Raw genomic sequence first — 105,317 nt, forward strand, 5'->3', positions numbered from 1 at the left:
CTGGTTGAAAACAATAATCCAATTTCAACCTTTACGGCTTCAACGTTCAATTACACCAGAAGTGGTAATCATACTCTGGCAGACTTTATTGGCAGCGATAGCAGTACTCTGACCGGTAATGGTGATATGCCAGGTCAGACATTTGCGCTCAAGATGACGGGTTATATTCGTCTAACAGCAGGTACCCATGATTTTAATGTGGCCTCGGATGATGGTTTCAGGTTGAAAATCAATGGTGACACCGTTACTGAGTTCACCGCCCCCAGAGGGGTCGCTACAAGTTCTGGAAACTTCACAGCGCCTCAGGACGGCCTATATGAAGTGGAGCTGGTTTACTGGCAGGGGAATTTCGGAGCGGATATGGTTGTCAGCAGTTCGACCGCAGAACCTTTCCAGTTTTACGATATGTTGCCTGCGGGTGCTGAACCGGTGAGTGGGCAAAGTTATTACGACCTGCCTACTCCGGATATCGTCGTAGATGTAGCTTCAGATGTTGCTCTTTCAGCCGGCACCGATAATGGTGATGGTACCTGGGCACTCAAAGGCAGTGACCTTAATGACTTGACCATGACCAATACGGGAACTAATGCCTGGGATGACAGCCTGACATTCACAGCGAATAAGGAAACCAAACGCAGTATTTCAATCGGTGACTCAAGCTTTGAAAGTCAGTCTCTGGGCGACAACAGTTTTGTTCACAATCCAACAGGGACAGCCTGGAATTTCTCAGGAAGCGGTCAAAACGGTATCCATGACTACGACTCAGTAGCATTGGATGAGCAGTCTACGGAAGGTACAGATACTGCATTCATCAATCAAGATGGCGGGGTTATCTCGCAGACATTATCTGAGAACTTTGACCTTAACTCTGTTTATGAGTTGCAGGTGGATATCGGTAATCACAAAAATTCTGCTGGGATGGGTGATTATGAAGTGCGTATCAAAGCAGGTGGAGTAACACTTGTTGCAGATGGCTCTTTAACTCCGGCAGAAGGGCAGTTTGAAACACTGACACTGACTCTAGATGGTTCCTCTATTGCAGCAAACTCTGCTGCAGTGGGTCAGCCTATAACCATAGAGCTGGTCAAGAACAGTGGCTACCAGGTTGCGTTTGATAATGTCCGGCTAACGGCCACTACCACTGAACAAGTGGCACAGGAAACAGTCAATACAGATCAGAGTGATCAAATCACTGGCGGAGCCGGCGATGACGTTCTTACCGGTGGTAATGACAGCGATACCTTTATCTGGGAAGCTTCTGATATGGGATCATTAGTCACCCCGGCAGAGGATATTATCAAGGATTTCCATACAGGCTCTGGTGGGGACATTATTGATCTGAGCGATGTTTTAGTGAACGATGCAGAGCCCCTTGATCAATATCTCAGCCTGAACTTTGATAACGGTGATACCACCATCGAAGTGAAGCCTGACGCCAACGGGGGAGTCACCCAAAAGATCAAGCTGGAGGGCGTTGACCTCTCTGGTTATGGTGGAGGCAGCACTGATTCGGAAATTCTGAACAACTTGATCAGTGATGGAAACCTTCAAATCGATTGATCTGATACAGGCCGTGTGGGAAACAGCTTGAAACGCCAATCTTTTCCCACATTTTGAGATACTCCAAGACGGCTTTTACGAGTCTTGGGACTCCCTGCAAAAGACAAACGCGCACTCACCAGCTTTTCAGCCTGATCTTCTGCCAAACCAGCCTCAGAAGTCAGATGATTTTTTATCCTGCTACGCCACCAGATCACATCTTCCGAAAAAGTTTGGCCTAATTGATTCGCATGAGCCAAAGTAATGTGAAACTTATCCAGATCCATTGAGTTGGCATTGAAATGTCTTAGTAAAGTCGATAATTCCTGAAGCTCCGCCTCAAAATCCGGATTGAGCATATCGAATGTATAGGTCACCTGCTGAGCCTCATTCAAAGAAAGGGAAAGCTCATCTGTAACGCCACCATCGGGTTTGGTTTGTACGAGCATCGTTTTGTATTTCAACGACTTCCCGGGGATATACAGATGGCCAGAATCTTTAAACTGGGTTTCATCAAGTTCTTTTCCAACAGATTCGAAAAGCCGGTTTCCTCTTGTATACGAGTCTCCCACTGCCTGAACAAGACTGTTTCTACCACTCCCTTCTGATCCCAGAACCAACCAGTAATCGGGTACTTTGATTTTTTGCCACTTTTTGATCTGCGCTGGCGATGGCAACTTTACCCCGGTACTGTCAGGATTTCCTCCCAACTTTAGATACAACTCTTTAAAACGACGATAAATACTGTCTTCTGTAGTTTCCAAAAAACCCTGATAAACCTGTAACTGATTGAGCCATCGAACAGCCTTTAGATGATTTCCCTTCAGATAGTCATTTTCAGCTCTGAACAATAAAGTCACAGCCGTCTTGTCTCTGGCCCATTTCGAAACCACTGATAATGCTCGACAGGCCAACAGGGCCAGTCCATTTGAAAGCGGTGTAATTTTTCCATTAATGAGTGGTCTATCAACAAAAGAGGGGGGTATATCGGGAGATTGCCGTCGTACATCCACTGGACGGATTGATTGATCTTGTTGCTGGGGAGCAGTATGTGAGGTTCCGACTAATCGGCCAGGCTGCTGATTTGAATCAGGAGGTAATAAGTTCATGGTTCACCTCCTCTTATTCTTGCCCGGGGTCTGAATCAACCGATACTCATTCGATTGAAGTTTCTCCATCCAGACCGGTGTGATTCATGGTCCAGGCTCCAAAATCAGAGTCCCTAATCAATGCTCCTACAAATGAGCTGCGATCAAATCGGGCATGGCTGAATTCAGCTTGATCAATCGTAATATGATCGAGACGACAGTGGTTAAACGATGGACTCTCTTCAAGGCTGTAACATTCCCTGAACTCACCCTGTTCAAAAACCACCTCGTTGAACTGGGTACCTTCCATCAACGCAGAATCCAGATCGACTCGAGTAAAACAACTGTTTGAGATTCGGGTTCTGACCAGCTTGGGGACATTGAATTCACAGTCGGTCATTACCACCTTGTTTAAAGTACCACCGGAAAATACAGGTCCGTCCTGTAAACTGTCACAACCTCTGAAATGGCACTCTTCCATCAAGGCATTATTGAAGTGAGTACTCGACAGGGTGCAATCTCTGAATTCAATATTTCTGAGTTCTGACCCTGTAAAATTTGCGTCATCCAGAAAGCCATGAATAATCTGGCTGTTGTGCATCTTCAAGCCCATGCATGAACTGTTATGAAAGCTTTGAGCCCCCATATTACAGCTCTCAATCACTGCATTATCCAGACAACTCTGGTCAAAATTCACCGCGAATAGGTTACTGTCTACCAGCCGGGCATCGTCCAGTCTGCACTGCCTCAGATCGGCGCCATCCAGAATAGAGTCTTCAAAAATAGTGTCCTTGAGATCTGCGCCTCTGAAATCAGCACCGGATAAATCGCACCCTTTAAATCGGGCTCCTCTCAGCTTGGCCTTCCTGAAATAACTGCCTTTCAGATCGGTTTGATTGAAACAGACTCGTTCCAGATCCCGGCCTTCAAGATTAACATCTCTCAGAATTTGCCGTGAAGGTACATTCATACCAGGATGAAGAAGATCTAAAAGCTCCGCAGCCAGATCAACAGAAGCCTGTGTGCTCGACACCAATTGAGCCTCTCCAGCAGGTTCTATTGCAATACTGTAATCACCCAGTCCTTTCAGAAGAATGGGACTTTTTCCGGAAAGTCCTGCGGTTTTCATTCCTCCTGTGGCCAGCACATCAAACCTGCCCAATCCCTCTTGAGCATTCTGCTTGGTATCTTTCCCTGAATCGGACACCACTGAGCCTCCCTGGCTGATATTTAACGGTCTACTATGAAAATTATTTCATCACCCAGATTGAAGGGATGAATTTCTTCATGAATAGCTGTCTATTGAATTCGCCCGATGAACGGAAAGGTTTAGATTGCGGTCATCAAAAGACATTGATAACCGCAGCAGGGAAAGCCTTTACAAGAAAAAATAAAACTTTAGTCCATTTTTAATAGCAGTCAGTCACAAGGTTCCAGAACATGACTGGCAAGATCAAGCACAACATGCCGGATATGATGGTCATCCAGCTCGTAGAGCACCTGCTTACCTCTACGGGAAGATTTGAGAATTCTTGCTTCTCTGAGCCCTCTGAGATGGTGACTAGTCAACGGTTGAGACATACCTGAAATTTCTGACAGGCAGCAGACAGGCTGTGGAGCATCAATGCAAGCCATAACCAACTTGAGGCGCCCCTCATCCCCCAGAAGTCTGAAAAGAGAGGCCAGCCTGGCCAACTGCTCTGAAGACATTTCTGGTAATTCAGTACAACAGGGCTGATGAGTTTCAGTCATAGAGAATTACATTTTAAAAAGTACATTTAGATTAAACCGCTATGAGCTAAAAACATCAGCTCATTTTTATACTGACCGGACAAGTCTAACTCGACTCACCCATCACCTGAAGTCAGACATCATTACTTTTGAAAAATTCACCAAAAGTAACCAGACCTCACATTACAATCGAAAGACCAGTCTAAAGCAGTACTCCAGGAAACACCTAAAAATAAAATATGAGCCTATATTTTATTACTATCAGATCAACAAGCTAACTCGAAACAATTAACATCTACACAATGTTAGAATAAGAGAAGCCCAACACACTACTAAAGCCTATGAAAAATGAACTGAAAGCTGTGCTGTTCGATATGGATGGACTGATCTTTGACACCGAAGTCATTCATCGACAGTGCTGGATACTGGCCGGCCAGTCCTTTGGGTACGAAATCAATGACATTTTTTTTAAACACAGTACTGCCACCACAGGCAAAAAAACCCTGATACTACTCAATGAGCTCTTTGGAAAGGATTGTCCGGCAGAAGCCTTTTACCAACAGAAAAAAGACTTTTATCAGGAGTACATCAACTCCCACCCCACTCAGACAAAAAAGGGGTTTGTAGAACTGTTTCAATGGCTACGCTCCCAACCTCTGAAATTAGGTCTGGTAACGTCTTCAAGAAGCACTTCTGTTAATCATCATTTTGCCTCTAGAAGCGAGCTCGCAAGCTTTAATGTCGTGGTCACATCTGAACAGGTTGTAAACGGAAAACCAGATCCTGAACCTTACCTGCTGGCGTGCCAAAAGCTGGAGGTTGCGCCTGAAGAAACTGTGGTTTTTGAAGATTCAAACAATGGGATACGATCTGCCTTCAAGGCTGGGTGCCGAACGATAATGGTGCCAGACTACCTACCTCCGGAAGAAGATGTACAACAGCATACATACGCTATCCTGGACAGTTTAAGTGATGCAAGGCCATTGTTGACCGATCAATTTTTGATTGAAGAGCCTTAACCCTCTACCCCATACCGTTCGCACTGAGGTTGTCGAAGTGCGTGACCAGCATCCTTCGACAGCTCAGGATGACGGAGTATGTACACTTAGCTGCACTAGACCGCTTCTTGTGTATCTTCGTCTACTTCTCTGATTTCCCGAGTGTTGAATAACAGCTCGAGTGGAGCGCCTGCGGGAAAGATCCGCTCTGAACTTCTATTGAGCAAGTCCACCAGCAATTCTACTCCACTGACATTGACGCGGTAACGAATGACATTACCCAAAAGCAAATAGTCAACCACCTGACCACGTACCGGATGCCGTACATGATCCGCATACTGGCGGCCTTCTTCACGAACGTAGATAGACTCCGGCCTGATAGCAATCTGCTTTTCTGACTTTATTCCGAGCGCTTGATACGCCTGAGTGCTACTCAGCAGGTTATAGTTTCCTATAAAACGAACAACAAAAGCATTGGCAGGCTCCGTGTATATTGCTTCCGCCGTCCCGTTTTGAATAATCTTGCCATGGTTCATCAACAGAATTCGATCTGACAGTGTCAGCGCTTCTTCCTGATCATGAGTAACAAACAAAGTGGTCAATCCCAATTCCTTTTGAATGGACCGAAGTTGTTCACGCAGATTTTTTCTGATTCGGGCATCCAAAGCCGATAACGGTTCGTCTAACAACAGTATTCTAGGCCTCACAATCAGAGATCTTGCCAGTGCAACCCTCTGACATTGCCCGCCTGAAAGTTCTGAAGGATAACGCTGTTCCTTCCCTCCCAACTCTACGAGTTCTATCGCCTCTATAACCCGCCGGGATCGCTCAGAAAGAGGGACTTTCTGCATTTTCAAACCAAAAGCAATATTCTCCCGAACCGTCATATTTGGAAAGAGCGCATAGCTCTGAAATACCATCGCAATACCACGTTCTCTGGCAGGCAAATCGGTGACGTTTGCGCTATCAATAAATAGCTGCCCTTCGTCTAACTGAGTAAGGCCTGCAACACATCGTAGCAATGTTGATTTTCCACAGCCTGAAGGTCCCAGAAGCGTGACAAATTCGCCTTTCTCCAGAGCAAAATCGATGTGGGTAAAGACCAGACTATCGTCATACTTTTTTTCCAGTCCCTGCGCCCTGAGGAAGCTCATTGTTTTTTTCCCCACTGCCCGGCCAGTATCGTCATCAGCATGATCACCAGAAAATAACTGACCACCACCGCACTACTGAAATGTCCGCTTCTTGCCTTCATATTGAACAGATACACCTGCACCGTTTCAAACCGGGTTCCCACCAGAATATTGGCAAACACAAATTCTCCAATCAGCAGAGAAAAACTCAAGAACAGGGAAATCATCAAACCCGTTTTCAAATTCGGTAACACAATGGTAAAAAAAGCCCGAAAAGTGCTCGCGCCCAATAAATGAGCGGCATCCAGCATATCCTGAAGATTAAGATTCGCCATATTGTTGGCAATAGCTCGGTAGGAAAAAGGCAAAGCTACCGTGAAGTAAGCCCCTAATAAAATCCACGGAGTTCCTGTCAGCGTGATCACATCATTAGAGAAGATTTGCAGCAACCCAACCGAAGACACCACCGGTGGCACAGCAAAGGGCAGCAAAATAATGAAATTCATGAAGGGTTTTAAGAAAGGGAAATAGTAGAAAACAATAAATGCCGTCGGAACCACCAATATCAGGGTCAGTATAAGCGCCCCCAGGCACACCATAATAGAATTCATCATCGCCTGTAAGAATCGATGCTCGACAAACAGAATTTTGTACCACTTAAAGGTAACGCCGTCGGGTAGCATGCCTGAAGACCAGCTGGTACTTATGGAATAGAGCAAGGTTCCCAGCAGTGGCAGCATCATTATCGACATGAATACGATGATAACTGACAGATGTCCGATACTATTTGACCTTCGCACGTAGCCTCCCCGGCTTGATTAACCATTCATTTGCCAGTGTTACCAACATCAGAATAAAAACCAGGATCATAGAGAGGGCACTTGCGAGCCAGGGGTCCAGAAAGATATCGCCGGAAATCAGATTACTGATTCTGATCGTGAGAAGGTTGTAATTACCCCCTGTCAGGGCAAAAGCAGTAGCCATAGTCCCCATGGCATTCGCAAAGAGGATAATAAAAGTCCCAAGAATACCGGGCATCAGAACCGGTAGCCCAATATTCAACCAGTATCGAAACTTACCAGCCCCCAGTAGACAAGCCGCTTCCTGCCATTCATCCCTGAGCCCTTCCATGGCCGGAAGCATCAGCAAAATAGCCAATGGGATTTGAAAATAGCTGTATATCAGAATAAGGCCAAAGGCTGAGTAAAGATTAAAACCATGTCCAATATTCAGCTGATCAAGCAAAGCTATTAGACAACCATTAGCTCCCAGCAAAATAACAAATGCAAATGCCAGTGGAACACCGGAAAAGTTGGCAATCATATTAGAGATCGTCAGGGTTGCTTCTTTGAGGCGACCGGACAGTCGATGCAGTGACCAGGCGCAGGGCAAAGCCAGCAACATTCCAGCAATACTAGAGTAAATACTGATTTTCAGACTGTTGTAGATTGCCTGTCGGAAATATCGGCTTTCCAAAATAAACTGGTAATTGTCCACCCCCCACTCTTCCCCCATATTGCTTTTGAAACTGTTCACTAACACCCACAGCAGAGGAAGAACTTGAAAAAGAAAAAAAGTCAGAATAAAGGGTGCCAACAGCAAAAGCGCCGCTCTTTTCGCCTTGTAAAAAGCCATATTGTACTTCTCAGTGAACAGAGCTTATAGGCAACAACTTACCATGTTGCTCAATTCCCAGAGCTTCACAAGCCAAGCCACATATATGCAACTGCTTCAGCTGCATACTTCGAAGGTCATCAAACGTTTCCCCCAGCAGAAACAATGGCACTTCACGCTCTTCGGCCAACGTACCACCATGACTGCACATACCGTTCATACCGTGATCACTGGTTACCAAGATCTGATATCCAGCCTCTACCCAGTCAGGCAGATATTCGGCCATCTGTACATCCACTGAGCTCGCTGCCATACGATACTCTGCCGACAGCGAACCATAGTGGTGTCCTGCATCATCTACATTCATTGGATGAATCAAAAGAAAGTCAGGGTCATGAGTGGCTCTAAGATATTCAGCATCAGCAAAAAGATGGCTGTCAGGATAATGGTCAAGCCAATAGAAAAGACCATTCTGGATTAATTGAGCCGGATTGTTTTGAAATCGATCTTTCAGTGGCTGGAAAGGCGTATGATTGTAAAGCTCACTGAACATAAAATAGGCTGCGGCGGCTGTCGTTTTGCCATGATCCCTGGCCAGGGAGAAAATGCTGCTCTGATTTGACCTTCTGGCCATATTGTTCGAAAGAACACCATGATCAAGAGGGCGAGCTCCCGTCAGTATGGTTTCATAGAGAGGTCTGGAGAGACTGGGTAGTTCACAGACCAGTTTGTGCAACTGGGCCCGGGACAGTTCTACATACCCCATCAGGCACCCCATACATTCACGAGCCACCTGATAGTTCAAACCGTCAAGAATAATCAGTATGAGCTTGTTACTCATGATTCACTCCGGATACCCGTTCACGGTTAACACCGGGAACAACCTTTACACAGAGCAGTCGAAAAACACTGCTACCTGCATGCAAGTCTGACTGATAAGCCATAGGAGCTTGACCAAAAATAGTGGTCAGACGTCTAGGAGGCTGACCGAGAATAGACAGTCCGGCCTAAAATCCAGAAAGAACGGCCATCTTTTCCACTGGATTTGCTTAAATAGGTCAACTATTCGCACAAATCCAGTGAAAAAGCTGACTCGTTCTACTGAATTTTATGCTCGGACGCTATTCTCGGTCAGCCTCCTAGAAACCCTAAGTTTCAAAGCATAAAAGTCAAAACCGTTCGAGAAATACTAGTCGAGTTTGATTATTCTTCAGTAAATAATTTTCTATAAAAAATAGATTCGAATCGCTTAAGTTCGATTACTGATCTCGATGCCTGGTTTAAGAAGACACTCTTCACAAAGCTGCGTTTGCTCAGACATTTCAATTGAGATAAAAAAGCACATAATCCTGCCACAGATAAGGTACCTCTCTGGCACTTCTTCGCCATGCAGAAACATCCTTGATCAAACGCGCATTACGATATTGCTCCTCAGGTAAAAGATATTTTTTTACGTCATCAGGCAGGGACACAGGTCGAATAGGCCGGGCAAAGCCTCTGGCCAGATTAATCTGGCCCGCATCACTAAGAATATATTCACGCGCCAATTTGGCGGCGTTGGGGTGCTTCGCCCACTTATTGATAATAGTGCTGTAGCCACTGATGACAGAACCATCGCTGGGAATGACCACTTCAAACTTTTTAGGGTCAATGATGTTTCTGTAGTTCAACGCATTAAAATCCCAGAGTACTGCGACTTCTATTTCTCCCCGCTCAAGATTAGTAACACTGGGAGGAACAAGTGTCAGCCGCTTCTCCTGAGCTAATTTTGAGAACAGCCTGATGCCCGGCATGAGATCTTCTTCACTCCCCCCCATTGCAATGGATGCTGACAATACCGCATTCGTAGGCTGACTCCCTTTCCCTACGGGTCCAATGGATAATTTCTGGCGGCCGTTGAGCAGGTCCTTCCAGCTTCGGGGGACTGATTTCACTTTTTCAAGGTTTACAATAAAAGACATTGTTCCTGTATAAGACAGCATCCAGTGACCATCCGGATCCTTTGCCCAATCAGGAATTTCATGCCAGGTGGATGGCTTATAGGGCTGGGTAATAGATTGAGACTTGGCTACACTGGCAAACTCAAGACCAGAGTCACCAATATCCAGAGTTGAATGTTTACGTTCTGCCTTTATTTTTGAAATCACCTCAGCACTGCTCATATCCGTATCTCTCTGAGCAATGCCATACCTTTTTCTCAGATCACGCCATGTCTGGCCCCAGTTAGCCCAGTCATCAGGCATCGTCGCGGTTTCCAACCGGCCTTCATCAGAGGCTGCTTTTTCAAGACGCTGCAAATCTGTCAAGGCAAAGGCCTGCCAGGAAAACAATAAGCCTACCGCCGACATCACTGAAAATATCACCAACCAAAGCTGTCGCTTCATCCTGCTTCCATCTCGTTTAGTCAAGAAAGAGTCGGCGCCATACGAAAAATACGCCTCTTATGAAGTTCCGTTAGCCAAAATGCAGATACAGGAAAAAGTCTCACTGCAAATCAAGAGGTAGTATGGTGGAAAAATTCAGCTTGTCAGGTAGGAGAATAAGCAACTGAAGAGAGAAAGATATCCATATAAAAATAATCAAGCAGATGGGTTTACAAGCTGTGGGGTCAAAATCTTTGTGCTGCTTCCATGCAACCCGTCAGCTAATTGTTATGTGTAAGGTTATTTTTATTGCTCTGAGACAATATAAAAAAACCTTGTTAGGCTGAAAGGGTCCGTCTTGGTAGCAGTACCTCAAACAATCACCCTGCAAACCTATCTGCTTGCTGCTGACACGTTATTATTTTTATTCGTGGTCAGCTGTATCAGCCTGTTATTATTTTTATTCTGGCTGTTTTTATTATTCTTGAACCTATATATACAAACCTCGTGCCAACTTTTACCAACCGGTCCAAACCACCCAAGATAAGTACATATAACTAGAGGGGCGACAAATAAACCTACCCCATGGACTGGTCTATTATGTTACCCACGAAACCCAAGCGGGTAACAGTCACAATATTATGTAACACTCTTACTCAACAAAACGACGATGGTTGCTTTATAAGCAGCAACACATAAACAAAAGCTCGTACTATCAATTTGTGCAGGGTGGTTTTCTCAGAACGCAGTGCCCTGACAAAATTTCAGACGCCTGAAATTCAAAAAACAGTGCCTGTATACTGTCAGTAAGATATTTTTATCGGTAATGAACTACGCATCACTTCATGACAGCCATAGATAGAGACTTATCCAGTAATAAGCACGCATGGTCACTTCGGCTTTTCCTGTCTATTTAAGATGAAGATCAACACTTATCCTTAGACTCACAAATCATGACAGTGCCAAGCACCTCTGCAAACTGGTATAGAAGCCAGATTCGCGGGGTTACCCGTCTTGAACACCTGATGCACTCTCCAGAGCCACCACTGGAACTGAATAATGACCGATCTAGACTCCAACAGCATTCATACCGGCCTTTCAGGTCGCATGCTTCTCGAAAACCCCTTGCTGAACAAGGGCACAGCCTTCACGTTTGAAGAGCGAAGTGAACTGGACTTGCACGGCCTGCTGCCTCCTCGTGTCGAGACACTGGAAGAGCAATGCCGTCGTGCCTACAAGTCATTTGTGATCAAACCGACCCCTATTCTCAAGCATATTTATCTGCGCTCCCTTCAAGATACGAACGAAACGCTTTTCTACGCTCTGGTTCAGCGTCATCTCCAGGAAATGCTGCCTATCATCTATACCCCTGTGGTAGGTCAAGCCTGTCAGAGATACAGCGATTTGTATCGTCGTCCTCGTGGCCTCTATATCTCTTTCCCTGAGCGGGACCAGATTGATGCGATGCTGGCAAACTTCAAACGCAATATTGAAGTCATTGTGGTCACTGATGGTGAGCGTATTCTGGGTCTGGGCGACCAGGGTATTGGTGGTATGGGTATCTGTATCGGTAAGCTTTCTCTTTACTCTGCTGTAGGTGGTATCACACCCAACCTGACACTGCCCATCACTCTCGATTGCGGCACCAATAACAAGAAACTGCTGGAAGATCCCAATTACCTGGGATGGCGTCATGAGCGAATTGGTGACGACGATTACTATGAGTTTCTCGAACTGTTCATTCAGGCACTTAAACGTCGCTGGCCAAATGCTTTGCTGCAGTTTGAAGATTTCGCTATCAACCACGCTACGCCTCTGCTGGAGAAGTACCGTGACGAACTTTGTACCTTCAACGACGATATTCAGGGTACTGCCGGTGTCACTGCTGCAACCCTGATGGCTGCAGCCAAAGCCGCTGGTAAATCCATTGAAGACCTGAGCGTAGCCTTCCTGGGCGCCGGCTCAGCCGGTTGTGGTATTGCTGAACAGATTATTCGTCTGATGGTAGGTCGTGGCCTGTCTGACGAAGAAGCCCGCCAGCGCATTTACATGGTCGATCGTGATGGTCTGGTGCACGACCAGATGGAAGGCCTTCGTCCGTTCCAACAGAAGCTGACTCACCGTTTTGCCGATATCGAAAACTGGCCTGCAGAAGGCGGAGCTTCCCTGGCCGATGTCATTCGTATTGCCAAACCGGATGCCATCATTGGCGTTTCCGGACAACCGGGCCTGTTCACCCAAGAAATTATTGAAAATATGGCAGCCAATCACGAGCAGCCTATTATCTTCCCACTGTCGAACCCGATCAGTCAGGTGGAAGCCCTGCCTGAAGACATCATCAAGTGGACTAACGGCAAAGCCCTGATTGCTACTGGTAGCCCATTTGAGCCCGTTCAATTTAATGATCGTGCCTATCCTATTGCCCAGTGCAACAATATTTATATTTTCCCTGGTCTGGGTCTGGGTGTGTTGGCTTCTGGCGCAAACCGTATTTCTGACAAGATGCTCAACGTAGCAGTAGAAACACTGGCTCTGGCCTCTCCTGCGCTGGTCAATCGGGAAGCCCCCTTACTGCCTCTGATGGATCGTATTCAGCACGTCACCAACGACATTGCCCTTGCAGTCGCTCTACAGGCTCAGAAGGAAGGTCTGGCACCAGTGACTGAACTGACCGATCTGGAACAAAAGATCAGAGCGAAGCGCTGGAGCCCAGAGTATCGTCGCATCCGTATGTCTTTCTGCTAATAGTTCTTCTCTTTCTAATGGTCTGCTGACCATTGCTTTCTGTTTGCACGTCTTTTGACGTGCAAACAACCTACCTCCATTCCATTGCTATACTGTTTGCCCTCAATTAGGAATCTATCTTCTTTAAGGCTGAGCATGAGCTACCGGGAACTGGGGTATCAGGTTTTCAATAACGTCATCTCTGACAATTGCAGGGAATCTGCCAAGAATGAAATCAACCGCATTCGCAATCTCTTCAAACAGGACAAACAGCTTCTGAGTGACTATGTTGTTCCTCTGTCAGAAATGTCGGACTATCTAAGTCCATTGGGAGATCAACAGGATATTGAGGAGGAACCTTACCTGATTGGTGAACCTGTAGAGCTGTCCAGCACCTTTGCAATGCTCATAATTAACCCGGATCTCTGGGATATAGCCAGCGCAATTCTGGGTGACGATGAAGTCGTTTACCACTTCTCCAATGTCACTAGAAAACTAGCTAATAATGACCCGTCTTTAAGCTGGCACAGAGATTTTCCCAATCAGTATATCTGCCCGGAACACTCCGACCATTTTTTCCGATTACTGCTACCACTGGAAGACATTCAACCAGCCCATACCTGTACCCGGATTATTGCCAACAGCCATACTCTCAGTGACGAGCGAGCTATCAGGGAACACAAAAAACAACCTCTGGATGTTAATAACCATGAACAAAGCATCTCTCTGGAACTGAAACCCGGACAAGCCGTCGCCATTCACCCAAAGCTGATTCATGGAGGTCAGGTTAATCGTTCTCCTCTGGACAGAAATTTGATGGTCATCCAGTTTGGTCTACCCACTCATCACTGGCTTTACCATGAGGAACCCAGCATGCTGACAGGTCTTAATCAAACCGAGATTCTTGAGATGCTGGATACCAACATCAACCCCCTAACCCGGAACCTTGAATCAAGCCTTGATCAGACTGGAAAGTCTGTTACAGATTCCTTCAAAAAGGCCTCACAACAATAGATAAATCAACCAGAAAATCAGGACAACCAAGTTAAATACATTAAAAACCTGGTATTTTGATCATTCTTTATCCATTTATTGATCCAGATCAAACCCGCTTTATAGCAAACAAACTTAAGCTGTATAAAGATCGGGGGTGCTGGAGCAATATATTGTGACCAGCACAACCTGCCAAATAACCCGGCAGGCCTATTAAACTCCATAAGCGCCGCAAGAAATCGCTGGAGTTGTTCAGCGATAACACTTCTAAAAAAGTCTGATCTAACACTTCCCCGTATAACTCTTTCGTGAAAGTAAAAACACAGCTGAAAAACGAAAGAGACATGTTTGGCAATACAGGAAATCAATATGAAGCAGTGGATTCGACTTTCCCTCACAGCGAAAGTGCTGATCGGCATGATGGCAGGCTTGGCTATAGGTCTGGTAATGCGCCAGTTTACAGGTAGTACTTTTATTGAGCACTACCTGGTAAATGGCGTATTCAACGTCATTGGTCAAATATTTCTGACCGCTTTGAAAATGATCGTTGTACCTCTGGTATTTACGTCTATCGTTTGCGGCGCTTGTTCCCTGAAAGATGTTACTGTTCTGGGCCGCCTGGGCGGAAAGACCGTTGTCTTTTATCTTCTGACTACCTGTATTGCTATCTGTCTGGCAATGGGTCTGGCTCTGCTGATAGGTCCGGGTGAAGGTGCCAATCTGGAAAGCGCATCTTCTTTTGCTGCTTCTACCGCCCCCTCCATCACCGAAGTCATTATCGGTATGTTCCCGGCTAACCCCATTGAAGCCATGGCTTCCGGAAACACACTGCAGATCATCGTATTTGCCCTGCTGTTTGGTATTGCCATCGCTGCTGCAGGCAAGCCTGCTGAACCCATCGTAAAACTGTTTGTAGCTCTGAACGAAGTCATGATGAAGCTGGTTACACTGATCATGAACCTGGCGCCATACGGTGTTATGGGACTGATGGCCAAGCTCTTTTACACTATTGATCTGGGTGCCATCGGTAACCTGATTCAATACTTCCTGGTCGTTTTGGGTGCTCTGGCTCTTCAGCTGTTCATTACTTATTGTGGTCTACTGAAAATAACGACGGGCCTTAGCCCTCGTATCTTCCTGAAAAAGATTCAGGATGCCTTCATGTTCGCTTTCACTACAGCCTCCAGTAACGCCACTATTCCAGTGACTCTGGAAGCCGTTACCCGTCGTATGGGTGTCAGCAACAAGGTCGCTTCTTTCACTATCCCTCTAGGCAGCACCATCAACATGGACGGTACTGCCATTATGCAGGGTGCAGCAACCGTCTTCATCGCTCAGGCCTTTGGCATTGATCTGGGTATGAGTGACTATCTGATGGTTATTGTGACCGCTACTCTGGCGTCTATCGGTACTGCAGGTGTCCCTGGTGTTGGCCTGGTTATGCTGGCGATGGTTCTGCAGCAAGTTGGTCTGCCTCTGGAAGGTATTGCTCTGATCATGGGCGTGGATCGCCTGCTCGACATGGTTCGCACCGCAGTTAACATCACTGGAGACAGCGTAGTAACTTGTATCGTAGCCAAGAGCGAAGGCGAGATGAACCAGCAGGTTTATAACGACCTTGAAGCGGGTGAAAGCGATGAAAACATCGACTTCCACCACATCGGTGATCAACAAGGCCAGGGTGCCTGAAAGCTAACTGACTGATTTTCTTGAGGCCGGCTACTATGTCGGCCTTTTTTATGTACAGGACGTCCGGTATCCCAGAAATGCACGACTACAGGAAGTAGGAGTTAGAGTGAAGCAGGATGCCCGAGCCGGGGAGCAATTTCTGGGATATTGTCATTTATTGGCGGCTTTAGCCCTGCTTAACCGCCATGGTCAAGGTCATTTCACACAACTGCTCCAGATCCAGACGGCCATCAGGGTCATACCAGACTTTCACCCACGATATAGCACCTCGTAGAAAATGCCTGAGAATATGTGGGTCGATCACCAGCAAGCCGTCTTTTTCACACGCTTTTAAACTATTTAGCCACAGACTTTCATACTGATCCCGCAGTTCCAGTATATCGGCCTGACTTTCTTCGGTGAGTGAGCGCCATTCTGACAAAAGTAAAGACATAGCCTCACCGGTATCGCCTATTATGGATTCAATCTCACATCGAATCAGAGCAAGCACCTGCTGTTTGGGGTTCGTTGTACGGGAGAGGGCTTCCTGCATACGCGCAGTATTGATGTGAATAGTCTCAACCAGCACCGCTTTTAAAATCGCTGCTTTATTGGGGTAGTGGTAGAAAAGACTGCCAGACTGAATCCCCAGAGCCTTTGCCAGCTCTCTCACTGTCGTACGCTCGTATCCCCTCTCAACAAACAGATGAGCCGCCGTTCTTAACAAACGACCTTTGGCACTGTCAGGGGCATTGATAATTTTTTGATCTAACAGTGTCTGCAGAACAGAAGGTATTTCACTCACACATTCGACCTGAATCCGTACTCAACATTGAGAGCAATGCCATGTAAACCCTGCATCACTCACCCAAACCATGAAATAACCTGCGCATGATAGAGCAGTCATTTCATGGATAACAGTTCATTGAAAATTTGCCAACCAAGCGCTTGCTTGGTAACTTAAATATACCCCTTGCCCGAACAGGATGCCAGTGGCGTCCAAGCAGTTAACAATGAATTCAAATAGTCTTGCGCCAAAAAAAAGCTCTGAGCACAACCTTGAAAAAAATATCGATAAAAGCATTCGCATCGGTTGCGCCTCTGCCTTCTGGGGCGATACCAGCACAGCCGCCCACCAGCTGGTGACCCAAACATCACTGGACTATCTGGTCTTTGATTATCTCGCCGAAGTCACCCTGTCCATCATGGCTGCAGCTCGCATGAAAAATCCGGATATGGGTTATGCCCCGGACTTCGTCCAGACCTTGGCCCCTCTCCTTGAGCCCATTGCTCAAAAGAATATAAAAGTTATCAGTAACGCTGGCGGCATTAATCCAAAGGCTTGCAGAGATGCGCTCTGTAAAATCATTTCAGAAGCAGGTTTGTCTCTGAAAGTAGCCGTTGTCACCGGCGATAACCTTCTCGATCAACAGCAACATTACCGGGAGCAGGGACTGACAGAAATGTTCAGTCAGGCTCCGATGCCTGAGAGTTTTGTCAGTCTGAATGCCTACCTCGGCTATGAAGGCATCAGCGCAGCACTGGCTGCTGGCGCCGATATAGTCATCACAGGTCGTATAGTGGACAGCGCCGTTGTGACAGGCGCTCTTGCCTATGAATTTGGTTGGAAACCTGACGATTACGACAAACTGGCCCAGGCCAGTCTGGCAGGTCATGTCATAGAGTGCGGTACCCAGTGCACAGGAGGAAACTTCACGGACTGGGATACCGTTTCCGGCTTTGAAGATATGGGCTTCCCGGTCATTAAATGTTTTGAAGACGGTCACTTCGAGGTTACCAAACCGGAAAAAACCGGGGGACTGGTCAATACAGGTACGGTTTCAGAACAGATCCTCTATGAAATAGATAACCCTCGACACTATCTACTACCGGATGTCGTCTGTGACTTTTCCCAAGTTACACTTGAAGAAACCGGAAATAATCGAGTATCAATTTCGGGAGCCAGAGGCTATGCACCTTCTGGCTACTACAAAGTTTCAGGGACTTGGATGGATGGTTTCCGCTGTGTCGCCAACCTACTGATAGGTGGCATAGAGGCAGCAGCAAAAGCGGAATCTGTAGCCGAAAGTATTCTCGCCAAATGTCGTCGTCTATTTGCCAGCAAAGGTATTGATGACTTCACCCAGGCACGTATTGATACATTGGGTGCAGGCTCTCTACAACAGACACAAACCAATGACAGCGGCTTCAGAGAAGTGGTCATGCGCATTGCAGTCACCCATTCCGACAAAAAAGCACTGGTGCTGTTTTCAAAAGAGATCGCCCAGGCAGCTACTGCAATGGCTTCAGGAATAGCTGGCAGTGTTACCGGAGGTCGTCCTTCTGTTTCACCACGCATCTGCCTGTACTCTCTGTTGGTTCCAAAGAGTGATGTATCCGTTAACCTGTCGCTGGATGATGAAATCATTCCAGTCTCTATCCATTCTTCTTCAAACGCTTTAACGCTGGACGTACAACCAGAATTGTCTGTTGAAAGTGTCTCTTCCGATCCTGACTGGCCAACGGTTCCTCTGGTAAAACTGGCCTGGTGTCGAAGTGGCGATAAGGGTAACCATGCCAATATCGGCGTTATTGCCCGGCAGTCAGCTTATGTGCCCTACATTGCTTCTGCAGTGACAGTCGAAACAATGGCTAACCATATGTCGCATGTTCTGGATGATCCTGACAGTGATGTTTCACGCTGGTATCTGCCAGGCTTGAGTGCGTTTAACTTCCTGCTGAGAAACAGTCTGGGCGGTGGCGGTATTGCAAGCCTCAATCCAGACCCTCAGGGCAAGACTTATGCTCAGCAGATACTGACTTACCCCGTCCCCGTCCCCCCTGCTCTGGCTCAAAAACTTTCCAGCTAAAGCCATGAGAAGAATAAACCAAAAAATTAAAGATCAGTAAAGACAGGATAACCAATGAGCTTTGCTTCGATATTCAGACAAGACCTGTTCAATAACAAAAATATCATTGTGACCGGTGGTGGCAGTGGTATTGGACGCTGTACAGCCCACGAACTCAGCGCACTGGGCGCCCATGTAATTTTGGTAGGCAGAAAGCTGGAGAAACTGGAAAAAGTCCAACAGGAGATTATTGAAGACGGCGGCAGTGCATCGATTCAGGTCTGTGATATCCGTGATGAAGAAGGTGTTACGGCACTTGTTAGCCGGGTAGTTGCAGAAAAAGGCGTCATCCATGGCTTAGTTAATAATGCTGGCGGCCAGTTCCCTTCACCACTGGAACATATCAGTAAAAACGGCTTCGAAGCGGTTGTAAGAACCAATCTGATCGGTGGCTTCCTGATGGCCAGAGAAGTCTTCAAGCAATCCATGCAGGAACACGGTGGCAGTGTCGTCAATATTATTGCTGACAACTGGGGCGGTATGCCGGGCATGGGACATTCCGGAGCCGCCAGAGCCGGTATGGATAACTTCACAAAAACGGCAGCTTATGAATGGGGCCGGAGTGGCGTCAGGGTCAATGCCGTTGCACCCGGCTGGGTTGCTTCCAGTGGCATGAATACCTATGACGACGCCACAAAAAACATGCTCTCCCAACTTTATCAGCATGTTCCACTGAAACGGATGGGCACTGAATCAGAAGTCAGCGCCGCCATCTGTTTTCTATTGAGTGAGGCTGCCGCATTCATCAGTGGTTCAACGCTGAGAATTGACGGTGCCGCTTCCCAGGGCAATCACAGCTGGCCACTGCCTAAAGCCAGAAATAACGAGCCTTTTGATGGTTTCCACCGTTCCAACCCACCTCAGTGGATTACTGAAAAATACACTCATGCATCACAATAATTTTTAACGTTCAGGACTGCTAACGAGGCCCCTATCAAATATGGCTATTATCGAATCCAGCATCAATACCGGCTCTGAAAGCTTTGCCGCCAATGCCGAGTGGATGTCAGAAAAAGTCAGAGAATTTCAGATCATAGAACAACTGGTCGTCGATACTGCAGGCAAGAAGCGCGAAGCTTTAGCCAAGCTCGACAAGTTGCTGCCCAGAGAACGCCTTCACTGCCTGCTGGACCCAGGCGCACCGTTCATAGAACTGGGTTCTCTGGTCGGCTACAAAATGTATGACGACAAAGACGGCAGCAGCGCCGGCGGCGGCTTTATTGCCGGTATTGGTTATGTGTCCGGTGTCCGATGCCTGGTGCAGGTTAACAACTACTCAGTAAAAGGTGGCACTTTCTCGCCCATAGGTTTGGAAAAGACCATTCGGGCGCAGAAGATTGCGCTCGAAAATAAACTACCCATTATCAACCTTCTGGAAAGCGGCGGTGCCAACCTCAACTATGCGACAGAATCTTTTGTTCGTGGTGCCAATGGTTTTGCCAATCAGGCCAGACTGTCAGCAGCTGGAATCCCCCAGATTACGGTTGTGCATGGCAATGCCACGGCTGGAGGCGCTTATCAGGCCGGGCTTTCTGACTATCTGATTCTGGTACGTAACAAGAGCAAGATTTTCCTGGCCGGCCCTCCCCTGCTGAAAGCCGCCACTGGTGAAATTGCTGACGATGAAGAGCTGGGTGGAGCGGATATGCACGCAGCTGTCGCCGGTACCGGCGAGTACTTGGCAGAGAATGATGCCGATGGCATTCGGATCGCCCGGGAAGTAATGACAACTCTGAACTGGGAACCTCTACCAAAAAATCAGAAGCCGTTCAAAGAACCTCTCTATAACCCGGAAGAGTTGATCGGCATCGTACCATCAGACCCCAAAACGCCTTATGACGTTAAAGAGTTGATTGCCCGAATCGTTGATGGCTCCGAGTTCATGGCGTTCAAGCCAGGATTTGATCAGGGCACTATCTGTGGACATTGTCGTATTGAAGGTTTGCCTGTTGGCATCATTGGCAATAATGGCCCGATCACTCCCAAAGGTGCCAATAAGGCATCTCAATTCATTCAACTCTGTGAACAAAGCAACACGGCTTTGCTTTTCCTGCATAACACCACAGGTTTTCTGGTCGGTACTGAAACTGAGCAGGGTGGCGTCGTCAAACACGGATCAAAAATGATTCAAGCCGTCGCTAATGCCAAAGTTCCCAAAATCAGCATGGTTGTTGGCGGCTCCTACGGCGCAGGTAACTACGCTATGTGTGGCCGTGGCCTTGACCCTCATTTCATCTTTGCCTGGCCATCGGCCAGAACGGCCATTATGGGCGGAGAACAGGCAGGCATGGTACTGAGAATCGTGGCTGAAGAAAAAGCCCGCAAGGCAGGTGTGGAAGCCGATCAACAGAAGCTGGAACACATGGAGAAAAGTACCGCCGACTTTCTTAACCAGAGCGCCACAGCTATCTTTGGCACAGCCAGACTTTGGGATGACGGTCTGATTGACCCAAGAGACAGCCGTCAGTTATTGGGCTTCCTGTTAGACATCTGTCATGAAGGCGAACAACGACAGACTCGCTCAATCACTTTTGGCGCAGCACGTTTATAACAAATCCAATAAAACTACCGGAGCATCTGATGAAATTTACCGAGGAACACAGCGAAGTTCGCCGTACCATGGCACAGATCATCGAAAAAGAGATCAACCCCTATGTTGAACAGTGGGAAGAAGAAGGTATTTTCCCCGCCCATGACCTTTTTAAAAAGCTGGGCAATCTGGGTCTTTTGGGGATCTCCAAGCCTGTTGAATACGGAGGACTGGGGCTGGACTACAGCTTTGAAGCACTAGTAGCCGAAGAGCTGGGTGCTATTCATTGTGGCAGCATTCCAATGGCGGTCGGTGTACAAACCAATATGGCAACCCCCGCACTGGCACGCTTTGGCAGCCATGAATTACGTGATGAGTTCCTGACCCCTGCCATTGCCGGCGATCAGGTGGCCAGTATTGCGGTCAGCGAACCCGGTGCAGGTTCTGACGTTGCTGCTATCAAAACAGAAGCCAGAAAAGACGGCGATGACTATGTGATCAATGGCAGCAAAATGTGGATCACCAATTCCACCCAGGCAGACTTTCTGTGTGTGCTGGCTAACACCTCTGATGACGCAAAACACATCAACAAGTCACTGATTATCGTCCCCACCAATACCCCGGGTGTCGAGGTTTCTCCACGCCTGAACAAGCTGGGTATGCGCTCTTCCGATACTGCCCAGATTTTCTTTGATGATGTTCGGGTTCCCCAGCGCTACCGCATTGGAGCAGAAGGCCAGGGTTTCACCATGCAAATGCAGCAATTTCAGGAAGAGCGACTGTTTTGTGTCGGCAGCATGTTGAAAACCCTCGACCTCTGCGTCAGTGAAACCGCTGACTACTGCTACGAACGAAAAGCCTTTGGTAAGCCACTGCTGGATAATCAATACCTCCACTATCGTCTGGCAGAACTCCAGACCGAAACCGAAATTGTCAGAGCCGCTTTCTATCAAGCCGTTGAACAATACGTCGGGGGTGAAGACGTCACCAAGCTGGCTTCCATGCTGAAGCTGAAGACCGGTCGCCTGGCCCGTGAAGTCACTGATGGCTGCCTGCAATTTTGGGGTGGCATGGGCTACATGTGGGATAACAAGGTTTCCCGCTTCTACAGAGATTCCCGCCTGATGTCGATTGGCGGCGGTGCCGACGAAGTCATGCTGGGCATCATCTGCAAATACCTGGGACTACTGCCAGGCCAAAGAAAGTCCGGCCAGAAAAGAGGCTAATGTCGTATGAAACTGTCTGATTTTGAAACACTGCAACCGTGTCTGGAAGAAGGCACTCTGGCAATCCATCTGAACCGCCCTGAAGCCCGCAATGCCCTCAGTGATCAAATGATTGATGAGTTAATGGAAGTCTTTGGTCAACTGGAAGGCAATCGTTCGGTTCGAGCCATTGTATTACGAGGTAACGGCGGCCACTTCTGTGCTGGTGCCGACCTGAAAAGTATGAACTCAGCCAACAGCGAGCCGGAAAGTGCTTTTAAGAGCAATCGCAGATTTGGCGATTTAATCACAGCCGTCGGTCATCTTGAACAGGTTGTGATTGCAGCGATTGAAGGGGCTGTGATGGGAGGCGGCTTTGGCATGGTCTGTGTATCTGACTTTGCCATCAGTACCTCGACCGCAAAGTTCGGCATGCCGGAAACCACTCTGGGGATTCCCCCGGCACAGATTGCGCCTTTTGTCGTCCATCGTATTGGCCTTACCCAAGCACGTCGACTAGCCCTGATGGGAGAACGAATTTCCGGCACCGAAGCCTGTGAGCTGGGCATAGTTCATCAGTGTGTGGATTCCTCAGAAGCTCTTGATACAGCCGTTCAGGAAGCCATCAAGCGAGTCAAACGCTGTGCTCCGGACGCTAACGCTATGACCAAGGCCCTGATGCTTTCGATGGCCGGTCAACCTTCTCAAGAGTCTCTGGATCATGCTGCCCGGCTGTTTTCCAATGCAGTCACTGGCGAAGAAGGCCTTGAAGGTATCCAGGCCTTTAAAGAGAAACGTTCACCCCATTGGGCCTGATGAACAACCAAAAATATCTTCAGCACATGAATACAGCCATGAGCCAACAAAAGCATAAATGAGAAACACCATGCCCTCATTAAACAAAATTCTTGTTGCCAACCGTGGCGAGATCGCCGTACGAGTGATCCGCACGGCCAAGGCTATGGGATATAGAACTGTTGCCGTATACAGCGAAGCAGATCATGATGCTCTGCACACCTCTCTGGCCGACGAAGCTGTTCTGATTGGCGCTCCAGAAGTTTCAGCTTCTTATCTTAATCAGGAGTCAATATTAGCTGCTGCCCATGCTACTGGAGCAGATGCAATCCATCCTGGTTACGGTTTTTTATCAGAGAATACCGACTTCTCAGAAGCCTGTGCCCGTTCAGGTATCACTTTTATTGGTCCGGATGCCAGAGCCATTGAGTTGATGGGCAACAAACGCCAGGCCAAGATCGCCATGCTGGAAGCAGGAGTCCCCTGTATTCCCGGCTATGAAGGCGCAGATCAGAGCGATGAAACCCTGCAGTCAGAAGCCAGAAGAATAGGCTTCCCGATCATGGTTAAAGCTGCTGCCGGTGGTGGTGGCCGGGGTATGCGACAGGTTGACGACGAAGCTTCTCTGCTGGAAAACCTGAAATCAGCCCGCTCGGAAGCAACCAATGCTTTTGGCAGTGGCGAACTGATTCTGGAAAAAGCCATTGTAGAACCCAGACACATTGAAATTCAGGTGTTTGCTGACCGACAAGGTCACTGCATTTATCTGGGAGAAAGAGATTGCTCTATCCAGAGAAGATTCCAGAAAGTAGTCGAGGAATCACCTTCTCCCTTTATGACTGATTCACTCCGACAACAGATGGGTGAGGCGGCTGTCCGTGCTGCTTTGAGCTGCGATTATGTAGGTGCAGGTACCGTTGAATTTCTGGTAGACCACGACCGCAACTTCTACTTTCTGGAAATGAATACCCGACTCCAGGTTGAACACCCGGTGACCGAACTGGTAGCAGGAGTCGACCTGGTAGCCTGGCAGATCACGGTGGCTGAAGGTCATTCCCTGCCTTTATCTCAGGAGCAGGTGAGTCTGAATGGCCACGCCATTGAAGTTCGTCTTTATGCTGAAGACCCAGCGGACAATTTTCTGCCCCAGACTGGTCAGATTCTGGACTGGCAACCTCCAGGCGAAGTCCGTGTTGACCATGGTATTCAGACTAACCAGACCGTATCGCCATTTTATGATCCGATACTGGCAAAGGTTATCGCCTACGGAAGCGATCGGGAAACAGCTCGCCGAAAACTGATTTGCGCCCTCGAAGATATGAAACTGCTGGGCGTAAAACATAACCAGCACTTCCTTAGCCAGATACTGAAAGAGCCTGTCTTTGCCGAGGGTCAGGCCACTACCGCTTTTCTTAATCAGCAATTTGAAGATGATGCTTTTTGTCTACCAGCAGAGACCCTACTACTGAGCTCGGCTCTGGCAGCGCTGATATTCTTCCAGCTTGAAAACCCGGGGCACGATAAACGACAAGTATGGGGAGCAACACGCTTTGCCCCCTGGCTCTATAAACTGCATTGCGACACAAATGGCGAAGAGCAGGATTACCCGGTATCACTGACGGTCACCGAAAAAAATCATTATCAAATCCAGTCCGGAGATCAGACTCATACTCTAAATCTGTTGTCTATTGACGACCAGCGCATGAAGTATTCCGTTGATGGACGTACTCAGTATTGTCATTTTGTTCTTTCTGCCGGCCAACTTCATCTCTCCACCTTGCAGGGCAATACGCTCTGGCAAAACCAGACTCACGCACCTGCCCAGTCTTCCAATCAATCCGGTGACGGCCGTGTTCTGGCCTCTATGGATGGTGTCATCATTGATGTTCTGGCCAAACCGGGCGACCGGGTAGAAGTGGGTCAGACCGTTATGGTGCTGGAAGCCATGAAGATGGAACATGCTCTGAAAGCAAGGGTGTCCGGTACGGTAGAGACCGTTTCTTCAACAGCTGGCGATCAGGTCAAGACCCGACAATGTTTACTGGAAATTGTTGCAGAGGAGGCTGAGGGATGAGCCTGTCTCATTTTTACTTAAGAACACCAGGCGGTCAGGAAAGCTGCCCGCCGGCTCACAGAGAGCGGTTTTTGAAAGCCGGATACTCTCAATCGGTGGCGGAACCTATGAGATTATGAACGAAGTAATCGCGAAAAATCTGGGGCTTTGATGCAATAAAGAATTAATGCAAATACATACTCCGTTCATCCTGAGCTTGTCGAAGGATTCTGGTAATGCACTTCGACAAGCTCAGTGCGAACGGTACGGGTATTAACGCTTGGCTATAGGAAATAGGAAATAGGAAATAGGAAATAGGAAATAGGAAATAGGAAAAAAGTAGCAGAAAAGAAAAAGCGGATTGGTTTAAAGGCTGTGTGGAGTCTTGCTTTATAGCTCTTCCATGATTCCGGTTCGCTCGTGCTGCTTTTTGCAGTTCTTCTCAGCTTTCCGGCTTCCATATTGGTTGCTACACCACTTGAAACACCCTGTAAACCAATCCGCTTATACGGACATCGACCATTATTATTGTTATTGTCGGTCGATTCGTCTGCCTTGTTATTATTTTTATTAGCGGCAGTTTTTTGTTAGTTGCCTATCTATATACAATCCCTGTGCCAACTTTTTGAAAAACCTCTGCATCCCTTGAAATACGTACTATCCGAAAAATCACGAAACACACACCTACTCTTTACACTCTCTTTAAACTGTTACCCCCACACTGTCGGATGTAACCAGGAAACAGTTCCGTAACAACTTCCCGACTTACATTCGGATGCCGCTCACCCCGAGCTTGTCGAAAGGTGTGGTATTGGGCTTCGACAGGCTCAGCCCGAACGGGTTTTGAGAGGGTTTCAACAGGGAAGTTAACTTCAGACAACTCCTGACTAAACTACCTGCTAAGACCATATTCTTGTCATGGTGACGAATGCTGAACTTTCCTCATCAGTTTCAACTCGCTCTCCCTGACTGGTTTGCCTCCGAACTGTTAGGGCTGCCTGAATGCATCCCTGACCTTAAGGATCGGATGGCGCTGATTATTCGGTTTTCCCAACTGAATATGATGCACGACACTGGAGGACTTTTTGCGGCGGGAGTCTTTGAGAAAGAGCCGGGGAAACTAATCAGTGCAGGGGTTAACCGGGTCGTTGAGCAAAAGTGCTCCTCTGCTCATGCTGAAGTGATCAACAATGTACTGACCGAAGAAGCTATAGCTGTATTCAAAGAATTTAGAGCACGTAACAAACTGGTATATAACAGCCGTCAGTCAGAATAAGGCAATGAAGGAAAAGAATGAAGGAAAAGAAAGTTTCAGCGGAACACTATTGTAGATAAAGATAAGCGGATTGGTTTACAGGCTGTGTGGATAATTGCTTTATTATCCTTCCCTGTTTACCGGGATGCTGGCGTTGCTTTTGCAATTCTTCTCAGCTCCGGTTTCCCTGTTGGTTGCCACACCACAAAAAAACACCCTGTAAACCAATCCACTTGTACGGTCACCGACTTTTATTATTATTATTTTTTGTCGGTTCATCTGCCTCATTATTATTGTTATTTGCGGCAGTTTTTCTTGCTTTCGATCCTATATATACAATCGGTGTGCCAACTTTTTTAAACATGCCTGCAGCCCCCGAAATACGTACAACCCGACAACCCCATCATTTGCAGTAGGTAGTTTTACCTAATCCAAATGTGTTACCTGTGGGAATAATCGCGTAACACCGGGATATTGACGTAACGCTTACAAATAAAAGACATTGCCAAGGGAAGGTGTGAACAAGTCCTGCGAGATTCATTACTCCAGCTGTACCCTGCTTTACACATGCCGCTATTTAAATTCATGAGATTGCCCATATAGTGTCTTTATAATGTCTTTAAATGGCACTTGGAATTCATCAGGAACTATTCATGACTACAGATACCCATTTTGACTACCTGGTCATTGGCGGTGGCAGCGGCGGCATCGGCACGGCTAATCGTGCTGCCATGCACGGCGCAAAAGTCGGTCTTATCGAAGCCAAACACTTGGGTGGTACTTGTGTAAACGTTGGCTGCGTACCCAAAAAAGCCATGTGGTTTGCAGGACAGATTTCAGATGCCATCCAATATGGTCCTGATTATGGCTTTGACCTGAATCGTGACGAGATCCTGAAAAACTTCAGCTGGAGCAAACTGGTTGAAAGCCGTGAGGCTTACATCAGTCGTATTCATCAGTCTTATGATCGTGTACTGGGTAACAACAAGGTCAACGTTATAAAAGGCTACGGACGTTTTGTGGATGCTAAAACTGTTGAAGTGGACGGTGTTCAATACACGGCAGACCACATTACCATCGCTACCGGTGGTGAGCCTGCGGTTCCATCCATTCCCGGAGCCGAGCATGGCATTGACTCAAACGGCTTCTTTGAACTGACGGAACGCCCTGAGCGTGTTGCCGTGCTGGGAGCAGGCTACATTGCTGTTGAGCTGGCTGGCGTACTGCACGCACTGGGCAGTGATACCCACCTGCTCGTTCGCAAGCACAAGCCTCTGCGCAGCTTCGACGACATGCTTTCTGATACTCTGGTTGAGATCATGGAAGCTGAAGGTCCGACTCTGCACACCCACTCTGTGCCCAAAGAGATCACCAAAGAAAGTGATGGAAGCCTGACTATCCACCTCGAAAACGGCAACAGCCTGACAGTGGATACCGTTATCTGGGCAGCGGGTCGTAAACCTCATACCCACTCCATCAACCTGGAAGCAGCCGGTGTAGAAACCAACGAGCGTGGCTACATCTCTGTGGATAAGTTCCAGAATACTAATGTACCGGGTATTTATGCGGTAGGTGACAATATTGGCAAGATTGAGCTGACACCGGTTGCAGTTGCTGCCGGGCGTCGTCTGTCAGAAAGACTGTTCAACAACAAGCCGGAAGAGCACCTGAACTACGACAATATTGCGACTGTCGTCTTCAGTCACCCCACCATTGGCACCGTAGGCCTGAGTGAAAACGAAGCCATCGAACGTCACGGAGAAGAGAACGTTAAGGTTTATACCAGTGGCTTTACCGCCATGTACAGCGCTCTCACCAGTCACCGCCAGCCAAGCCGCATGAAGCTGGTGACTGTGGGTGAAGAAGAGAAGATTGTTGGCATCCACACCATCGGCCATGGTTCCGATGAAATGATGCAAGGCTTTGCGGTTGCTCTGAAAATGGGTGCAACCAAGGCAGACTTTGATAATACAGTAGCGATCCATCCAACCTCTTCAGAAGAGTTTGTTACGATGAGGTAAGACTAGGAGCCTTTTCAACAAAATGGCCATGCATATTAGTCAAGTTTTGCGCATGGCCTATTTTTCTTCAACTTTTATCTTTTTTCCTACTTTCAGACATTTTGAAACCTATTGGCAAGGGCTTAAACTTAGGTTTTTTCGCTTTTTTCTTTGCTCTCTGAAACCTTCTCAAGTCCATAAAAGCTATGTCTCCAATGACATAAAAGTCCGTCAGACCACCTTTAATGCGGACAGAATCCCTTGCATAGTCCTCTTTGTACGGAGCCCTTACTCTGCTGTCGCCATACATCCGGTTGTTAACTTGAACAACAAAGGTATGTAGATCATGAGCAGCACTCTCAACCAAAAAGCTGAAAGTATTAACATCAGGATTCCATTCCAACACAAATAGGCTGTCAACCATGCCTTGGTAGTGAGCACGGCTTTCGATATTGGTCATATCACTACAGATCAAGATACCGAAATGGAACCCACCATGGTTATAGATTGGCAACCCTTTTACACCTTCCGGAGGCAGCCACTGCTCTTTTTTAAGTTCTTTGAGCCCTGCTTTTTCTCCATGGGAAGGCGCCAGTTTGGGCTGCATGTAAATAATATTGCTCTTGTAACCTGGCCAGGGAGTTGTCATTGAGACGAAGCAGTCATTTCGAAGCAGTTTTCTTCTGCTTTTCTTGTCTGCGTAATACTCCAACCCACAAATTAGGGATATGCCATTGCCTGCCAATTTTTGCGCCATGCTGAACGCCCAGCGCCTTGGTATACTGCATTCAGGAAAAACCACATAATCTGGCTTGTCCTTTTCTTTGAGTATCAAATTCACCAGACCAAAAATCCGCTGGTAGCGCTCCAGCGAGCGGACAGGTTTTCCTGAAGCGGCACTTTTCCATTCGGTATAGGTTGTTTCCAGACTGGTCAGGGCAACCTTCATTTTTTTCGGCTTCTGACTTAAAGGAACATTCAGATGCTTGCGCGGCTCTGCCTCTGAACCATTTTGAAGCTTTATCCCAAGGGAAGATTGGTTTCCTACTTTAGCCCCTCTCAAACCCAAAATAGATTGTTTGAAAAGTACCTGATCTTCCAGCAGCTCTGGAGCAATGATGAGCATTTCCTGAATCGAAAGGGGACGAGTCGGGAATGCCAGTGCCATCCAATTCGGTTGTTTTAACTGAGCAAAATTCTGGAACTTTCTCGCAGCTCCAAGACGTATCGTTTTCCTGATAGCTCGTTTACCAGGTACTTTCAGCCCATGGAAGTCTTCTTCCTGGGAATAATACCAATAATCTTTGTAGGATCGATTCCCCCAATCAGCAAACAGCAGGTTCTTGCCTAATTTCTGCAAGGATGGCGCAGTAGCGGGAAATTTATAGGTTGCATCGAATGCAAATAATTGACGGAGTGCTCGTCCAAGTTGGGTATGAGAGCTATACCCTTTTGCTGTGGAAGCCTGTAGCCCAGACTGAGCAAGAACTTTTACCAAATACCCTTGGCATGACAGCTGCTTGCTTTGTTTATTTGTTCCATCAGCTGTCGTCTCAGCTAAAAGATCAAAACAGGTAAAAATGCCATCAACAAACCTTTTAACATCATCAAAGTCTCCACAACCAATCATCAGGCCGAAGATTCGAGGATAGTAATTTGTAAACTCAAAGATCCCCTGAGGTGTTAAAAGATGCCGGTGTACAAGTCCATAAAATTCTTGTCTTAAACCTATCCAGACTTGGGGGCGCAAATCCCGAGCGTAGCTCTCTATATCCCTTAGGAGTAAAGAGAAGCCAAGCCTTCTGACCGAAACAACATCAGCTTTACGAAGCGCGTCTGCATTTAGCGAAGCACTTGGTGTTGCCAGCAGCGCTTTTGAGGCCATGTCAGTAGCTGTTTCTGGTACTTCGGGGAGAAGGCGATGCTCGCTGGACTGCCTTCTGATCTGCTCAGAAATCTGGTCAATAAAATCCAAACCGTGCTCAGATGACAAACTAAAAATTTTCTGTTTATCGCCTGCAAATATCAGGTCACTGTCCTTAGCATAAGGCAGATTAACCTTGAGGGCATTGCTTTCCAACTGCTCAAGACACTCTACCGATGCAGTAATCCAGTCCAAAACATCTTGCCCCGTTTTGCCTCCTTCGTGAGCTTCCGTAACCAGAAAAATGTCATCCACATACCGTCCGTAATAGAGTGGTTTCAGACCATCCTGAATCTCTTTATCAAACTGGTAAAGGAGTATATTGGAGAGGATTTTCGAAGCTGATAGCCCAACAGGTAGTGCACCCTTCGGGCGGCCTTTATGATCTGGTGTCGATTTATACCAAGTGTCGATTGACTTTATCAGCTGTTCAGTAAACTTTTTCTCATCTCTATCCAGAGTGATCCCAATTTCATCCAGAAATGCCTTTCGCAGGATAAATTTGGGGCTGGTATTGTGGTAAAAGCTGGCCAGATCCATCGTGATTGCATTGATGGACTTTCCCTCTTCTACTGCGTTTTTCATGGCATTCAGTCCTTTTTCACGCCAAGACTGATAACCTGAGAAATAAGGTGTGAACAACCCTGAGCACTCTTGGTTGAGCTGACCGTTACCATTTTTGAAAAGCAGCTGCATCCAGGTGTTTGGACGATTTCTTCGCAGCCGGTTGCCGTAGGACCAATCCTTGTTCAGTTTAAACTCGAACCCATGACCAATTTTTAGAATCCACAAGGCTGAGATGATCTGGTAATCAACAGAGGCTGTAATCAGTAATCGATATTTTGCATTTGCCTTCTTCTGACCACTGGCATCAAATCGCAGCTTCCAGTCATCAAGAGGATTAATCGCCCTGTAATGAACATCATCTTTACCATCACCCCAGATACTCAGATCCAGAGACTTTGGAGCATATATATGACCACCTATAAGACTCAGGTCACTATACCAGTCCGATTCAGTGGCTATCATCTTATTGAAGAGCTGATTTAGATTCCTTTCCAGATGCTTCTCGTACTCTGTAAAGGCCAAAGCATGCGGATGCATATTGTCAAAAAAAGCCTCTGCTTTAGCCTTTCGATAGGCCATATAGAGGTCTTCTATGTTGATAAAGCCATCTGTAAAGTTCCTTTTCCTCACGCGGACTTACACCTTCAATCGAATATCTTACTCTTGTGAATAATTCTCAGAATAAATCTGAAACAGAAAACCTCGTTACGCGCATATTATCCTATTTTTCTTTTTTCTCAGATACTGAAAAACTAATCTCAAATGAGAACGTTGTGTTGAACAAATCATGTTAGCTGAGAGTCTTTAGTTTTTTCCTCTTAGCTCTCCAACCCGACTATCTTCCTTCTATCAAAAGATCAATTCTCAACCACTGGTGAAGTGCCTAACAAAAATGCGAGTATTATGATCATTGGCTAGAGTGATTCAGCTGATTCTAGCTACACGAGCACGGAGAAACTGGATGGATTGGAGTGTAGAAGATAAATATCAGGAACTGCTGGCTCTGGATGAACATCCAAGAATTGAAGCCAAGCGAGCTACTGATATTGGCAAATCCATCATGCAAACGGTTTGTGCTTTCGCCAATGAGCCAGGACTCGGTGGAGGCTTTATTCTTCTGGGCATTTGTGAGCCTGACAACGAGCATCCGGAATACTGGGTTCAAGGAGTGGATGAGCCTGATGAGTTGCTCAACAATTTACAGAATAATTGCCGCAATCAGTTTGAGCAGTCCGTCCATATTCAATCCAAACATGAGCTGATACACGACAAACTAGTCGTAGCCATTTATGTAGCTGAGCTGGATACTGCAGCTAAGCCCTGCCGGTTTGCCGGGAAGCCAGATAAATCGAACAAACGTAAAACCGGAGTCTGGCGCAGGGGAGCTAATGGTGATTACGAGTGCACAGAACAAGAGCTTGAGCCGTTGCTCCAGGCCAAGAGCGGCCAGACCTATGATCAGACTCTGCTTGCCGATGCAGAATGGGACGATTTTGATCCAAGTGCGATAGAGCTCTATCGCCAGTTACGAGCTCGGGTCAAACCTCATGCGGAAGAGTTGCAGGTTTCTGATGAAGAAATGCTCAGAGCTCTTAACCTGGTTCGAAAAAAGAAAAATACTTGGAAACCAAACCTTGCTGGCATCTTGCTACTGGGGAGACCTCTGTCCCTGAGGCGACTTTTACCTTCAGTGCGTGTGGATTATGTTCGAATTAATGGTACTGAATGGATAGAAGATCCTGAACAACGCTTCACGACAACTCTTGATCTTCGCGACTCTCTGATTCGTATCATTCCCAGGCTGGAGTCAACCATTCTTGACGATATGCCTCGACACTTCCGCCTTAAGAATGGCCAAAATCAACGAAGCGACGAGCCATTGCTACCACAAAAAGTTGTCAGGGAAGCCGTCGTTAATGCAGTTATGCACCGCGACTATCAGGTGAACCAACCCACTTTGATCGTACGCTATAGTAATCGCCTTGAAATTCGTAATCCCGGATACTCACTCAAGCCCGAAGTAGAGCTCGGTGAAATGGGCTCTGTCCTCAGAAACCCTTTCCTCGCAGCCGTGTTATACGACCTTGATTTCGCTGAAACCAAAGGCAGTGGTATTCGAACAATGAGGAAACTGCTCACTGCTGCCGGACTGGCGGCTCCTGTATTTACATCGAACCGTGAGTCCAATCTATTCTCTGCCAGTTATCTACTGCACCAGCTTATGAGCGAAGAACACTTACTCTGGTTACAGAAGTTCCAGCCACTTAATTTGAGCCAGGAAGAAGCCAAAGCTTTAGTACTAGCTCGTGAAATCGGTGCCATTGATAATGCAGCTTTACGGGCAGTCAGTGGTTTGGACACTCTTACTGCAAGCCAGGTTCTGGGTAAGCTCTGTAAAACCCATGGCTTACTGATTAAAGGGGGCAGTGGCTCAGCTACTTATTATCAGATAAGCCCATCTGCTGTAACTGAAAATACAGGTAACCTTGCCTCAAATACAGGTGACCTCACCCCAAATACAGGTGACCTCACCCCAAATACAGGTGACCTCACCCCAAATACAGGTGACCTCACCCCAAATACAGGTGACCTCACCTCAAATACAGGTGACCTAAAGGCTTATCCTGAATCCATACAAAAGCAAATCAGCAACCTAACGCCAAAGGCGCGAAAGCCTCAACTATGGCCTCTGATCTTGGGTGTCTGTAGCTTTGCACCACACAGTGCTGAAGAGCTGGGACAATTACTGATCAGGAGAGGAAAATATCTGAAAAGCCAGCACCTGAACCAAATGCGTCAGGAAGGGCTGATTACCTATCTTTACCCAGAAGTCGCCAACCATCCTGAGCAGGCATATAGAACTACCGAAAAAGGAAGGAAGTGGCTCGAAAACTGCCCTTGATGGTTTCAAGACAACTGGACCGATGAAACAAGTCTCGCCAAAAATCATATAACCATCACTCTGTACTCACCCCATAGCCTTAGATTTTCTTCCCATAAACCAGAAATTGGGTTGAAAAAAAGCCAAACGCAAATGACAATGAATCTCAATTGCATTTTAGGAGTTCAGGTTATGGGTTCTTGGAAAGAGAAAATCTGTCAGGGAAACAATTGTTTCAACGAGCAGCATTGGCATCTGGCAGAAAAAGCTTATCTGGATGCAGCCAACGAGCTTGAACAGGAATGGTTCACTAATCTGACCGATGTGCAACTGATGATGGCCTGGATGGCCAACATGCATAATCTGGCAACCCTTTATGAAACGCTGGATTCAAGCAATAAGTGCAAGCGACTCCCCGGTGTAGACTTCGAGCGGAGTTCGCCCACCTAATACTTTTCTCGGCATGGTATTGATTAACAATTCAGCTTCTCGAATCTCTGCTGCTGTCAGCCCCCCGAGAGCCATTTTCTTAGGCCAGGTTCGACGGATGATGCCATTAGTATTCTCGTTCGTTCCTCTCTGGTAACTGGCATAAGGCTTGGCAAAAAATACATCAGCACTCACTGCTTTAGCTACCTTTTCATGAGCGGCAAACTCACCCCCGTTATCCAGTGTGATGGTGCAAACAGATGATACCCGTCCCAGCAATTTAATCATGCTATCTGCAACCGTTTCTGCTTGCTTGTTGTCCACTTTATCAATCAGTGTGAAGCGGCTTTTTCGGTCAACCAATGTCACCAGGTGAGCGTCCTGTCCAAATACCGTGTCACCTTCCCAGTCTCCCAGGCGAGACCGAAGACCCACAACCTCAGGACGTTCAGTAATATCAACGCGATTGGGTATCAGGGAACGTCCCGCCTTGCGTTTACCGCCCTTGCAGCGTCTCTTTCCAAAACGAGGCAGCTTCTTGTACAGTGTGCCTCCGCTGGCCTTGTTATCAGCGATACGAGCGTAAATAGTGGTATGGCTCAAGGTGATTTCAGGGATCTCGATTTTCATCCTGCAGCTGATGTTCTCAGGTGACCAGCCAAGCAGCAGACCATTTTCTATAATCGGCATTTGTCGTTCATCGACTTTACTGTATTTTCTGGCTGACACTCTACGATGAATAGCCATACTGTGAGCCGTCTCGGCACAATAACCGTTGCCATCAGTATTTCGTTGAAGCTCCCGAGATAAGGTGCCTGCACTGGTGCCAATTCTCTCTGCAATCTCTTTCTGCGTAAGACCTGTCCCAAGAAGAGCTTCGATCTGGTATCGTTGCCCCTGAGTCAGTTGCTTGTATAGTTTGGTTTGTGTATTCATTCCTGACTTCCATTTCTGAGTGTGATAGCTACAGAATGTACCAGCAGCTGGCTCACATCTGAAATATCAGTCGATTGCACTTATTGTATTAATCCAGCACCACTCAAAGTCCACAAATGGCCAGCCCCTACTTCGTTCAACCCTATCAGCGCATTCTGATTCTGATGAGAGAAGAGAGTCTGCCAGGAGAATTTCAGAGTTCACTCCATTATGCCATGCGGGCAGCCATTATCCCTTTGCTGGAGTTCTCAAAGCGTTGCCCCACCTGCCAATGCTGCCAGAAGCAACTTGAAAAGATGAAAGACTGGCTGCTCCAGCCACATGCCTACACGGCATTTCTGGGCGGTAAAGAGTCATGCCAGCCAATCCCCAGGAAAACACAGGCACCTGTGCACCACACCGTTCATTGAGATAGACCCCGTCTGACCGGAAACTCAAAACCTGTTCAGAACATTCAAAGGAGCAAGGAAACACTTAAAATGTTAAAAAAAACCGAATCCCTCACCCTGCTGTTACCCATGTTCATTTTGGCCAGTGAACCTGTACTGGCTCACCCTGGCCATGATCACAGCCACTGGTCTGCCGCTATGATTCACGCCCTGTGGATCGCTCCTGTCATTCTTGCCACAGGCTTTGCAGTTTATCGCTTCCGGAAAAACAAGCACTCAAAAGGACAAGAATAATGTTGTACAAGTTACTCTCATTCCTGGATCGCAAAGCCCCTTTTCCCGAAGCTTCTGCTCACTGCGACATCCCCTGCAAAATCTATGATCCCTCATCGGCCCAGATTGCAGCGCTGACGATTATCCGCATGGTGGATCTGATTCAGGATCTTGAAGCCAAGGACAGTTTATCCCTGAACGATCAGGCGACACTGGCCAGGTTGGTTGCCCAGAAAGAAGAACATGGCTTCAAGGTTAAGGAAGAGATACATGTTATCTGGGGAGACTATATCAAGGCACCTCAGCTGGAGCAGTTTCCTGAGATTCACGAGCTGGCTCACAGTGTTATGCTGGCGGCATCCAAGGCGAAACAGCATGTTGATAAAGATGCTGCCCTTGAGCTGTTGAACCGGGTAAACCGCTTCGCTGAGATTTTCTGGGCTACCAAGGGAGTGAAGACCTATACCGCCACTTGCCCTTACCCACCAGAACAGCCTGTGGTGTACCCGCAGTTACAGGCAAACTGAATGTTTTGGCTGAGCATTCATAAAGTTCGGGGAGAGAGCATGTCTCCCCGCATCCCCGATAAAAGCTATGCCTTGATTCTCAGTACCCGCATGGCTCATCGCCTTGGCTTTATGCTGCCAAAAGTCGGTGACACACTGGTCGTCGACCATGATCGTTTAGGTACAATTATCAAAACAGTGGCAAAAATCGATCGTCTTGGTAGATTCTGGCTGAAAAGGGAAAATGACAGCAGCGTATCAATGCGTGAAATGGGTCCAATTCGACTGCGACAGGTGATTGGCAAAGTAGTCTTCAACATTAAAGAAAATGGCTCTTCAGGGATAACTGTGGGTAAAAATGAACAGATTTTGAGATAAAAGCATCAGTAGCAAACTTTTGATAGTTTTTTGTTGATGGACAAAAAAACAACAAAAGTGACCACTGATGCTGATTAAAACTATCCTCAATAAAGTTCATAAACTCAAGTCATTTGTTTATCAAGATGTAAAGCTCGGCTTCTATCAAGGTTCTGAAGTATTCAATGTAACCGTTGTTCCACGAAAGAACAGTCACGCTATCTGCTCAGGATGCCAGAAGCCTGCTCCTGGCTATGATCATCTTGCTGAACGTCGCTTCGAGTTTATCCCTCTCTGGGGCATCAGGGTTTTCCTGCTCTACATAATGCGACGGGTGGAATGCAATTCATGTGGTGTAAAGGTTGAACAGGTTCCATGGGCTGATGGCAAGAAGGAGCTGACCAAAGTTTACATGCAGTTCCTCGCACATTGGGCAAAAAAGTTATCGTGGAAAGAGGTTGCCAGTAGTTTCAGTACTTCATGGGAGAAAGTCTTTCATGCTGTTGAGTACGTTGTTGAATGGGGAAAGGCCCACCTACACTCGATAACGTCAGGGCTATTGGCGTTGATGAGGTTGCCTACCAGACAGGCCATAAATACCTGACTGTCGTTTACCAGATTGATCGCGGTTGCACACGATTATTGTGGGTTAGTCAGGAGCGTACAGAGGCTACGATTCGAAGCTTCTTCGCTTTCTTTGGTACGGAGCGTAGTCAGCGATTGGAGTATGTCTGCTCTGATATGTGGAAGCCCTACGTAAAAGCCATCGCGGAATGTGCCAGTCAGGCACTGCACATCCTGGATCGCTTCCACATCGTGGCCATGTTGAACAAGGCTATTGATGAAGTCCGGGCATCTGAACATAAGCAGCTACAGGCCGATGGTTATGAGCCTGTTTTGAAAAAAACACGCTGGTGCCTACTCAAGCGCAAAGAAAACCTCACAGAGAAAGAAGAGATAAAGCTGAACACCGTGCTTCAGTACAACCTGAAAAGCGTCAGAGCCTACCTGCTCAGAGAAGAATTTCAGGCATTCTGGGAGTACATTTCACCACATTGGGCGGAAAAATATCTGGATCGTTCGTGTACAAGAGTCATGCGATCAAAGATAGAGCCGATGAAAAAAGTTGCTAAAACTGTTCGACGACACAAGCCTCTCATCCTGAACTGGTTCCGGGCAAAAAAGGCGTATTCCAGCGGCATTGTTGAGGGTCTTAATACCAAGATAAAACTCACTACGAGAAAATCATACGGATTCAGAACCTATAAATGCGCAGAAATCGCTTTATATCATGCACTCGGCAAGCTGCCTGAACCGGAAATGACCCACAGATTTTACTGACGAGGCAAGAAAATAAACCAGCAAAGGCGGTTTCTATTCAGTCCTGAAAGAGTCAGAGACTAGCTTTCAATATCCGCATCTATATCTTTCTCAGACTTCAACTCTACAGCTGGTCGTTCAGCGCTTTCCAACCTCGACTCCAGACGGATCACACTGTAAACCTCATCCTGACTGAAGGCTCGGGGTAACCATACTTTCATGGTCGGGTATTCTTCTGCATAGAAGACTGAGGGCACCCAGGCATCCACTATCAGGCAATCCTCTCCCCATTCGTCCTGAGCTTTCAGGTCACTGCCTTTCTCTCGATTCATGACAACATAGGCATGGCTGTATCTTTTATCTTCAAAACTGGAGAACTGATGAATCAACTCCAGAGGAAACATTTCTTTTTTATAGAGTGTAAGGAAGGTGGTTTCTGCCAAAGCAGAACAATTCCCGTACGGACAAACCTTGTTCAACTGCTCCGTCATAAAGATTTTTCGTAGTCGGGCCGAAGCTGGTATCTGGTGTTTCTCACACTGATAGTGACCGCTCAGCCAGGCAACGTGCTTGCTGACAAAAATCTCCCTTTTTCTGAACAGCTGCCACTCTTCAAACTCCAGATAGCGACCAAAGTTATCCTTTATGCCTGCAGTTGCAGTCTTTCTGACTCAACCGGAGCCTTCAGCGTACTGATCTGATTCAGATTGCTGCTGCCAATAATCTGCTTTCTCGCAACAGGCTGCCCCCTTTGAGCTGAAACAGTCTGGATGATGCTTTTGATAGAGAAGTGGGTAAGGAGCGGATGCCAGCCCGAACCCCTGAGACTGCAGTAAGCATTTTTTATCTTCCTGAATGCCAAAACAGGTTAGAAAAGTTCTAGCTACCTCCTACATAGCCACTTTCCAGCCAAAACATCAGGTGGAATCTGCCTGTGCTATCTTGATATTCTTTACACTCGCATAGGTCAACCGACCATGACCCAGCTAAGAACAATAATTCCGCTTTCTAAGACCTCTATTAAACTGAGCTTCCTGTTCTTCAACTTGCAACTGACAGCACTTCCATTCCTAGCTCAGGCCGCAGAAATTCCAAAAGGTGTGAAGCTCGCAGAACAACAGACACTCAAGCGTGCTTTGAGAGGTGACCCGGAATCCCTGGACCCTCATCTGGCTATAGGGACACCGGAAGATCATGTCACCCGGGAATTGTTTGAAGGGCTGGTGACTCAGGATCTACAGGGCAATATTATTCCTGGTCAGGCCGAATCCTGGGAAACATCCAGAGATGGCACTGTCTGGACATTTACCCTGCGTAAAGGTCTGCGCTGGTCCAATGGTAAACCACTGACCGCAGAAGATTTTGAATACAGCTTTAAGCGATTGGCCAACCCTGAAACAGCATCACCTTATGCCTGGTACTTGGCCGCCATGGGAGTGAAAAATGCCGATGAAATTACCAAGGGTAAAAAGCCGGTCTCCACTCTTGGCGTTAAGGCAGGCCCGGGGAATACTCTGACTCTGGAACTGAACCGGCCGGCACCTTACCTGCTCGCCATGCTGACCCATCGCTCCATGAATCCTGTACCCCGAGCTGCAATCGAAGCTCATGGTCGAGATTGGGTAGCATCGGGCAAGATTGTGAATAATGGGCCATTCAATCTGGTGAAGCGAATCATCAGGGAACAAATCGTATTAAATCAGAACTCCAATTACTGGAATCATAAAAACACCGTCCTGACCGAGATCACCTTCCTGCCTATTGAATCTGAAACTGCCGCACTCAACAGATACCGTGCGGGTGAACTGGATATGGTGTCCAGTGTTCCCACGACTCATTATAAAAAGCTGATTAATGAGATGCCTGAACAGCTCAAAACCAGTTCCAGCCTGGCCACTTACTATCTGACGTTTAATACTCGGGAAAAGCCGTTTAACGATGTCAGGGTCAGGAAAGCCCTGTCCTACGTTCTGCATAGAGAAAAGATTACCGACAATATTCTGGGACAGGGGCAAAAAACCGCTTATACCTTTACACCGGAAACCGTAACGGGCTTCACCGCACCCGAGCCGGATTACAAGAAAATGTCCCCACAGGAAAGGCAGGCTTCAGCCAGCAAGCTCCTTAAAGAAGCAGGTTACAGTAAAGATAACCCGCTGACGTTTACCTATATCTACAACGCTACAGACAGCAACAAGCATATTGCTGTAGCTATTCAGGAAATGTGGCAAAAGCAACTACCGGTTAAAGTTGAACTGGAAAACCTTGAATGGTCGACTTATCTGCAAAGAAAACTGGACGGCCAATACCAGGTAGCCAGAGCGCTCTGGGGGGGCGATTATGACGATGCGATCACCATGCTGGATGTTCATACACCTGAGCACGGTAACAACAGCAGTTTCTATAACAGTAAGCGCTACAATCAACTGTTGGACCAGGCTCGTCAGACTCTGGATCGAGAAGAAAGAAACCGTATTTACGCTGAAGCAGAACTGGTGCTGGCTTCAGACATGCCCATTGCCCCGATTTACTGGAACAGCTTGAACTATCTGATCAAGCCAGATCTTCGAGGCATCAGCTATGACAATCCGGAAGGTAGAATTTATTCCAGAGATATTTACAAGGTTGCACAATAGATAGGGATACGTGGCTCTTTAACCACTGAACAAAGAGCCATCCTTAAAACATTAATTATCAAACATTCACAACTTAAAGCATAAAAAACATTTTTCTCAGAAAATCACTCATCTAAAAGTCACTTCCTTAAAACTAAAAAAGCATAGCCGTATACTTTAAGACGCCTCTCAAGAATACTCCTAACTTATTGTTATAATTAAATTAATTTTATAAAAAAGAAAATAACATCTTACCTTTTTCTTTGTTACGAGAATCTGTTTCAACACCACTATTCACGAAATAAATAACAAAGATAAAAATAACAGGATTGTCACAAACATTAACAAATCACAGAATGCAGTCACCGAGTCGGCAAGACTCCAACAATAAAAGCCGGTCATCAAATCGTGTTGATGACATCGCGAAAACGGAAGGACTGATCATGTCAAACTACCTGAATGATATTGACGCAATCGCTTCACTAAAAGCTGCTCAGGGTTCTTCCTGGGAAGCGATCAATCCAGAATACGCCGCTCGCATGAAAGCGCAGAATCGCTTCAAAACCGGTCTGGATATTGCCCGCTACACCGCCAAGATTATGCGCGAAGACATGGCGGCTTACGACGCTGACACTGCAAAATACACCCAGTCTCTGGGCTGCTGGCACGGATTCATCGGTCAGCAGAAGATGATCTCCATCAAAAAACACTTTAACAGCACTGACCGTCGTTACCTGTACCTGTCAGGCTGGATGGTTGCTGCATTACGCTCCGAGTTTGGCCCACTGCCTGATCAGTCTATGCATGAGAAAACCTCAGTAGCTGGCCTGATTGAAGAACTCTACACATTCCTGCGACAGGCCGATGCCCGCGAGCTGGGTGGCCTGTTCCGGGACATGGATTCTGCTCGAAAAGCCGGTGAAACTTCTAAAGAAGCCGATCTTCAGAGCCAGATCGAAAATCACCAGACACACATTGTTCCTATCATTGCTGACATTGATGCCGGTTTCGGTAATGCAGAAGCCACCTATCTGCTCGCAAAGAAGATGATTGAAGCCGGTGCCTGCTGCATACAGCTGGAAAACCAAGTATCTGATGAGAAACAATGTGGTCACCAGGATGGCAAAGTAACAGTGCCTCACGAAGACTTCCTCGCCAAGATTCGTGCTGTACGCTATGCCTTCCTTGAACTGGGCGTAGACGACGGAGTCATCGTTGCTCGTACTGACTCCCTGGGTGCTGGCCTGACCAAACAACTGGCTGTAACCCAGCAGCCTGGTGACCTGGGTGACCAGTACAACAGCTTCCTGGATGTTGAAGAAATCACTCAGGAGAACATGAGCAACGGCGACGTGATCATCAACCGTAACGGCAAGCTGGTTCGCCCCAAGCGCCTGCCTAGCAATTTGTTCCAGTTCCGACAGGGCACCGGAGTTGACCGTGTAGTTCTGGACTGCATCACTTCCCTGCAGAACGGCGCTGACCTGCTGTGGATTGAGACAGAGAAACCCCATGTTGGCCAAATTGCCGAGATGGTCAACAAGATCCGTGAAACCTGCCCGAACGCTAAGCTGGTTTATAACAACTCACCGTCTTTCAACTGGACTCTGAACTTCCGTCAGCAAGTATTTGATGCCTGGAGCGAAGAAGGCAAAGATGTATCTGCCTTTGATCGTGCTCAGCTGATGAGCGCAGAATACGACGAAACTGAGCTCGCTCAAATCGCCGACGAAAAGATCAGAACTTTCCAGGCTGACGCTGCCCGTGAAGCGGGCATCTTCCATCACTTGATCACTCTGCCTACTTACCATACGGCAGCACTGTCTACCGACAACCTGGCTAAAGAATACTTCGGTGACCAGGGTATGCTGGGCTACGTAGCGAATGTTCAGCGTAAGGAAATTCGCCAGGGTATAGCCTGTGTGAAGCATCAGAACATGGCAGGGTCCGACATGGGTGATGACCATAAAGAATACTTCTCTGGTGACGCGGCTCTGAAAGCAGCCGGTGACGACAATACGATGAACCAGTTCGGATAAAGTTCGCCTCTCCCCGCGTGACAGCATTTTGCCTGCCGTCTTTTCCATCAGGAATTGAGGCAAAATGTCTCTCACGCACCATTGCAGGGCGATAAATCACCGCCCTAACTCATTCTGACTAAGCAAAGCCTTGATTCATTGAGTAGACTTACCATCGACTGAAGCCAAATAGTGCCTGCACACCTCGAAGACTGAAACCAAAACTTAACACAAGTTACCAAATACTCACTCTTAAAAATCCACACAATCGATAATTTATTCACTATTAAGAATAAATAGTCAAAAACACCCATTCATAAATCACTCAAAACAATCTTCATATATTGACAGAGAACCTAACATGCCAACACGTACAAACCGAAAACCAAAAATATTTGCACACGTAATCCATACTGCCTAGGTAGTTAGTTACCCTTTTCACTTAAAATCACATACTATACGTGACCAGCACTCGAGTCAGAGTGCCTCTCAGGGATGAAGTCCGGATAAAACCGGATATCAGAGGCCCACGTAATGCCCATAGCAATTAGGGAAAGCAGGACAGGGTCAGAAAAAACACAGTGTTTTGACAAGCGTTGACTGCCGTATCGACAGACAGCCTTGAGCCATTGTCGTGCTCCATTCTGGTGCGATGAAAAACGACAACGACAGCCATGAGCCGGGAGTGCATGAGCCGGTTGTGCATGAGCCGGGAATGCAAGTGCACAGCTGCTGGTCGACAGCCTGCGTTTGTCAGAACATTTTATAGCTACACTAGGTGACTGATATGCGGATAGGGATCCCTGGAGAGATTCAGGACAACGAAAACCGGGTAGCCGCTACGCCTGATACGGTAGGCAAGCTACAGAAGCTCGGTTATGACATCATCATTGAGAGCGGAGCAGGTATTAAAGCCAGCTTTGATGATGCAGCTTTTGAAGAGGCTGGTGCTCAAATCGCAGAACGCTCAGAAGTCTGGGGTTCCGATATCGTCCTGAAAGTGAACGCACCAACAGACGACGAAATAGCCCTATTAAAAGACGGCGCCAGCATCGCCAGCTTTATCTGGCCCGGCCAGAATGAAGAGCTCATGAATAAGCTCAGCCAACGCAACATCAACGTGCTGGCATTGGACAGTGTGCCCCGCTTGTCCCGCTCCCAATCACTGGATGCGCTCAGCTCCATGGCCAACATAGGTGGCTATCGTGCTGTGGTTGAAGCTTCTCATCATTTTGGTCGCTTCTTTAATGGCCAGATTACCGCTGCAGGCAAAATCCCACCCGCAAAGGTCATGGTTATCGGTGCTGGTGTTGCTGGTCTGGCTGCACTGGGCGCTGCTGGCAGCATGGGTGCTATCGTTCGCGCTTTTGATACCCGTCCAGAGGTTAAGGAACAGGTAGAAAGCATGGGCGCCGAGTTCCTGGAACTCGACTATGAAGAAGAACAGGATTCTTCGGATGGTTACGCCAAGGAAATGAGCCAGGCCTTTATTGATGCCGAAATGGCTCTGTTCATGGAGCAGGCCAAAGAAGTTGATATTATTATCACCACTGCTCTGATTCCGGGCCGCCCTGCCCCCAAACTGATACTGGAAGACATGGTCAAGGCCATGAAACCAGGCAGCGTTATTGTCGATCTGGCTGCCCAGACCGGTGGTAACTGTGAGTGTACAGAAAAAGATAAAGTTGTCGTCAAACACGGTGTCACCGTCATTGGCTATACCGATCTGCCAAGCCGACTGCCTACCCAATCCTCTCAGTTATACGGCACCAACCTGGTGAATATGCTGAAGCTGATGACGCCGGAAAAAGACGGCAACCTGGTCATCGACTTTGAAGACGAAGTCGTTCGGGGTCTTACCGTCGTTAAAGAAGGTAACATCACCTGGCCACCACCTCCAGTCAAGGTCAGCGCAGCACCTGCAGCCAAGCCTGCTCCCACTGCCGCACCGGCTGTTGAGGAAAAACCATCACGCCCATGGCTGAAACCTGCGCTACTAGCAGCTGGAGCACTGATTTTCGGATTTGTGGCTAACTCTGCTCCTGCTGACTTTCTAGAGCACTTCACAGTCTTCGTACTGTCTTCCATTGTTGGTTACTACGTCATCTGGAATGTTAAATCAGCATTGCACACACCACTGATGAGTGTCACCAATGCCATTAGCGGCATTATCGTGATTGGTGCGCTGACGCAAATGGGCAGTGACAATAATATTATTCTGGCATTGTCGGGTATTGCTCTGATCGTCGCCATGATCAATATCGTCGGTGGATTCGCTGTAACCCAGCGGATGCTGAAAATGTTCATCCGGGATAACTAAACACAGCGGGAGTTACAGGAATGTCTCAAGGATTATTAGTATCCGCTTACCTGATAGCAGCGCTGCTGTTTGTCATGAGTCTCGCGGGCCTGAGCCGTCAAGAATCAGCCAAGAGTGGTAGCCTCTATGGCATGGTCGGCATGGTCATTGCCGTCTTAGCTACCCTGGGTTATGCCCATCTGGAAGGCTTTACTCTGGTCACCATTCTAATGATGGCTGGCGCAGGTATTGGTCTTTTTCTGGCGAAAAAGGTCGAAATGACCGAGATGCCCCAACTGGTGGCCGTCCTCAACGGATTCGGTGGCCTGGCAGCGGTTCTGATCGGTTTTTCCAGCGCTATTGAAGCATCTGAGTCATTGGCACAAGCGGCTTCCAGTCTTTTGTCGTCTACTGACCGAATGATTCACAGCATTGAAATCTTCATTGGAATCATTATCGGTGCCATCACTTTCAGTGGCTCTATTGTTGCCTGTCTGAAACTGCATGGAAAAATCAGCAGTCGCCCTGCCTCTCTTCCCGGTGGTCACTGGACGAATCTGGCAGTGATTGCCCTGGCCATTCTTATGGGCATCGTTTTTGTCCAGCAGGACAGCCTGCTTGCGCTGATCATCATGACGGCTCTGGCCTTCCTGTTCGGCATTACCCTGGTTATGGGTATTGGTGGTGCAGATATGCCGGTGGTTGTTTCCATGTTGAATGCTTATTCCGGTATCGCCGCTGCAGCAACGGGTTTCATGCTGGGTAACAACCTGTTGATTATCACTGGCGCCATGGTGGGTTCTTCCGGAGCCATTCTCTCCTACCTGATGTGTACTGCCATGAACCGCTCTTTTATTTCCGTTATCCTGGGTGGATTCGGTACTGAAGGTGGAACCGTTGCAGAAGGCACAGAGGAAGGTGAGTACACCGAAGTGAATGTCGAGGAAGTGGCTGACATGCTCAAAAACGCTTCCAGTGTCATCATCACTCCCGGTTACGGTATGGCCGTTGCCCAGGCTCAGCACCCTCTGAGAGAACTGGTTAACAAACTGCGCGCCCAGAATATCAAAGTACGTTTTGGTATTCACCCGGTTGCAGGGCGTCTGCCTGGTCACATGAACGTACTACTGGCCGAAGCCAAAGTACCCTATGACATCGTTGAAGAAATGGATGAACTCAATGATGACTTCACCGACACTGATGTAGTTCTGGTTATCGGCGCCAACGACACCGTAAACCCTGCGGCATCAGAAGATCCGGGTAGCCCGATTGCTGGCATGCCGGTACTGCGTGTATGGGAAGCGGAAAGAGTCGTGGTATTCAAACGCTCCATGGCAACCGGCTATGCTGGCGTTCAGAACCCTCTCTTCTTCAAAGACAATGCTAGTATGCTTTTTGGTGATGCCCACGGCACCGTTGAAGGCATTTTGAAGCAGTTTTGATCTAAACCGCGCTTATGTAGAAACCGCTATTTAATGGTTTTAGTTGGGTGCACTTTAGAAATTGAAAATAGGTGTCAGAGTCGAATAATTAAGCAGGGTATTTGCTTCCCTGCTTAATTACTATTTGCTTTAATGCCTTCAGCATACGGAGAAATCAGCAGAACAAACCTCTTTTGATTTCGAAGTCTGTCATGAATGCAGGTAAGGCATTCAGGAATAACAAGACCAAGAAAGAGGATTTCATTCATGGCTATTTACATGAATTTCAATAGCAAACAACCTGCGGGTAATGTCACGGCAAAAGGCTATGAAGACTGGATTGAACTGGACTCATTCAGCTTTGGCGCTGCTCGCAACATCACCATGCAGCCGGGGGCTATGAGCAACCGGGAAGCCAGCCGCCCCACGCTCAATGAAGTTAATTTTACCAAAAAGCTGGATGCCGCTTCTGGTGGTCTATTTAAAGAATCCGTCACGGGCTCTGAAGGCGTGACGGTGCAAATTGATATTGTCCAGACCGGGGCCAATGCGGTGACCAAATACGCCAGCTATGTGCTGGAAGAGTGTATGGTTTCAGCCTACAGCGTGGGTGCCGGTTCTGGAGGAGCTCCTACTGAAACCATTAGCCTGAGCTATGCCAAGGTGGTTGCCGATCTGAGCCATGCCGACAAAACCCACAAGAACAAGAAAAACCTCAAGGTCGGCTACGACCTGACCACTGCAGAGCCGCTGTAACCTTTCTGTTCAGTGTTCAAACATGAACGCAGAGGCAATTCTCTGCGTTCCTCTCTTGCCAGTCAGGTCTTTCAGAACGGTCACGATATGCATCGTTTATATTCAGTGTTCCTGGGGGTATTCCTCTCCCTTCTCACCATAAAGGGGTTTGCCATGTCGATTTTTGATGTTGGAAAAATGTGCACTTTCTCGAAAATATCGGGAGTGATTCTTAATAATGGGGAACCGGTGACCCACGCCCAGGTGATCCGGGAAACCGATTATGAGAAAAAATTCACTGACCAGACGACGACGGATGAAAATGGATATTTTGAAATGCCTGCCTTGTTTGTTCGATCTATCGCCAAGTATTTGCCTCAAGAGTTTGTGGTGGGGCAATTGATCAAGGTGGTTATTGGAGACAGGGAAGAACAGATATGGTCTGGGGTTAAGCGCACAATTGACGAGAATGCCGAGTCCAGAGGTAAACCACTAGTTGTTTCATGCGATCTTGCGAATGAGAAGCAGAGCTTTAGAGTCGATGGTTCTCTGTTTACGGGAAAATGTCAGTGGGATGTTGAACCCGACAAAGATGATTACAGTGAATGGAAGCTATTCAGCGACGAATAAATAAGGTCAAGGAAAAGATAAAAAATGTCAACAATAGAGCCAAAGAGCCAAGATTAGCCGCTAAAATTGCTAGCGACGTCTATCTTCTTACGAAGCTGCCAACCATTGAAGCCGCTTGTGAAGAACTTAATAGATCATTTCATGGAGATTTAACCTTCTCCGAATCCAACCTCCTCAAAGGAAAAACCGGCGGCCCCGGTTATGTCAAGGTCAGAACCGCTTTCGGGTTTGTGCTGGAAGGAAAAAAGCAACTGGAAGGCCATACCTTTGTCGTATTCCGTGGTACTGAATATCTGGCAGATTGGCTCAGCAACGGCAACATTACCGTGGGTTCTTCGAATCATGGTAAATCGGTTCACCAAGGGTTTATGAAAGCCTTTCAGTCCATGTTGCCCCAGCTTCGAGATTACACAGTCAAACTCTCCAATGGTTCTCAGGTGCATTGTATTGGGCACAGTCTGGGCGGTGCGCTTGCGACGATTGCCGCAGAATGGCTTGCTATCGAAAAGGGTATCCGGGCCAAGCTGTATACCTTTGGCAGCCCCAGAGTGGGGCTGGATGACTTTGCCAGGGGCACCACAAAACGACTGGGCAGTGAGAATATTCTTCGAGTCTGGCACAAGACGGATATTGTACCCTGCATCCCCATCTGGCCTTTTGTTCATACGCCTGATTCGGGTCGTGATTACTTTCTGCCTTCGCCCGGCTTTTTTCCGGGTAAGAAGTGGCATTCTATGGACAATTACATTCGTTCGGTAGGCAAAAAATCCTGGCAGACGATTTATGCTTTGAGAGAGCCACAACCCACCGAATCAGATATCCAGCGATGGCTGGCCGATAGCAAAATTTTGTCCGGCACCCTGCCTGCGATTAAATGGCTTCAAAGTGCATTAGCTTATGTGGTGGGCAAATGCCTGTCTGCCATAGGCAGCACTTATCAGTTGCTGCAATCCAGCCATTCAACCCTCATGGACAGTCTGGCCTGGATTCTCAGCCGGGGTGTCTCACTGACTGAGAAGCTGTCAGGTTGGGTGGTGCACCTGATGAGAAAGATTGCTGAGTTTCTGGGTATGCATAGACACGTCAAAACCGAGAAACCGGAAAAACAGGTCATTCGATATCTGCTGGAACGTTTGTCAGAAAAGGTCAACCAGATGGCTAAAAATGTTTTGAGCCAGACTCTGGCGGACGGTCGAGCAATTTAATGTGGAGAGAACAAAGAGGGTTCATTGAATATTATGGGATTCTTTACTTTATTATTTTTCACAATAGTTCTGATCGCTATCTGCTTATTCTGCTTTATGGGGGTTGGCTTTGCTGCAGGAGCAATGGCTCAGAATCATCCCGGTCGCTTTGACTGGTATCTTCCGGCTTTCTACTTAGTGCCCGAACGGAAAATGCTCTTTTCTGTTCGAAGTTCAGCCTTCATAAGCCAGATATTTGAATAATCGATCAATAGACTTTCTGATTTGCCAGTTTCATCGTAATTTTCTTACCAAACTCGTCATTTCTGCAATTTCAAGACAAGCGACGACCTCAGTCTTTACTGATTTTATTCTTTTTTCGAATTAACCGTCAGTGCTTTCAGCCACAGAGTCGAAGTTGTCGTTTTTTTGCGCTCTTTCGTTCTATTTTCTGAAGTTCTGCCCCCATCTTCTGAAAATTCCTGGCAAGAACTCCGAGAGCAACATAGCGTTTCAGTCCATCTATTCCGTGATCCGCGCATTTATCCAACCCGTGAGACTCAAGTGCATTGATCGCTGATTCTACCGCCGAGTGCTTTCTTTTAGCCGCTTTGAATTCCGGGTCGTTTTCCCGCTCCTGCTCGGCTCGGGTTCGTCGTCCCTTTTTTGGTAATACGACCATAGTAAGGTATTTAAGCAAATCTTTTTGGTTGGATGGTGAGTGAAACCCTTTATCAAAACTGCAAACGCTCAAAGATGGAAAGGCGGCTTTGGTTGCCCGGATGATCGGAACGGCAGCCTTTTCATCGGTTTCTTTCTCCATGACCCGATGGTTCAGAATAAAACCATACTGGTCTTCGACAATCGCCAAACGGACGCCTAGCTCAACCGGAACACCTGCTTTACCTTTATTGATCCACTCAGTATGCGGCTGAAAGAGCGAGAATACTTTTTCATCATGAGGGATTTTTTCATGGTCGATCAATCGACGTTTAACATGATCCACCTGCCGCTTACCATGATCGATAAACTTCTGGATAGAACTGTATTTATTCGCTGGACATATCGTAATGAACGCCTTGTCCTGAAGTGTTTCTTCAGCTCTGTTAATCAATGCCTGACTGGCATTCAGGTAGTTCTGACAGGCTTGTCGGATTTCCTTGTCCCTTTGAAGTTTTTTGGCAGGATCTTTCGAAGTAGAGTGTCGTAATATCTGTACACGACGATACATTTTTTTCAACTGATTCAGGTTGTATTGCCACTGTCACCAACCACTTACCTCAGCCCTGGCTGCAAAGCGTGCAGTAAGAACAACGACAGTTCTGACTGCATCAAACAAAAGGTTGAGATCTGTCGGGAAATGAACATCGGTTTCTAACCCGGAAATTTCATAAAAGAAGGCAAGTTCCGCCCAATCACTTGATATAATTGGGTCGACCAAAAAAATGCTTCGGAAAAAGCAAACCGGAACTTGCCATGCCCAAATCTACACAAAAACACCTTCGTTTTCACCCATCCAATAGCAAAACTGTCCGTGCCGACTTCAATGGTGGGGAATTATCCTCTGACTTTGGTGCTCTGCTGCTACGAGAAACCATGCTTCATAGCGGTCTTATTGACAGACTGACCGATGCTATTCACGACAATCGTCACCAGTCCTATATCGACCATTCTCTTCAGGATCTTCTGGTTCAGCGGATTCTGCAAATGGCCTGCGGTTATGAGGATGCCAACGACAGTAATCGTCTGCGTAAAGACCCTATGTTCAAATTAGCTACAGGGCGCAACCCTCTGGGCAATGATAACCACCTCGCATCAGCCCCCACTTTTACCAGACTGGGGCAGTCTATGACCCGGACAGATATTTACAGGTTGACCAAGGCCTTTGCGGATCACTTCATCAGCAGTTACAAGCTGCCACCTGCTGCGATCGTTATTGACCTCGACCACACACCAGCCATCACTCACGGAGCTCAGCAGATGAACCTGTTTAACGCCAAATACCAGGACTACTGCTATCTGCCCCTGATGATTTTTGAGGGGCTCAGTGGCCAGTTGATTACGGCTATCCTGCGACCGGGAAAAACACCCACTGGTAAAGAGAATGCTGCCATTCTCAAACGGGTCATTAAGCTGATCCGAAAAAGGTGGCCAAAGACCCACTTACTGGTTCGCGGGGATAGCCACTTTGCACAACCGGAGTTGATGCAGGTGGTTCAGGATGACCCGCACTCCGACTATGTACTGGGCAAAGGCGCTGGTCACAAGACAGCTTTGCGCCCTAAAGCCAGAGAGCAATTGGATGAAGCACGCAGGGCTCTCATAGTCAAAACAAATCTGGCAAGAGCGAATAATCTGCCAGAACCTGACCGTCTCAGGCTTTACGGGGAAACAGAATATCAGGCCAAAAGCTGGAGAGGGCTGGATACCCGGATCATTTATAGGGCAGAGGTTAACCAGAAAGGCGACAACCCTCGCTTTATTGTGACATCGATAAAAGAGGCTTCTCCCGAAGTGATTTATGAAGAACTTTACTGCCCGAGAGGGCAGGATGAGAACTTCATCAAACACCTGAAAAGCGATCTGTCCGGTGACAGGTTGTCAGATCAGGGCTTTCTGGCTAACCATCTGAGGATGTTTTATGCCTGTACCGCTTATGTTCTCCACCACGAGTTGAGAACCAAAGCCCTGAAAGGAACGGAGCTGGACAAAGCACAGCCATCAACGGTGATCAAAAAACTCTGCAAAGTGGCGGTGAAAGTGGTTGAGTATAAAGACCGGATCAAGCTACACCTGCCCCGTAGTTGCCCATTCAAGAATCTTTTACGGCATGTGACAGAGGTTTTTTATCGGATGCCACAGCCTCGTCCGGGATAGTGACCTTCATAAACCGTAATCGAACCAGATAGCGACCAGATGAAAGAGCTCAGGCAGAGTTCGCTTGTCCTGAAGAAGCTGAATTGATTAATAAATATCCAGACTGCAGACGAGTCTGGATCGTAAGGCATCTTTCACTGCTAAAAGAGCAGCAGACTCACGGAAGAAATCAAAGTTGAATGACTTGACCGGAAGTTGCTGCTCCTTTATGAAATATTCGGGCTAGTCGCATTGCTGGTGTTTTATTGTCCTTTGGGCTGATTTTTATGAAGTTATTGCAGGCTCTTTGTATATCAAGAACCTTCTCTATCATGTTGGGGTTGTACGGGTTCTTGCCCGCCCACACTTTTCCACTGTTTGACTCTTTTGATATAGGACGCTCCAGATAAGACAATGATCTGCGTGTTGCGTTAAACAAGCTATCAATACTATGAATTGATGCGTAGTAATGCATTCGCTCAAGTAGCCAGCTATCCAGATCATTTACTCCTGTAAAACACATTGTTTCCTTCTCAGGCTCCGTCATGGTGTTGAACAGACTCCTGATAACTGATGGATCTTTGCCTTTAGCAAGACATTCATCAATCATGGTCGTAAGGTATTCAGTTTTGACTATATTGTCAGGCTGATTACTGAGATCAGGCCTGCTGCTTTTGAACTCGTTCAGTATCCTTTTTGACTTGCCTGCAAGGTTTCGCTTTTGGCCTTGACCAAGTCCTTTGTTGATGCCAACCAGAAGCAATGCACGAACGTACAGTCAGCAACCCCTCATTAGGCTAAGGGCTAGCAGCTGACTGGCTCCCCCTTATCAGTATTTTCAGCAAAGCCTTTCCTTCTGGTCTATTTTTAGCTGCCGGTAAAATCAATTTGACCGGAGTTTCAGATGGCCTCCTCCCTGGAAAATTCAGACAAACCTAAACGCTTGTTTTCACTCCTTCAAACCTTCAGCCTTCTCTTGCGGCACCTTACTGCTCATCTCTTATTACTTCTGACTCTCTTTACGGTCCCATGTTCCTACGGACAACTGGAAACAATGGTGGACTTTTCCGGCGTTCACACCTCTTTCGAGCCAGTCCCCAAGGCTTCGTATCCCTCTTTTGATTTTGATTATCAGCCCAATGCTCAGAAAACCCTTCAGGTTCATTTTATTGCAGTAGGCGAACAGGCATCAGACACCTCCCTGTACTTATCTCTCAAAGGAGGCCTGTTTCTGCAAGCAGGCCTGACCAGTCACAGCTATCACTGCTTTGAGACATCAACACATACGGTTCAGTGTTTAATGCCTCCAAACAGGCGAGCCCTGACTTTCTCTGTGCAGGGTGATTTGTCAGGAGTGAGCATGGTCATCGAAACCTCAGTCCCCCTACCGAAGCCCTGGGTAGTCATGATCGAAGGTGGACCCTCAACACTCCCTCCTATCTGGATGCTGACAGATGGAGGGCTGATCAAACGAGAAGATCAGCACCCGGATCTGTTTTCCGGTAAAGATGCCAGCATGGAAGCCATTCTGGAAGCTATTCGGAACCAGGAAGGCCATGAATTTCAGGAACACTGGGAAAAGACATTTGCCAATCGGCTGGCTGCTGGCCAGAGAAGACTGGATGAGGAATATTCGTATAACCCTCGAGACCCGGATCGTCCCAACAAAAAAATGATGGAAAAGCACACCAATACCGAGCTGACACCCGCAAGGCATTTTTCCCATGATCAACAATCAGGGCAGGACTCTATTAACAAAACCCCTATTGAGAGAATGATTGAACGTCAGCGCCTCAGATACGGTGGTATTGAACTGGATCTGGATCAGTACGATAAAATCGTTTTGTATATCCCGCCTGGAAAAACCCAGCCCGCCAGAAAGAGCGACGAACTCACGGATGATCCTGGAGGAAAAAAAGAGTCTGGCAGCAAGCAGTCAGACAGCAGCTCGCAAAAATCAGACAAGAAACAAAGTGAAACGGGATCTTCAACCACTGCCTCCACAAGCGCTTCGCAAGCTACATCTTCTAGCTGGTTATCCAGCTTTCAGTCCTTTAACCCTTTCTCCGGTCTCTTTACTCAGGATGAACGTGTACAGGTAGACTCTTCATCTCACCCTGTCACTCCTGGACAAAAACCCCTAGAAAGTGAAACTACTGCAGCCGCTTCTGAAACGACAGCTGTTGTTCGTCACCCAACGGCTCCCGAGCTTTACCAGACAAAATGTCCAGCCAGAGACCCCAAGCAGCCCCTTCAGGGTTGCTGGACAACCTACGACAGCAAAACCAAAGAACCCCAGAGTCGTGTAGCGGTTGAGTGTAAACCCGGTATCGGTTGCCGGGTATGGGTCGGAGATATTCTGCTGGAGAAGGACAAAGGCCGTTGTACCAGTTGCCTGGATGATCTTGGTGATACTCCGGACACAACCGGCCTGATTGTTGCCGCCAACATGAAGCCTCGTGAAAAAACACCCAATATTGCCGACGGTACGATTTACAGTGCTTCAGAAAAATCTTCTGAACGAGGGTTCTTCACCTCAGTGATGAAGGTGGAAGGCGAAACCATCAAGTTGACGGTTTATCTAGGTTGGCTGCCCGTTGCTACCAGAATCTGGGCCTATGACCCATCCAACCAACCCATCTGGCGTGATGACAACGAGGATAAATACGCTTCAAAATTTAAATAGAAGGCTCTATCAAGCAGCTTTGGGAGTCAAGCGTTATACCCCATACCGTTCCCACTGAGCCTGTCGAAGTGCATGACTAATATCCTTCGACAAGCTCAGGATGAGCGGGGGTAGGTATAGCAATTAAGACTTAGCTGCACTGCTTGTTCAGCTTCGTTAATCCCAATTATTCAAAGACCAGTAATGGTCAATGCTGGCATACTATCCTTTATCCACAAAGCGAAAATGGATGACACCGGGTTTTGATCACGCTATTTCAGTTTCATCTGCATAAACAACTTCAGCGCCACAGCCACATTAGGCATTTGTTTCAATAACTCCAGACTGTTCAGAGTGGGATAGCTCTGCATCAGGGTCATGACCCTATTGCCACCTCCACCGCCCGGATCCGGTTCATAGTCCCTTTTGGAAGTTGGCCCAAAGCCGTGTTTAATACGATCAATTTCAGAGTCATAATCCTCTCCATCGGGATCAATGTTGTTCCTTCTGGCCTCCTCGTCTGTTACAACAACCACCTCAGGAGGCGCACCATCACCTCCATCCAGAGCTCCGCTCCCTTCGTCCGGTATGAAGGGTGCTGTTATATTCGCCTGTGGTATCACGGGGGAATGATGAGGGTCAGGAGGCGATGCCCAGGAAAAAGAAGTCTCCAGTCCTGCTTCCTCTTCCATCTGAATCGACACCTGCCCTCCTGTTGTCAGCCAGGCCCACTGACCCATGCCATTAACCACCAGAGTGGTATTGCCATCCATGAAGGTTTCAGGCACTTCTTCAAGCTGTTCAGGGTTATCCTCAGCAATTCGATACAGCACAGGTTTACCGTTTCGATGCACCAGCACCAGAATGGTTTTCCGTTCCATCACCACCAGCAGCTGCATCAGTGGCAGATCGACATCACCATGAACAAGGTCTCTGGCTATCTGCAACAATCGCCAGCGGCCAAATCGTCGAATGAAGCGCTGCTCCCAGTCACTCTTTTGAGAGCTGGGGTCTATCAGGTGATACAGAAAATCGACGAGATTGTTTCTGAGAACTAAGGCCTGATGAAATTGATCGTTCTCACCCTGAGATTCGAGATAGGCTTGAAAAAACGACTGAACTCCTCTGGGAACGGTATGAACCTTCGACCTTCTGCGTTCAAGGATATCGGCTAACAGTAACAGGTACTTTTTGAGCCATTGCCATTCGACCCGCCTCTTTCTGGCTTCGTCATAATCTACAGTACTAAACAGCCCCCCCAAATGAGCAGGTAATCCAACACTAAGCAGCCAGTCTTCCTGAGACATCTGGACAGGCAAGGAATTATCCGATTCTTCCTGCGCGGTTGCAGGATTCATCGGTTGATTATTATCGGGTAGTAATTCAGTGGACTCATCCATCTCTAGATGCAGCATCTCAAACAATGCATCGACATCAATCGCCGTCTCGGTCTGGCCTGCTGCAGGGCTGACAACAAACCCTTCTTCTTCCAGAAACGTTTTCAGTTCATCCAGTGAATCTTTACTCGACAGATCCACAATCCCGGTTTTATCCAGTTGGTAAAGCGCAGCTACCTGCTCATCGAAATTAGACTGACACCGGGCTTTTCCTGTGAAAATCTGAATCACATCCCTGACGGTTTCTATAACCCCTTTTTTCAGCTGTTTTCCGCAGCCTCCGTTGAAACCAATACCGCCTACCGCCGATGCTGACGGAACCATATAGAACGCCACCGTGCCCTCACCCAAACAGGTATTGCCCATGATATTGCCGGCCATCGTGCCAAAGTTATTGGCTCCATAGAAAAGCGAAGCAATAAACCCAACCAGGTTGGCAGCAATGTCACCCTTGGGTGTTTGCTCTCCCTCTCTCGTATAAAAGCTGTATAACCACAGCATTAAACGCTCAAGGTTTCTGGCACCATTACGGGCAGCCGCTGCCGACTTACCAGACATGGCTGCCAATGCCCCTCCCTGGTAAATCCAGTAGGCCGCCTGCTCTCCTGTGTTACCACAAAATGCCTGCAGGCTGAGCTCGTCTTCCACCAGCTGAGTCAAACTGCTGGTATCTCCGAAAACATAAACTAAAGCAGGCCCAACACTGAGAATCAGTAAGCCACGCGTTGCTACTGTAGCCCGGCTCGATCGCCTGCTGGCTTCTGCCCTATGAAAAACCCGTTCAGGAATAGTCCACCTTTCATTTACTTCACCGGGCTGCAAGTAACCATCGTCATGGAGTTTTTTCAGCGTGTTTTTTCGCTTTGACACTTTGCCATGAATAGAAAGCCCATCCAGCAGTAAATCTTTATAGGTCGGTTTACGACACATTCCCAGACACTCAAAGTAGGCATTCATTCGATCATGCACATTGGAGTCCATGGAACAATTATTCCTTTCCATGGTGTGCATCACATCAGCCAGCATCTGCACAGTATCCCTGAGCAGAATTTCATCCTCTGCGCTTTTGCCATAAATACTGAAGCTAAGATCGATCAGCTTGTTTAACAAGAGTGGATAAAGCCCTGCGACCATAAAGGGAATGGTACAAAGACCAGCCGCTACACTCCCGGTCAGCGCCTCCATCCCTCTATAAGCCATACCGCAATCTATGGCTGTAGCCATTCCTGATACCACGGCACAACACAGCTCGCCGATAGAGTGAATACCTTCAAAACGGATCTTGTTGGCTCCCTCTACCGATAAGAAATTACTGCTCAACATGGCTCCACCTGTGATCAGGCCAGCCATGGCTGTTGCCAAAGTAACGGGAGCTCCCCAAGCTGAAAACAGAGCCGCCAGTCCGGTGTATGCCGCTATCCGGTTAACCGCTCCGCCAAACAGACACATCACCCTGATGATGTTGGCAATGACCCTGTGGTGATTGAGCTGTTCGCGGGGTTGGATATTGCCCAGTTCTTTCAGAACCTGAGATAACCTGGCAGCCGCTTCGCCATTCTCTCCCAGCACCGTTTGCATCAGCTCGGGCGTAATTCCGGAGTCCATAAACATCTGTCGAAGCTCGGGTTCCAGCGAGTCGAACAGCTGAAGAGACTCACTCATATGAATGGCCAGCTGCTCAGGGGAACTCTCATTGCCCTGAGGTTGATAAATCTCTCCCCCTAAATGATCATCAATGAAAAGATAATTATTCCACCAGCAAAAAGGATTATGGTTTCTACACCACTCCAGAATGCCTGCTGACACAGAGGGAGCAAACACCATTAAAAGAGCCGTCAGCCAGAAACAGCGGCACATTCGGAGCATGAGTCAGAAGCCTCATTTATAAAAAAAGCTGAAGTATAGACGCGCTGAGAATGGCGCAAGGATTGTTTCTGGTGTGGAATGTCTTACTGGGAAGTTAGCCTAACCCGCGCACGTTAGCACCGCTTTTTCTCCTGATTTTATAAAGGCTTTTTGGCAATCGGTATTACTCATCCGCGACCAGACTTCGTCTCTCATGCGAAAGAGCCTATGGTATTTCTGCTTTCTGGTTGAGTGAATCCCGCAATCGCAGGCCGAGATCAGTCGGAGTAAACTTCATACTTTAAAGTTTAAGATCAGAAGTAATCATGCCTTACAAAAATATGATAGGTCTTGGGGTTGCCGGTAACTTTGCCGGTCATCTGGAGCAGGCAGGGGAAGCCTCTGACTTTCAATCAGTAAAAGTCTCTGAAGCCATTCAGCCCAAAGCTATTTTCCCTTTCTATGTCCCTTCTGAAGACTCCGGATTTTTGTCTACCTATCCGCTGTCGAATGACAAAATCACGATGCCGGAAACGGATGGTTGCCTGCAGATCGAACCAGAAGTAGCTCTGATCTGTGACATTCAGTACAGCATTGATGATCAGACTGGAGAGAGAACGGTTTTGGCACTGACTCCAAAACAGTTCGCAGCTTACAACGACTGTTCTATTCGCAAACCCAATGCCCTCAAAATCAGCGAAAAGAAAAACTGGGGCGCTCATACCAAAGGCATCGCCAGTACGCTGCTTGAACTCGACAGCCTGGAGCAAGGTGGCACACTGGATCGTTTCAGAATCGCCAGCTACCACAAAAAAGAGGGGGATATCTTCCGGTACGGTGAAGACAGCCCGACGGTGGGCTACAGCTATTTTCACCAGAAGTTGCTGGACTGGATTGTTGAGCGCATGAATCACCAAAAAGATACCGGACCAGCAGAAAATATTGCCTCACTTCTGGCTAAAGCCAATTACCCTGAACAGGCGCTGATCAGCATTGGTGCTACCCGTTACACCGATTATGGCGAGTCACATTTTCTGCAACCCGGAGATACCAGCATTGTTGTCGTTTATGACGGAGAGCTGTTCCACGAAGAAGAAATTCTGGAGATGGCCGCTCTGAACGACTTTCCTGATACGGGCCTTTCTGCCCTGATTCAACACGTCTGCTAATCCATTCCTTTAAGAAAACCAGGGAAGGTTTTCTGATCCCTCAGAAATAATTTTAATTGCATTCTATTTTTAGAAAGGTATTCTAAATATCCACAGCCATGAGCTGTACTTCATAAATCGTGATGTAGCGGATACCTGTATGAGTCTGAGAGAAAAAGGCAAAGCCCGAAGAAAACAACAGATTCTGGATGCCGTGGTTACCCTTCTTCAGGCGGAAGGTTTCAGTGCACTCTCTACTTCACGTATCGCAGAAGAAGCCGAGGTCAGCGTTGCAACGCTCTATAACCTCATGGGCTCAATCGACAACATTCTGGATGTCATTGTTGAGCAGCTGTTTACCGAATTTGAATCAGCCTACACTCATATCACCCGTGATCTCGCGCCACTTGCCATTATTGAAGGCGTCAGTGAAGCCGCTTACAGCTTCCTGAAAAAAGATGAGTCCAAGTACAAAGCTGTCCTGAAAGCGGTTTTCCAGATCAATGTTTCCAGAGAACTGACAGTTCCTGTTTTCCACACTGCCCAGAACAATCGCACATTGTTTATTAGTGCTATACGACAGTTACAAAACAGTGGAGCCATGCTGCCAGGACTATCGCCTCAGCTACTGGCTGAACAAATGTTAATTACTCAGGTAATGTTGCTGGAAAACTGGTCAGCCGGGGTTATCAACCTGGAGCGCTTTAGACTCACCAGCAAATTCCACTTTTTACTGTTAATCAAAGCTTGGGCCAGCCCAGAACTGAACATCGAATTACAACAAAAAATATTGGAGATTCAAGGCAGTATCGAAGCTCTTATGGGATCGAGTGACGCGCAAAAGCGCAGACCTCAGGCCACGAAAACGGGCCAGAACAAAACAATAAAAACAAGAAGTGAAAAAGAGGTACTTTCCTATGAAGACCGATCTCTGCAAAAAGCTGGGTCTTGATGCCCCTATCTTTGCCTTTACCCATTGCCGTGACGTTGTCGTTGAAGTGAGTAAAGCTGGCGGCATTGGTGTTTTCGGTGCTGCAGGCTATACCCCGGAACAATTAAAGCAGGAATTGGACTGGATTCAGGACAAAGTAGGCGACAAGCCTTTCGGTATTGATGTCATCATGCCCAACAATTACATGGGAGACGAAGTTCCGGACCTGGAGGCCATGATTCCTGAAGAGCACAAAGTCTGGGTGGAATCGGTCATGCAGAAATACGACATTCCTCCTCTTCCCAGAGACCTTGATGGTGACAGCTATCACAGTGTCAACGGTTCCGACATTGGCTGGACACACAAAATCTGTCGTCAGCTTCTCGAAGTCGCCTTTGAATACCCCAACCTGAAAGTGATGGTCAATGCCCTGGGAACACCTCCTCAGGATATTCTGGATACCTGTAAGGAAAAAGGTATTCTTGTTGGCGCTCTGGCAGGCAAGGTGAAGCACGCTGTTGCTCACAAAGAAGGTGGCCTGGACTTTGTTGTGGCTCAGGGTCATGAAGCCGGTGGCCATACCGGTAAAGTCACCACAATGGTTCTGATTCCCCAAGTGGTTGATGCCGTGCACCCCATGCCGGTACTCGCAGCAGGCGGTATTGGCGGAGGCCGTCAGATGGCTGCGGCCATGGCACTGGGTGCTGAGGGTGTCTGGTGCGGTTCTGTCTGGCTGACCTCTCCAGAATCTGAGGTGGAACCCCTACCCAAACGCAAACTGATTGAAGCCACCAGCGAAGACACCGTTCAATCCAAAATGATCAGCGGTAAACCGGCTCGAATGCTGCGTTCCAAGTGGACAGATGAATGGGAAAGTGAAGAATGCCCCGGCGCACTGCCTATGCCACTACAGGGCATGCTGGCCCAGGAAGCCCACATTCGAATTGCCCGAGCACAAAATGAAGAACTGGCTTTTTACCCTACTGGCCAGATCGTCGGCATGATGAATGAAGAAAAAGGCTGCAAAACTATCATGTACGACATGCTCAATGAGTACCTGGAATCTCTTGAGCGTCTCAATGGACTATTGGAAGAAGCCTGAGCCTGAGCCTGAAATAGCATAAAAAAATAAGGAATACCCGCATGGCAGCCGTAGAATTTAAAAAAGAAGGGCATATTGCCTGGATCACCATTAACCGCCCCGAAGCCAAAAACACTCTGGATGCAGAGGCATTCGTCAATCTCAAGGAAGCCTGGGATCAGGTTCGTGAAGACGACGAAATTCGTGTAGCTATCCTGACCGCAGAAGGCCAGGAAGATTTCTGCTGCGGTGGTGACCTCTCCGGTGTCATTCCCCTTTGGATGGGCACCAAACAGCCAGAAACCGACATCGAACAAAAACTACTGGCTGATCCACAGACTGTGGATAAAGTCATGCTGAAAGCCGAACCTGTGTATAAGCCCATCATTGCAGCGATTAATGGTCGTGCCTTGGGTGGTGGTTGTGAAATTCTTCAGGCGACAGATATTCGTATTGCCGCAGACACCGCCACTTTTGGTTTGCCAGAACCTAAACGCGGAATTGTTCCGGGTGGCGGCTCCATGGTTCGTCTGGTGCGCCAGCTACCCTATGCTCATGCCATGAAACTCCTGCTGACGGGTGAACCAATCAATGCAGACACAGCTCAACAGATTGGATTAGTCAGCGAAGTCTGCCCTGCAGCTGACCTGCAAGACAGAGCCAAAGCTCTGGCTGAACAACTTGCCCAAAATGCTCCTCTTGCCCTTCAGGCGATCAAACGTACTGCTCTGGAAAGTTATACCGACGACTGGAATGCTGCGTTTGAGAAAGAGACTCATGAATCCGCCATGATCATGATGAGCAAGGACGCCCGCGAAGGGACCAAAGCGTTCAAGGAAAAACGACAGCCTGAATTCACCGCAGCCTGAGCAGCTAAACCAACAGAAAAGAACAGGAAGTGCAGCGTAGCGAATCACAAAAATATTGAACAACTGCACCTCCATAATAATAAGGAACAGGGAATCACTATGTCTCAGAGTATCTACGAGGCGGCCAGGGCTCAGGCCTCGGTTGGCATGGAAATCGCGGCCATTGCTGAACACGCCCCCGAGCGCATCGCTATCTTCAGTGAACTGGGCAATCTGAGCTTCAGTGAGCTCAATGGACAGGTGAATAAGCTATCTCATTTACTCCGCAACAGAGGCTTCAAAGAAGGCGATGCCCTCGCTCTCTGCTGCAGTAATCGTCCGGAGTTTGTTGTCGCAGCCCTCACTGCTCATCGATTGGGTGGACGACTGACTCCGGTCAACTGGCATCTGTCTGCTGATGAAATCACCTATATCGTCAAAAACTGTGAAGCCAAAGCTTTCATTGCTGACACTCGTATCGCCGACAAAGTCACTGACGCCATCAGCGACAACAACTTGCTTTCTGTCAGCCTTTCAGTAGGAGGGACTATTGACGGTTATGAAAGTTGGGATCAGGCGCTGTCTGGCCAACCAGAAACTAACATTGAAAATCCCGTTCGTGGAACCATGATGCTCTATACCTCCGGCACTTCGGGTCGTCCCAAAGGTGTACTACGGAAACAGCCAGACCCTGAAATGGCTGCAGGATTACAGGATCTTTTCACCATGGTCTTTCAGTATCAGCCCGATGCAGGCACTGATCGTTCACTGGTCACAGGTCCTCTTTATCACGCAGGGCCCTTCAATCTTTGCATGATGACCCCGCTGGTTTCCGGAATCAGTATCGTCATTATGGACAAATGGGAGGCTGAGCCAAGTCTGAACCTGATCGAGCAGCATCGAATCACCCACAGCTTTTTTGTGCCCGCCATGTTTGTCCGCCTGCTCCAGCTGAAGGAGAGTGTTCGCCAGCAATACGATGTGTCTTCCCTGCGCTTTGTCATTCACGGTGCAGCACCCTGTTCTATTGAAACCAAGCAAGCCATGATGGACTGGTTTGGCCCGATCATCTGGGAAATGTTTGCCGGAACGGAAGGACCAGGCACCATTGTCAGTCCTCAGGAATGGTTGGATAAACCAGGTACTGTGGGTAAAGCGGCTCCAGGCCAGATCCGGATTCTGGATGATCAGGGTCAGGATCTGCCAGCCGGCGAAGCGGGTCGTATTTTCCTGAAAAACCCGGAAGAAAGCCGTTTTGAATATTACCAAGATGAGCAGAAAACCCGGGACGCTCAATATAATGGCTATTTCACTGCCGGTGATATTGGCTACCTGGACGACGACGGATATTTATTCCTGACTGGACGAAGTGCTGAGATCATCATTTCCGGTGGCGTTAATATTTATCCACAGGAAATAGACGACGTAATTGCACTGCATCCAGCTGTAGCTGATGTCGCCTGTGTCGGCGTTCCTTCTAAAGAATGGGGTGAAGCGGTCAAAGCCGTCGTACAGCTGAAGTCCGAAGTCTCCTCAACAGAACAACTAAGCACTGAATTGATCGATTTTGCCAGTGTCCGTCTGGCTCGCCAGAAGCTCCCGAAAAGTATCGACTTTATCGAAACGCTTCCCCGTTCTGAAGCGGGCAAGGTTCTGCGGAGAAAAATCCGGGAAACCTACTGGGCAGACATTGAGAAAAAAATATAAAGGCAGCCGTAATGACAGAACTCAATCCAAATACGCCCGTCCTCGTGGGTATTGGCATTATTGAACAACGCATGGATGACCCTTCTAAGGCGAAAGAAGCCTGGCAATTAATGGCCGATTCCGTGTCTGCTGCAGCTTCTGACGCTCAGGCAGAAAGCCTGCTGAAGGACATCGACAAAGTCTATGTTCCACAAAGCCTCTGGCCCTACTCGGATCCGGGTCGACTGATTGCCGATGAAGTCGGCGCCAGTCAAGCCAAAACGGTACTGGGTCAGATCGGTGTGCTTCAGCAAACCCTGATGGGTGATGCCTGTGAAGCCATTCAAAATGGCGACATCGATGTTGCTGTTGTCACCGGTGGTGATGCCAAGTACCGCGAGTTGATTGCCCGTTTTGGCAATATTGAACTGACCGACACCCAACAGACTGAAAAGCCGGATGAAGTTCTGGAGCCAGAAGCAGAACTCTGGCTGGAAGAAGAAACCGGAGCAGGTCTGGGAATGCCCGTGGGTTATTACGCCATCATGGAAAGTGCTTTTCGTCACAGTCAGGGGCTGAGCATTGATGAGCACCGGGACAAGATTGCCGCCATGTACAGTCGCTTCAGTGACATTGCGGCCGACAATCCCCATGCCTGGAAGCCCAAGCATGTCGATGCAGATTTTATCCGCAATCCGTCGGATAAAAACAAAATGCTGGCCTTCCCATACACCAAACTGCACAACACTTCCTGGAATGTGGATCAGGCGGGCGCTCTGTTGTTCTGCTCAGTTGCAAAAGCTGAATCTCTGGGCATTCCCAAAGAAAAATGGGTGTTCCCATTAGCCAGTACCGAGTCCAACTCCATGACCTGTGTTTCCCAGCGCCCGGAATTGCATCGTTTACCTGGTGCTGAGCTATGCGGAGAAAAGGCACTGGAAGTGGCCAACATCAAAGCGGAAGACGTGGCTTTTCTGGATTTATATAGCTGTTTTCCTGTGGCAGTGGAGACTTATGCCAATGAATTAGGCGTCTCTCTGGATCGCGACCTGACTGTCACAGGAGGTATGCCATTTGCTGGCGGCCCCCTGAATAACTACGCCATACAATCCACCTGTCGTATGATAGAACTTCTTAGAAACAATCCTGCAGAGTACGGCCTTGTCTCTTCGGTTTCAGGAATGCTGACGAAACAGGCTTATGGCTTGTGGTCTTGCCAGCCGGGCAGCAACGAGTTTGCCAACATTGACGTCACCCCACGGGTGAAAGAACGCACACCACCGGTTAAGTTGGATAACAGCTACGAAGGTGAAGGTGTTATTGCTGGCTATACCGTCATGTATCAGGGAACTGAGAAAACCCGGGCTATTGCCGTTATTGATCAGCCTTCTGGCAAACGTTCCGTCTGCTTCAGTGACTTACCGGAGTTAATGGAACAGATGGAGCAGGAAGAGTTCTGCGGTAAAACGGTATCCATCCGTCAAAACCAGTTCTCTCTTTAATCCTCAAAAGACCTGCAGCCTCTGCAGGTCTTCAATGAACCTTTCCTGAACAAAAGCAAGATACTCAAAACTCATTACGATTCTCATCTAGGTTTCTTTCATCCACAGTATGAGAGTTTTAATCATGATTCCTGTTGTTCGTTCTTCCCTTTGCCTTATCGCACTCAGCCTGCCTGCTCATTTGATGGCAGATTGTGATATCCCTTTGGGTAAATACACCGCAGCATGGACGGGTCATGCAGATAAACACAGCGTCAAAAAGCTGAATTCAGCGACCACTGAGTTAGTCATCAGAAAAAAGAAAAATGATGAGGAACTGATCTTTGACTGGACCCTGAAACTTGAACCCAGCGATGACAAGCAGGAGATTTATGACTTGGGCAAATACGGCACCGTCACTTGTGAAGACCATACCTTAAGTCTTCAGTTCTCTACTTTTAGAGACAGAGCCTACAACGAGGCCGGTTTGTTGACCTTCTGGATGTACAACATCAAGGACATTATGCTCAGGGAGAAAGGCAGCAAGAAAGGGACTGTTCTCACTTTTGAATTCCAGCCGGACGCCCAGAACAGCCAGAACGGCAAAATGGTCAGTTTAACAGCCAACACCTATTTTGACTTTTTTCACCGGGCAAAATCACGCCACCTCTATCTGAAACAATCTGAAGAACAACCTTTTGTGCTCAACTGGAACGGCCCAGTACAGAATGATAATGATGAATAATCTGTAATAGACACAAATGATTTAGAGTGGCTACAAGGCAGCGAACGAAACACCCGTCATCTACCAATGAGTAGGTGACGGGTGTGAGTACAGACAGCTCAATAGCAAATTCAAAGACGGTGGGCTCAGGTATTTATTGAACCTGGCCTTTATACAAAGCAATGCGATAACCACCGGTCAGGCTTTGAGAGGTTTCGCTCACCAGCTGGCGATTGTGGGTATTCAGATTGCCATAGTCATTCTTTTTGACAGACAAAATGCCGTTAACGCCCTTGTCCTTGTTTTTGCTTTTCATGTTGCAGTAGACGACAACGCCATCGGTTGTTGTCGCCAGACTTCTTGGCGAGGGTGCTGCACCATCCGCAATCAGAACATGAACATCTACTGTTTCGCCTTTAAGCGAAGTCTTGAGGACTTTATGACCATGATCCAAGCAAATATCAATGCCAAACTTAAGATTCTTATGAGTAAAGGTATTGCCTTTACCTTTGGTTTTAAAATCGCCTTTCGACTGATAGTTGTCATTACCCACTTTGTATTTCTTCAGGATAATATTGCCGCCAAACAGAATCGGGCAGACATTGTAATACTTCCTTGTTGATAGGCCACGAGCTTTGGAATAGGCAATACTGCCCGGCACAATCAGAATGTTAGGGTATTTGCGTGAAGAAGCCTGAAGCTTGGTATAAAGGCTGTGCTTGTCATCACATCCCTGTTTTGATTGGAGAAACAACAAAAAGTTCTTCCTTCTTCACAGTTATTTGTCTGCAAGCCGATTTTACTTATGACAATCTCAAAGGTAATATCGCTATGGATGGAGCAGGATCATCGAGCCTTTCGGGTATACCGAGAAAAAGAAAAACTCAGCCTACCGGAGCTTCAGAAGAAGAATCCGGCAAGCGGGCTAAAACCTCGGCATCAACCAAGAAAAAAACACGACAGCCAAGAACGAAAAAGGTACCCGAGAAACCTGCATTACACCGTTCTGCTGAAAGCATGACTCACTCCCAACCCGTCACCAATACTCGACTGGAAGAAGCTTTTTCGGGTTTGACAGAAGAGCGACTAAAAGAGATTGTCTCTAAAGAAGCCAGTCTTTGTATCAAGAACAACGATACTCTCGCCAAGGCGGTCAGCCATCTCAATGGTAACTTTAAGCAGTTCAAAAATTTCAGCTGTGATGGAGCCATGTTGTTTGACTACATGGAGCGACATCAAATACTGGATACTCAAGCCTACCACCACTTAATCCCCCTTGAAGTTGCTATCCTGAAAGCCGCCTGTCAGCCAGATATTCTGGATCAGTTTTTCCTGGCCTGGTGGGAAAGCGGCCGAAACTTTCAGAAGGTTTATTCCTTCGCTAAAGGATCACTCCCCAATCTGAAAACCAGCCCAGGGGAAGAATGGCACCCAGTGGACATCCTCAACAACTCACCTTCCCTGAAGCAGCGTCTTGAAGCACTGGATGACACATCCCTTACAGCACTTTACAGCGCTCACCGACAGAAGAAGATCAACGAGACCGGCCGACTGCTACTTTGTGCCCACACACAGGTGAAAGCACTTGAACTCTACCTCACAGGAAAACTGGAAACAGGTAATAGCCTGAATGCCATAGCGGCGACCCTTAGAAAAGCAAAAGCACCTGCCGACCTGTGCAACGGCAGTGACTGGGGAGTACTGATGCTGTTTCGGTGGCTGGAGCCAAGACTGGAGCCTGAATCTGAGCTATATGGACTTCTGGTCGATGAGCTGCCAATCACAGAGTTGTCACGATCTGGGCCTGTCGCTGATAACTACGACTATGCCCTTGCCTGCATCATCAAAAACTGGGTTAAAAAAAATGGTGCCTTGAGTAATTTTATCCAGCACATAAGCACTAAGGGCGTGTTATTACCCGAGTGGGCCAACAGCTGGAAGAGCCAAACTATCGGACACCTGATCACCAGTCATTTTGATATCAGAGGCTTCTTTCCAAACTCTCTAGCACTGCTGACGGCAGACTATAATTCCACAGTTTCAAAAACACGTCGAGAGCAACTGGGGACAGAACTTCTGGTTCGAGCCTGTGCCAGAGAACCAGGAGCTGTTAAAGCATACATTAACTGTCGACTATTCATGGGTGAAGAGCACCGCGCTGCAGATGAGGAAGGCCTCAGGGAAGACAGCCGGAAAACAGATTGTGAACAGATAGCCCTGGCCTTGAATAATCAGGGAATCTTCTGTCCTTTGAACCCGGGTGGCCGCTGGATTGGTGAGCTTGTGGATAGCTTTGTCAGTTAATCTGCCCTGACCAGCACTGTCCCTTCATACCCAGCCAGAACACCAGCCAGAACAATAGAGGTAAAGAGCTAGCGAGAAGCCGACAAGTGCCCAACCGACTGTTTCTATTCTTACTGCTTTCTCTGTCACCTTGATGAGCAAGGAACTTCAGATAAATTCATAGCGCCTTTATGTAATATGCGGGTATTCCATTCTACCCCAAAAAACAGCCTTGTCAGTGTGACTGTCAGGTTTGTTTGAACCAATGAACTAAATACATTGTCTAACTTTCGAATATTCAGATACTTATTGGTCAATAGGCCAGTGAAAAGGAGTTTGCTGTGCAAAATCTTGATGCCTGCTCCCCCTCTATACAAGCGCCTCAGACTGACTCTTCTACAGTCATACAAGAAGATGCAGCTCGGTTCGCACATAAAAAAACTTCAGAGGTAGAAGTAAAGAACCAACTGCCTGAAGCCTCTCGCCAGAAGCCCGTTGCTCCCACCAGCCCAGTCCAAATGGTTGAAGATCACGCCATTGTTGATCTGAGAAAAATCCCGCTTTATCAGCTGCTGATGCCCGAATTCTTTTTTTCAGAATCTTTCTGCAAACACCTTGAAGCCTTCAGGCACAGAAGCATTGAGGAGCTGGAGCAACGTTTCGACCAGACGGTAAAAACGATGAGATTGGGTTCAAAACATACAGCACTCATTCAAATGACCAGGAATGCGATGCTAAGCCTCTCCAGAATGGATAAATCTATTGCTCCCCTCAATAAGCTCGGAGCTCAATTCCGCGTTCATCTTGCCAAGGTGGGTATCAATACTAAAGAGATCAGCGACCGCGCTTTTCATTCTACGGACTTTCGTTTGTCGACCTCCATGTTGAAACAATTGGGGCTTTTTGAAAAGCACAAGACCATGAAAGAATGCTTCGGCTATCCCATGAAGCCTTCTCTAAAGTTACCCTGCACTCTGGATCCTGATCCGGAATTCAACCCAGAGCTTTATGACATATTCTGCCAATTCCTCAGTGACCAGCTCAGGGGGACCACTCATGATTTCCCTGTCAAACTATCTGGTTATGTACCCTCTAAATTTGCGGATCCCGAAGCCTCTACCAGGGGCTATATGGACAGTTTCTGGTCATTAAATATGAGCCATGGAAACCTCTCTCATCTCCTGCAGCTTTTTATTCAAAAAGATACCGGACATATGAACAGTGATGTTCTGAAATGGATCATCAAAAACGACCTTTGGACACTGATTATGGAATTCAACAGTTTCCTGTCATTTGATGCCTTCACAGTGGCGGCGCCACAAGATGACGACCTGAAAATATTGGAAAAACTGGGACTGGAAAGTCCGGTAACGACTCCGGCCAGGATCTCCCTGATCGGTTTAAGACGAGCCCTTCTGGGCAACTCTCCGGATGCCCTGCATACCAGAATGTTCTGCAGCGAGTTTTCATTGGCAATAAGGCAATTAAACAGTCAGCTTTCTCCTGCAGACCGAGCCCTATTTATTCAGAAGGTTCTCCAGCAACCTCCTGGTCATAGTGATGAAGATAACATTCGCATACTTCAGCAGGTTGAAAGTAATCTGAAACTCATCGAGTGGATCATTCAAAACAATCAATTGATAACCTTGAATGAAATTTCCAAATATCTGGGTCAACCCCCTGAAACTGTTCTAACACAAGATAATGCACTGAATGGCCAGTTTTCAACCGGCACGCCCCAGGTAGAAAAATGCGTCAGAGAAGATGCCAGACGAGACATTGCTAATGGTAAAAAAGTGTATGGCATCAATGACCGGGGAACGATAAAAGTAAAACTGGAACGTCACTCTAAGCTGGAAGAGTACACATCCTTTATGGTATATCCGGGTTAAGTCAGTCTCGATATACTACAAACGACTGATATTTACTCAAGTCCGAATGCCGATCCAATACTTTCTCTTTGGTTGATCCCGGTTTGATACCCAAGACCCTTCGACCTTTTGCCAGATGTCTCCGAGCTTTCTCCCTGATAACAGGCTCAGCCTTGTCCTTCCCCATAAAGCTGTAGGTATCACTCAAATCTTTGAACAGCTCATCGGAAGACGGAAGCCCCATAAAGCTCGCTATGTTGTCCATACTCTTCAACTGTTTATGGGTAATGCAGCTCTCCAGTGCCGTGAGGTTTCTTGCAACATCCCTCAGTAATGACTTGTTCTGCAAGTCAGAACCACAGGGGTTCATTCCCAGAACCCTGGTAATCAGTTCTACCCTTCCTTCTGCATCCAGATCGTTAGACAAACATTCTATGGCCTGAGAAAACTCTCCTGCCAGGAAGAATCGATGCATAAAGCTGGGGCCATTGGCACACAGAGCAGCTTCTGCTCCCTGGAAATTAATCAGGGAAATATCGAGTTCATTCGGATCCTTTTCCAGCGTTCGAGCCATATGTTTATCTTCTGAGCCAGGATCAAGAATAGAGTACCCATCACAGGCAGGTACATAGATCCTGTCCAAAACCCATCCCCAAAGCCCATGATCAACCAAATAGGCTAATGAATCCTTATCCAGAATACCGGCCTCGACGAGCAGGACTAACTGGATCAGATGAGTCTCATTACCATGCAGAAAGTTGAGGGACCAGTGGCTGTCAATAAAGCCACTGCCTCTGACTTTTGGGTTTGCCACTTTAGAAGGTACAAAGCCCAGCAGTTCACATAACGGCCCCTCTATTCCTGCAGCTTTCAACTTTTCTCGCAGGAATGCTTGCAAATGCCTGGATCCTTTTAAGTCAGTGTGGTCTTCCCCTGGCTTTCTTTTGGGGATACGAAGGGATTGCTGATTGGCAAACTCAAGAGCTCCAGGTGAATTAAGGTATTCTTTGCTTTCGAGCAGGATGGTTTGTCTTGCGGTATATCTTCTTTCTTCTACGTCACAGAAATCTTCCACTGCTGTTTCAGGATAAGGTTTTTCGGTCTGCTGATGATAATAGTCCCTGAATTCAAGACCCAAACGCGCAAGAGGCCCCACCAGTTGCCGAATATCCGACAAGTATTCCAGAGCCACCATTGCAGTCATCGCTTGTGGTGATTTGGCCATAACCTTTTTGGGTAACTCATTCATATGCAGACGGCAAAAGTTACTCCGGCTTCGATGCTGATTAGCAGCCATATAACGCTCAAGGTGAGCACTGAAATTGGTATCAGGGAAATAATGCCCCGGCATCATTAACTTGCAGAAGGGTAATTTTGTGAGGTCAATGACCGACTTATAGGCCAGCCTGCCATTACTCAGCTCTTTAGCATCCAGCTCACTGAATACAGTTTTACCTATTTCAAACTCTTTCGCAGATGACTTCGTCACCGATCGCCCAGACATTGAGGCCTGCCCAGCGTCCTGAGGAGCAGGGTTCATAACTGGAGGGACAGATACGTCGAGATAGCCTTCAAATTCAGTCGGAAAGGTCAAGAGAGAACTCCTTTTCTCATTTAACTGGTCTTTTGACTTCTTCTGCCTGTCCTGTGTTCATAACAAGCCTGTCAGGCATTCTAACAATCAACGTCTGTCTGTTGATGAAACACTACGGCTACTCGTCGTCCTCATAAAAATCATACAGTCTGGGTGTGCTCAGTTTCACACCGGGTGGCGCAGGAATACTCTCAGGCACGAAGTAGTCGGGCACCAGAGCGTTTCCCGGAACCATACTGTATTGCTCCAGATCTCTGACGCCTTCTTCATACAGCAGCGTGTCATCAATGCAGAAATTACCCGTGAACGTATCAGAGGGTTTGGTCGTTATGGCAAAAGCTGCATCGGCCATGATTTCAGGTTTTCGGAATTCCGAGCGTAAAGCGTCTCCGCCATGAACAATGGCCGCCGGCGAGTCTATACCGACTCTGGGCCATAACGTGTTGACGGCAATCCGATCTTCTTTAAACTCCGAAGCCCACCCCAGAGAATAAAGACTGACTGCAAATTTCGAGACTGAATAGGGGGAAGTGTATTTAAACCAGACAGGTTTGAGATCAAGCGGAGGCGCCAGACTGAGAATATGGGGATTATCTGATTTCTTCAGATGTGGATAACAGGCCTGAGTCACCAGAAAAGCTCCGCGCTCATTGATATCAAACAGCAAGTCGTGCCTTTTCGTGGCGGTCGCCATGGAATGTTCCATCCAGAAAGCAGCGGCATTGTTAATGCAGATATCGATCCCGCCAAATACGGAGACTGTTTCTGCCACTGCCGCTTGAACCGCCTTCTCATCCCTGACATCCATCACAATGGGCAACGCTTTGCCACCCAGCGCAATCACTTGTTCTGCCGTTTCATGAATGGTTCCGGGAAGCTTGGGGTGAGGTTCTGCCGTTTTTGAACAAATAGCAATGTTGGCTCCGGCCTGGGCGAACCGTCGGGCTATAGCAAGACCAATGCCCCTTGAGCCGCCTGACAGAAAGACCGTTTTTCCTTCAAGTGACGTTTTTTCTTCAAGTGACGTTTTTTCTTCAAGTGACATAGCGACTCCGGCTTCTGGGTAGATGGTTGATTCATCGTGTCAGAAGCCGGAAAGGGGCAGTACGCTCATTCGAGGTATGTAGCCCGGAAAATTCATAAAGCCGCTAAACCCAGATCAAGACTGCAGAAACATCCGAACTAAAAAACGCTCAGCTGATAGTCAGAGGCCGCGAATGTTTTCGGCTTCCAATTCAGCAAAATATTTCAGGGTTTTCACTCGCAGTTCCATGGTCGCGTCTTCGTCACAGACAATCATGGCTTTTGGATGCATCTGCATGGCAGAAATCGTCCACAGATGGTTCACAGAACCTTCTACAGCGGCATGCAAGGCATAAGCCTTATCAGCACCAGTTACCAGAATCATGACTTCACGAGCGTCCATCAGAGTGCCAACACCAATGGTCAAAGACAGCTTGGGCACCTGATTAATATCATTCTCAAAGAAACGGGAGTTGGCCTGACGGGTTTTGTCCGTCAGGGTTTTGATGCGGGTTCGAGAAGACAGGGAAGAGCCTGGCTCGTTAAAAGCAATGTGACCATCATGACCAACACCGCCCATAAACAGATGGATACCGCCGTAGGATTTGATCTTGTCTTCATAGCGCTGGCATTCCGCTTCAAGATCTTCGGGGTTACCATTCAGCAGGTTGATGTTTTCGTGACGGATATCAATGTGTTCAAAAAAGTTCTTGAACATAAAGGTACGATAGGATTCTGGATGATCGGCTGGAATACCCACATATTCATCCATATTAAAGGTCACTACGTGCTCAAAGCTGACCTCCCCATCACGGTTCATCTCGATCAGCTTTTTGTAGGTTGCCATGGGCGTACTGCCCGTAGGCAAACCCAGCACAAAGGGTTTGTTTGCGGTTGGCTTGAACTCATTGATCCGTCTGGCAATGTGTTTTGCTGCCCATTTGCCCACGTCGGCTTTAGCGGATAGAGGAATTAAACGCATATTGTAACCTTCCGGTTGTAGACCTTCTGAACTCTGTTTAGCCGGATGATGAGCGTTTGTCATCATTTTTTCGACCACATGAAACCGGTTACATTACCATCTTTGCAAGAATTGACCTATCTCACAGGTCAATGTTTCGTGAAATATGTCCGAATTTCCTGCCACTCCGGTATAGTCCATATGACTCCAGAAAAAACAGGTTTGATCCATGAAATTTTTTGCTCCCCTGTTAGCCATTCTTCTGCTGGCAGGTTGCTCCAATGAGAATGAAGTCGGAAACGTCAGCCTGGGATTGTTCACCACCAAAGACATCAAAATTGAAAAGGTGAATGACCCTCTGGTCAGTGGTGTCACTTGTCATATCAGTCATATCAAGGCTGACCTCAGCTTTGCTGACCCTTCTGACATGGGCATTTCCTGCCGCCAGACCGGTCCGATCACGCTGGATATGATCCAGGCCATTGATACAAGTCCCAGTGGCGAGGTGGTCTTCAAATCATCAAAGAGCGTGCTGTTCAAGTCGCTGAAAATTCGCAGAATCTGGGATGCCCAGAATAAAACCCTGATTTATCTCAGTTACTCTACAAAAGAAGTCGAAGGCAGCCACAAGCATTCAATGTCAACCGTGCCCCTATGGGGAAATGATGCCTGGGGAGAGCTTGAGCAGGAACCGCTTAAGCGTTAACAAGAAGAAAAGAGCGGGACAGTATTGAGGAGTCAGTCCCGCAAAAACACCACAAGATCAAAATTCAGCCCTATAAAAACCTCCAATCAGATCAATTATTAACAGTGTGTCAGGGTTTAGATCTGGCTATATGATCATCCAGCCATTGGGTTACCGCTTTTTCCGGTTTCGACCCCACCAGCTGATCAACCACCTGACCCTTATGAAACAGAATCAACGTCGGCACCCCACGGATACCATACTGTTTTGCCAATTCATGAAGCTCGTCTACATTGGCTTTGCTGGTAGCGACAGTGCCTTGGTAACTGTCACCAATTTTCTCGATCACTGGATTCATCACTTTGCACGGGCCACACCAGGTCGCCCAAAAGTCCACCAGAGACCAATCTGAATTACTATTGATACGCTCAAAATGATGATGATCAGTGAGTTCGTGAACACTCATAAAATCTCTCTCCCTGGATTTACTGAAAAATCGGCTTTCATGTTCTTTACAGCAATGACAAGTACTGCACTATCTCAAGGCTGGTATTGAGCTTTTCCTGTATCACTATGAGCAATGATAAGTAAGCTGTGAGATGATCGGGCTCGAATAGTCTTTTTTATGGATTTGTTCGTCTCATGGATAAACTTTCATCAATTCTCAACCAGCTTTCCTTTTCTACCGGGGTGTTTTATACGGGCCAGCTATGTGGTCTTGGCACCTTTGAAGGTGAGAAAGCCCAGTCATCAGGCCATATTCATCTATTGAAACAGGGCGTGCTGGAAACCCGGGAATCGGGGAAAGCACCTGTCATTTTTGACGAACCCACCCTGATTTTTTACCCCAGACCCTTGCCCCACACCATCAAGGCAGAGAAAGAATCCAATACCGAGGTCGTTTGTGCCGAGATCCATTATGGTGCGGGTCCCAGCAACCCGTTAGCCAACTCCCTGCCGTCAATGATCAATATTCCAATCAATCAGGACCGTCGCTTCAAGGAGACCGTTGAATGGCTGTTTGAGGAAGCTTTTGACAGTAAATGCGCCCGTCAACTGGTGATGGATCGCCTCTGTGAAATTCTGATTGTTCAGTTGCTCCGGCATGTCATCAACCATCGTCAAGTGGATGTAGGCTTACTGGCAGGACTGGCAGACTCACGACTTGCCAGAGCCATGGAAGCCATCCATAAAGAGCCTGGGAAAAACTGGAGTCTGGTAGAACTGGCAGAGCTGGCAACCATGTCTCGCTCTCGTTTTTCAGCACATTTCAAGGAAGTTAATGGCCAGACGCCCGGCGATTATATTGCTACCTGGCGGGTAGAAGTGGCGAAAACACATCTGAAAAAAGGGAAACGTGTGGGATGGGTCGCCAATGAAGTCGGTTATGAAAACACCTCCACACTGGCCCGAATCTTTCGTAGCAGAACCGGCATATCCCCCAAGGAATGGCAGAAGCAATTTATGGATCACTAGGAGGCTGACTGAGAATAGACAGTCCGGCCTAAAATCCAGAAAGAACGGCCATCTTTAACAAAGCTCTACAAAGCACATCCTTACATTAATGTTCTCACAGAACTGACAGCCCAGACTCAGGAGAGTATTCTTTATAGTCCTCTGTATTTGTCTGGTTAATCTTAAATACATGCACATCCTTCACACGTCCGATTGGCATCTTGGCCAGCACTTTATGGGTAAGAGCCGTGAGCCTGAACATCAGGCGTTTATTCGCTGGTTGCTGGAAACTGTCGACGAACACTCTGTGAATGCCATGGTTATTGCCGGTGATATTTTTGATACCGGCACACCGCCCAGTTATGCACGAACGCTCTACAACCGGTTTATTGTCGATCTGCAGAAAACCTGCTGTCAGCAATTGATTATTGTTGGAGGTAATCATGATTCAGTTGCCACGCTCAATGAATCCAGAGACTTACTGGCCTGTCTGAACACCCACGTGGTCGGAGGCGTGACTGAAAACCTGGAAGACCAGGTGGTTGTTTTGAAAAACAGCCAGGGAGAACCCGGAGCAGTGGTGTGTGCTATTCCCTTTATCCGTCCCAGAGATGTTTTAGAAAGTCGTGCAGGCGACAACGATATCGATAAACAAAAAGCACTTCAAACTGCCATTGCTGAGCATTATCAGAGAGTATTCAAGCTCGCTTCCGATAAAAACCTGCCAACAGTAGCCACCGGTCACCTGACTACCGTCGGTGGTCAAATGACAGAGTCAGTACGGGAAATTTATATTGGTACATTGTCGGCTTTCCCGGCCAGTGCTTTTCCACCTGCAGACTATATAGCCCTGGGGCACCTGCACCGGGCTCAGAAAGTCTCGGATCAGGACCATATTCGGTATTCGGGCTCCCCTATTCCCCTGAGCTTTGATGAAACCTCACGCCGCAAGCAAGTATTGCTGGTTAGCCTTGATTCAGAAGCCGCCCCAGACATAACCGAACTGGACATTCCTGTTTTTCGCTCCCTCAAAAGCCTCAAAGGGAATCTGGAGACCATTCAACAGGAACTGGATAAGATCGATGATGACGATACCCAGCTGACCACCTGGTTAGAACTGGAGATCAGCACTGACGACTACCTCACTGATCTTCAAAAACCTATACAGAGCATGGTGGAAGACAGGAATCTGGAAGTATTGCGAGTGCGACGAAAGCGTGAAACGAACGAAGCTTCGTTGCAGCGCGAGAGCAAAGAAACTCTGGATGAGCTTGATGTGTCTGAAGTGTTTGCCCGCCGACTGAATGACGAAGAACTGGATGATCAGCGCGTAGCCTCTCTCAACCAGGCGTTTAATGAAATCCTTTCCACTCTTGACGAACCAGATGATGAACCAGATGATGAACCAGATGATGACAGCAAAGCCTCTGAGCGAAAGGACGAGAAGGAGTTGAGCGTTTGAAAATCCTCAGTTTACGCCTGAAGAACATCAACTCGCTTAAAGGTGAGTGGAAAATTGATTTCACCGAAGACAATTTTCGCAACAACGGTCTCTTTGCCATTACCGGCCCTACGGGTGCGGGAAAAACCACATTACTGGATGCCATCTGTCTGGCGCTTTATCACCAGACACCTCGATTGAGCACTATTTCTGCCAGCGATAATGAGCTGATGACACGCCATACGTCAGAATCTCTGGCGGAAGTAGAATTTGAAGTTCAGGGACAAGGCTATCGCTCCTTCTGGTCTCAGCGAAGAGCCCGGGGCAAAGCAGACGGCAAGTTACAAAGTCCACAGGTGGAGCTGACCAAACTGGATGGCTCCATCATCACCAGCCGTATCAATGACAAACTGAGGATCGTCAGTGACATTACTGGCCTCGACTTCGGTCGCTTCACCCAGTCCATGATGCTGGCTCAGGGTGGTTTTGCTGCTTTTCTGCAGGCCAGCGCCAATGACCGGGCCGAACTTCTGGAAGAACTGACAGGCACCGATATTTATGGCGAGATCTCCCGCCGGGTTTTTGAGCGAGCACGATCAGAACAGGAAAAACTCAACCTGCTTCAAGCCAGAACCGAAGGCGTTGAGCTGCTGGACGACAGTGTTCTGAAACAGCTCGCTAACGAACAGACTGAACTGACTGAATCCACCAGCAAGATACAAAACAAGATTAATGAACTAAACAAACAAAACACTTGGCTGGAGAAGAAAGCAGAGTTTGAACAGGAAAAGCAAACCTCTCAGCAATTGCACCAGCAGAATCTGGAGCGCAAAGATGCCAGCAGCGAAACGCTGAAAAAACTGGAACAGTCTATTCCTGCTCTGGAAATAAAACCGGTTTATGATCAACTATCCAGTTTGAAAGCCGCAGCTGACACCCGCCAGAAACAGGTGGATGAGCTACTGGAGCAGGAAAAAAAGCTCAAGGACACACTGACAGAAAAAGAACAGACCAAGCAAAGCTCGCAGGAAAATCTAGGGCAGGTCAAACAACAGAAAACACAAACCGAGCAATTGATTGCTGACCAGATTATTCCTCTGGACCTGCAAATTTCCGAGGCTGAGCGCAGCCGAATCGAGTTGTCTGAATCACAAAAAACCGTTCAGACAACACTCCAAGGTCAGGAAGAACAGCACTCAACACTCCAGCAAAAGCGCCAGAAACTTCAGCAATCACTGAAGCAGGCCTCTGACTATCTGAGTCAAAATGCTCATCATGAAAAGCTGGCAGAACAGCTGCCTCTTTGGCATTCCCAGTTTGATCAGAGAAAGTCTCTGATTCAGCAGCTCAATCAACTCAGGAACACCCTGCAAGAGCAAAACACTCAGACTGAGCAGGACACTAGCCAACACCGGCAGTTGCTTGAACAGCAGAGAGTCAGTCAGGAAAGGTTAACCCTGACCAATCAGCTGTTGGAACAACAGCAGGCTCAGCGTCAGCAATGGCTTCAGGGGCAGGAAGAGTCTGCAATCAGGGAGCAACAACAATACCTGATGGAAAAAGTGCCTCAGTGCCAACAGCTCAAGACTTTGGTGAAACAACACGTTGAAAGCCAGACCAGCCTGTCAGCAGAAAAAACGACGCTGGATGAGAATAGCAGGCAACTCATCACGGTTCAGACAGAATTAAGCCAACAGAGAGACCTCTACCGAAAAGAAGCCCAACACCAGAAAGATCTGGAAACCCTGCTATTGCAGGAGCAAACCATTGCCAGTCTGAGCGAGCATCGAAATAATCTGCAAGAAGGTGAAGCCTGCCCACTCTGTGGTTCAACAGCACACCCTGCCGTACAGAATTATCAACAGATAGACGTTGATTCAACCGCACATCGACTGGCTGAAAAAAAGCGACTCGTAACCGAACTGGAACAACAGGGAACCCGGAAAAAACAGCAGGAAACAGAGCTAAAAACGCTCTGTACCTCTTCAGAAAAGCGTATTCTGGAATTAAAGAACCAGCAGACATCGACCCAGACAGAGTGGCAAACGCTTTGTCAGTCATTGCAGATTCAACTGGATATCTCTGATACCGAATCGGTCAGAAGCTGGCTCATCAGCACTGGGGAACAGCTGACGACCATTAAAGAACAGGTCAAACAGCTGGATACCATCAGCCAGCAACTGCAGAGTGCTCAAAAAACGGCAACTCAGGAACAACAACAGTTTGACCAGAAACAATCTCAACTGGCTCTGTTGCAGCAACAACTGAATCAATCTGCAGAACAGGTCAGAACACTGACCCAACAGATCACCCAGCAAGAACAGGATCTGGGACAGCTGGAGGCTATCCTTCAACAATCTCTGCAAACAGCACTGCCAGCGCTCGAAAATCAGGACAGTTGGCTCGCAAACCAGAAAGCTTTAAAAGATCGCTGGCAAGCCTGCCATCAACAAAACCTTGAGCAACAGCAAGCACTACAAAGCCTCAATCATGAGATACAAATGCTTGATCAAGGCCTGCTTCAGTCCCGACAGCAGAACGATCAATTAATCCGACAATTGAATCAGATCAGCACAGAGCAGGCTGATCGCAAAGACATGCGATTCACACTCTTTGGCGAGCTGAAGGTCACCGATGAACGAAGCAGAATCGAACAGGCGATAGTGACCGCTGAACAGGGCGTAAAACAGGCAGAAGTGGCATTCCAGACGGCACTGCAGGCTGTCAGTGAGTTGTCAGGTTCCATTCAGCAACACCTCAATGATCAAAAAACCGGTGGGTCTGAGCTGGAAGAACGAGAAGCTCAATGGCTGACTGTTCTGACAAACAGCCCTTTTGATTCCAACGAACAGTTTGAACAGGCACTGCTTTCTCCTGAACAACGCTCTGAGCTGGAAGCTTTAAACCGGTCTTTGGACCAGGCGATTGCAAGCAGCAACGAGCGTTTCAAACGGGCAGAATCATCCCTTGAAAAGCTATTAGACGAAGCCCTGACAGAGCTGGCTTCTGAAGAGATAGTAACCCTCCTGAAACAGCAGGAAACAGAACTGAGCCTGAACAATCAACGACTGGGTGAAATCCGACAAGCGCTGACTGAAGACCAGAAAAAACGTCAGCAGTTGTCTGGCTGGGTCAATGAAATCAGTGAGCAGAAACAGCTGTTTGCCACCTGGGAACATCTCAACAGTCTGATTGGCTCCGCAAAAGGCGACAAATTCCGTAAGTTTGCCCAGGGATTAACGCTCGACCATCTGATTTATCTGGCTAACCAACAGCTACAGAGGCTGCATGGTCGTTACCAGCTAAACCGCAGAACAGGCGAAGCACTCAGTATTGAGGTCATCGATACCTGGCAGGGTGATACCGCCAGAGACATTAAAACTCTCTCCGGGGGTGAGACCTTTCTGGTGAGTCTTGCTCTGGCACTGGCTTTGTCTGACCTGGTCAGTCACAAAACCAGCATTGATTCCCTGTTTCTGGACGAGGGTTTTGGCACTCTGGATCAAGAGACACTGGAAATCGCTCTGGACGCTCTGGACAACCTGAATGCATCGGGAAAAATGGTAGGTGTTATCTCTCATATTGAATCACTGAAAGAAAGGATTCCCACACGCATTGAAGTCATAAAAGAGACCGGATTGGGATACAGCTCTCTGGACAAACATTATGCCGTGACTCCTTGATAGCCGCGGACTGAATGCCCCTCCAAAGTAGAAACGCTCTCAGGCAGCTGCCCTGTATATCAGCTCTGAATGAATGAACGCTATGTCCAATTAGATAAGAATTAGCATTCATTCATCAGGGTTCCGATCCAAATTGAAAACTTGATTATTTATTCAATGTCATCTTCTTTACTTATCAATCATCCCAAAACAAACATGACAATCCGTGATAAAAATAAATCAAAGCTGTAGTTTATTTTTTAAAATCCGATCTCTGACCAAATCTCTGATTCTCGTCGGATCAATGAGTCTCCAGACGCTCTGTGCCGATGAAGTGCCTCTTGACTCGCCCCAACAATACTCGTTTGCAAACTCTAAGAGTGGCTTATACGTCAATACCCCTCAAACCCTGTACTACATTCCCGGCTTCTCGCTGATGAGAGATGCTATCAGCTTTGGAGCTAATGCTCTTACGGCCAGTTTCCTCGATAATCTTGATGCTTACATCATGCTAGCCACCATGTATGCCAAAGGAATAACGCCCCTTTCTGTTTCTCAGGCCGTTGCTAATATCCACTCCGCAGACGGTTTTTTAAAGTTATACACAGTAGCCTCTCTAGGTCTGTTTTACTACTCATACACGAATATGCCTTCAGCCGAGATGGTTGCACTGTCATCCCAACCAAAACCCGTGATCAATCTGCAGTTCCAGGATTTTGACAATGGACTGAACATCACATCAGTGTACACAGGCCAACCGCTCTTTGATCGACAGGTTCGTATCAACCTGATTGTGCCAAAACCGGTTTTAAGACATCACACCAGCTCTCCAGACTACGATATGGATTTTCCCTCTTACTTTGATAAGGGGTATTCACAAAGTCTTTTGCTCCTGGAACCTACCCCATTCAAACTCCCATTAACACACAATCCAGCCAAACCTTCAGAACGAGTGCTTTTAGCTCTGAATATGCTGGATGGCAGTATGGGCGATCAGATCCTACTGGGTAAATCACCAGAAGGGGACCTTTTCATCATGCTGTATCTGGGAGAATCCGGCGACTATCACAGGATCTGGCTTGATACCGATGACACGACTCATTATGTCGATGATCAGTGCGATCCAAACGCCATTGAACAAGCTATGGAGCCATTGAACTTTCTATTCTCTGAAGCTGGCAGCCAGCTTTTCAGCAATACTCTTTATTGTTTTTTTAAAAATGAATGCCTGAATGGACAGCTGCTCCTTCAGTATGGAAACAGTCGGAGCCTGTACAGTAACCAGACTGAAGTAGAGCTAGGTTTCCAACTGAGCCACCTGAAAAGCTGGATCTATGAAGCAGCAAGTCCCCCTCCACAAGGTATTGCCAAAACCAATAGCAAAAAACAGGTATCCTGGCAGCCTTTCAGTTGCACAGAAGATGGTCAGCATTGCAATGCCGGGCTTTTCTGGGACAGTAACAGTCATCCATTTCCCAGTATCATCAGGGTCGCTGAAGGTGAAGAGGTCAATCATCTCCTCCGACACTTGAGAAAACAGGAGGATCCAGAAAAAGAGCTGAAGGACAATTACCCATATTCCCTCACTCATCCCGATAGCTTCATAACAACCGCTGTTCTGGTGTGGGGCGTATTCGGCTCCAATCCCTTAAGACCCATTTTACGCAAACTGCACCGTAGAGCACTTGGTGCCGTTGTTCGCTCATTTCTGACGTCTTCTGTGAGCACGTCACCTCTACCCGCAGCACTGATGACTTCCAGTGGACTACAAGGTGTAGGCAAAGAGCTGAGCAGTTCAGTTTCATTATCTCCCCTACAAAGAACACCCATGCAACAGGCTATGAGCAATTTCAAAGCTCAGGCTTTCTATGGTGATATGTACTCTGGAGGTATACTGGCACGAGCAAAAAGCCTGTATAAAGGGAAGAATTACGTGCATCAAGCCCTGGGAAATTTATATGGTGGCAGGTTTGGAGAAGGAATATACTTCTGGCTTCCTAATCAACAAAAAGGTCTGCTCTGGCTCGCTTATGGGGTCACGAAAAAAGACCCAAACTCTATCCGTATGGTCCTGGAAATGAATGACAATGATCATTTTTTCCAGTTAAGTGGCTCTGTGACCTCTGCCCTGAAAATGTTATTAAAACCAAAAGCAGTCCCATCCGGAAAAGCGAAGTACAGATTGAAAGGCACTACTCCGAAGAGTCTTTGGCAGGTAATGCTGGATCAAATCCATAAAGACTCTCATGATCAAACGTACATACCCACGACTTACCGCTCTGATATGCTGGAAAACACCCCTGATATCTGGAAAGACGAGGATTTTATTAACGCCCTGGCTAGAGTCGAGAAAGGTATTGACTGGCTAGAGCCTTCAAAATCAGAAGTTGCTCAAAAAGAGGAGTACAAAAAGGAAACTGCCAGCAACAGTCCTCAACATAAAGGACGATTCATAAGCCGGTTTACCGTCGGTTCAAGAACCAGCTCTCCCCAAAGTCCACTTTTCTCAACAACCAGCAGGAACCCCGTTATTTTTGAAAAAGACATCAGTAAAAGGGCTTTGGAAAAAAGTGGTTTGAAGATCCAATGGCTGAATAACGCCATGACCGAGATTGAAAATCACAGTTGGAAAGAACTGAATGAGTGTTGCCTTGTCAGCGAGCAAACCGTCAGCTGGATGGGCAAGGACTACCCCCTCTATTATAAGTCCAAGGGAGCAAGGGTTGAGGAGAACGAAGGGGGTACCGTGACAGTGTTCTTCATCATTGATGCAGAACAAGTGGTGATCCTGGCTGGCGGCAGACACCCGAGAACGACAAGACAGAACCCAACCCCCTGGAGCCAGTATCGAATTCACTGGACTCGACCTGGCTTTCATGACCCCAAATTCAATATTGGCAAAGTTTACACTCTACCCAGAGGCAGTCGTCATTAAATGAAAGGTATAGAAAGAACTGTTTTAGCTTGGCTCTTAAAGCTCAAACCAAAACAGTTCTCCTCTTAAAAATCGAAACCAACACTCATCATCAACATCGTATCGTCCAGCCCCTGAACATTATGGGCATTCTCTACACGTAAGAGGCTTACCTTGGCAAAACTATTAAGCTCCGGAAACGCTCTACGCACCACCACTTCATAATCGGTTTGGCGATGATCCGGTGCATAGTCCAGTGTGATATTGCCATAACGGAGATGACTTCCGTTATACCCCTGAGGCAATGTGAGCTCTGCCTGCCCTGACTGCACCGCCATGGGGCGGGTAACAAACGCAGCCATCGTAGTTTGTTCATCCAGTTTGGTCACAGCACCCAGACTGAGACTGTCGCTAAGCAGCTTATCTGAATGTTCTACAACTGCATTGTTACTGGCACGGTTGCGGGTTTGCCCCTGATAGTAACTCATTAACAAGTCCGTAGACTTTGTCGGCTTATAGTTCAGGTTGACGCTATAGAAGTGGGTTTGGCTGCCTTTTCCAAAATCCCAGATGCCGGAGCCTTCAGAACCCAGAACAGAGTCTCTTTCCCTGAGGCTGCCCACAGACAGGCTAACTTTAAGGTCTTTGGTCAAAGCGGTCGACAGCTCAGCATTCAGACTCTCAAACTTACTGTCTACTCCCCCTCTGGACGCTTTCTCTGGCTCGCCCTGGAAAGCACCTGCCTTCAAGGTCATACCTTCACCCAGAACCTGTTCGATATGCACACCTCGGGACGCTTCGTTAAAGCTCTGGAAAGGATTGGCAAAAGCTCGGGTTGTCGTCAGTTCTTTAATACTCGAAGAGTCGTCAGCCAATAAACCAAAGACAGACGAGGCATCCACCCCCTGACTGAAAAAAAACGTCTGATTTTTACTCATGGCAAATCCCAGAGTACCGGTGAGACTACCCAGAGATTCAAACGGCTTATCACCGCTTTTAGTAAACGACAACGTAACTCCTTCTGAAAGATCCACGCTCGACAAAGGCCTGGACGTAAATACTTGAAAGTAACGATCAGAATGTATTCGCCTGAGATCATTAACCGGGTTATTACCCGTCAGGGCACTGCCACTGTAAACAAAGCCAGCCTTGTCATAGGAATCGACAGCGACAAACTTAATCTCTGATAACTGCTGATCGACAATGTCACCAGTGGCAGCCGAAGCGTCCAAAGTGGAATCAGAGAGGTTCTGAACCTGCCCATTTTCACTCTGAATCTGAGCGACCCCAATCAGCTGTGTAGCCGCTTGAAGGTTCAACATGCCCTGTCCGTATACGGCATCTACGCCTGAGGCTCCCAGATCATCTGCCGAAGTAAATAGCCGGTTCACCACGGCTTTACTGTGACATTGTTTGGCATTAGCTCTTCCATCGCTGCTATCGCACAAATAGGAAAGAGAATTTGAACCGGGCAGTTGCAGCCCGGGGAAAGCAGCCGCTACTACTGCAAAGGCCCCACTCACCTGAGGCGCAGCCATAGAGGTTCCAGTCTTATAGCCGTGGCCACCGGGCACCGTTGAATAAATATGGGTTCCTGGAGCAGCCAGGCAGAATTCAGCACTGTCTCCACAACCATGAGAGCTGCTGTGCAACTGATTACTGCTGTTCACGTTGACGACCGAGATCCACTGCAAAGCCACATCGTTTTGCAATGAAGTGCCTTCATAAACCTTCGGAGCCATGGTGAAAATGGATGCCTGTTGCACTTGAGGGTTAAGGTTTTCATCCAGATTATTATGATTGCCTGCTGCAACGACACCGACCAAACCTGCCTTGAATGCACTCTGTGCCTGCTGGTATCGGGTAGAATCTGCGGTACCAAAAATATAACTCTTCAGGGTGTCATTAGAATAATTAACAGGCTGCCCGATGATATCGGAAGCCACCAGCGCTCTTGTCTCAGAGCTGTGCACATAGGCAAAACTCATATTGGCGACAGAGGCACCCTGATTGGCAGACCAAAGCAACAAACTGGCAGTAGTGGGCGAGGTTTCTGAGCAACCCTCTGAAATATTGGCACACCCGGACAGCACATCTGCGTTGTATGCGACACCATGAATGCCTGCGCCATCTTTATCCGCTGCAGCAATGCCGGCAACGTGTGTACCATGGCTGCCACTATCCTGCTCACCGTAATTAAGATCACAGGTTTGTGTGCCACAGTTTGGCAGATCGATACTTTCATTAAGGTCGTTATGAGTTGTATTCACACCACTGTCCAGAATCGCAATGGTAATCCCTTCCCCTGCTTGTCTGGCTCCAGCCGTTGAAGAAACATTGGAGTAGGCCTCCTTGGCGTTGATCTGATCCAGGTCAGAGCGGCGCTGGTACTCTTCTGTGTTGTAATACTCCGGGCTCTGGGGTGTCAGATTATTTGCACCTGTATCAGGCGGCGTTATCGGTGGACTACTTTCAGCCGGAGCAGCACTACCACCGCTGCTTCCACCGCCACCTCCTCCACCGGCCAGCGCCGCCAATCCGGCAGCCGCACCACCGCCGATCAGATACCATTTATTAAATGCAGGCTTGGCCGCAGCTGCTGTTTCGCTTGCGGCCTCTCCAGATTCAGAACCAAGCTCTGGCAATGATTCGACAGAATCGGGCGCTATCTCAGATGACTCCTGAGCTTCTGGCTCTTCTGTCTTCGAAGGTGTCTGTTCTTCTGCCTGAACGGATGAAGCCATCGACAAGATGAACGTCAGAAAAAGAGCCTTCAAGACTCGTATTTCTGTCTGGCTATAGAAGTGCTGATGCAACATAAGCCGTCCCTGTTTTCTTATAATTCTTCGTTTTGTTTTCTGTTTCCGTAAAGGTGCTGTCCGCAGCATTGCTCTGCAGAAAACGCCAAATTTATAACGGATGATGTTCAGAAAACAATCTTATTGTACTTTTCTTATACAGCTTTTTTAGGGAGGCAGTCTATCTTTTCAGAGACTTTTTTGAGGCAGTAAATTTCACACTTCCAGAATTTTTTTCACTAAAAAATCCAGATGGCATGGCGGCCAAGGGGTAAGAAGCCGCTCACACCTATGCATATTAACTTAGTCGTTTATCAACACCTCTCTGACTTCTCGATTTTATCCTTAAGATTAAAAAACGCCCCCAGCAGGTTGGCATCATTTCTATGCTGAGCAACGGTCACTTCAGTTTCGATAGAGAGTGAGTCACGCATCGTATTGATCGTACTCAGTGCAGACTTCAATTCTTCGCCAAACTGTGGGCGCTCAGTAATGCCTCCTGATACCACAATCAGCTCAGGGTCATAAACACATTGGAGATTCGTTAGCAGAACTGACAGATGCGAGTAGAATGCCTCAACCTCTTCCTGACAGGTTTGATTACCTGACTCAGCCAGCTCAAATACATTCTGACCCGACAGTTCGCGGTTCAGCTTCTCCGAAGCTCTTCGCACCATGTTGCCGGTGGAAGCCAGCCAGCTATAGGACGCCATACACTTCTGTTCATGGTCGTACTGAACCAGCATTCCGAACTCGCCACCGAGCAGGTGTTTACCTTTATGCAATTGACCATCTTTAATGACAGCACCGCCAACACCCGTACCACAGACGACAAAAAGGACATCGTTGTAGTCTTTTGCACTGCCCGCCCTGACCTCTGCCAATGCAGCACAGTTGGCGTCATTTTCCATGGCTACAGGAACATTGAAACGGTTCTGAAGATCTTCCCGGATATTAGGTCCATGAATACAGGGGATGGCACTGACCCCCTTAATAAGGCCATCATCGGTCACTGCCCCCGGAGCACTGATGGCCAGACCTTTAATTTCAAACGTTTCTGAGACATCAGCAAATACACGGCTGATCTCTCCATAGAGCTGATCAATATCGCCCTGCGGCGTTGGGAATTTGTCTTTTAGCTCGATGCTTCCCTGTTCATCCAGTACTCCGTATTTAACAAAAGTACCGCCCAGATCTATGGAAAGATACATATCAACCGTCCCTCGTATTTGTTCAGGGCTTACTCAGCAAATAGCCTGATTTACAATCTCAACAATATCAGCCGAAGAATCAGCTGTCTTCAGCTGGCTGCGGAAGTCAGCATGAACCAGCTTACGCGATAGTTTACTCAATACTTTTAGCTGAGAGCCGTCGTCAGAATCAGAGATGGCCAGACAGAACATGTATTGTGCCGAGGTATTATCAGTCAGCCCCCACTCAATTCCCTCCTGCAAGCGAATGAAGAATACAGCAGGATCTTTCACGGTAGCACTTTTGCAATGAGGGATAGCAAAGCCATCCATAAAGCCTGTGGAGCTCACAGCTTCACGAGCTTTTAACCCTTCAACAAAGGCACCAGCATCAGCTACGACACCAGTTTCCAGAGCCACTTTACTGATTGATTCAAACAAAGCTTCTTTAGAGGATGCATTAACATCCAGAATGACATTTTCCTGCTTAAGCATGAGCTACTTCTCCTGTCTCTTCTTTCTCGGCTTCTTTAAGGGCTTTTTTTTGTGCCTGCTTCAGACCAAAACCAATCATGCATGCGGTCACACTGACCCCGACACAGATAGAGAAGATCCAGGGCAGGAACGGCATAGGCTGCTCGATATAACCCACGAATGTACCCAGTGGAGAGCCTAAACCACCGTAAAACTTGGCACCAAAAGCAGTGACCAGTGCACCGGCTACTGCAGAGCCAATCACATTGGCAGGAATGAATACCAGAGGCTTACTGGCCGCGAAAGGAATGGCTCCTTCAGTGATACCCACCATACCCATCGCCATGGCGTTATTGCCCATGACAGTCTGATCAGAACTAAAGGAATTCTTGAACAGTTTGGTGGCCAGCCAGGCACCCAGAGGCGCCACAGAGATAGCCGCTTGAGCAGCCGTACCCGGTACAAAATTAGCGCCCTGGATACCGTATTTGGCAACGGTGTCAGTGAATACTGCAGTACCAAAAATCAGAGCAATCTTGTTAACCGGCCCACCCAGGTCAAAGCCAATCATCGCACCAATCAGGGCACCAATCAGAATGGGAGCAGCCGCGTATGCGTTAGACAGAGAATTCAAACCTTCATACAGAGCCGTCATCACAGAAGCTATTGGATGACCAATGCCGTAGAAAACAATGACAAAAACGGCAAATGTCGCCAGTAAAGGGATCACCATAATCGGAACGATCGGCATGATGATCTTTGGCCATGGAATCTGTTTCAGGTATTTAACGATGTAACCCGCCAGGAAAGCCACAATGATGGCTCCCAGGAAACCTGCACCGGCTTCTGTACCCAGGAATGCAGGATCATTAATGATGTAAGCACCGATCATGGCAGGCGCAATCGCCGGACGGTCAGCAATGGAGTAAGCGGTAAAACCTGCAAACAGAGGAATCATCAGCTTGAAACCAATCTGTCCCAGGGCAAACAGTTTGCTGAAGAACAGGCCACTGGCTGTTTCTACATCAAACCCCCAGTTCACCAGGTTGCCTGCATCATCCGCAGAAAAGGCAAAAATATTGGCAATCGCCAACAACAGGCCTGCCGAGATACACATCGGAATCATGTAGCTAATGCCACTCATCAGATGTTTTACTGCACTGTTATTGGTTTTACCCAGAGAAACGTTACCGACTGTTTCGCCCTTCACTGAGTGCTTTTGAGCGGTTTCAAAAGCCTGCTTGATCAGACCTTCAGGGTTCTCAATTGCGGCTTTAACGTAGGTCTTCATGACCTTCTTGTCGATAAAACGGTCAAGGCTGACATCAATGTCTGCCGCAATAATGATGACGTCGGCTTCCTGAATTTCTTTTGAGGTGAATTCATTTTCAACGCCAATGGTGCCATGGGTTTCAACTTTAACGTCGTACCCCATGGCTTTGGCAGCATTCTCAAGGCTTTCTGCCGCCATGAAAGTATGTGCGATGCCTGCTGCACACCCCGTAATGGCAAGGACTTTCTTACTCATAAGTCACTCTCCAAGCTCTTAATCAGAAAAGTTCAATCAGGAATGTTTTAATTTCGCCTGGCTTCATCGTGTCCAGGTCGATCGTATTGTCGAAAAAGCCAAGCTGAGTTCGCTCTGCAAGGTCGGTCTCGGTTAACTGTTTCGGTGCTGTGTTGAATTCAATGTTTGCCTTCACCTGCTGCTCATTACTGACATTCAGCAGGCGGAGCACATAGCTGCGACCATCATCGGCCAGCTTGAAGAGAGAACTGACCAGATGGTCACTGAGCTCTATTTTGCGGAACAACTGGAATTGACTGTCCAGATCTCGACGCATGCGGTTGGAAACAAAATATTTCAGCGGACCGGTAAAGCGGTTCAGTTCCTGCTTTTGGTAATGAAGAACAGGTGTCGTCCAGTCCTGCTGGCGTCTGCGTAACTCCGCGAAACGGAATTCAGAATCCAGACTGATAGCAAATTCACATTCCAGGGTTTGCAGCAGCTGACTGTCTGGTGCCGGGATATAGCGGAATTCATTGCCTGATGCTTTACCAGGGCGGCGCTGAAGGCCTGGTTTGCCCAGCCAGCCAACGCTTCGGAAAGCCGTCAGCTCAATGAATTGCCCCTGATCACCGGTGATTTCGTACTCTTTGATGCCACGGGTAAAAGCGGTGACAGAGCTCTGGTCATCATGCAGGTTGACGATATTCAGCATCGGATAAATACCGGTAGGCTCTTCGTTCCAGCCCAGCTCCTGCCAATTATCCATTTCAGTCTGACGAACTGGACGTTCTATGCAGCCAAAAGGTGTGTCTGAAAATGAGGAAGTAGAGGCGATACCTGTATCAATCCGAACTCTCAACCGGTGATCTTTGCAGGTATTGTCCACCAGCAGACGACATTGCACCTGACCCTTGTTCTCCAGTGAAATCTGCAATGTGTAAGGCAATTTTGTGAAGGTTTCACTGCGCTCCTGACCTTCAATACCTTCTGGCAGTTCAACGCAGCCCCTGATTTTCAGGGTCTGCGTCAGCGTGTCCGCTTCAGCAGAAAACTCTGCACCGGTAAAGTCGAAAACCAGAGGCTCATCCCCAGCCAGTGGTGAGTAATCATAGGTATCACCATCATCCGCCTGGTCCACCAGAGTGATGAAATTCTTGAGCAGTCTTCCCGTACTCTTTTCTTTCAGATTCAGCTGACCATTAATGACCGCCAGTTTATAGTCATTATCTTCTATAGCTGCCAGAGTCAGTTCCTGACGGGTTACGGAGAGCTCCTGAACACCTTCTTCTACTCTCAGGTTGCAGTAGGAGAGCGGTTTCATTGAGTGCCTGAAAGCAATATCAATCTCGTGATAATACAACTCCGGATCGTTTTCGCTTTCATCCCGCTTGATAGAACCGTTGTAGACTTTGCGGACATCTTCTACTTCAAAAGGAATACTCTGGCCATTCAGCGTGATGTCAAAGCAGGGCTTTTTGGTACTGATGGTGGCTGTGATCTTCTTGTCAGATCGGTAAGCCAGTGTATTGAAGAGAGTCAGTGTACTGTCTTCAGGTGTTGCTTCAGAAATCTTGCGAATCAGATAATCAATGTGGGCATCAATGCGTTCATCGGCATTAATAAAGCGGTTCAGAATCTGATAATTGGTTTTGTCGGTATTACAGCCGCAGGCACTGTCATGGGCATGGTTTTTCAGAACACCTTTCCAGATGTTATCAACCGTGCCGCGCTTGTGCTCCAGTCCCAAAGCTGAACCCATCGCCATCAGAGGCTCCAGGGTATTGATGAGCTTCCGCTCTACCCTGTCATTCATATACTTGTGATCGTAGCGTGAGGAATAGATCGAGCGGTGAATCTTGGAGTTTTCCGAATCCAGCATTTCTCCCTGAATGGTGTTCAGCTTGCTGGTATCAATATCTTCAAATACTTGACGATAGTCGCTTTCTACAAACTCATATTCTTCAACTTCGCGGTTGGCCTTAGCAATTTTTTCCTTAAAATCAAAGTCTACGTAGCGCTGGTCACCCCCTACCGGGAATACACCAAAATCGAAGTGTGACGCCTGACTGTTGGTATCAGCAGTAGCCCGAATATCGTTTTCATTCCCCCAAATCAATGCTCCGCCCGGGTAGTAACCTTCACGAATGTTGTAACAGGTCAGCTGAGAACCATCTTCGCTCTGCCATAGAAATTCGCGATAGGCACTCTTGCTGCTGGACAACCCGCGCCAGAAAACAAAGCGAGTCAGACCAAAACCATTGAAAATTTTGGGCATATCCTGACTCTGGCCAAAGGAATCCGGAACATACGCAATGTCCATGGAGTGCCCCATGGCTTCGGCATAGTGATATCCGGTTTGCAGATTTTTAACAATGGATTCACCGGCCACAATCATCAGGTCTGACTGGGTATACCAGGGGCCAATCAGTAAACGCTTATCCGCAACCTGTCTTTCAATGGCCTCGCGGTTTTGTGGGCAGTTACTGAGATGATCTTCAATCAGGCTGGTCTGGCCATCCAGCAAATAGCTCTGTAACAGATTGGAATCCAGTGCATATAACAACTCATCCATGTGGTAGTCGAGCTGGATTTGAGACTCATTCTGGGTGAAATACCACTCATAATCCCAATGGGTATGAGCAATGGTATGAATCTTTTTGACTTTAGAAGGGCTGTCTCCAGACGTCTCTTCCAGCGCTTGAGGGTCGTGAGCTGTCATTGGCAATCTGTGTGAAAGTTTGGAATAAGGAAGTGCTGACACTATATTCAATCGCTTTTCACGGCAGTACCCGAGATTTGAATGATTATGCTCACTTTTGTATCAAGGTGATAAAAACTTGACCCCGGTCAAAATCTGACTGATCAAAAATTATCATTATTACCTCGCATCTTCTTATGGAAAATATGAATGAGCGACGCCCTGCAAATCCAGCAACAGATCAATGCGTTTTTAAATAGTCGCAGGATCTCGCGTGTCTGGTTTGCGGCCAATAATGATGCGCCTCCGGTGAATGCCTGCCAGGTCAACTTCCCAAGACTGTCACTGGTATTGTCGGGCACTTATGATGTGCAAATCAGCGATCATGGCTCTCTGCGTTCTATAGAGGCCAGTCCCGGGGACGTGATTTATATTCCTGCTCATTGCTGGGACCTTCCCACCTGGCGGCAACAAAGTCAGACACTGACGTTTATGTTTGCCCATCGGCAAATTGGTTTGAGCCTGAATCAATGCAGCTCTACCGATCAGGTTTCATCACTGGCCAGAACCTCAATACCCGAACCGCTGGCTGATGAAGGAATACTGATCCAGAAAGCCATTGAAGCCATCGCCTCCAGTCCGAACGATAACCCCGCAGTTAATTACCTCGCCGAAGCTCTGATACAACACACTTCTCATCTTATTCCCAAAGAAACCAGCCATCTCGTGAATCGAACTCAGAGTCGCTGGGAAGCCATATGCTTGTATCTCCAGAAAAATTTTGGCTCTGAAATTACTCGAGACAAAGTCGCGGAAGAGTTTGCCATCACTCCCAACCACCTTTCCCGATTGTTTCGCCAGGAAGGCCGTATGGGATTCAATGACTACCTGACTTTTGTTCGCATCGACAGAGCCAAACTGCTACTGAGCCGATACCAGCTAAACCTTGATGAAATAGCGACACGGACTGGTTTTAAAGGCGGGGATTATCTAGGGCGAGTATTCAGAAAACATACCGGCCTGACACCCGGAGAGTATCGGGCCAAGTATGCTCGAAAAGAGCTTGAAGCGGAGCAAAGGCAGCTTTAAGCATTAGCTTTCTCTTCAATCACCTGAATAACGATGATTTTCAGGACCGTCATGTGAGAGCTACCAGACGAGAGAACCACCAGACGAAAAAACTACGGACTGACCAGCAACTTCACCGTTTCAGCCTTCACCTGCCCTGGCTCTCCGGCTTCCAACAGTCTAATGCTCTGAACTCTGAGCCCTCTGGCATACATATCAGAAAAACCATTAACAAACGATTCTACTGACCCTTTCTTGATATAGATTTCAGCCTGCTGGGCATTACCTTCCCGAACGCCAATTTGCAGCCCATTATGATCCGCTACCTGCTGCATCAGTACCTGCCAGTCGGCCAGATTAATCGGCTCGGCCTTGGGCATGGCGAGCTCTTGAGCCTGATGCTGGGCTCTTTCCAGCAGCTGGGTCAACGCCGGGAGGGGGCTGACTGGTTTTTCTACGGGTTTGAATTTCAAATAAAGAATCGCCGTTCCGGCCAGAACCAGAATCAAGATTATGATTTTAATCAGGGCTTTATTCATAGGATTCCCATCAGTGAGTTCTATGTTGCAAAGTCGTATTAGACACTACAGGTGCCTGATTGATTCAATACTTCCAGCCTGCACCACCCAGAGGCTCACCATTTAACAGATCTCGACTGAGCCGCCATTGAGGCAAAAAACGATCCATATACGCTTTAAACCGGTCGTTATGGTGGCGTTCCAGTAGATGAACCAGCTCATGCACCAGAATATATTCCAGGCACTCAACCGGCTTTTTCACCAGCTCCAGATTAATAAGAATCCTGCTTGCTGATGCATGGCAGGAACCCCATCGAGTTTTCATTTTCCGAACATGCCACTCAGCGACCTCAACCCCTATAACCGTTTGCCATTTCTCAAGCAGTGGCGGAATTTTCTGTTTTAATTGCTCCCGATACCACTGTGTTAACACCTTTTCACGGTTAGCTTGACGGGTTCCCGGAGAGACGGATAATTGCATCCAGTGATTATTTTTCAATATTAATGAATGCTGTCCATACTGCTCAATGATCTCAAGACGGTAGCGCCTCCCCAAAAAATAATGACTTTCGCCTGCCACCATTTCCCTGGGTGACTGCCTTGGCTGAGCGTCAAAAGCCGCTTGCTGCTTCCTGATCCAGGCCAAACGGGAAATAACGGCCAGCCGGACACTTTCGTCCGAAACATGTTCAGGAACAGCGATTCGTACCCGGCCATCTGGCGGATAAACTGCCAAATGCAGATTTTTAATAGTCTTGCGAACAACCTCCACAGGAATATCCCGAACCATCATAAGGTTGTCTTTTGAGCTCTCTGGGGCGTTCAATCAGCAATGGCCTCTTGTTGATGCGGCTTCGTCCATACGTATCAATAACTGTGTATCAATAACTGTGTATCAATAGTCACCCTGACTCTTAACAAGTTCAACAATAGCATCCAACGGGCCACCGTGTTCACCCAAAGCCTTTTGAATGGCATTGCGGACTTTTTTCAGTTTGAACCGCTGGTCTCTCCACCCTTCATTTTTAGAGTTCATTACGGCTTGATCAACTTTTAAAGCCAATGCTTCATTCTGATTCAAGTTGTCATAGAGCGCGCGCCGAGCAGCTGTTTTTAACGAAGACGGATAACGCCCCCCCGTTCCCTCTGGCTTAACCACTTTACCTGCCAGCTCTTTAACTCTTTGCAGATATTGCTCATAGTCAACCGCTTCTTTCTTGCGCTGCTTGATCAGGGCATCCAGAAGTTCTGACATTTTATCGTAGTACCTGGGATTGTTAGCCTGGGCATCGATAATGACCTTACGCATATTATTCTCTATGGTTTCCGCCATAGAGTCCTTATCCTTGCGAATATTCCCGGGTAGCTTTTGCAGCTCGCTCAAATCATTCTCAACAATCAGGTCAATCAGCCCCAGCTCTTCGAAATCGGCAAGGGTTTCACTGTCATCGGCACGGATGTAGTTATCGAACAGGTGACGCATGGCAGGTTCATAGAGCTTCATATCGAGATAATCGGCACTGGCCAGTTTGACCTCCTTGCAGACATCATCAAAGTGAGTCACATCTTTCTTGACTTGAGCAATCTGCTCAGGCGTAAAGCCCGCTTCAGGCATTTCATTAGCAAGGTTGGAATAGGCTCTGAGAAGAGAGCCAACCGCCTTGTACAAGGCGACACGTTTAGGTTCATTTTCCTGTAGAGCGTCTTTATCGCTGGTGTCTTCCGCACAAAAATAATGAAGGTAATCTTTAGTCGCTCTTGGCTCTTTGACCGGTTCGCAAATCGCTTTTACCGTCTCCAGAGCAGCTTCCAGCTGCTCCCGCCCCTTTTCCAGCCGATCACTCAACAGTCCTTCAACATCCTTCTCGTCATAGCCATCCAAAGCCCCTCCGGTGTAATCATTAATGGCACCTTCCAGACGCTTGAACAGATCCTTGTAATCGACGATATAGCCATACTCCTTATCATTACCGTCCAGGCGATTCACACGACAGATGGCCTGAAACAGGCCGTGATCCTGCATCTTCTTATCGATATAGAGGTAGGTAGCTGAGGGCGCATCAAAACCGGTCAGCAGTTTGTCCACCACAATCAACAGGCGCATTTGTCCCGGTTCTTTGATAAAGCGTTCCTTGACCTGAATTTCAAACTTCTCGGTCATACCCATCGCTCTATCTTCAGGCAGGTCAAAGTAGTCAGCCAGCATTTTGCGATAGATTTCATACTGCTTGAGCTTTTCCGTCAAACCTTCACCGCTCTCTTCCCCCGTGATATCGCTGGTAGCCGGTTTATAGCTGGTGATAATGGCGCACTTGCCCTTCAGGTCAGTCTGGTTGAACATTTCATAGCATTTACAGGCCTGATAAATGCTTGAACAGACCAGCATGGCATTGCCATGACCATCCATCAGTCTGGGCTTGGTTTCCATATCCAGTAGAATATCAGCGACAATTTTTCGCAAACGATCCTGGCTGGACAGCACCTTCTGCATGGTGCCCCATTTCTGCTTTAACTGGCTTTTCGCCAAGGCAGAAAGCCCTTTGGTTTTGGCTTCAAACCACTCATCAATTTTTTTCTGGTTGGTAATACTCTGATCGATATCACGGGCTTCATAACGAAGATCCAGTACTACTTCATCATTCACCGCTTCATTAAATTTGTAGGTGTGAATGTAAGTGCCAAACACTTCGATGCTTTTCTTCTTATCTTTCTTCAGCAGTGGCGTACCCGTAAAACCAATAAACAGGGCGCTGGGCAGAATCAGCTTCATAGCCTCGTGCAATTTACCGGACTGGGTTCGGTGACACTCATCCACAAAGACAAACAGCTCGCCTTTGGCTTTGAAACCATGAGGCAGGCTCTTTTTCATAGCCTCGATAAACTCTTCGGTAGCCTTGTCATCTTCTTTTTCAGAACGACGACCAAACTTGTGAACCAGCGAGCAGATCAGCCACTTATCGTGATCGTTCAAGGTGCTGATTAATGTCTCGCCACTGGGTGCTCTGAAAATATCTTCATCGACACCGTTAAAGACCTTTTGGATTTGCTCGTCCAGTTCGGTTCGATCGGTAATAATGATCACACGGGAGTCGTTAATATTTTCCTTGATCCACTTGGCCAGCCAAACCATGGTCAGACTTTTTCCGGAACCCTGAGTGTGCCAGATGATGCCGCCGTCTCGGTGGGCAATGCGCTTTTTTGCCGCCTGAACACCAAAATACTGGTTCTGCCGACAGGTCTTTTTGACGCCAGCATCAAACACAATAAAATCGTGGATCAGTTCCAGAAAACGCTTCTTATCACACAGTCGGAGCAAGGCGCAGTCGAGAGGATTATCAGAACGGTTACAACCATCACCAGACAAAAACTTATCTTCATCCGCAAGCTTTGGCGTCCAGGACGGATTCTGCTCTTTCCAGCTCAGATAATACTTTTCCTGTGTTTCAATAGTTCCGTAGCGCAAACCTTCCGTATCATTACCCGCCATAACCAGCTGCTGGGTGGCATAAAAATTACGGATAAAGTCTTTTTTCTGGTTGTCCAGATTCTGACGAATGCCTTCACCAATGGATACTTTTGAGCGTTTCAGCTCCAGCACACCCAGAGCAATACCATTCACATAGATAACAATATCGGGTCGTTTATTGTTGACGCCTTTGATAGACACTTCTTCAGCAATGGCGAAACGATTATTTTCAGGCGTTGTCCAATCGATCAGCCAGACAGTCTGGTTCTGTTCACCCGTGCCTTCTTTGACCTTTACGCCGTATCGCAGCAGCCGGTAAACAGCTTTATTGGCATCGTAGAGGTTTTTACCTTCACCCAGTGCGGCCTCTTTGTTCAACACCCACAAGGCTTTATTAATCAGTACGTCGTTATAGCCCTGTCTGGAGAGAAAGGTCGTCAGCAAACCTTCCTCTATATTGCGATTATTCTCCCGGGACTCCCAGCTGCCCAGATAATCATAATTCAGATGATCCTGAAATAACCGGACAACTCGATCCAGGGTTGCCCGTTCCTTTTGGCCGACGGTACTCATACCACATCCCCTTTTCTGAACCTTCAATCATTCACAAGACTGTCGACGGCTATCTTGCCACAAGCCAACCAACAGAGCGACTCTCCCCCAAAGTTGGAGCACAGACTGTAAAAAGTTTTGCTATGCTGCTAATCGCTAATCTCGCAGTATAAAAACGACTCTTTTGAATAATGAGTGGAGAAGTGGTGTGTCTCTTGAAGCCAGAGTAGAAATGATGGAATCTCGGCAAGATGAGCTTGAACAGGCTTTTCGTGAAAATAACCGGGTGCTGAAAGGCGTCATGGATACTGTTGCCCTGATTCTCAATGAACACAGAGACACCCGCAAGGAGCTCTTTGAATTCAGGCAGGAGCATATGGCGTTTAAACAGGAAATACGAGAGCGTTTTGATAAACAGGAAGAAAAATCCAGCCAGCTTGAGTTGCTGATACGACAGAATATCCGCCAGAACTGAGATTCTGGCAATGATCAGTTTCATGTTCTGCTCAACTCAGCACATGTACTGAATTTCATGCTCGAAAGCCGAAGTCCGACAGGCTCCCAGTCGTTCATTTCGTGTTCGTTGTGGTTTCTGGTCTACAGTGGGTAATTATGGATTGACTGGCGCAGAGCTCATGATGGAAAACCAATACACAACCGATTACCATGGCTGGATCAGCCAACAGCGGGAACTTTTGAAAAACAAACAGTTCGGTGATCTGGACGTACCCAATCTGCTTGAGGCGATGACGCTACAAATAGGCGATATATCCAGTACCCTTGAGTCACACTTGACGATACTGTTGCTGCATCTGCTGAAATACCAGTACCAGACTCTGGTCATTAATCCGTTATTGACAGAGCCTTATAACTGCCGGGACTGGTTCGGAAGTATGGATCGGGCGAGAACCGATATACTGACACTGATCCGCAAAAACCCATCCTTGAAACGTCTGACCGATGAAGCATTATCCGATGCCTACCCACAGGGCAAAAAAATGGCCATCAAAGAAATGAACCGCTACGTCAAGAAGCACCAAAGGCTCGATGACAGCAGTTTTCCGGCAAAATGCCCCTGGACTTACGAGCAAGTCATCAAAGAAGACTGGCTGCCGGAAGCTTAGGGGAGGAGGTATTGACCGGCATTCGTAAACATCAAACTTTGCCTTCTGCGTTTGACTGACCCACTGAATTCGTCACACAGTGTATGACGAATTCAGTAGCTCTTATATCAGCCGGGTTCTCCCTGTTAGCAGTTCTTGCATCATGCCTTGTTTGAGTTGGTGGGTTTTGGTTAGACGTGTCTGAAGTGAGTTCAGGTCTGTTTCAATATTTGACAATACTTCAGCAATGGCTTCTTGCTCCTTTGCTGAAGGGGGTAATGGAATTGCAAATTGCTCCATCTCGCCTTTTTGCGTATGAACCAGAGCTGATGCACCGTGTGCAGACTCTTCAATCTCTTTAGTCAAGACCTTCAAAGTAAAGTAAAAGAAAGTTTCTTTCACTTTGGTTTCATCTACTACCAGTTTCCATGTGTGGTAATTAAGAAGAGCGTCACCACCTTTCCACACATGTGGGCCAAAGGAGGTGCCTCGGCTTCCTGACCATGCAAACAGTAATTGATTATTTTTTACAAAAATCTTCGGGTCATAGTGTCCCGAGTAATAATTAAACTCTTCAGAACCATTTAGGTTTTGAATTCTGATTATTGGTAATCCTTCCGTTTCCCATTCGTGAGGTTTAAAGCCTCGCCCATTAATCAATGTACAAAACTCTTTTAATCTTGGGGTTTCCCAATCCTCCGGAATCACCCCAAGCTCAGTCTGCTTATAGCCTTTGGGTTCACCATTGGGATGGCGTTCAAACTCAGGCAGGCGCTTTTTCCCCGTCAGCAGTTGCTGCATAGTGGCGGTTTTGATGGCGCGTTTTTTGGCGATCAGTTTTTCCAGTGAGGTGATTAGGGTGTCTATGTCGGATAGGACTTGCGAAATCAGTTGTTGTTCTTCAAATGGCGGAGCAGGTAAAACAAAATTCCTTACAATGTCTGATGTCAAATTTGTAAAGACACCACCATGAGTTGCTGATTGATTTAGCTTACTCTGCTGTGTTTTAAAAAAGTGGTATAAGTAGTCTCTATTAATATTTCCAGACAGATTAATCAGCCCTAGAAATCCATCATGGATACAAGCATCAACTGCCAATATTGATGGAATGCCAACTGTGCCTGAACATACAACGGTTAACGTTCCTTTTGAGCAGGGTCGACTCTTTTTGGCTCCCTCTTCTGTTAAGCTATCAACGATTGGAGTGACATACTTTATATCACGAGTCACATCCTCAACCATCAGGCGTGGTATTGTTCCTCCATAATATCTTTTATCACCTTTTGGTCTGGGGCTTGCTCCCCTTATTACTTCTGCTATATCTGCTACTGTTTTAACTGACCAGTCCTCAGGAATAACCCCAACCTCAGTCTGTTTATACCCTTCAGGCACCTGACCACTGTCGACTGCTAACTGCAACTGACTCACCAGCTCACCCCCATCTTTTTCAGATGCTCGTCCACCTTACCAGCCAGGTCACTCACTGTTTTCGTCAGCTCCGGCAAAGGTTCGGCATAACGCTCTTCCAGCGTTTTCACCCGATTCGCCAGCTGCTGGGTAACACGCTCCACTTCTGCTTCAATGTCGCCTTTGATGGTCGCAAGCCATTTGTCTTCAATCACCAGTTCCTTAATCTGATTGATATCCAACTCCGGGTATTTGTCGTATACCGCTTGATCCAGTTGGGTCTGGGCACCTTTAACGGCTTTGTTGGCTGCGGCTTCTTTGTTAAACAGGCTCTGGCACTTTTTCAGAGCTGCGATTTCGCCATCACCCGACAAAGCGTTTTTCAGGGCTTTCAGTCTGGCAGTGACGGTTGCCTTGGTGACTTTCTCTTTGTCGTTTTTCGCTTCTTCCAGCAAACCATCTTCGCCACCGCCGGAGCCCGATGAAGAGTTCTCTTCTATATAAGTTTCTACAGCCTGAGTCGCTTCATCCTTTTTTGCCTGCAACTCGTTCACAGCTTGCTGCTCATCGGCAAAATAGCGGGCGATGATCAGGTGGGGCGGAATCAGGTCTGACTTGTATTTGACCTTGTTAATCACCAAATCTGGCGTTTCTTTCAGCTTCTCGCCTTTGGCGACTTTCAGAGTTCGCAGTACGTTACCGGCTTTCCAACCGTCCTGAGTGATCACATACACATCGTCTTGCAGGGTTTCTTCCCAGTATTCCATCAACAGCTGGTAGATGTCGTATTTATCCAACAGGTCGGCTTGGGTAAAACGGGTCAGCAGGTCTTCAGACAATGTGTGAATCAGTGCCTTGGCATCGTCGCCAACGGTCAGGCTTTCCAGTCGGCTCAGGTGCTCAGCTTCCCACTGTTCATACACCGTGAGCGCCCTGGTGGAGAAGGTTTTGAATTCCTGATGTGCCAGAATGGTGGTTTTAACCTGTGCAGCTTCTATGCAGGCATCGCTGTAACCTTTGAGGTCAGACGGTTTAAACAGGGTGCTGCGAAGATTGGGGAACACTTTCCAGAAGCTGCCCAGAGCATCAATGTCCCTTTCAGGAATACCGCCGCGCATATGGGCGGTGAGGTCGTGGAGGTCTTCAATATCAGTCGAGTCGATATAACGGGGGATGTTCAGGTTGTAGTCGTTATCTTCGATTTCCCGATAGTTCACCATGCGGGCATAACCCGGCAGAGTGGTCTGGCGGGTAAAGATATCCACAATTTTATGGATATCCTGAGCACGCAGACGGTTTTTATTACCGTCTTTCATAAAGCCCTTGCTGGCATCCACCATAAAGATACCGGAGCGGGACGACGCCTGAGCTTTATCAATCACAATAATACAGGCAGGAATACCGGTTCCGTAAAACAGGTTAGCAGGCAGACCAATAATGCCTTTGATATAACCCTGCTTAATCAGGTTCTGGCGAATACTGGACTCTACATTGCCACGGAACAGAACACCGTGAGGCAGAATTACCGCGCCTTTACCGGTGCTTTTCAGAGATTTAATAATATGCAGCAGGAAAGCATAATCACCATTTTTCTCTGGCGGAATACCGTATTCAAAACGACCAAATTCATCGTCTGCCGGATTCAGCCCGGTGTTCCAGGCTTTAAAAGAAAACGGCGGATTAGCTACGGAAAAGTCAAAGCGCTTCAGGCTACCATCGGCTTCTTTCCATTGGGGCGATGACAGAGTGTTGTCCTGCCAGATTTCCGCTTCTACATTGTCGTGCAGAATCATGTTCATACGCGCCAGTGCGGAGGTAGCGTTATCCATCTCCTGTCCGTAGATGGTCAAACCTCGGGATGCCTGATCAGCCGCTTTCAACAACAAAGAACCGGAGCCACAGGTCGGGTCGTAAACGGTTTGATCCTGAGCGGTGTCTTTCGTGATACCGACGACCTTCGCCAGAATCTGGGAGACTTCGGAAGGGGTATAGAATTGTCCCTTACTTTTACCGGATTCGGTCGCAAAGTGACGCATCAGAAATTCATAGGCATCACCCAGCAGATCATCGCCCTGGGCCTGATTTGCACCCAGATCCAACCCCTGAAAAATACCCACCAGCTTCGACAGCCGGTCTTGCATCTCCTTGCCTTTGCCCAGCTTGTCTTCATCGTTGAAGTCGGCCACATCAATTACGCCTTTCAGGTCGTTCTCCTGGGCCAGCGCACCGATGATCTTATTGATCTTGTCGCCTATCTCTTTGTCGCCTTTCAGGGCAACCATGTCGGTAAATGAACCACCTTCAGGCACTTCCAGCAGAAAATCAGAGTCGTTGTCTGCTTTATCAGAGACGTACTTCATGAACAGCATCGTCAGTACATAATCCTTGTACTGGGAAGCATCCATCCCCCCACGCAGCTCGTCGCAGCTTTGCCAGAGAGAGGAGTAGAGTTCGGTTTTTTTAATGGCCATGGGAATTCCGACAAGAGCAGCCCACTGAGTCAGTCGACAGCAGGAATGGGTGATAACGTTGATGATCGTCTTATTGTACTGTCTGATCGGCAGACTGGATAGGCAGGTCCCGTTTGCACTAGGAGGCTGAGCGTTAATATGCATACCTACTCCGTTCATCCTGAGCTTGTCGAAGGGTGCGGGTAATGCACTTCGACAAGCTCAGTGCGAACGGTATAGAGTACATCGCTTAGCTGCACCAGTCTGTTTTTGTGCCCCCCTATAAACGACAACAGATCTATAGCCTTATTGTTTCATTTCGCCTCGATACGGTAGACTAGCCGACAACCTATAAGACAAAAATTCAAAAGAGATGTTAAAGGATTAGCTATGAGCGTGATGTCGGTTCACTCTTCGCTGGGAAAGCACAACATTCAGTCTTTTCAACACGACGGCGGTTTTCTGCTGTTTGATCGGGATACCGATGGCCGAAGCGGTCGAAGAATCCTGATTAATGCCCAACTGGCCAACAAGTTTTCAGCCCTGATCAACCATGACAGCAAGGGACAACTGGTCATTGCTGGCATCAAGCAACTTCGGGCCAAAGGCGGCGGTATCAACAGCAACAGTTGCAACAGCAAGCCTCAGCGCCATATGGATGCCATTGGGCATGTACTGGTCACCTACGAAATTCATCAGTCCTCCCCCGACGATCCCTATGACGGGATTCGGATTATTGATCTTGATCTGGCGGATTTCGCAGGCAGTCGAGAGCCGGGGTTTTATCGGGTTGAAAAGGACCCAGTCAAAAAAGAATGGGCCGCCAAGAACAGTAAACCTTCGAAAAACATTAAAACCCAAAAAGCAGCTATTAATGGCCGGGTAGAAAATTTCGACCGAGCGAGTAAACAATTATTGCCTGAGATGGTTGAAAAAGCTTATGGCAGCGCTGAAACTGAAGGCTTTGATTTTTTCTATCAACCTCCCTCACTGCTTCGACGAGGCCTCAGCTGGCTTACTCCAGCCCAGAAGCGAGTCAATAGCCAAATCGCCAGCCAACGTCTGGCAAAAGGCCTGCTGGAAGCCCAAAAGAAAAAGCAGACGGTTCAGTGGGTCATTCATGGTGACGGTGCCACCTTGTTTGCCCAGGCGCTGGATCAGCTGAAAGGCCACAAGTTTGACCAGCATGAAGTGCTGTTTGCAGGGCTTCCCAAGCAAAAACTGGGCCCGGTTATGCAAACCATGAAACAGGCTGGTATTGGGTTTCATAAGGATATTATCAAATACAACCCCCATGACTGGAATGCATTAAACAACCGTGTGTGGGGGATGTCGGGGCTTTACCGTGTGATTGAATCTCTGGGCGATGAATACGAAGATCGCTTGGGGGTATTGAAAGCGCAAGCCGGTGGCGACTGAGAAACTGCTCTGGGCATGGGCATGAGTGCCTTTAAAGGGGGTGGGGTGGTTGCGGCCGCCTTTTACGCGGGCGCTGAGCCCGGTATTGCGTTGGGGGCCGGTTCGGCCTATGGGGTGTACAAGGCCTATCGGAAACTCAAATCGTTACGAAACCTGGCTGGCAACAGGAGTAGCAGGGCCAGTCTCAACCCCCATATGCACCCCTTCAAAAGTAGGGCTGAGTTTGAGCATCATGTGGCAAAAAGCCATGGTGGCCAGCTGAATTCATTTCTGGCTTTGGTTGGCATGAGTAGAGGTTAAACCGATGTTGTGGTTAAAACGATTAACGGCTTCCAAGATGAAACCGGTTGGTATTCCCGATTTTAATAAAGCCCCCTGGCGAACGATTAACCTCTCTGGTACAGAACTCAGATTCAAAAATCCATCTCAAACCACAGGTATTTTTGCTGAACACTTTCCTGATAGATTCGACCTGTACGATGATAACTATGAGTTATGGCCAGATGGCCTTGGTATGACACAGGATATATTTAAAAGTGGCTGGTCATTTTTCGATCATCTGATCTGGGGGGAAGGTAGCGTAGGGGGACTAGATGTATACATCCAAGTTCAGAGAAGACACCCTCACAATCGCAGCATTGATTCCCTGTTCAAAGATGAAGATGCCAGACAGTGGATACAGCGAATTAATGATAATAGCTTTAATGATTCAGATTCAGATCAAAACTGGATATATCCCAGGGCCGCCCATGAACTGCCGATCTCCGAGATAAATGGGACGGCATTTTACTCTTATAAAGCAACTGATTGGCCTCATACATGGAAGAGTTATTTTGAAACTCCTATCACTGACGATCATCTTCTGATCTTTCGATTCAACCCCTCTTCATGGCACAAACACTTAATCAACGATCTCGATACAGTGTCAGAAGCAGCAGAGAAGACGGTTCAGTCCTTTATGGAAAACGTCCATATCAAGCTATCGGACGATGCGCTTCGGTGCCAGGCGGTTTATCAAAGCCAACCCTGTA

General features: G+C 47.6%; 78 protein-coding genes and 2 pseudogenes. 49 read left to right on the forward strand and 31 right to left on the reverse strand.

The annotated features are described in order from the left end of the window. A partial coding sequence (locus tag GZ78_RS29450) for a type I secretion C-terminal target domain-containing protein (RefSeq protein ID WP_051786086.1) occupies positions 1-1,560 on the forward strand: 1,560 nt, incomplete at its 5' end. Here GZ78_RS29450 and GZ78_RS11905 read toward each other — a convergent pair. From GZ78_RS11905 to GZ78_RS11915, 3 genes are all read right to left on the reverse strand, one after another. Further along, positions 1,548-2,648, reverse strand: a complete 1,101-nt coding sequence (locus GZ78_RS11905; protein ID WP_034835698.1) for a hypothetical protein — start codon at positions 2,646-2,648, stop codon at positions 1,548-1,550. The genes GZ78_RS29450 and GZ78_RS11905 overlap by 13 nt on opposite strands. A gap of 46 nt (positions 2,649-2,694) precedes the next feature. Beyond that, positions 2,695-3,837, reverse strand: a complete 1,143-nt coding sequence (locus GZ78_RS27435; RefSeq protein WP_051786087.1) for a pentapeptide repeat-containing protein — start codon at positions 3,835-3,837, stop codon at positions 2,695-2,697. 209 nt (positions 3,838-4,046) lie between these two features. Then, on the reverse strand, positions 4,047-4,379 hold the full coding sequence (locus GZ78_RS11915) for an ArsR/SmtB family transcription factor (protein WP_034835701.1): 333 nt from the start codon (positions 4,377-4,379) through the stop codon (positions 4,047-4,049). A gap of 320 nt (positions 4,380-4,699) precedes the next feature. Here GZ78_RS11915 and GZ78_RS11920 point away from each other — a divergent pair, with 320 nt between their 5' ends. Beyond that, the gene (locus tag GZ78_RS11920) at positions 4,700-5,377 is read left to right on the forward strand and encodes an HAD family hydrolase (protein ID WP_051786088.1); all 678 of its coding nucleotides are present in this window, start codon (positions 4,700-4,702) and stop codon (positions 5,375-5,377) included. 95 nt (positions 5,378-5,472) lie between these two features. On the opposite strand, the gene GZ78_RS11925 is transcribed toward GZ78_RS11920, so the two are convergent. The 5 genes from GZ78_RS11925 to GZ78_RS11945 form a co-directional block, all read right to left on the reverse strand. After that, the gene (locus GZ78_RS11925; protein WP_034835703.1) at positions 5,473-6,510 is read right to left on the reverse strand and encodes an ABC transporter ATP-binding protein; all 1,038 of its coding nucleotides are present in this window, start codon (positions 6,508-6,510) and stop codon (positions 5,473-5,475) included. Beyond that, positions 6,507-7,241 carry an ABC transporter permease gene (locus GZ78_RS11930; RefSeq protein WP_051786089.1) on the reverse strand — a complete coding sequence of 245 codons (735 nt, stop codon included), beginning with the start codon at positions 7,239-7,241 and terminating at the stop codon, positions 6,507-6,509. The genes GZ78_RS11925 and GZ78_RS11930 overlap by 4 nt, the downstream gene beginning before the upstream one ends. A gap of 31 nt (positions 7,242-7,272) precedes the next feature. Then, positions 7,273-8,124, reverse strand: a complete 852-nt coding sequence (locus GZ78_RS11935) for an ABC transporter permease (protein ID WP_034835708.1) — start codon at positions 8,122-8,124, stop codon at positions 7,273-7,275. Positions 8,125-8,134: 10 nt separating this feature from the next. Then, positions 8,135-8,944, reverse strand: coding sequence for an alkaline phosphatase family protein (locus GZ78_RS11940; RefSeq protein WP_034835711.1), 810 nt, complete (start codon positions 8,942-8,944; stop codon positions 8,135-8,137). Between the two features lie 481 nt (positions 8,945-9,425). Continuing rightward, positions 9,426-10,487 carry an ABC transporter substrate-binding protein gene (locus GZ78_RS11945; RefSeq protein ID WP_034835714.1) on the reverse strand — a complete coding sequence of 354 codons (1,062 nt, stop codon included), beginning with the start codon at positions 10,485-10,487 and terminating at the stop codon, positions 9,426-9,428. Positions 10,488-11,525: 1,038 nt separating this feature from the next. On the opposite strand from GZ78_RS11945, the gene GZ78_RS11950 reads away from it, so the two are divergent. The 3 genes from GZ78_RS11950 (at position 11,526) to GZ78_RS11960 (ending at position 15,872) form a co-directional block, all read left to right on the forward strand. Continuing rightward, positions 11,526-13,211 carry an NAD-dependent malic enzyme gene (locus tag GZ78_RS11950; RefSeq protein WP_034835717.1) on the forward strand — a complete coding sequence of 562 codons (1,686 nt, stop codon included), beginning with the start codon at positions 11,526-11,528 and terminating at the stop codon, positions 13,209-13,211. Between the two features lie 135 nt (positions 13,212-13,346). Further along, positions 13,347-14,204 carry a phytanoyl-CoA dioxygenase family protein gene (locus GZ78_RS11955; protein WP_034835720.1) on the forward strand — a complete coding sequence of 286 codons (858 nt, stop codon included), beginning with the start codon at positions 13,347-13,349 and terminating at the stop codon, positions 14,202-14,204. A 348-nt stretch (positions 14,205-14,552) separates the two neighbouring features. Beyond that, a complete protein-coding gene (locus GZ78_RS11960) occupies positions 14,553-15,872 on the forward strand; it encodes a dicarboxylate/amino acid:cation symporter (protein ID WP_152558675.1) in 1,320 nt (439 codons plus the stop codon). A 166-nt stretch (positions 15,873-16,038) separates the two neighbouring features. Here the strand turns inward: GZ78_RS11960 and GZ78_RS11965 are convergent, their stop codons facing one another. After that, positions 16,039-16,656, reverse strand: coding sequence for a TetR/AcrR family transcriptional regulator (locus GZ78_RS11965; protein ID WP_034835722.1), 618 nt, complete (start codon positions 16,654-16,656; stop codon positions 16,039-16,041). 208 nt (positions 16,657-16,864) lie between these two features. On the opposite strand from GZ78_RS11965, the gene GZ78_RS11970 reads away from it, so the two are divergent. From GZ78_RS11970 to GZ78_RS12000, 7 genes are all read left to right on the forward strand, one after another. Beyond that, positions 16,865-18,721, forward strand: a complete 1,857-nt coding sequence (locus GZ78_RS11970) for an acyclic terpene utilization AtuA family protein (RefSeq protein WP_051786091.1) — start codon at positions 16,865-16,867, stop codon at positions 18,719-18,721. 54 nt (positions 18,722-18,775) lie between these two features. After that, positions 18,776-19,660 carry an SDR family oxidoreductase gene (locus tag GZ78_RS11975; protein WP_034835724.1) on the forward strand — a complete coding sequence of 295 codons (885 nt, stop codon included), beginning with the start codon at positions 18,776-18,778 and terminating at the stop codon, positions 19,658-19,660. Positions 19,661-19,700: 40 nt separating this feature from the next. Beyond that, positions 19,701-21,311: an acyl-CoA carboxylase subunit beta gene (locus tag GZ78_RS11980; protein ID WP_034835728.1), complete on the forward strand. Its 1,611-nt coding sequence runs from the start codon at positions 19,701-19,703 to the stop codon at positions 21,309-21,311. A gap of 29 nt (positions 21,312-21,340) precedes the next feature. Beyond that, the gene (locus tag GZ78_RS11985; protein WP_034835730.1) at positions 21,341-22,516 is read left to right on the forward strand and encodes an acyl-CoA dehydrogenase family protein; all 1,176 of its coding nucleotides are present in this window, start codon (positions 21,341-21,343) and stop codon (positions 22,514-22,516) included. Between the two features lie 6 nt (positions 22,517-22,522). Next, a complete protein-coding gene (locus GZ78_RS11990; protein WP_034835733.1) occupies positions 22,523-23,311 on the forward strand; it encodes an enoyl-CoA hydratase/isomerase family protein in 789 nt (262 codons plus the stop codon). A 70-nt stretch (positions 23,312-23,381) separates the two neighbouring features. Further along, positions 23,382-25,364: an acetyl/propionyl/methylcrotonyl-CoA carboxylase subunit alpha gene (locus GZ78_RS11995; RefSeq protein ID WP_034836591.1), complete on the forward strand. Its 1,983-nt coding sequence runs from the start codon at positions 23,382-23,384 to the stop codon at positions 25,362-25,364. A 907-nt stretch (positions 25,365-26,271) separates the two neighbouring features. After that, complete coding sequence (locus GZ78_RS12000) at positions 26,272-26,619, forward strand: cytidine/deoxycytidylate deaminase family protein (RefSeq protein ID WP_051786092.1); 348 nt, start codon at positions 26,272-26,274, stop codon at positions 26,617-26,619. Between the two features lie 220 nt (positions 26,620-26,839). On the opposite strand, the gene GZ78_RS30655 is transcribed toward GZ78_RS12000, so the two are convergent. Then, complete coding sequence (locus GZ78_RS30655; RefSeq protein WP_269078759.1) at positions 26,840-26,962, reverse strand: hypothetical protein; 123 nt, start codon at positions 26,960-26,962, stop codon at positions 26,840-26,842. Between the two features lie 289 nt (positions 26,963-27,251). Here GZ78_RS30655 and gorA point away from each other — a divergent pair, with 289 nt between their 5' ends. After that, positions 27,252-28,619 carry a glutathione-disulfide reductase gene (gene gorA, locus GZ78_RS12005; protein WP_034835735.1) on the forward strand — a complete coding sequence of 456 codons (1,368 nt, stop codon included), beginning with the start codon at positions 27,252-27,254 and terminating at the stop codon, positions 28,617-28,619. 67 nt (positions 28,620-28,686) lie between these two features. Here gorA and GZ78_RS12010 read toward each other — a convergent pair whose 3' ends face one another. After that, positions 28,687-31,719 (reverse strand): RNA-directed DNA polymerase, encoded by a 3,033-nt coding sequence (locus tag GZ78_RS12010; protein WP_034835738.1) that lies wholly within the window; start codon positions 31,717-31,719, stop codon positions 28,687-28,689. Between the two features lie 331 nt (positions 31,720-32,050). Here GZ78_RS12010 and GZ78_RS12015 point away from each other — a divergent pair, with 331 nt between their 5' ends. Next, complete coding sequence (locus tag GZ78_RS12015; RefSeq protein ID WP_034835740.1) at positions 32,051-33,991, forward strand: ATP-binding protein; 1,941 nt, start codon at positions 32,051-32,053, stop codon at positions 33,989-33,991. Positions 33,992-34,162: 171 nt separating this feature from the next. Further along, positions 34,163-34,420 (forward strand): hypothetical protein, encoded by a 258-nt coding sequence (locus GZ78_RS12020; protein ID WP_034835743.1) that lies wholly within the window; start codon positions 34,163-34,165, stop codon positions 34,418-34,420. Here GZ78_RS12020 and GZ78_RS12025 read toward each other — a convergent pair. Further along, positions 34,361-35,335 carry an IS30 family transposase gene (locus GZ78_RS12025; RefSeq protein ID WP_034835745.1) on the reverse strand — a complete coding sequence of 325 codons (975 nt, stop codon included), beginning with the start codon at positions 35,333-35,335 and terminating at the stop codon, positions 34,361-34,363. The genes GZ78_RS12020 and GZ78_RS12025 overlap by 60 nt on opposite strands. A 116-nt stretch (positions 35,336-35,451) precedes the next feature. On the opposite strand from GZ78_RS12025, the gene GZ78_RS12030 reads away from it, so the two are divergent. The 5 genes and pseudogenes from GZ78_RS12030 (at position 35,452) to GZ78_RS12050 (ending at position 38,201) form a co-directional block, all read left to right on the forward strand. Next, positions 35,452-35,745: a hypothetical protein gene (locus GZ78_RS12030; protein WP_034835748.1), complete on the forward strand. Its 294-nt coding sequence runs from the start codon at positions 35,452-35,454 to the stop codon at positions 35,743-35,745. Between the two features lie 69 nt (positions 35,746-35,814). Then, complete coding sequence (locus GZ78_RS29835; protein ID WP_034835750.1) at positions 35,815-36,018, forward strand: hypothetical protein; 204 nt, start codon at positions 35,815-35,817, stop codon at positions 36,016-36,018. Then, complete coding sequence (gene sodN, locus GZ78_RS12040; protein WP_034835752.1) at positions 36,018-36,524, forward strand: superoxide dismutase, Ni; 507 nt, start codon at positions 36,018-36,020, stop codon at positions 36,522-36,524. Before GZ78_RS29835 ends, sodN begins: the two co-directional genes overlap by 1 nt. Then, positions 36,525-36,881 carry a S24 family peptidase gene (locus GZ78_RS12045; RefSeq protein ID WP_051786093.1) on the forward strand — a complete coding sequence of 119 codons (357 nt, stop codon included), beginning with the start codon at positions 36,525-36,527 and terminating at the stop codon, positions 36,879-36,881. A gap of 67 nt (positions 36,882-36,948) precedes the next feature. Continuing rightward, positions 36,949-38,201, forward strand: a pseudogene (locus tag GZ78_RS12050) (ISL3 family transposase). 59 nt (positions 38,202-38,260) lie between these two features. Here the strand turns inward: GZ78_RS12050 and GZ78_RS12055 are convergent. Next, complete coding sequence (locus GZ78_RS12055) at positions 38,261-38,671, reverse strand: hypothetical protein (RefSeq protein ID WP_034835754.1); 411 nt, start codon at positions 38,669-38,671, stop codon at positions 38,261-38,263. 609 nt (positions 38,672-39,280) lie between these two features. Between GZ78_RS12055 and GZ78_RS12060 the strand changes: the two genes are divergently transcribed. From GZ78_RS12060 to GZ78_RS12090, 7 genes are all read left to right on the forward strand, one after another. Continuing rightward, a complete protein-coding gene (locus tag GZ78_RS12060) occupies positions 39,281-40,816 on the forward strand; it encodes a peptide ABC transporter substrate-binding protein (protein WP_236631536.1) in 1,536 nt (511 codons plus the stop codon). A gap of 422 nt (positions 40,817-41,238) precedes the next feature. Further along, positions 41,239-42,834 carry an isocitrate lyase gene (locus GZ78_RS12065; protein WP_034836597.1) on the forward strand — a complete coding sequence of 532 codons (1,596 nt, stop codon included), beginning with the start codon at positions 41,239-41,241 and terminating at the stop codon, positions 42,832-42,834. A gap of 766 nt (positions 42,835-43,600) precedes the next feature. Further along, positions 43,601-45,133, forward strand: a complete 1,533-nt coding sequence (locus tag GZ78_RS12070; protein ID WP_034835759.1) for a Re/Si-specific NAD(P)(+) transhydrogenase subunit alpha — start codon at positions 43,601-43,603, stop codon at positions 45,131-45,133. Positions 45,134-45,153: 20 nt separating this feature from the next. Beyond that, positions 45,154-46,554 carry a Re/Si-specific NAD(P)(+) transhydrogenase subunit beta gene (gene pntB, locus GZ78_RS12075; protein WP_034835762.1) on the forward strand — a complete coding sequence of 467 codons (1,401 nt, stop codon included), beginning with the start codon at positions 45,154-45,156 and terminating at the stop codon, positions 46,552-46,554. Positions 46,555-46,800: 246 nt separating this feature from the next. Next, entirely contained in the window at positions 46,801-47,289 is a 489-nt protein-coding gene (locus tag GZ78_RS12080) for an Hcp family type VI secretion system effector (RefSeq protein WP_034835765.1), read from the forward strand. 153 nt (positions 47,290-47,442) lie between these two features. Beyond that, on the forward strand, positions 47,443-47,898 hold the full coding sequence (locus tag GZ78_RS12085; protein WP_152558676.1) for a carboxypeptidase-like regulatory domain-containing protein: 456 nt from the start codon (positions 47,443-47,445) through the stop codon (positions 47,896-47,898). Then, a complete protein-coding gene (locus tag GZ78_RS12090; RefSeq protein WP_051786095.1) occupies positions 47,874-49,103 on the forward strand; it encodes a lipase family protein in 1,230 nt (409 codons plus the stop codon). The genes GZ78_RS12085 and GZ78_RS12090 overlap by 25 nt, the downstream gene beginning before the upstream one ends. 379 nt (positions 49,104-49,482) lie before the next feature. On the opposite strand, the pseudogene GZ78_RS12095 reads toward GZ78_RS12090, so the two are convergent. Beyond that, positions 49,483-50,460, reverse strand: a pseudogene (locus GZ78_RS12095) (ISNCY-like element ISEnu1 family transposase); the annotation flags it as partial. A gap of 98 nt (positions 50,461-50,558) precedes the next feature. On the opposite strand from GZ78_RS12095, the gene GZ78_RS12100 reads away from it, so the two are divergent. Continuing rightward, positions 50,559-51,959 (forward strand): IS1380 family transposase, encoded by a 1,401-nt coding sequence (locus tag GZ78_RS12100; RefSeq protein WP_034836605.1) that lies wholly within the window; start codon positions 50,559-50,561, stop codon positions 51,957-51,959. 169 nt (positions 51,960-52,128) lie between these two features. Here GZ78_RS12100 and GZ78_RS12105 read toward each other — a convergent pair whose 3' ends face one another. Beyond that, on the reverse strand, positions 52,129-52,548 hold the full coding sequence (locus tag GZ78_RS12105) for a hypothetical protein (protein ID WP_152558677.1): 420 nt from the start codon (positions 52,546-52,548) through the stop codon (positions 52,129-52,131). 444 nt (positions 52,549-52,992) lie between these two features. Between GZ78_RS12105 and GZ78_RS12110 the strand changes: the two genes are divergently transcribed. Next, positions 52,993-54,624, forward strand: coding sequence for a hypothetical protein (locus tag GZ78_RS12110; protein ID WP_034835770.1), 1,632 nt, complete (start codon positions 52,993-52,995; stop codon positions 54,622-54,624). A 251-nt stretch (positions 54,625-54,875) separates the two neighbouring features. On the opposite strand, the gene GZ78_RS12115 is transcribed toward GZ78_RS12110, so the two are convergent. Continuing rightward, the gene (locus GZ78_RS12115) at positions 54,876-57,866 is read right to left on the reverse strand and encodes a hypothetical protein (protein ID WP_152558678.1); all 2,991 of its coding nucleotides are present in this window, start codon (positions 57,864-57,866) and stop codon (positions 54,876-54,878) included. A gap of 305 nt (positions 57,867-58,171) precedes the next feature. On the opposite strand from GZ78_RS12115, the gene GZ78_RS12120 reads away from it, so the two are divergent. The 7 genes from GZ78_RS12120 (at position 58,172) to GZ78_RS12150 (ending at position 65,765) form a co-directional block, all read left to right on the forward strand. Next, positions 58,172-59,014: a DUF5718 family protein gene (locus tag GZ78_RS12120; protein ID WP_034835775.1), complete on the forward strand. Its 843-nt coding sequence runs from the start codon at positions 58,172-58,174 to the stop codon at positions 59,012-59,014. A gap of 139 nt (positions 59,015-59,153) precedes the next feature. Further along, positions 59,154-59,945, forward strand: a complete 792-nt coding sequence (locus tag GZ78_RS12125; RefSeq protein ID WP_034835778.1) for a TetR/AcrR family transcriptional regulator — start codon at positions 59,154-59,156, stop codon at positions 59,943-59,945. Next, a complete protein-coding gene (locus tag GZ78_RS12130) occupies positions 59,911-61,026 on the forward strand; it encodes an NAD(P)H-dependent flavin oxidoreductase (protein WP_034835780.1) in 1,116 nt (371 codons plus the stop codon). The genes GZ78_RS12125 and GZ78_RS12130 overlap by 35 nt, the downstream gene beginning before the upstream one ends. Before the next feature lie 41 nt (positions 61,027-61,067). Beyond that, positions 61,068-61,874 (forward strand): enoyl-CoA hydratase/isomerase family protein, encoded by an 807-nt coding sequence (locus GZ78_RS12135; protein WP_034835784.1) that lies wholly within the window; start codon positions 61,068-61,070, stop codon positions 61,872-61,874. Between the two features lie 99 nt (positions 61,875-61,973). After that, a complete protein-coding gene (locus tag GZ78_RS12140; RefSeq protein WP_034835786.1) occupies positions 61,974-63,560 on the forward strand; it encodes an AMP-binding protein in 1,587 nt (528 codons plus the stop codon). Positions 63,561-63,571: 11 nt separating this feature from the next. Next, entirely contained in the window at positions 63,572-65,041 is a 1,470-nt protein-coding gene (locus tag GZ78_RS12145; protein WP_034835789.1) for a hypothetical protein, read from the forward strand. Positions 65,042-65,165: 124 nt separating this feature from the next. Then, positions 65,166-65,765, forward strand: a complete 600-nt coding sequence (locus GZ78_RS12150; RefSeq protein WP_034835791.1) for a hypothetical protein — start codon at positions 65,166-65,168, stop codon at positions 65,763-65,765. A gap of 133 nt (positions 65,766-65,898) precedes the next feature. On the opposite strand, the gene GZ78_RS12155 is transcribed toward GZ78_RS12150, so the two are convergent. Then, on the reverse strand, positions 65,899-66,501 hold the full coding sequence (locus tag GZ78_RS12155) for a hypothetical protein (protein ID WP_152558679.1): 603 nt from the start codon (positions 66,499-66,501) through the stop codon (positions 65,899-65,901). 74 nt (positions 66,502-66,575) lie between these two features. Here GZ78_RS12155 and GZ78_RS12160 point away from each other — a divergent pair, with 74 nt between their 5' ends. Beyond that, the gene (locus GZ78_RS12160; RefSeq protein ID WP_152558680.1) at positions 66,576-68,048 is read left to right on the forward strand and encodes a hypothetical protein; all 1,473 of its coding nucleotides are present in this window, start codon (positions 66,576-66,578) and stop codon (positions 68,046-68,048) included. Between the two features lie 320 nt (positions 68,049-68,368). Further along, positions 68,369-69,919, forward strand: coding sequence for a hypothetical protein (locus tag GZ78_RS12165; protein ID WP_034835797.1), 1,551 nt, complete (start codon positions 68,369-68,371; stop codon positions 69,917-69,919). Position 69,920: 1 nt separating this feature from the next. On the opposite strand, the gene GZ78_RS12170 is transcribed toward GZ78_RS12165, so the two are convergent. From GZ78_RS12170 to nagB, 3 genes are all read right to left on the reverse strand, one after another. Continuing rightward, positions 69,921-71,492, reverse strand: coding sequence for a hypothetical protein (locus GZ78_RS12170; RefSeq protein ID WP_034835799.1), 1,572 nt, complete (start codon positions 71,490-71,492; stop codon positions 69,921-69,923). Positions 71,493-71,610: 118 nt separating this feature from the next. Further along, positions 71,611-72,537: an SDR family oxidoreductase gene (locus tag GZ78_RS12175; RefSeq protein ID WP_051786096.1), complete on the reverse strand. Its 927-nt coding sequence runs from the start codon at positions 72,535-72,537 to the stop codon at positions 71,611-71,613. Between the two features lie 159 nt (positions 72,538-72,696). Beyond that, positions 72,697-73,563: a glucosamine-6-phosphate deaminase gene (gene nagB / locus GZ78_RS12180; protein ID WP_236631537.1), complete on the reverse strand. Its 867-nt coding sequence runs from the start codon at positions 73,561-73,563 to the stop codon at positions 72,697-72,699. A gap of 142 nt (positions 73,564-73,705) precedes the next feature. Between nagB and GZ78_RS12185 the strand changes: the two genes are divergently transcribed. Beyond that, entirely contained in the window at positions 73,706-74,182 is a 477-nt protein-coding gene (locus GZ78_RS12185) for a CreA family protein (RefSeq protein ID WP_034835802.1), read from the forward strand. A 109-nt stretch (positions 74,183-74,291) separates the two neighbouring features. Here the strand turns inward: GZ78_RS12185 and trxA are convergent, their stop codons facing one another. Beyond that, positions 74,292-74,627 carry a thioredoxin gene (trxA, locus tag GZ78_RS12190; RefSeq protein WP_034835804.1) on the reverse strand — a complete coding sequence of 112 codons (336 nt, stop codon included), beginning with the start codon at positions 74,625-74,627 and terminating at the stop codon, positions 74,292-74,294. Between the two features lie 176 nt (positions 74,628-74,803). Here trxA and GZ78_RS12195 point away from each other — a divergent pair, with 176 nt between their 5' ends. From GZ78_RS12195 to GZ78_RS12210, 4 genes are all read left to right on the forward strand, one after another. Further along, entirely contained in the window at positions 74,804-75,637 is an 834-nt protein-coding gene (locus tag GZ78_RS12195; RefSeq protein ID WP_034835807.1) for an AraC family transcriptional regulator, read from the forward strand. A 169-nt stretch (positions 75,638-75,806) separates the two neighbouring features. Next, positions 75,807-77,078: an exonuclease subunit SbcD gene (sbcD, locus tag GZ78_RS12200; RefSeq protein ID WP_051786097.1), complete on the forward strand. Its 1,272-nt coding sequence runs from the start codon at positions 75,807-75,809 to the stop codon at positions 77,076-77,078. After that, positions 77,075-80,740 (forward strand): AAA family ATPase, encoded by a 3,666-nt coding sequence (locus GZ78_RS12205; RefSeq protein WP_034835810.1) that lies wholly within the window; start codon positions 77,075-77,077, stop codon positions 80,738-80,740. The genes sbcD and GZ78_RS12205 overlap by 4 nt, the downstream gene beginning before the upstream one ends. A gap of 283 nt (positions 80,741-81,023) precedes the next feature. After that, complete coding sequence (locus GZ78_RS12210) at positions 81,024-83,654, forward strand: hypothetical protein (protein WP_034835812.1); 2,631 nt, start codon at positions 81,024-81,026, stop codon at positions 83,652-83,654. A gap of 65 nt (positions 83,655-83,719) precedes the next feature. Here GZ78_RS12210 and GZ78_RS12215 read toward each other — a convergent pair whose 3' ends face one another. The 5 genes from GZ78_RS12215 to GZ78_RS12235 all read right to left on the reverse strand — a co-directional run bounded on the left by GZ78_RS12215 (position 83,720) and on the right by GZ78_RS12235 (position 92,324). After that, a complete protein-coding gene (locus tag GZ78_RS12215) occupies positions 83,720-86,452 on the reverse strand; it encodes a S8 family peptidase (RefSeq protein WP_034835815.1) in 2,733 nt (910 codons plus the stop codon). A 293-nt stretch (positions 86,453-86,745) separates the two neighbouring features. Continuing rightward, positions 86,746-87,642, reverse strand: a complete 897-nt coding sequence (locus GZ78_RS12220) for an ROK family protein (RefSeq protein WP_034835818.1) — start codon at positions 87,640-87,642, stop codon at positions 86,746-86,748. A gap of 33 nt (positions 87,643-87,675) precedes the next feature. Next, on the reverse strand, positions 87,676-88,116 hold the full coding sequence (locus GZ78_RS12225; protein ID WP_034835821.1) for a PTS sugar transporter subunit IIA: 441 nt from the start codon (positions 88,114-88,116) through the stop codon (positions 87,676-87,678). Next, complete coding sequence (locus GZ78_RS12230; protein WP_034835823.1) at positions 88,109-89,623, reverse strand: PTS fructose transporter subunit IIC; 1,515 nt, start codon at positions 89,621-89,623, stop codon at positions 88,109-88,111. The genes GZ78_RS12225 and GZ78_RS12230 overlap by 8 nt, the downstream gene beginning before the upstream one ends. Positions 89,624-89,645: 22 nt before the next feature. Further along, positions 89,646-92,324 (reverse strand): glycoside hydrolase family 38 N-terminal domain-containing protein, encoded by a 2,679-nt coding sequence (locus GZ78_RS12235; RefSeq protein ID WP_051786098.1) that lies wholly within the window; start codon positions 92,322-92,324, stop codon positions 89,646-89,648. A 189-nt stretch (positions 92,325-92,513) separates the two neighbouring features. Between GZ78_RS12235 and GZ78_RS12240 the strand changes: the two genes are divergently transcribed. Further along, positions 92,514-93,392 carry a helix-turn-helix transcriptional regulator gene (locus GZ78_RS12240; RefSeq protein ID WP_051786099.1) on the forward strand — a complete coding sequence of 293 codons (879 nt, stop codon included), beginning with the start codon at positions 92,514-92,516 and terminating at the stop codon, positions 93,390-93,392. Positions 93,393-93,484: 92 nt separating this feature from the next. On the opposite strand, the gene GZ78_RS12245 is transcribed toward GZ78_RS12240, so the two are convergent. The 3 genes from GZ78_RS12245 to GZ78_RS12255 all read right to left on the reverse strand — a co-directional run bounded on the left by GZ78_RS12245 (position 93,485) and on the right by GZ78_RS12255 (position 97,928). Next, complete coding sequence (locus GZ78_RS12245; protein WP_034835826.1) at positions 93,485-93,910, reverse strand: hypothetical protein; 426 nt, start codon at positions 93,908-93,910, stop codon at positions 93,485-93,487. A 64-nt stretch (positions 93,911-93,974) separates the two neighbouring features. Further along, positions 93,975-94,682: a M48 family metallopeptidase gene (locus tag GZ78_RS12250; RefSeq protein WP_034835828.1), complete on the reverse strand. Its 708-nt coding sequence runs from the start codon at positions 94,680-94,682 to the stop codon at positions 93,975-93,977. Positions 94,683-94,784: 102 nt separating this feature from the next. Then, positions 94,785-97,928, reverse strand: coding sequence for a type I restriction endonuclease subunit R (locus tag GZ78_RS12255; RefSeq protein WP_034835831.1), 3,144 nt, complete (start codon positions 97,926-97,928; stop codon positions 94,785-94,787). A gap of 187 nt (positions 97,929-98,115) precedes the next feature. On the opposite strand from GZ78_RS12255, the gene GZ78_RS12260 reads away from it, so the two are divergent. Together GZ78_RS12260 and GZ78_RS12265 are read left to right on the forward strand one after the other, a co-directional pair. Continuing rightward, positions 98,116-98,382: a hypothetical protein gene (locus GZ78_RS12260; protein ID WP_034835834.1), complete on the forward strand. Its 267-nt coding sequence runs from the start codon at positions 98,116-98,118 to the stop codon at positions 98,380-98,382. A 160-nt stretch (positions 98,383-98,542) separates the two neighbouring features. Further along, positions 98,543-99,031, forward strand: a complete 489-nt coding sequence (locus tag GZ78_RS12265) for a DUF29 domain-containing protein (RefSeq protein ID WP_152558681.1) — start codon at positions 98,543-98,545, stop codon at positions 99,029-99,031. 102 nt (positions 99,032-99,133) lie between these two features. Here GZ78_RS12265 and GZ78_RS12270 read toward each other — a convergent pair whose 3' ends face one another. Both GZ78_RS12270 and GZ78_RS12275 read right to left on the reverse strand, forming a co-directional pair. Beyond that, the gene (locus GZ78_RS12270) at positions 99,134-100,438 is read right to left on the reverse strand and encodes a restriction endonuclease subunit S (protein WP_051786100.1); all 1,305 of its coding nucleotides are present in this window, start codon (positions 100,436-100,438) and stop codon (positions 99,134-99,136) included. Beyond that, complete coding sequence (locus GZ78_RS12275) at positions 100,435-102,888, reverse strand: type I restriction-modification system subunit M (protein WP_034836625.1); 2,454 nt, start codon at positions 102,886-102,888, stop codon at positions 100,435-100,437. Before GZ78_RS12275 ends, GZ78_RS12270 begins: the two co-directional genes overlap by 4 nt. A gap of 369 nt (positions 102,889-103,257) precedes the next feature. Between GZ78_RS12275 and GZ78_RS12280 the strand changes: the two genes are divergently transcribed. The 3 genes from GZ78_RS12280 to GZ78_RS29455 all read left to right on the forward strand — a co-directional run. Continuing rightward, positions 103,258-104,286, forward strand: a complete 1,029-nt coding sequence (locus GZ78_RS12280; RefSeq protein WP_034835839.1) for a hypothetical protein — start codon at positions 103,258-103,260, stop codon at positions 104,284-104,286. A gap of 21 nt (positions 104,287-104,307) precedes the next feature. Further along, positions 104,308-104,586, forward strand: coding sequence for a hypothetical protein (locus GZ78_RS12285; protein ID WP_152558682.1), 279 nt, complete (start codon positions 104,308-104,310; stop codon positions 104,584-104,586). A gap of 4 nt (positions 104,587-104,590) precedes the next feature. Beyond that, positions 104,591-105,317, forward strand: a 727-nt coding sequence (locus GZ78_RS29455) for a hypothetical protein (RefSeq protein WP_034835844.1), incomplete at its 3' end; no start/stop codon positions are given.

The organism is Endozoicomonas numazuensis (assembly GCF_000722635.1).
In the GTDB taxonomy this organism is placed as follows: domain Bacteria; phylum Pseudomonadota; class Gammaproteobacteria; order Pseudomonadales; family Endozoicomonadaceae; genus Endozoicomonas_A; species Endozoicomonas_A numazuensis.

Excerpts from the sequence above, each read along its gene's own strand:
- GZ78_RS12195 (WP_034835807.1), top strand. The coding sequence starts at position 74,804 with ATGGATAAACTTTCATCAATTCTCAACCAGCTTTCCTTTTCTACCGGG.
- GZ78_RS11930 (WP_051786089.1), bottom strand. The coding sequence starts at position 7,241 with ATGTCGATAATGATGCTGCCACTGCTGGGAACCTTGCTCTATTCCATA.
- GZ78_RS12225 (WP_034835821.1), bottom strand. The coding sequence starts at position 88,116 with ATGCTTAAGCAGGAAAATGTCATTCTGGATGTTAATGCATCCTCTAAA.
- GZ78_RS12085 (WP_152558676.1), top strand. The coding sequence starts at position 47,443 with ATGTCGATTTTTGATGTTGGAAAAATGTGCACTTTCTCGAAAATATCG.
- pntB (WP_034835762.1), top strand. The coding sequence starts at position 45,154 with ATGTCTCAAGGATTATTAGTATCCGCTTACCTGATAGCAGCGCTGCTG.
- GZ78_RS12135 (WP_034835784.1), top strand. The coding sequence starts at position 61,068 with ATGGCAGCCGTAGAATTTAAAAAAGAAGGGCATATTGCCTGGATCACC.
- GZ78_RS12065 (WP_034836597.1), top strand. The coding sequence starts at position 41,239 with ATGTCAAACTACCTGAATGATATTGACGCAATCGCTTCACTAAAAGCT.
- GZ78_RS11935 (WP_034835708.1), bottom strand. The coding sequence starts at position 8,124 with ATGGCTTTTTACAAGGCGAAAAGAGCGGCGCTTTTGCTGTTGGCACCC.
- GZ78_RS12115 (WP_152558678.1), bottom strand. The coding sequence starts at position 57,866 with ATGCTCCGAATGTGCCGCTGTTTCTGGCTGACGGCTCTTTTAATGGTG.
- GZ78_RS12175 (WP_051786096.1), bottom strand. The coding sequence starts at position 72,537 with ATGTCACTTGAAGAAAAAACGTCACTTGAAGAAAAAACGTCACTTGAA.
- GZ78_RS12150 (WP_034835791.1), top strand. The coding sequence starts at position 65,166 with ATGATTCCTGTTGTTCGTTCTTCCCTTTGCCTTATCGCACTCAGCCTG.
- GZ78_RS12070 (WP_034835759.1), top strand. The coding sequence starts at position 43,601 with ATGCGGATAGGGATCCCTGGAGAGATTCAGGACAACGAAAACCGGGTA.
- GZ78_RS12220 (WP_034835818.1), bottom strand. The coding sequence starts at position 87,642 with ATGTATCTTTCCATAGATCTGGGCGGTACTTTTGTTAAATACGGAGTA.
- GZ78_RS11960 (WP_152558675.1), top strand. The coding sequence starts at position 14,553 with ATGAAGCAGTGGATTCGACTTTCCCTCACAGCGAAAGTGCTGATCGGC.
- GZ78_RS11950 (WP_034835717.1), top strand. The coding sequence starts at position 11,526 with ATGACCGATCTAGACTCCAACAGCATTCATACCGGCCTTTCAGGTCGC.
- GZ78_RS12130 (WP_034835780.1), top strand. The coding sequence starts at position 59,911 with ATGAAGACCGATCTCTGCAAAAAGCTGGGTCTTGATGCCCCTATCTTT.
- GZ78_RS12045 (WP_051786093.1), top strand. The coding sequence starts at position 36,525 with ATGTTTTGGCTGAGCATTCATAAAGTTCGGGGAGAGAGCATGTCTCCC.
- GZ78_RS11970 (WP_051786091.1), top strand. The coding sequence starts at position 16,865 with ATGAATTCAAATAGTCTTGCGCCAAAAAAAAGCTCTGAGCACAACCTT.
- GZ78_RS12100 (WP_034836605.1), top strand. The coding sequence starts at position 50,559 with ATGCCCAAATCTACACAAAAACACCTTCGTTTTCACCCATCCAATAGC.
- GZ78_RS12215 (WP_034835815.1), bottom strand. The coding sequence starts at position 86,452 with ATGTTGCATCAGCACTTCTATAGCCAGACAGAAATACGAGTCTTGAAG.
- GZ78_RS12080 (WP_034835765.1), top strand. The coding sequence starts at position 46,801 with ATGGCTATTTACATGAATTTCAATAGCAAACAACCTGCGGGTAATGTC.
- GZ78_RS12285 (WP_152558682.1), top strand. The coding sequence starts at position 104,308 with ATGAGTGCCTTTAAAGGGGGTGGGGTGGTTGCGGCCGCCTTTTACGCG.
- nagB (WP_236631537.1), bottom strand. The coding sequence starts at position 73,563 with ATGATGACAAACGCTCATCATCCGGCTAAACAGAGTTCAGAAGGTCTA.
- GZ78_RS12020 (WP_034835743.1), top strand. The coding sequence starts at position 34,163 with ATGGGTTCTTGGAAAGAGAAAATCTGTCAGGGAAACAATTGTTTCAAC.
- GZ78_RS12025 (WP_034835745.1), bottom strand. The coding sequence starts at position 35,335 with ATGAATACACAAACCAAACTATACAAGCAACTGACTCAGGGGCAACGA.
- GZ78_RS12120 (WP_034835775.1), top strand. The coding sequence starts at position 58,172 with ATGCCTTACAAAAATATGATAGGTCTTGGGGTTGCCGGTAACTTTGCC.
- GZ78_RS12240 (WP_051786099.1), top strand. The coding sequence starts at position 92,514 with ATGAGCGACGCCCTGCAAATCCAGCAACAGATCAATGCGTTTTTAAAT.
- GZ78_RS12105 (WP_152558677.1), bottom strand. The coding sequence starts at position 52,548 with ATGATTGATGAATGTCTTGCTAAAGGCAAAGATCCATCAGTTATCAGG.
- GZ78_RS11945 (WP_034835714.1), bottom strand. The coding sequence starts at position 10,487 with ATGAAGCGACAGCTTTGGTTGGTGATATTTTCAGTGATGTCGGCGGTA.
- GZ78_RS11990 (WP_034835733.1), top strand. The coding sequence starts at position 22,523 with ATGAAACTGTCTGATTTTGAAACACTGCAACCGTGTCTGGAAGAAGGC.
- GZ78_RS11905 (WP_034835698.1), bottom strand. The coding sequence starts at position 2,648 with ATGAACTTATTACCTCCTGATTCAAATCAGCAGCCTGGCCGATTAGTC.
- sbcD (WP_051786097.1), top strand. The coding sequence starts at position 75,807 with ATGCACATCCTTCACACGTCCGATTGGCATCTTGGCCAGCACTTTATG.
- GZ78_RS12000 (WP_051786092.1), top strand. The coding sequence starts at position 26,272 with ATGCTGAACTTTCCTCATCAGTTTCAACTCGCTCTCCCTGACTGGTTT.
- GZ78_RS12265 (WP_152558681.1), top strand. The coding sequence starts at position 98,543 with ATGATGGAAAACCAATACACAACCGATTACCATGGCTGGATCAGCCAA.
- GZ78_RS12015 (WP_034835740.1), top strand. The coding sequence starts at position 32,051 with ATGGATTGGAGTGTAGAAGATAAATATCAGGAACTGCTGGCTCTGGAT.
- GZ78_RS12230 (WP_034835823.1), bottom strand. The coding sequence starts at position 89,623 with ATGAGTAAGAAAGTCCTTGCCATTACGGGGTGTGCAGCAGGCATCGCA.
- GZ78_RS12140 (WP_034835786.1), top strand. The coding sequence starts at position 61,974 with ATGTCTCAGAGTATCTACGAGGCGGCCAGGGCTCAGGCCTCGGTTGGC.
- GZ78_RS12245 (WP_034835826.1), bottom strand. The coding sequence starts at position 93,910 with ATGAATAAAGCCCTGATTAAAATCATAATCTTGATTCTGGTTCTGGCC.
- GZ78_RS11980 (WP_034835728.1), top strand. The coding sequence starts at position 19,701 with ATGGCTATTATCGAATCCAGCATCAATACCGGCTCTGAAAGCTTTGCC.
- GZ78_RS11940 (WP_034835711.1), bottom strand. The coding sequence starts at position 8,944 with ATGAGTAACAAGCTCATACTGATTATTCTTGACGGTTTGAACTATCAG.
- GZ78_RS12235 (WP_051786098.1), bottom strand. The coding sequence starts at position 92,324 with ATGACAGCTCACGACCCTCAAGCGCTGGAAGAGACGTCTGGAGACAGC.
- GZ78_RS11915 (WP_034835701.1), bottom strand. The coding sequence starts at position 4,379 with ATGACTGAAACTCATCAGCCCTGTTGTACTGAATTACCAGAAATGTCT.
- GZ78_RS12125 (WP_034835778.1), top strand. The coding sequence starts at position 59,154 with ATGAGTCTGAGAGAAAAAGGCAAAGCCCGAAGAAAACAACAGATTCTG.
- GZ78_RS12250 (WP_034835828.1), bottom strand. The coding sequence starts at position 94,682 with ATGATGGTTCGGGATATTCCTGTGGAGGTTGTTCGCAAGACTATTAAA.
- GZ78_RS12160 (WP_152558680.1), top strand. The coding sequence starts at position 66,576 with ATGGATGGAGCAGGATCATCGAGCCTTTCGGGTATACCGAGAAAAAGA.
- GZ78_RS12090 (WP_051786095.1), top strand. The coding sequence starts at position 47,874 with ATGGAAGCTATTCAGCGACGAATAAATAAGGTCAAGGAAAAGATAAAA.
- GZ78_RS12185 (WP_034835802.1), top strand. The coding sequence starts at position 73,706 with ATGAAATTTTTTGCTCCCCTGTTAGCCATTCTTCTGCTGGCAGGTTGC.
- trxA (WP_034835804.1), bottom strand. The coding sequence starts at position 74,627 with ATGAGTGTTCACGAACTCACTGATCATCATCATTTTGAGCGTATCAAT.
- GZ78_RS12255 (WP_034835831.1), bottom strand. The coding sequence starts at position 97,928 with ATGAGTACCGTCGGCCAAAAGGAACGGGCAACCCTGGATCGAGTTGTC.
- GZ78_RS29835 (WP_034835750.1), top strand. The coding sequence starts at position 35,815 with ATGTTAAAAAAAACCGAATCCCTCACCCTGCTGTTACCCATGTTCATT.
- GZ78_RS12110 (WP_034835770.1), top strand. The coding sequence starts at position 52,993 with ATGGTGGACTTTTCCGGCGTTCACACCTCTTTCGAGCCAGTCCCCAAG.
- gorA (WP_034835735.1), top strand. The coding sequence starts at position 27,252 with ATGACTACAGATACCCATTTTGACTACCTGGTCATTGGCGGTGGCAGC.
- GZ78_RS11925 (WP_034835703.1), bottom strand. The coding sequence starts at position 6,510 with ATGAGCTTCCTCAGGGCGCAGGGACTGGAAAAAAAGTATGACGATAGT.
- GZ78_RS12280 (WP_034835839.1), top strand. The coding sequence starts at position 103,258 with ATGAGCGTGATGTCGGTTCACTCTTCGCTGGGAAAGCACAACATTCAG.
- GZ78_RS11920 (WP_051786088.1), top strand. The coding sequence starts at position 4,700 with ATGAAAAATGAACTGAAAGCTGTGCTGTTCGATATGGATGGACTGATC.
- GZ78_RS11995 (WP_034836591.1), top strand. The coding sequence starts at position 23,382 with ATGCCCTCATTAAACAAAATTCTTGTTGCCAACCGTGGCGAGATCGCC.
- GZ78_RS12210 (WP_034835812.1), top strand. The coding sequence starts at position 81,024 with ATGAGTCTCCAGACGCTCTGTGCCGATGAAGTGCCTCTTGACTCGCCC.
- GZ78_RS11955 (WP_034835720.1), top strand. The coding sequence starts at position 13,347 with ATGAGCTACCGGGAACTGGGGTATCAGGTTTTCAATAACGTCATCTCT.
- GZ78_RS12275 (WP_034836625.1), bottom strand. The coding sequence starts at position 102,888 with ATGGCCATTAAAAAAACCGAACTCTACTCCTCTCTCTGGCAAAGCTGC.
- GZ78_RS12145 (WP_034835789.1), top strand. The coding sequence starts at position 63,572 with ATGACAGAACTCAATCCAAATACGCCCGTCCTCGTGGGTATTGGCATT.
- sodN (WP_034835752.1), top strand. The coding sequence starts at position 36,018 with ATGTTGTACAAGTTACTCTCATTCCTGGATCGCAAAGCCCCTTTTCCC.
- GZ78_RS11975 (WP_034835724.1), top strand. The coding sequence starts at position 18,776 with ATGAGCTTTGCTTCGATATTCAGACAAGACCTGTTCAATAACAAAAAT.
- GZ78_RS11985 (WP_034835730.1), top strand. The coding sequence starts at position 21,341 with ATGAAATTTACCGAGGAACACAGCGAAGTTCGCCGTACCATGGCACAG.
- GZ78_RS30655 (WP_269078759.1), bottom strand. The coding sequence starts at position 26,962 with ATGTTTAAAAAAGTTGGCACACCGATTGTATATATAGGATCGAAAGCA.
- GZ78_RS12055 (WP_034835754.1), bottom strand. The coding sequence starts at position 38,671 with ATGACGGAGCAGTTGAACAAGGTTTGTCCGTACGGGAATTGTTCTGCT.
- GZ78_RS12030 (WP_034835748.1), top strand. The coding sequence starts at position 35,452 with ATGGCCAGCCCCTACTTCGTTCAACCCTATCAGCGCATTCTGATTCTG.